This is a genomic window from Streptomyces sp. NPDC057424 (assembly GCF_042803315.1).
In the GTDB taxonomy this organism is placed as follows: Bacteria; Actinomycetota; Actinomycetes; order Streptomycetales; family Streptomycetaceae; genus Streptomyces.
This window is the reverse complement of sequence record NZ_JBHVCP010000009.1, coordinates 64,907-179,341: the sequence shown is the minus strand read 5'-3', so window position 1 is coordinate 179,341 and position 114,435 is coordinate 64,907. Positions and strand designations below refer to the sequence as shown.

107 protein-coding genes, 10 tRNA genes, 1 other RNA gene and 1 riboswitch (2 of these 119 only partly in view) are annotated in these 114,435 nt (G+C 70.9%); of the genes, 67 read left to right on the top strand and 51 right to left on the bottom strand.

What is annotated here, in order from left to right; translation table 11 throughout:
* On the bottom strand, positions 1–651 hold the 5' end (the start) of the coding sequence (locus tag ACFU3E_RS11335) for an asparagine synthase-related protein (RefSeq protein ID WP_384154973.1). The gene continues 1,467 nt to the left of window position 1, outside the view; 651 of the gene's 2,118 nt are visible here — the first part of the coding sequence; its start codon is at positions 649–651; the stop codon falls past the left edge of the window.
* A gap of 792 nt (positions 652–1,443) precedes the next feature.
* Here ACFU3E_RS11335 and ACFU3E_RS11330 point away from each other — a divergent pair.
* From ACFU3E_RS11330 to ACFU3E_RS11315, 4 genes are all read left to right on the top strand, one after another.
* Positions 1,444–2,868, top strand: coding sequence for an MFS transporter (locus ACFU3E_RS11330; protein WP_384154971.1), 1,425 nt, complete (start codon positions 1,444–1,446; stop codon positions 2,866–2,868).
* Positions 2,869–2,943: 75 nt separating this feature from the next.
* Positions 2,944–4,146 (top strand): L-2-hydroxyglutarate oxidase, encoded by a 1,203-nt coding sequence (gene lhgO, locus ACFU3E_RS11325; protein ID WP_384155001.1) that lies wholly within the window; start codon positions 2,944–2,946, stop codon positions 4,144–4,146.
* 284 nt (positions 4,147–4,430) lie between these two features.
* Positions 4,431–5,264 (top strand): tRNA (guanosine(46)-N7)-methyltransferase TrmB, encoded by an 834-nt coding sequence (gene trmB / locus ACFU3E_RS11320; protein ID WP_384154969.1) that lies wholly within the window; start codon positions 4,431–4,433, stop codon positions 5,262–5,264.
* Between the two features lie 59 nt (positions 5,265–5,323).
* The gene (locus tag ACFU3E_RS11315) at positions 5,324–6,670 is read left to right on the top strand and encodes a PrsW family intramembrane metalloprotease (protein WP_384154967.1); all 1,347 of its coding nucleotides are present in this window, start codon (positions 5,324–5,326) and stop codon (positions 6,668–6,670) included.
* A gap of 159 nt (positions 6,671–6,829) precedes the next feature.
* On the opposite strand, the gene ACFU3E_RS11310 is transcribed toward ACFU3E_RS11315, so the two are convergent.
* From ACFU3E_RS11310 to ACFU3E_RS11290, 5 genes are all read right to left on the bottom strand, one after another.
* Positions 6,830–7,774, bottom strand: coding sequence for an aldo/keto reductase (locus tag ACFU3E_RS11310; protein WP_384154965.1), 945 nt, complete (start codon positions 7,772–7,774; stop codon positions 6,830–6,832).
* A gap of 141 nt (positions 7,775–7,915) precedes the next feature.
* Positions 7,916–8,950 (bottom strand): M23 family metallopeptidase, encoded by a 1,035-nt coding sequence (locus ACFU3E_RS11305; protein WP_384154963.1) that lies wholly within the window; start codon positions 8,948–8,950, stop codon positions 7,916–7,918.
* A gap of 11 nt (positions 8,951–8,961) precedes the next feature.
* Positions 8,962–9,118: riboswitch (cyclic di-AMP (ydaO/yuaA leader) on the bottom strand.
* Positions 9,119–9,406: 288 nt separating this feature from the next.
* Positions 9,407–9,480, bottom strand: a tRNA-Met gene (locus ACFU3E_RS11300).
* 54 nt (positions 9,481–9,534) lie between these two features.
* A complete protein-coding gene (locus tag ACFU3E_RS11295) occupies positions 9,535–10,725 on the bottom strand; it encodes an alginate lyase family protein (protein ID WP_384154961.1) in 1,191 nt (396 codons plus the stop codon).
* A gap of 137 nt (positions 10,726–10,862) precedes the next feature.
* A complete protein-coding gene (locus tag ACFU3E_RS11290; RefSeq protein ID WP_384154959.1) occupies positions 10,863–11,993 on the bottom strand; it encodes a dihydrofolate reductase family protein in 1,131 nt (376 codons plus the stop codon).
* Positions 11,994–12,070: 77 nt separating this feature from the next.
* On the opposite strand from ACFU3E_RS11290, the gene ACFU3E_RS11285 reads away from it, so the two are divergent.
* From ACFU3E_RS11285 to ACFU3E_RS11275, 3 genes are all read left to right on the top strand, one after another.
* A complete protein-coding gene (locus ACFU3E_RS11285; RefSeq protein WP_384154957.1) occupies positions 12,071–12,586 on the top strand; it encodes a MarR family winged helix-turn-helix transcriptional regulator in 516 nt (171 codons plus the stop codon).
* 133 nt (positions 12,587–12,719) lie between these two features.
* Entirely contained in the window at positions 12,720–13,361 is a 642-nt protein-coding gene (gene ribA, locus ACFU3E_RS11280; protein ID WP_384154955.1) for a GTP cyclohydrolase II, read from the top strand.
* Between the two features lie 118 nt (positions 13,362–13,479).
* Complete coding sequence (locus tag ACFU3E_RS11275; RefSeq protein ID WP_384154953.1) at positions 13,480–13,983, top strand: MarR family winged helix-turn-helix transcriptional regulator; 504 nt, start codon at positions 13,480–13,482, stop codon at positions 13,981–13,983.
* 65 nt (positions 13,984–14,048) lie between these two features.
* Here ACFU3E_RS11275 and ACFU3E_RS11270 read toward each other — a convergent pair whose 3' ends face one another.
* From ACFU3E_RS11270 to ACFU3E_RS11250, 5 genes are all read right to left on the bottom strand, one after another.
* Positions 14,049–15,119: a SpoIIE family protein phosphatase gene (locus ACFU3E_RS11270; RefSeq protein ID WP_384154951.1), complete on the bottom strand. Its 1,071-nt coding sequence runs from the start codon at positions 15,117–15,119 to the stop codon at positions 14,049–14,051.
* Entirely contained in the window at positions 15,119–15,562 is a 444-nt protein-coding gene (locus ACFU3E_RS11265) for an anti-sigma regulatory factor (protein WP_384154999.1), read from the bottom strand. Before ACFU3E_RS11265 ends, ACFU3E_RS11270 begins: the two co-directional genes overlap by 1 nt.
* Positions 15,562–15,975 carry an STAS domain-containing protein gene (locus ACFU3E_RS11260; RefSeq protein ID WP_384154949.1) on the bottom strand — a complete coding sequence of 138 codons (414 nt, stop codon included), beginning with the start codon at positions 15,973–15,975 and terminating at the stop codon, positions 15,562–15,564. The genes ACFU3E_RS11265 and ACFU3E_RS11260 overlap by 1 nt, the downstream gene beginning before the upstream one ends.
* A complete protein-coding gene (locus tag ACFU3E_RS11255; RefSeq protein ID WP_384154947.1) occupies positions 15,972–16,892 on the bottom strand; it encodes an STAS domain-containing protein in 921 nt (306 codons plus the stop codon). The genes ACFU3E_RS11260 and ACFU3E_RS11255 overlap by 4 nt, the downstream gene beginning before the upstream one ends.
* Positions 16,893–17,031: 139 nt before the next feature.
* Positions 17,032–18,204 carry a PP2C family protein-serine/threonine phosphatase gene (locus ACFU3E_RS11250; protein WP_384154945.1) on the bottom strand — a complete coding sequence of 391 codons (1,173 nt, stop codon included), beginning with the start codon at positions 18,202–18,204 and terminating at the stop codon, positions 17,032–17,034.
* Between the two features lie 136 nt (positions 18,205–18,340).
* On the opposite strand from ACFU3E_RS11250, the gene ACFU3E_RS11245 reads away from it, so the two are divergent.
* Positions 18,341–18,835 carry a MarR family transcriptional regulator gene (locus ACFU3E_RS11245; protein ID WP_384154943.1) on the top strand — a complete coding sequence of 165 codons (495 nt, stop codon included), beginning with the start codon at positions 18,341–18,343 and terminating at the stop codon, positions 18,833–18,835.
* A gap of 331 nt (positions 18,836–19,166) precedes the next feature.
* Positions 19,167–20,027 (top strand): RNA polymerase sigma factor SigF, encoded by an 861-nt coding sequence (locus ACFU3E_RS11240; protein ID WP_384154941.1) that lies wholly within the window; start codon positions 19,167–19,169, stop codon positions 20,025–20,027.
* Between the two features lie 153 nt (positions 20,028–20,180).
* Here ACFU3E_RS11240 and ACFU3E_RS11235 read toward each other — a convergent pair whose 3' ends face one another.
* The 5 genes from ACFU3E_RS11235 to ACFU3E_RS11215 all read right to left on the bottom strand — a co-directional run bounded on the left by ACFU3E_RS11235 (position 20,181) and on the right by ACFU3E_RS11215 (position 25,121).
* Positions 20,181–21,167 (bottom strand): DUF1648 domain-containing protein, encoded by a 987-nt coding sequence (locus tag ACFU3E_RS11235; protein ID WP_384154939.1) that lies wholly within the window; start codon positions 21,165–21,167, stop codon positions 20,181–20,183.
* On the bottom strand, positions 21,164–21,511 hold the full coding sequence (locus ACFU3E_RS11230; RefSeq protein WP_384154937.1) for a GntR family transcriptional regulator: 348 nt from the start codon (positions 21,509–21,511) through the stop codon (positions 21,164–21,166). Before ACFU3E_RS11230 ends, ACFU3E_RS11235 begins: the two co-directional genes overlap by 4 nt.
* Before the next feature lie 441 nt (positions 21,512–21,952).
* Positions 21,953–22,393, bottom strand: a complete 441-nt coding sequence (locus ACFU3E_RS11225) for a DUF6086 family protein (RefSeq protein ID WP_384154935.1) — start codon at positions 22,391–22,393, stop codon at positions 21,953–21,955.
* A 297-nt stretch (positions 22,394–22,690) separates the two neighbouring features.
* Entirely contained in the window at positions 22,691–24,124 is a 1,434-nt protein-coding gene (locus ACFU3E_RS11220; RefSeq protein ID WP_384154997.1) for an MFS transporter, read from the bottom strand.
* A 43-nt stretch (positions 24,125–24,167) separates the two neighbouring features.
* Positions 24,168–25,121, bottom strand: a complete 954-nt coding sequence (locus ACFU3E_RS11215) for an aldo/keto reductase (protein ID WP_384154995.1) — start codon at positions 25,119–25,121, stop codon at positions 24,168–24,170.
* A 78-nt stretch (positions 25,122–25,199) separates the two neighbouring features.
* Here ACFU3E_RS11215 and ACFU3E_RS11210 point away from each other — a divergent pair, with 78 nt between their 5' ends.
* From ACFU3E_RS11210 to ACFU3E_RS11190, 5 genes are all read left to right on the top strand, one after another.
* Positions 25,200–26,645: a PLP-dependent aminotransferase family protein gene (locus ACFU3E_RS11210; RefSeq protein WP_384154933.1), complete on the top strand. Its 1,446-nt coding sequence runs from the start codon at positions 25,200–25,202 to the stop codon at positions 26,643–26,645.
* A gap of 832 nt (positions 26,646–27,477) precedes the next feature.
* Positions 27,478–27,666 carry a hypothetical protein gene (locus tag ACFU3E_RS11205; RefSeq protein ID WP_384154931.1) on the top strand — a complete coding sequence of 63 codons (189 nt, stop codon included), beginning with the start codon at positions 27,478–27,480 and terminating at the stop codon, positions 27,664–27,666.
* Between the two features lie 247 nt (positions 27,667–27,913).
* Positions 27,914–29,326 (top strand): methyltransferase, encoded by a 1,413-nt coding sequence (locus tag ACFU3E_RS11200; protein ID WP_384154929.1) that lies wholly within the window; start codon positions 27,914–27,916, stop codon positions 29,324–29,326.
* A 53-nt stretch (positions 29,327–29,379) separates the two neighbouring features.
* Positions 29,380–30,603, top strand: coding sequence for a methionine adenosyltransferase (gene metK / locus ACFU3E_RS11195; RefSeq protein WP_384154927.1), 1,224 nt, complete (start codon positions 29,380–29,382; stop codon positions 30,601–30,603).
* Positions 30,604–30,744: 141 nt separating this feature from the next.
* Positions 30,745–33,534: an AAA family ATPase gene (locus tag ACFU3E_RS11190; RefSeq protein WP_384154925.1), complete on the top strand. Its 2,790-nt coding sequence runs from the start codon at positions 30,745–30,747 to the stop codon at positions 33,532–33,534.
* On the opposite strand, the gene ACFU3E_RS11185 is transcribed toward ACFU3E_RS11190, so the two are convergent.
* The 11 genes from ACFU3E_RS11185 to ACFU3E_RS11135 form a co-directional block, all read right to left on the bottom strand.
* Entirely contained in the window at positions 33,446–34,750 is a 1,305-nt protein-coding gene (locus tag ACFU3E_RS11185) for an MFS transporter (RefSeq protein WP_384154923.1), read from the bottom strand. The two genes, ACFU3E_RS11190 and ACFU3E_RS11185, sit on opposite strands and share 89 nt — an antisense overlap.
* Positions 34,747–35,652, bottom strand: a complete 906-nt coding sequence (locus tag ACFU3E_RS11180; protein WP_384154921.1) for an alpha/beta hydrolase — start codon at positions 35,650–35,652, stop codon at positions 34,747–34,749. The genes ACFU3E_RS11185 and ACFU3E_RS11180 overlap by 4 nt, the downstream gene beginning before the upstream one ends.
* 33 nt (positions 35,653–35,685) lie before the next feature.
* Positions 35,686–36,471: a BTAD domain-containing putative transcriptional regulator gene (locus ACFU3E_RS11175; RefSeq protein ID WP_384154919.1), complete on the bottom strand. Its 786-nt coding sequence runs from the start codon at positions 36,469–36,471 to the stop codon at positions 35,686–35,688.
* Positions 36,472–36,919: 448 nt separating this feature from the next.
* Positions 36,920–37,864, bottom strand: coding sequence for an aromatase/cyclase (locus tag ACFU3E_RS11170; protein ID WP_384154917.1), 945 nt, complete (start codon positions 37,862–37,864; stop codon positions 36,920–36,922).
* A gap of 20 nt (positions 37,865–37,884) precedes the next feature.
* A complete protein-coding gene (locus ACFU3E_RS11165) occupies positions 37,885–38,670 on the bottom strand; it encodes an SDR family NAD(P)-dependent oxidoreductase (protein ID WP_384154915.1) in 786 nt (261 codons plus the stop codon).
* A gap of 18 nt (positions 38,671–38,688) precedes the next feature.
* Positions 38,689–38,958, bottom strand: coding sequence for an acyl carrier protein (locus ACFU3E_RS11160; RefSeq protein WP_384154913.1), 270 nt, complete (start codon positions 38,956–38,958; stop codon positions 38,689–38,691).
* A gap of 41 nt (positions 38,959–38,999) precedes the next feature.
* Positions 39,000–39,785, bottom strand: coding sequence for an SDR family oxidoreductase (locus ACFU3E_RS11155; RefSeq protein ID WP_384154911.1), 786 nt, complete (start codon positions 39,783–39,785; stop codon positions 39,000–39,002).
* A gap of 55 nt (positions 39,786–39,840) precedes the next feature.
* Positions 39,841–40,812, bottom strand: a complete 972-nt coding sequence (locus ACFU3E_RS11150) for a zinc-binding alcohol dehydrogenase family protein (RefSeq protein ID WP_384154909.1) — start codon at positions 40,810–40,812, stop codon at positions 39,841–39,843.
* Between the two features lie 51 nt (positions 40,813–40,863).
* On the bottom strand, positions 40,864–41,868 hold the full coding sequence (locus ACFU3E_RS11145) for an LLM class flavin-dependent oxidoreductase (RefSeq protein ID WP_384154907.1): 1,005 nt from the start codon (positions 41,866–41,868) through the stop codon (positions 40,864–40,866).
* Positions 41,869–41,903: 35 nt separating this feature from the next.
* Entirely contained in the window at positions 41,904–42,821 is a 918-nt protein-coding gene (locus tag ACFU3E_RS11140) for an MBL fold metallo-hydrolase (RefSeq protein ID WP_384154905.1), read from the bottom strand.
* Positions 42,818–43,132 (bottom strand): antibiotic biosynthesis monooxygenase family protein, encoded by a 315-nt coding sequence (locus ACFU3E_RS11135; RefSeq protein ID WP_384154903.1) that lies wholly within the window; start codon positions 43,130–43,132, stop codon positions 42,818–42,820. The genes ACFU3E_RS11140 and ACFU3E_RS11135 overlap by 4 nt, the downstream gene beginning before the upstream one ends.
* A gap of 223 nt (positions 43,133–43,355) precedes the next feature.
* On the opposite strand from ACFU3E_RS11135, the gene ACFU3E_RS11130 reads away from it, so the two are divergent.
* The 11 genes from ACFU3E_RS11130 to ACFU3E_RS11080 all read left to right on the top strand — a co-directional run bounded on the left by ACFU3E_RS11130 (position 43,356) and on the right by ACFU3E_RS11080 (position 53,469).
* Positions 43,356–43,673: an antibiotic biosynthesis monooxygenase family protein gene (locus ACFU3E_RS11130; RefSeq protein ID WP_384154901.1), complete on the top strand. Its 318-nt coding sequence runs from the start codon at positions 43,356–43,358 to the stop codon at positions 43,671–43,673.
* The gene (locus ACFU3E_RS11125; protein ID WP_384154900.1) at positions 43,663–44,910 is read left to right on the top strand and encodes a nuclear transport factor 2 family protein; all 1,248 of its coding nucleotides are present in this window, start codon (positions 43,663–43,665) and stop codon (positions 44,908–44,910) included. Before ACFU3E_RS11130 ends, ACFU3E_RS11125 begins: the two co-directional genes overlap by 11 nt.
* Positions 44,911–44,945: 35 nt before the next feature.
* The gene (locus tag ACFU3E_RS11120) at positions 44,946–45,242 is read left to right on the top strand and encodes an antibiotic biosynthesis monooxygenase family protein (protein WP_384154993.1); all 297 of its coding nucleotides are present in this window, start codon (positions 44,946–44,948) and stop codon (positions 45,240–45,242) included.
* 22 nt (positions 45,243–45,264) lie between these two features.
* Entirely contained in the window at positions 45,265–46,341 is a 1,077-nt protein-coding gene (locus tag ACFU3E_RS11115) for an LLM class flavin-dependent oxidoreductase (RefSeq protein ID WP_384154898.1), read from the top strand.
* A complete protein-coding gene (locus ACFU3E_RS11110; RefSeq protein ID WP_384154896.1) occupies positions 46,338–47,183 on the top strand; it encodes an NAD(P)H-binding protein in 846 nt (281 codons plus the stop codon). Before ACFU3E_RS11115 ends, ACFU3E_RS11110 begins: the two co-directional genes overlap by 4 nt.
* Before the next feature lie 97 nt (positions 47,184–47,280).
* Complete coding sequence (locus tag ACFU3E_RS11105; protein WP_384154894.1) at positions 47,281–48,546, top strand: beta-ketoacyl-[acyl-carrier-protein] synthase family protein; 1,266 nt, start codon at positions 47,281–47,283, stop codon at positions 48,544–48,546.
* Positions 48,543–49,814, top strand: a complete 1,272-nt coding sequence (locus tag ACFU3E_RS11100) for a ketosynthase chain-length factor (protein WP_384154892.1) — start codon at positions 48,543–48,545, stop codon at positions 49,812–49,814. The genes ACFU3E_RS11105 and ACFU3E_RS11100 overlap by 4 nt, the downstream gene beginning before the upstream one ends.
* Positions 49,815–49,892: 78 nt before the next feature.
* The gene (locus tag ACFU3E_RS11095) at positions 49,893–50,969 is read left to right on the top strand and encodes a phosphotransferase family protein (RefSeq protein ID WP_384154890.1); all 1,077 of its coding nucleotides are present in this window, start codon (positions 49,893–49,895) and stop codon (positions 50,967–50,969) included.
* 28 nt (positions 50,970–50,997) lie between these two features.
* On the top strand, positions 50,998–51,516 hold the full coding sequence (locus ACFU3E_RS11090) for a flavin reductase family protein (RefSeq protein WP_384154888.1): 519 nt from the start codon (positions 50,998–51,000) through the stop codon (positions 51,514–51,516).
* A complete protein-coding gene (locus ACFU3E_RS11085) occupies positions 51,513–52,568 on the top strand; it encodes an LLM class flavin-dependent oxidoreductase (protein ID WP_384154886.1) in 1,056 nt (351 codons plus the stop codon). The genes ACFU3E_RS11090 and ACFU3E_RS11085 overlap by 4 nt, the downstream gene beginning before the upstream one ends.
* A gap of 25 nt (positions 52,569–52,593) precedes the next feature.
* Entirely contained in the window at positions 52,594–53,469 is an 876-nt protein-coding gene (locus ACFU3E_RS11080; RefSeq protein WP_384154884.1) for an SDR family NAD(P)-dependent oxidoreductase, read from the top strand.
* Between the two features lie 146 nt (positions 53,470–53,615).
* Here the strand turns inward: ACFU3E_RS11080 and ACFU3E_RS11075 are convergent, their stop codons facing one another.
* Together ACFU3E_RS11075 and ACFU3E_RS11070 are read right to left on the bottom strand one after the other, a co-directional pair.
* Complete coding sequence (locus ACFU3E_RS11075) at positions 53,616–53,837, bottom strand: hypothetical protein (RefSeq protein WP_384154882.1); 222 nt, start codon at positions 53,835–53,837, stop codon at positions 53,616–53,618.
* A gap of 1,396 nt (positions 53,838–55,233) precedes the next feature.
* Complete coding sequence (locus tag ACFU3E_RS11070; RefSeq protein WP_384154880.1) at positions 55,234–55,344, bottom strand: hypothetical protein; 111 nt, start codon at positions 55,342–55,344, stop codon at positions 55,234–55,236.
* Between the two features lie 149 nt (positions 55,345–55,493).
* Between ACFU3E_RS11070 and ACFU3E_RS11065 the strand changes: the two genes are divergently transcribed.
* From ACFU3E_RS11065 to ACFU3E_RS11020, 10 genes are all read left to right on the top strand, one after another.
* Entirely contained in the window at positions 55,494–55,874 is a 381-nt protein-coding gene (locus tag ACFU3E_RS11065; RefSeq protein ID WP_384154878.1) for a DUF6907 domain-containing protein, read from the top strand.
* The gene (locus ACFU3E_RS11060; protein ID WP_384154876.1) at positions 55,864–56,655 is read left to right on the top strand and encodes a hypothetical protein; all 792 of its coding nucleotides are present in this window, start codon (positions 55,864–55,866) and stop codon (positions 56,653–56,655) included. The genes ACFU3E_RS11065 and ACFU3E_RS11060 overlap by 11 nt, the downstream gene beginning before the upstream one ends.
* On the top strand, positions 56,652–56,798 hold the full coding sequence (locus tag ACFU3E_RS11055) for a hypothetical protein (RefSeq protein WP_384154874.1): 147 nt from the start codon (positions 56,652–56,654) through the stop codon (positions 56,796–56,798). The genes ACFU3E_RS11060 and ACFU3E_RS11055 overlap by 4 nt, the downstream gene beginning before the upstream one ends.
* Before the next feature lie 11 nt (positions 56,799–56,809).
* Positions 56,810–57,316, top strand: coding sequence for a hypothetical protein (locus ACFU3E_RS11050; RefSeq protein WP_384154871.1), 507 nt, complete (start codon positions 56,810–56,812; stop codon positions 57,314–57,316).
* Positions 57,316–57,696, top strand: a complete 381-nt coding sequence (locus ACFU3E_RS11045) for a hypothetical protein (RefSeq protein ID WP_384154869.1) — start codon at positions 57,316–57,318, stop codon at positions 57,694–57,696. The genes ACFU3E_RS11050 and ACFU3E_RS11045 overlap by 1 nt, the downstream gene beginning before the upstream one ends.
* A gap of 248 nt (positions 57,697–57,944) precedes the next feature.
* Positions 57,945–58,223, top strand: a complete 279-nt coding sequence (locus ACFU3E_RS11040; RefSeq protein ID WP_384154867.1) for a hypothetical protein — start codon at positions 57,945–57,947, stop codon at positions 58,221–58,223.
* The gene (locus tag ACFU3E_RS11035; RefSeq protein ID WP_384154865.1) at positions 58,216–58,410 is read left to right on the top strand and encodes a hypothetical protein; all 195 of its coding nucleotides are present in this window, start codon (positions 58,216–58,218) and stop codon (positions 58,408–58,410) included. The genes ACFU3E_RS11040 and ACFU3E_RS11035 overlap by 8 nt, the downstream gene beginning before the upstream one ends.
* A 177-nt stretch (positions 58,411–58,587) precedes the next feature.
* Entirely contained in the window at positions 58,588–58,995 is a 408-nt protein-coding gene (locus ACFU3E_RS11030) for a hypothetical protein (protein WP_384154863.1), read from the top strand.
* Between the two features lie 63 nt (positions 58,996–59,058).
* Positions 59,059–59,352, top strand: a complete 294-nt coding sequence (locus tag ACFU3E_RS11025; protein WP_384154861.1) for an HNH endonuclease — start codon at positions 59,059–59,061, stop codon at positions 59,350–59,352.
* A 442-nt stretch (positions 59,353–59,794) separates the two neighbouring features.
* The gene (locus ACFU3E_RS11020; RefSeq protein WP_384154991.1) at positions 59,795–60,244 is read left to right on the top strand and encodes a glycine-rich domain-containing protein; all 450 of its coding nucleotides are present in this window, start codon (positions 59,795–59,797) and stop codon (positions 60,242–60,244) included.
* A gap of 352 nt (positions 60,245–60,596) precedes the next feature.
* On the opposite strand, the gene ACFU3E_RS11015 is transcribed toward ACFU3E_RS11020, so the two are convergent.
* The 4 genes from ACFU3E_RS11015 to ACFU3E_RS11000 form a co-directional block, all read right to left on the bottom strand.
* A tRNA-Lys gene (locus ACFU3E_RS11015) sits at positions 60,597–60,669 on the bottom strand.
* Between the two features lie 215 nt (positions 60,670–60,884).
* Positions 60,885–62,870: a DEAD/DEAH box helicase gene (locus ACFU3E_RS11010; RefSeq protein WP_384154859.1), complete on the bottom strand. Its 1,986-nt coding sequence runs from the start codon at positions 62,868–62,870 to the stop codon at positions 60,885–60,887.
* 323 nt (positions 62,871–63,193) lie between these two features.
* Positions 63,194–63,745: a hypothetical protein gene (locus ACFU3E_RS11005; protein WP_384154857.1), complete on the bottom strand. Its 552-nt coding sequence runs from the start codon at positions 63,743–63,745 to the stop codon at positions 63,194–63,196.
* A gap of 87 nt (positions 63,746–63,832) precedes the next feature.
* On the bottom strand, positions 63,833–64,183 hold the full coding sequence (locus ACFU3E_RS11000) for a metallopeptidase family protein (RefSeq protein WP_184593542.1): 351 nt from the start codon (positions 64,181–64,183) through the stop codon (positions 63,833–63,835).
* A gap of 83 nt (positions 64,184–64,266) precedes the next feature.
* On the opposite strand from ACFU3E_RS11000, the gene ACFU3E_RS10995 reads away from it, so the two are divergent.
* From ACFU3E_RS10995 to ACFU3E_RS10965, 7 genes are all read left to right on the top strand, one after another.
* Entirely contained in the window at positions 64,267–65,877 is a 1,611-nt protein-coding gene (locus ACFU3E_RS10995; RefSeq protein WP_384154855.1) for a metallophosphoesterase, read from the top strand.
* A gap of 80 nt (positions 65,878–65,957) precedes the next feature.
* A tRNA-Glu gene (locus ACFU3E_RS10990) sits at positions 65,958–66,030 on the top strand.
* A 35-nt stretch (positions 66,031–66,065) separates the two neighbouring features.
* Positions 66,066–66,140, top strand: a tRNA-Asp gene (locus tag ACFU3E_RS10985).
* A gap of 24 nt (positions 66,141–66,164) precedes the next feature.
* A tRNA-Phe gene (locus tag ACFU3E_RS10980) sits at positions 66,165–66,238 on the top strand.
* Positions 66,239–66,569: 331 nt separating this feature from the next.
* Positions 66,570–70,538, top strand: a complete 3,969-nt coding sequence (hrpA, locus tag ACFU3E_RS10975) for an ATP-dependent RNA helicase HrpA (RefSeq protein ID WP_384154853.1) — start codon at positions 66,570–66,572, stop codon at positions 70,536–70,538.
* Positions 70,539–70,631: 93 nt separating this feature from the next.
* A tRNA-Asp gene (locus ACFU3E_RS10970) sits at positions 70,632–70,706 on the top strand.
* Between the two features lie 168 nt (positions 70,707–70,874).
* On the top strand, positions 70,875–71,066 hold the full coding sequence (locus ACFU3E_RS10965) for a DUF6274 family protein (protein WP_384154851.1): 192 nt from the start codon (positions 70,875–70,877) through the stop codon (positions 71,064–71,066).
* 463 nt (positions 71,067–71,529) lie between these two features.
* On the opposite strand, the gene bldC is transcribed toward ACFU3E_RS10965, so the two are convergent.
* Entirely contained in the window at positions 71,530–71,736 is a 207-nt protein-coding gene (gene bldC, locus ACFU3E_RS10960) for a developmental transcriptional regulator BldC (protein ID WP_003949541.1), read from the bottom strand.
* 599 nt (positions 71,737–72,335) lie between these two features.
* Complete coding sequence (locus ACFU3E_RS10955) at positions 72,336–73,181, bottom strand: hypothetical protein (protein WP_384154849.1); 846 nt, start codon at positions 73,179–73,181, stop codon at positions 72,336–72,338.
* 252 nt (positions 73,182–73,433) lie between these two features.
* On the opposite strand from ACFU3E_RS10955, the gene ACFU3E_RS10950 reads away from it, so the two are divergent.
* Positions 73,434–74,540, top strand: coding sequence for a Leu/Phe/Val dehydrogenase (locus ACFU3E_RS10950; protein WP_384154848.1), 1,107 nt, complete (start codon positions 73,434–73,436; stop codon positions 74,538–74,540).
* A 307-nt stretch (positions 74,541–74,847) separates the two neighbouring features.
* On the top strand, positions 74,848–75,093 hold the full coding sequence (locus ACFU3E_RS10945) for a DUF3073 domain-containing protein (protein WP_053669978.1): 246 nt from the start codon (positions 74,848–74,850) through the stop codon (positions 75,091–75,093).
* Between the two features lie 84 nt (positions 75,094–75,177).
* On the opposite strand, the gene purM is transcribed toward ACFU3E_RS10945, so the two are convergent.
* The 9 genes from purM to purS form a co-directional block, all read right to left on the bottom strand.
* Entirely contained in the window at positions 75,178–76,257 is a 1,080-nt protein-coding gene (purM, locus tag ACFU3E_RS10940) for a phosphoribosylformylglycinamidine cyclo-ligase (protein WP_384154845.1), read from the bottom strand.
* Positions 76,258–76,301: 44 nt separating this feature from the next.
* Entirely contained in the window at positions 76,302–77,831 is a 1,530-nt protein-coding gene (purF, locus tag ACFU3E_RS10935; RefSeq protein ID WP_384154844.1) for an amidophosphoribosyltransferase, read from the bottom strand.
* Between the two features lie 63 nt (positions 77,832–77,894).
* Complete coding sequence (locus tag ACFU3E_RS10930; protein ID WP_384154842.1) at positions 77,895–78,668, bottom strand: META domain-containing protein; 774 nt, start codon at positions 78,666–78,668, stop codon at positions 77,895–77,897.
* Positions 78,669–78,705: 37 nt separating this feature from the next.
* Positions 78,706–79,503 carry a sterol carrier family protein gene (locus ACFU3E_RS10925; protein WP_384154840.1) on the bottom strand — a complete coding sequence of 266 codons (798 nt, stop codon included), beginning with the start codon at positions 79,501–79,503 and terminating at the stop codon, positions 78,706–78,708.
* Between the two features lie 10 nt (positions 79,504–79,513).
* Positions 79,514–80,347: a M23 family metallopeptidase gene (locus ACFU3E_RS10920; RefSeq protein WP_384154838.1), complete on the bottom strand. Its 834-nt coding sequence runs from the start codon at positions 80,345–80,347 to the stop codon at positions 79,514–79,516.
* A 22-nt stretch (positions 80,348–80,369) separates the two neighbouring features.
* Positions 80,370–80,870 (bottom strand): ArsR/SmtB family transcription factor, encoded by a 501-nt coding sequence (locus ACFU3E_RS10915; RefSeq protein WP_384154836.1) that lies wholly within the window; start codon positions 80,868–80,870, stop codon positions 80,370–80,372.
* 113 nt (positions 80,871–80,983) lie between these two features.
* Positions 80,984–83,242: a phosphoribosylformylglycinamidine synthase subunit PurL gene (gene purL / locus ACFU3E_RS10910; RefSeq protein WP_384154834.1), complete on the bottom strand. Its 2,259-nt coding sequence runs from the start codon at positions 83,240–83,242 to the stop codon at positions 80,984–80,986.
* Positions 83,239–83,919, bottom strand: a complete 681-nt coding sequence (gene purQ / locus ACFU3E_RS10905) for a phosphoribosylformylglycinamidine synthase subunit PurQ (protein ID WP_384154832.1) — start codon at positions 83,917–83,919, stop codon at positions 83,239–83,241. Before purQ ends, purL begins: the two co-directional genes overlap by 4 nt.
* The gene (purS, locus tag ACFU3E_RS10900; protein ID WP_031137820.1) at positions 83,916–84,179 is read right to left on the bottom strand and encodes a phosphoribosylformylglycinamidine synthase subunit PurS; all 264 of its coding nucleotides are present in this window, start codon (positions 84,177–84,179) and stop codon (positions 83,916–83,918) included. The genes purQ and purS overlap by 4 nt, the downstream gene beginning before the upstream one ends.
* A 267-nt stretch (positions 84,180–84,446) precedes the next feature.
* Here purS and ACFU3E_RS10895 point away from each other — a divergent pair, with 267 nt between their 5' ends.
* The 8 genes from ACFU3E_RS10895 to ACFU3E_RS10860 all read left to right on the top strand — a co-directional run bounded on the left by ACFU3E_RS10895 (position 84,447) and on the right by ACFU3E_RS10860 (position 89,046).
* Positions 84,447–84,764 carry an Lsr2 family protein gene (locus tag ACFU3E_RS10895; RefSeq protein WP_031109676.1) on the top strand — a complete coding sequence of 106 codons (318 nt, stop codon included), beginning with the start codon at positions 84,447–84,449 and terminating at the stop codon, positions 84,762–84,764.
* Positions 84,765–84,898: 134 nt separating this feature from the next.
* Positions 84,899–84,970, top strand: a tRNA-Gly gene (locus ACFU3E_RS10890).
* Positions 84,971–85,051: 81 nt separating this feature from the next.
* Positions 85,052–85,124: transfer RNA gene (locus tag ACFU3E_RS10885), tRNA-Gly, on the top strand.
* Between the two features lie 132 nt (positions 85,125–85,256).
* Positions 85,257–86,228, top strand: a complete 972-nt coding sequence (locus ACFU3E_RS10880; RefSeq protein WP_384154830.1) for an ABC transporter ATP-binding protein — start codon at positions 85,257–85,259, stop codon at positions 86,226–86,228.
* Positions 86,225–87,025, top strand: a complete 801-nt coding sequence (locus ACFU3E_RS10875; RefSeq protein ID WP_384154828.1) for an ABC transporter permease — start codon at positions 86,225–86,227, stop codon at positions 87,023–87,025. The genes ACFU3E_RS10880 and ACFU3E_RS10875 overlap by 4 nt, the downstream gene beginning before the upstream one ends.
* A gap of 22 nt (positions 87,026–87,047) precedes the next feature.
* Positions 87,048–88,331 (top strand): sensor histidine kinase, encoded by a 1,284-nt coding sequence (locus ACFU3E_RS10870; RefSeq protein ID WP_384154826.1) that lies wholly within the window; start codon positions 87,048–87,050, stop codon positions 88,329–88,331.
* Positions 88,328–88,948 (top strand): response regulator, encoded by a 621-nt coding sequence (locus ACFU3E_RS10865; protein ID WP_384154824.1) that lies wholly within the window; start codon positions 88,328–88,330, stop codon positions 88,946–88,948. The genes ACFU3E_RS10870 and ACFU3E_RS10865 overlap by 4 nt, the downstream gene beginning before the upstream one ends.
* Before the next feature lie 22 nt (positions 88,949–88,970).
* Positions 88,971–89,046: transfer RNA gene (locus ACFU3E_RS10860), tRNA-Gly, on the top strand.
* Positions 89,047–89,088: 42 nt separating this feature from the next.
* Here the strand turns inward: ACFU3E_RS10860 and ACFU3E_RS10855 are convergent.
* The 6 genes from ACFU3E_RS10855 to ffs all read right to left on the bottom strand — a co-directional run bounded on the left by ACFU3E_RS10855 (position 89,089) and on the right by ffs (position 98,184).
* Positions 89,089–89,988 (bottom strand): phosphoribosylaminoimidazolesuccinocarboxamide synthase, encoded by a 900-nt coding sequence (locus ACFU3E_RS10855; RefSeq protein WP_384154822.1) that lies wholly within the window; start codon positions 89,986–89,988, stop codon positions 89,089–89,091.
* A gap of 122 nt (positions 89,989–90,110) precedes the next feature.
* On the bottom strand, positions 90,111–91,586 hold the full coding sequence (locus tag ACFU3E_RS10850) for a N,N-dimethylformamidase beta subunit family domain-containing protein (protein ID WP_384154820.1): 1,476 nt from the start codon (positions 91,584–91,586) through the stop codon (positions 90,111–90,113).
* A 215-nt stretch (positions 91,587–91,801) separates the two neighbouring features.
* Complete coding sequence (locus tag ACFU3E_RS10845; protein WP_384154818.1) at positions 91,802–93,634, bottom strand: hypothetical protein; 1,833 nt, start codon at positions 93,632–93,634, stop codon at positions 91,802–91,804.
* 324 nt (positions 93,635–93,958) lie between these two features.
* Complete coding sequence (purD, locus tag ACFU3E_RS10840) at positions 93,959–95,209, bottom strand: phosphoribosylamine--glycine ligase (protein WP_384154816.1); 1,251 nt, start codon at positions 95,207–95,209, stop codon at positions 93,959–93,961.
* Positions 95,210–95,558: 349 nt separating this feature from the next.
* A complete protein-coding gene (locus ACFU3E_RS10835; RefSeq protein WP_384154814.1) occupies positions 95,559–98,000 on the bottom strand; it encodes a DNA polymerase III subunit gamma and tau in 2,442 nt (813 codons plus the stop codon).
* An 87-nt stretch (positions 98,001–98,087) separates the two neighbouring features.
* Positions 98,088–98,184: signal recognition particle sRNA small type (gene ffs, locus ACFU3E_RS10830), an RNA gene on the bottom strand.
* Between the two features lie 72 nt (positions 98,185–98,256).
* On the opposite strand from ffs, the gene ACFU3E_RS10825 reads away from it, so the two are divergent.
* The 15 genes from ACFU3E_RS10825 (at position 98,257) to ACFU3E_RS10755 (ending at position 112,339) form a co-directional block, all read left to right on the top strand.
* A tRNA-Ser gene (locus tag ACFU3E_RS10825) sits at positions 98,257–98,344 on the top strand.
* A 274-nt stretch (positions 98,345–98,618) separates the two neighbouring features.
* On the top strand, positions 98,619–98,900 hold the full coding sequence (locus tag ACFU3E_RS10820) for a CopG family transcriptional regulator (RefSeq protein WP_384154812.1): 282 nt from the start codon (positions 98,619–98,621) through the stop codon (positions 98,898–98,900).
* Complete coding sequence (locus ACFU3E_RS10815) at positions 98,897–99,322, top strand: PIN domain-containing protein (protein ID WP_384154810.1); 426 nt, start codon at positions 98,897–98,899, stop codon at positions 99,320–99,322. Before ACFU3E_RS10820 ends, ACFU3E_RS10815 begins: the two co-directional genes overlap by 4 nt.
* Complete coding sequence (locus tag ACFU3E_RS10810) at positions 99,319–99,708, top strand: hypothetical protein (protein WP_384154808.1); 390 nt, start codon at positions 99,319–99,321, stop codon at positions 99,706–99,708. The genes ACFU3E_RS10815 and ACFU3E_RS10810 overlap by 4 nt, the downstream gene beginning before the upstream one ends.
* Positions 99,709–100,261: 553 nt before the next feature.
* Complete coding sequence (hemA, locus tag ACFU3E_RS10805) at positions 100,262–101,479, top strand: 5-aminolevulinate synthase (protein WP_384154806.1); 1,218 nt, start codon at positions 100,262–100,264, stop codon at positions 101,477–101,479.
* Between the two features lie 37 nt (positions 101,480–101,516).
* Entirely contained in the window at positions 101,517–102,398 is an 882-nt protein-coding gene (locus ACFU3E_RS10800) for a TauD/TfdA dioxygenase family protein (protein WP_384154804.1), read from the top strand.
* A complete protein-coding gene (locus tag ACFU3E_RS10795) occupies positions 102,386–103,345 on the top strand; it encodes a 3-oxoacyl-ACP synthase III family protein (protein WP_384154802.1) in 960 nt (319 codons plus the stop codon). The genes ACFU3E_RS10800 and ACFU3E_RS10795 overlap by 13 nt, the downstream gene beginning before the upstream one ends.
* The gene (locus tag ACFU3E_RS10790; RefSeq protein WP_384154800.1) at positions 103,342–104,550 is read left to right on the top strand and encodes an ATP-grasp domain-containing protein; all 1,209 of its coding nucleotides are present in this window, start codon (positions 103,342–103,344) and stop codon (positions 104,548–104,550) included. The genes ACFU3E_RS10795 and ACFU3E_RS10790 overlap by 4 nt, the downstream gene beginning before the upstream one ends.
* Positions 104,547–106,469 (top strand): phenylacetate--CoA ligase family protein, encoded by a 1,923-nt coding sequence (locus ACFU3E_RS10785; protein WP_384154798.1) that lies wholly within the window; start codon positions 104,547–104,549, stop codon positions 106,467–106,469. Before ACFU3E_RS10790 ends, ACFU3E_RS10785 begins: the two co-directional genes overlap by 4 nt.
* Positions 106,470–106,556: 87 nt before the next feature.
* Entirely contained in the window at positions 106,557–107,555 is a 999-nt protein-coding gene (locus tag ACFU3E_RS10780) for an NADP-dependent oxidoreductase (RefSeq protein ID WP_384154796.1), read from the top strand.
* The gene (locus ACFU3E_RS10775) at positions 107,552–108,811 is read left to right on the top strand and encodes an MFS transporter (protein ID WP_384154794.1); all 1,260 of its coding nucleotides are present in this window, start codon (positions 107,552–107,554) and stop codon (positions 108,809–108,811) included. Before ACFU3E_RS10780 ends, ACFU3E_RS10775 begins: the two co-directional genes overlap by 4 nt.
* Positions 108,812–108,869: 58 nt before the next feature.
* The gene (locus ACFU3E_RS10770; protein WP_384154792.1) at positions 108,870–110,144 is read left to right on the top strand and encodes a PLP-dependent aminotransferase family protein; all 1,275 of its coding nucleotides are present in this window, start codon (positions 108,870–108,872) and stop codon (positions 110,142–110,144) included.
* On the top strand, positions 110,141–111,388 hold the full coding sequence (locus tag ACFU3E_RS10765; RefSeq protein WP_384154790.1) for a M20 family metallopeptidase: 1,248 nt from the start codon (positions 110,141–110,143) through the stop codon (positions 111,386–111,388). Before ACFU3E_RS10770 ends, ACFU3E_RS10765 begins: the two co-directional genes overlap by 4 nt.
* A 7-nt stretch (positions 111,389–111,395) precedes the next feature.
* Positions 111,396–112,049: a hypothetical protein gene (locus ACFU3E_RS10760; RefSeq protein WP_384154788.1), complete on the top strand. Its 654-nt coding sequence runs from the start codon at positions 111,396–111,398 to the stop codon at positions 112,047–112,049.
* Between the two features lie 98 nt (positions 112,050–112,147).
* Positions 112,148–112,339, top strand: a complete 192-nt coding sequence (locus ACFU3E_RS10755) for a hypothetical protein (RefSeq protein ID WP_384154786.1) — start codon at positions 112,148–112,150, stop codon at positions 112,337–112,339.
* Between the two features lie 44 nt (positions 112,340–112,383).
* Here ACFU3E_RS10755 and ACFU3E_RS10750 read toward each other — a convergent pair whose 3' ends face one another.
* A protein-coding gene (locus tag ACFU3E_RS10750) for a BTAD domain-containing putative transcriptional regulator (RefSeq protein WP_384154784.1) crosses the window boundary here: on the bottom strand, positions 112,384–114,435 show its 3' portion. 1,005 nt of this gene lie beyond the right edge of the window; only the last 2,052 of its 3,057 coding nucleotides appear in the window; the start codon falls outside the window, past its right edge; its stop codon occupies positions 112,384–112,386.

Genomic DNA, 114,435 nt, shown 5'->3' with positions numbered 1-114,435 from the left:
GACCGCGCTGTGGGGGTCGGCCGGGGGCGCCGCCACGGCCAGCGAGGCGACCGGCTCGTACCCGGCGATCTCGCGCGCCCCGGCGCGCAGGATGAGGGCATGCCCGGGCGGAATGCGCTTCACGCCGTCGTACGGCGTGGAGTCGTGCAGCGCTGCGGGCACGTCCGGCGCGGCCAGCAGCGCGGCGAGATGCCCGAAGTCGAGGTTGGCCTCGATGAGGTCGGCCAGCGGCAGCGCGGCGGTCGCGTACGCCGTGCCGCCGGCCCAGGGGGTGTGGAACACCGGCCGCGCGCCCGCGAGATCGCCGCAGACGGTGATCCGCCGGCCGACCTGGACGATCGCGGTGTAGCTGCCCGGCCAGGCGGTCAGATGCCGGAGTGCGCCGCCGCGTGCGGCGAACAGCGCGACGCGGAGCTGCTCGTCGGTGGCGCCGCAGATGCCGAGGACGGCGATCCGGGTCCGGTCGTCGGCCTTCACGACCCGCACCTCGTCGGGCCGCCAGTCGCCGACCGCCCACAGCGGGTCGAGGTCGCCCCACAGGAGTTGGGACCCCACCGGATGCAGCGTCTCACCCTCGCCGCCGGTGGCCCCCGCCGAACCGGCAGCGACGGCTCCCGCGGCGGTGCTGCTCCATCCCACCAACCACCGCATCGCCGCCTCCACAGGCTGTGGACAACCAGTGCACCGTACGAACCGGTTCACCATGCTGCCATGAAGGAAGCGTTCCAGAGGGTGCCGACGCCGCTTGCGCTCCGTCGAATGCGCCCCGGCGGAGCCACCCGCACCGTTCCGGGCACCCCGAACACCCGTACGTCTCATGAGGAGTCGGGCGGAAACGACGGGCGGAGGAGACTGCTGCGGGGATGCAGAGGAACGAGTGGACGGCCAAGAATCAAGGCACGCCAGCGACATGTCTCCGGTACGACTGCGACGCGAATGCGCCCCCGAAACGCGCCCCCATCACGCCCGACGCGCCCTCAAGTGCCGTGGTCGGAGCCCTGATACCCCGCGACCGGCAGGGTTGATTTTCAGCCAAATCGGCGTCACCCAGGCAGCCTCGAACACTCTCCGTACAGGCTCCGCACCCTGCCACCCGGTCGCGCAGCCCGGGAGACGGAGCACGTCTCCCGGACCGTTCCGCCGCCCGCGGGGATGGAGGCGACGGTGTCCCCCAGCCCACTGGATCCAGTACAGCGGGCCGACCCACGCAACGACCATGGAACCGCTCCCGCGGTGGCCGGAGAAGAGCGCACGGACAGGCGCACGGCCACACAGTGGGAGCACGTCGCAACAGCCCGTATCTGAACCGCACTTCAGTACGGACCACAATCCCGCCAACCGGAACAATGCCCCTTAACGCTTGGGATGCGGCGAACTACGCTGGGTTTACGAATGCCGCACGGTTATGCCAGCGCGGCAGCCGTCTGTGTCGAGGGGTGGCGCATGTCCAGGGAGCAACGCGGGCCGAACGAAAAACTCGGCACCGTTCTCGCCCTCGCGGGAATCTCCAACGCAGGCCTCGCGCGACGCGTCAACGACCTTGGCGCTCAGCGAGGACTGACACTTCGCTATGACAAGACGTCGGTGGCGCGCTGGGTGTCGAAGGGCATGGTGCCGCAGGGTGCGGCTCCGCACCTCATCGCCGCCGCCATCGGCCAGAAGCTGGGCCGCCCGGTGCCGCTCCACGAGATCGGCCTGGCGGATGCGGACCCCGCACCCGAAGTCGGCCTCGCCTTCCCGCGGGACGTCGGCCAGGCAGTGCGGTCCGCGACCGACCTGTACCGCCTCGACCTCGCCGGCCGCCGCGCCGGGTCCGGCGGCATCTGGCAGTCGCTGGCCGGATCATTCGCAGTGAGCGCATACGCAACGCCCGCCTCACGATGGCTGATAACCCCGGCCGACAGTTCGGTCGCGCGTGACGTGGGCCCCGGCGAGGGCTCCGGCGCACCGCTCAAAGTCGGCCACAGCGATGTGCAGAAGCTGCGGGAGGCCGCCGAGGACGCGCGGCGCTGGGACTCCAAGTACGGCGGCGGCGACTGGCGTTCGTCCATGGTCCCCGAATGCTTAAGGGTGGAGGCCGCCCCTCTGCTGCTCGGTTCGTACTCCGACGAGGTCGGCCGGGCCCTCTTCGGCGCCTCCGCCGAACTCACCCGCCTCGCGGGCTGGATGGCCTTCGACACGGGCCAGCAGGAAGCGGCCCAGCGCTACTACATCCAGGCCCTGCGCCTGGCCCGGGCGGCGGCGGACGTCCCCCTCGGGGGCTACGTACTGGCCTCCATGTCCCTCCAGGCCACCTACCGCGGCTTCGGCGACGAGGGCGTGGACCTCGCCCAGGCCGCCCTGGAACGCAACCGCGGCCTGGCGACGGCCCGCACCATGAGCTTCTTCCGCCTCGTCGAGGCACGCGCCCACGCACGCGCGAACGACGCCCCTGCGGCCGGCGGCGCCCTGAAAGCGGCCGAGAGCTGGCTGGAGCGCGCCCGCCCCGGCGACAACGACCCGAGCTGGCTCGGCTTCTACTCCTACGACCGTTTCGCCGCCGACGCCGCCGAGTGCTACCGCGACCTCAAGGCGCCCCGCCAGGTCCGCCGCTTCACCGAGCAGGCCCTGTCGAAGCCGACGGAGGAGTTCGTCCGCTCGCACGGCCTGCGCCTGGTCGTCTCGGCCGTCGCCGAACTGGAGTCGGGGAACCTGGACGCGGCCTGCGAGCAGGGGGTGCGGGCGGTGGAGGTCGCCGGGCGGATCTCCTCGGCCCGGACCACCGAGTACGTGAAGGATCTCCTGCACCGGCTGGAGCCGTACGGCGACGAGCCGCGGGTGGTGGAGCTCCGTGAGCGCGCACGTCCGCTGCTGATGACTCCGGCGTAGCCTGAGCAGGCATGCCGCCCGTCCCGCGTTTGAAGGCATTGTCAGTGGCGCAGTGCACTATCGAAGCGGGAGGTGGTGCGAGTGCGGATCACATACGACTGTGACGTGCTGGTGATCGGCGGCGGCATCGTCGGCCTGTCGACGGCGTACGCGATCACACGCGCCGCACCGGGCACACGTGTCACCGTCCTGGAGAAGGAACCGGGCCCGGCCCGCCACCAGACCGGCCGCAACAGCGGCGTCATCCACAGCGGCATCTACTACCGCCCCGGCTCCCTCAAGGCGCGCTACGCGGTGCGGGGCGCGGCGGAGATGGTCAAGTTCTGCGCCGAGTACGGCATCCCGCACGCGGTCACCGGCAAGCTGATCGTCGCCACCGACCGCGCGGAGCTGCCCCGCCTGCACGCCCTCGTCCAGCGCGGCCGGGAGAACGGGATCCCGGTGCGGGAGCTGGGCGGGCCCCAGATCGCGGAGTACGAACCGGAGGTGCGCGGCCTCGCCGCGATACACGTCGGCACGACCGGCATCTGCGACTTCGTCGCGGTCGCCCGCCAGCTGGCCCACGGCTCGGGCGCGGAGATCCGCTACGGCACGCGGGTCGTGCGCGTCGACCGGCGCCCCGAGCGGGGAGTCGCCGTGCTCACGGCAGCGGGGGACGTCGTACGCGGGCGGGTCCTGGTGAACTGCGCGGGTCTGCAGTGCGACGAGATCGCCCGGCTGACCGGGGGCGACCCGGACGTCCGGATCGTGCCGTTCCGGGGCGAGTACTACGAGCTGGCCCGGCCCGAGCTGGTGCGCGGCCTGGTCTACCCGGTGCCCGATCCGGCGTTCCCGTTCCTCGGGGTGCATCTCACGCGGGGCATCGACGGGGGTGTCCATGTCGGGCCCAACGCGGTCCCTGCACTGGCCCGCGAGGGGTACGGGTGGGGCACGGTCCGCCCGCGCGAGCTGGGCTCGACCCTGGCCTGGCCCGGCTCCTGGCAGATCGCCCGCCGGCACTGGCGCTACGGGGCGGGTGAGCTGCGGCGGTCCCTGTCCAAGAGGGCGTTCACGGATGCGGTGGGCAGGCTGCTGCCCGGGGTGTCCGAGGACGACCTGGTGCCGACGGCTGCGGGGGTGCGGGCGCAGGCGGTACTGCGGGACGGAACCCTGGTCGACGACTTCCTGATCCGCGAGGGCCCTCGCACGGTGCACGTCCTGAACGCTCCGTCTCCTGCGGCCACAGCGTCCCTGCCGATCGGCCGGGAGGTGGCACGGAGGGCGTTGAACGCGCTGTGAGGCCTGCTGCTGATGCCGGACGGGTCCGCGACCCGGCAGGGCGGGACGCCGCTGCGGGCACAAGCCACGAGGCACCCGCACCCGCACCCGCACCCGCACCCGCACCCGCTGGGCGACGCGAGGGGACGTGCCGGGGGTCGACCCCGCAGCGATTGGCGCGTCCACGAACAGTCAGTGGGCACGCAACCCCATCGCGCCGTTCCGGGGACGGACACCCCCGGCACGGCCCCGACCCACCCACCCGCCCGTACGCGCCACACCACAGCCGTAAAATCAGGGGCACTGTGTCTGACTCCGCGAACACCCCCGAAACCCCGCACCCGCACACCCCCGGTCCCTCCGTCCGGCGCACCCGGGCCAAGGGAGAGCCGCGTTTTCCCGACGGGCCGAAGGCCGACCCCGCCGGGTCGCACTTCGAGCGGCGCATCCGGAGTTTCCAGCCTCGGCGCAGCCGCGTCACCGCCGGTCAGGCGGACGCCCTGCAGCGACTGTGGCCCAAGTGGGGCCTCGACATCGACGGCAGCCGGCGCCTCGACCTGCCCGAGCTGTTCGGCAACGACAACCCCGTCGTCCTGGAGATCGGCTTCGGCATGGGCGAGGCCACCGCCCAGATGGCCGCGGCCGACCCCGCCACGAACATCCTCGCCGTCGACGTCCACACCCCCGGCCAGGGCAACCTGCTCAATCTCGCCGACCGGAACGGCCTGTCCAACATCCGGGTCGGCAACGGCGACGCGATCATCCTCCTGCGCGAGATGCTCACCCCGGACTGCCTCGGTGGCCTGCGCGTCTACTTCCCCGACCCGTGGCCCAAGAAGCGGCACCACAAGCGCAGGATCATCCAGCCCGACTTCCTCAGCCTCGCCGCCACCCGCCTCGGGCCCGGCGCGGTCCTCCACTGCGCCACCGACTGGGAGCCGTACGCCGAGCAGATGCTCGACGTCCTCACGGCACACCCCGATTTCGAGAACACGCAGGCGGACGGCGGTTTCGCGCCGCGTCCCGACTTCCGTCCGCTGACCCGTTTCGAGGGCCAGGGACTGGACAAGGGACATGTCGTGAACGACCTCCTCTTCCGCCGCGTACAGCACGTGGACCAGCCCCCCGCCGGCGCCTGACCACCCCTGGCACCTCTTCCGCCTGCGGACAGCGCCCATCCGTCGTTAGGGTCAATGCCGTGGCCACCAGCCTCCCGCACCCGTCGTACCCCAGCGGGCCCACCGACGGCGCACCCCTCGCCGGCCCAGGCACAGCCGGCTCCTCTCGGCACGCCCACTGGTGGCAGCGCCCCTGGGTGCGCTACGGCGCGCTGAGCACGCTCCTCGCCATATCCGGCCTCGTCATCCTCGCCCTGGTCCGCGAGGAGACCGGCACGGAGGGGTTCCTGGTCGGGCTGGGGCTGGCCGTCCTCCCGGTGCCCCTGCTGACAGCCGCGTTCCGCTGGCTCGACCGGGTCGAACCCGGCCCCTGGCGGAACCTGCTGTTCTGCTTCGCCTGGGGGGCCTGCGCGGCGGCGCTGATAGCGATCGTCGCCAACAGTTTCGCGACGAGATGGATAGCGACGGCGACGGCGGACCCGTCCAGCGCGGACACCCTCGGCGCGACCGTGATAGCGCCGGTGGTCGAGGAGTCGGCCAAGGCGGCGGCCGTCCTCCTGGTCTTCCTCTTCCGGCGGCGCGACTTCACCGGCATCGTCGACGGGGTCGTCGTAGCCGGCGTGACCGCCACCGGCTTCGCGTTCACGGAGAACATCCTCTACCTGGGCACCGCCTTCGGCACCGACCAGCTGACCGGCGGCACGGGCATCGCCTCCGTCACCGCGGCGACCTTCTTCGTGCGCATCGTCATGTCGCCGTTCGCGCATCCGCTGTTCACGGTCCTCACCGGCATCGGCTTCGGCATCGCCGCGCTCTCGGCGGACCGCCGGCCCCTGCGCCGCGTCGCGTTCCCGCTCTTCGGGCTACTGCTCGCGATGGGCATGCACGCGATGTGGAACGGCTCCTCGGCCTTCGGCGAGTACGGGTTCTTCGCCGTGTACGCGGCGTTCATGGTGCCCAGCTTCGGGCTGCTGACATGGCTGGTGATCTGGACGCGGCAGCGGGAACTGAAGACCATACGGGCGGAGCTGCCCGCCTACGCCGTGGCCGGCTGGCTGGCCCCGGCGGAGCCGTACGCGCTGGGCTCGATGCGGGCCCGGCGGATCGCCCGCCAGTACGCCCGGCGCCACGCGGGCAGGGCGGCGCCCCGGGAGGTGGCGCGGTACGAGGCGTACGCGACGTCCCTGGCGTTCCTGCGGCACCGGGCCCGGCGGGGCCGCGCCGGGGCGGACTTCGCGGTGCGGGAGCGGGAACTGCTCGGCGAGCTGTGGCGGCGCCGGGAGGCGGCCCGTCCCGCGCTGGACCACGCGGCGCGGATCACCGCCCCTCCGGTCCCGGTGGTGGCCCCGCCCTGGCCGGTGTACGGCGTGTACGGGTACGGCCCGCAGCCGGCGCCGTACCCGGCGTACAACCCGTACCGCTCCTAGTGCCCGGACAGGTGACGCTCGCCCCGTCGCGACGCCCGGCACGCTTCCCCAAGCTCTTCGAGCAGGGGCCCCGCTCGCCGCACCGGACGCCGCAGGGCCCGCCCTGCGGGCGGGACGACGCGGCTGGGCCAGCACCGTTCCAGGGGCCTGTCGTCGGGATCAGGCCGAGGCCTGCGTCAGCCGTGTGACCTCGGCCTGAGAGAGCGTGAGTTCGCCGACGCCGACCAGCGCGGGCAGCTGCTCCACCGTCCGCGCGGAAGCGATCGGCGCCGTCACGGTCGGCTGGGCGGCGAGCCAGGCCAGCGCCACCGTGGCCATGGGCACCTCGTGCGCCCGGGCGATCTCGTCGAGGGCGGCGAGCACCCGCCGCCCCCGCTCGGTCTCCAGGTGCGCGGCCGCACTCCCCGCCCGTGCGCTCTCGACGGTCGTGCCGGGCCGGTACTTGCCCGTGAGGAAGCCGGACGCGAGCGCGAAGTACGGCACGGCGGCCAGGCCGGTCCGCTCGGCGAGGTCCTGGAGCTCACCCTCGTAGGTGCCGCGGGAGACCAGGTTGTAGTGGGGCTGGAGGGCCACGTACCGGGCGAGCCCCTCGCGGTCGGAGAACTCCAGGGAGGCCCGCAGCCGCTCGGCGGAGATGTTGGAGGCGGCGATGTGCCGCACTTTCCCGGCCTTCACGAGGGTGTCGAGCGCGCCGATGATCTCCTCGACGGGCACGTCGGGCTGGTCGAAGTGCGTGTAGTACAGGTCGATGTAGTCGGTGCCGAGGCGCCGCAGGGAGGCGTCGGCGGCAGCCTTGATGGTGGCGGCGGACAGGCCGCGGAACTCGGGGTGCTGGCTGACCTTCGTGGCGACGACGACGTCCGCGCGGTTGCCGCGGGACTTCAGCCACTTGCCGAGCACGGTCTCGGACTCGCCGCCCTGGTTGCCCTCGACCCAGGCCGAGTAGGAGTCGGCGGTGTCGACGAAGTTGCCGCCGGCGGCGGTGTAGGCGTCGAGGACGGCGAACGACTGGTCCTCGTCGGCGGTCCAGCCGAAGACGTTGCCGCCGAGGGCGAGGGGGAAGACCTTGAGGCCGGAAGAGCCGAGCTTGCGAAGGGACGTCATGTTCCGTGTCAACGCCCCTGCAGGAAGGCTTCATTCCGCAACGGACGCGAAGTCCCCGTGAACACCACACCGGAAAACCGGGAGCCCTGACGTCGGGGGGTCGCCGTCAGGGCCGCCGGTGCTTCAACGGGCGTGTACCGCTTACGGGTTCAGTCCCTTGCCCCGCAGCCACGCCATCGGGTCGATGCCGCCGGAGGATCCACCGGTGTGGACCTCGAGGTGCAGGTGCGCCCCGGTGACGTTGCCGGTGGCGCCCACACGGCCGATGACGTCGCCGGTGCTGACCTTCTGGCCGACGCTGACGCCGATGGAGGACTGGTGCGCGTACCAGATCTCGGTGCCGTCATCGAGGGTGAGGACGGTCTTGTAGCCGTACGAGCCGTTCCAGCCCGCCTCGGTGATGGTGCCGCTGTGCACGGCCTTGATCGGCGTGCCCGTGGGGGCGGCGAAGTCGAGGCCGGTGTGGTAGCCGGAGGACCAGTAGGCGCCGGCCTGGCCGAAGCTGGAGGTGATGGTGTACGAGGAGGTCGGCAGCGTGAACTGCTTGGCGAGGGCGGCCAGCCGCTCGGCCTCGGCCTTCTTCCTGGCCTCCTCCTCCGCCTTCCTCTTGGCTTCGGCGGCCTTGGCCTTGGCTTCCTTCTCCGCCTTGGCGACGGCTTCGGCTGCCGCCTTCTCGGCGGCGGCCGCGGCGTCCTCGGCGGCCTTGGTCTCGATCTGGTCCTGCTGGTGCTCGACCTGGGCCATGATCCGGGCGCGCAGTGCCTCGCCGGCACCGGCGCCGGAGGTGCTCTGCTCGGGGTCCGCCGTGGCGGTGCCGAGGCTGCTGAGCGGGGTGGCCGAACCTTCGGGGGTGTCGTCGTCCGAGATGAGGGAACCCACCGAGGGCAGGTCCGGAACGGAGATGGACACCGGGGGCTTGCCCGTCTGGGCGCTGGCCATGCCGCCGGCACCCACGGCGGCTATGACGCCGACGCCCAGGACGGTGGAGCTGCGGGCGAGACCTCCGCCGCGCTGCTTGGTGACGCGATGCCGGCCACGGACGGGACGGATGGACTCCTCGGTGGGGTTCCACTCCTGGAACGGGCCCTCGTCGGTGCGCTGACCGCCGTAGCCGAAGGTGTCGATGTCGCGCTTCGGCGCGTACGGGGCCGCGGGGGCAGGCCGGTTGGACGCCACGTGGGCGTACTCCTTTCCTTCCTTCTCGCCTACCGGGTTAGCTGACGGGTTCGGAGCAGGAAGGTCTCCTACGCGCGTATACCTGCCGTGCTTCCACGGTGGTATCCGCCCGATTCACCCCAAGTGGTGGTTCCCCGGTTCCCTTTCGGGATTCGGCGCGTGCGCACGGAGCCGCCTTCTGTGACGGCTGGGACGACCGCGCTGCGTTATCGAACGTTAATAGACGCGCGAGGGGTATTCCAGCGATTCCACTTGATCATTAACCTTTTTCGCGCGGACTTACCTGCCATGACCGGCTCAAACCGGACGAGTTGACCGCTGCGCATGTGACGGACGAGTTTTGACGGTGTGTCAGTTGTTATGCGGAACGGGGTGGTTCACTCACCGACCGTAATGGGGTGCCGGGAAATGCACCGAGGGCCGGAATCCTTTTGGATTCCGGCCCTCGGCCTTCAGTAGCGGGGACAGGATTTGAACCTGCGACCTCTGGGTTATGAGCCCAGCGAGCTACCGAGCTGCTCCACCCCGCGTCGTTGTGACTCCAGTGTACGCCATCCGCGGGACAGCTCGTGCACACCCTCCGCTCAGCCGGCCGGGGCGCCCGCGTGGGTCAGGGTTTCCCAGGCGGTGAACAGGCCGTCGGTGCCGGCGGGCCGGGCCCGCACGGCCAGCTTGTGTGCGGCGGGGACGGGCCGGCCGCGCCGCCCCTCCAGGTGGTGGAGGGCAACCTCCAGACCGGGTCCGAGCTTCCCTTCGACCCGGCCACCGCACAGCCACCCGGGCACGCGTCCGCCCAGCTCGTGGCGGGCGTGCAGGGTGAGCGCGGCCGTCAGCCGGTCCTCGGTCTCGCCGTAGAGGTCGACGCCCTGGTGCCAGGCCGTCTCGGCGATGTGGGCGGTGGCGGCGAGCGAGGCGCCGACGTGCCGGACGCTGCGGCAGGTCTCCTGGGAGACGCCGTCGCGGTACGTGGTCTGCCCGAACCAGTACGACGCCATCCGCTGCGGGCCGTCCACGCCGGAGCCGGGCACGGTGAGCGGCACGGGCCCGTCCTCCTCCAGGTAGAAGTAGGCGGGCACACGCTCCCGGAAACGCTCCAGAGCGTGGCCGAAGGCCCGGTGGTCGTCGAGGAAGACGGCCACGGAGATGACCGCGTCCGTCGCCACGAGGTCCCACGTGCCGGTGAAGTCCGGATCCGACGCGGCGACTCGGGGAAGGTGGGCGGTGCGCAGCATGTCCTCGAAGGCCCGTGCCCGCTCGGCCGGCCAGCCCGCGCCGCGGGTGTGCCGCACGATCTCCGCGGCCCGGGCCCAGACCGACCCGGTCCAGCCGGCCTGCAACGCGGCCTTCTCCCCGGTGTGCCGGCGCAGCGTGGCCGACCAGGCGTCCATGATCTCCCTGGCCTTCACGGCGTGCCGCCGCTCCCGGGTGACGGTGAAGAGCAGGGCCTGGGTGTAGGCGGCCAGGGCGTCCGCGCGCTCCTCGGCGCAGCCCCGGCCCTTCAGGTCACCGGCCGGGCAGACGACGGTCTCGTACGGCTTCGCCCGGTAGCGGTACGAGCCGTATGCGCTGTCCCGCATGGCGAGGTACGCCTTCAGCCACGGCTGCCGCCCGGCGGTGACGTGCTCGCGTACGGCGTCCAGCTGCTCCCGGTCGACGAGGACGCCGGGGTGGGTGAACGCCGCGCCGGAGGGCAGGGCCGGGCCCATGGTGCGGGCGTCCGGGTCGCCGGCCTGGCAGGCGGAGGCGAGGAGGGCGAGCGCGGTGAGCAGGGGCACGAGGAGCAGTGCCGGAGTCCGTCGTCGCCCCGCTGACCTCATGGCTGCCGCCTCCGCCGCTCTCGTCCTGGCCCTGGAGGCAGCGTGACCCGGGCAGCGGTCCGGACGCAGGATCTGCTGGGCCGTTCGGCCCGCACTCAGCCCGGCAGGTGGCGGTTCGGGGCCTTGGCCCGCTCCTCGTGCTCGGGGAGGACGACGACCTCCACTCCCTGGGCCGCCAGCAGGCCGCTGCCGTCCGCGTCCGTCACGAAGGTGTCCGGCTCGCGCCAGGCCGTGACGACCCGTCGTACGCCCGCGTCGAGAATCAGCCGGGCGCAGGGGGCGGGGCGGGAGGCGCGGCGGGCGCACGGCTCGAGGCTGCTGTACACCGTCGCGCCGGGCAGGCGCGGGTCGGCCGGGTCGAGCTTCGCGAGGGCCGCCTCCTCGGCGTGCCCGACCGGGTCGCCGGCCTCGCGGGAGTGGCCGCGGGCCAGTTCGGTGCCGTCGGCGGCGACCACGACCGCGCCCACGCTGAACGCCGTGTCCGACGGGGGGCAGCGCTCGGCCAGTTCGCAGGCGAGGGCCAGCCAGTGGTGGTCGGCGGCGGTGGGCAGGGGGCCGGCGCCCGGGGCGGTCGGTTCGTAGCGCATCAGGACCACGTCCTCGATCCGCCGCGACTCCAGCAGCCGGAGCCGGCCGTCCTGGAAGGCGCCGGGGCCGAAGAGGCGGGGGGCCCCGGGGTCACCCACGAAGAGCGGGGCGAGGACCAGCTGGAGTTCGTCGGCGAGGCCCTGGGTGAGGAGCTGGGTGTGGATCAGGCCGCCGCCCTCGACCATGAGCCGCCGTACGCCCCGGACGTCGTGCAGGTGCGTGAGGAGCCGCCGCCAGTCGAGGTCGGCGCCGAGCGGGACGACGTCGGCGGCGAGGCCGAGGGCACGGGCGCGTTCGGCGCCCCGGCCGGTCGTGTAGAGGACCTTCTCGCCGCCGGTGTGCCAGAACCGGGCGTCCGGGTCGAGGTCGCCGGAGCCGCTGACGGTGACCTTGAGGGGGTATTCCGGTTTCCCGGCGGCCGTGCGGGCGGCCCGCCGCTCTCGCGAGTTCACCAGCAGCCGCGGGTTGTCGGCACGGATGGTGCCGGCACCGATCAGGATCGCGTCGACGGAGGCCCGGACCTCGTCGACCCGGTCGAAGTCGGCCGGGCTGGACAGGAGCAGGCGGTCGGGCCCGGTGTCGTCCAGGTAGCCGTCGAGGGAGACGGCGGCGGACAGCAGGACGTAGGGGTGAGGCATCGACGCTCCGCGGCTGGTCGGGACGGCCGGACTGGACAGGGCTTGGTTCAATTTTGTAACAAACCTACACTGGCGGCATGACGACTCGCTGGCTCAGCCCCGATGAGCAGCGCGCCTGGCGCGCCTACATCGCCGCCTCGCTGCTCCTGGAGGACGCGATCGACCGGCAGCTCCAGCAGGACGCCGGCATGCCGCACCTGTACTACTCCATCCTGTCCGTCCTGTCGGAGTCACCGGAACGGCGGCTGCGCATGACCGACCTCGCCGAGCGGCTGAAGATCACGCGCAGTCGGCTGACGTACGCGGTCACCCGGCTGGAGAAGGACGGCATGCTGCGGCGCGAGGCCTGCCGGTACGACAAGCGGGGCAGCATCGCCGCGCTGACCGACGAGGGGCTGGCCGTACTGGAACGGGCGGCGCCCGGGCACGTCGAGACCGTGCGGCGTTTCCTGTTCGACCGGCTCAGCGAGGAGCAGGTGGGACACCTGGAGGAGATCTCCGCGGCGATCGCGCAGGGGCTCCAGGAGGACGGGACGCGGCCGGCGGCGGACGACGTGCCGTGGCGGCGGAGGTCGTCACCGGCCTGTTCGTGACGTGTGCCACACAGCGCGGCCCTCTTATTGCTTCAAATTTAAAGCACAAGTAGGGTTCCCCTCGTGGATCTGCTTCAAATCTGAAGCACTACGGCTGTGCAGCCGAACAGGAAACGGAACCCGGAGGCCCCGCATGCCCGACACCCCCGCCGTCATCGCCACCCCGCGCTCCCGCGTCCGGGTCCCGCTGCGCTTCCACGACGGCTACGAGGCCGACGCCGAGCTCGTCACCTTCCACGGGCTGGCCGACGGCCGGGAGCATGTCGCCGTGGTCCTCGGCAAGCCCGGCCCGGTGCCGCTGGTGCGGCTGCACTCCGAGTGCCTGACCGGGGACGTGTTCGGCTCCGCCCGCTGCGACTGCGGCCCTCAGCTGCGCGAGGCGGTCGAGCGCATCGCCGAGCACGGCGGCGTACTCCTCTACCTCCGCCAGGAGGGCCGGGGCATCGGCCTCTACAACAAGCTCGACGCGTACGCCCTCCAGGACGAGGGGCTCGACACGTACGAGGCGAACGCGGCGCTGGGGCTGCCGGAGGACGCCCGCGACTACACGGCCGCGGCCCAGATGCTCCGGGCTCTGGGCATCGGCGAACTGGACCTGCTCTCCAACAACCCCGACAAGGCGGGCCAGTTGCGATCCCTGGGCGTCGACGTCCGCGACCGGATTCCCACGGGCGTCTTCACCACCGCCCACAACGTCCGCTACCTGCGGGCGAAGGTCCTCCAGACCCAGCACACGCTGCCGCTCGCCGCGCTGACGGAGCTCAGCGCCGGCTGAGCCGCCGCCGGTCCGGCCGGGCGCTGAACCGGGCTGCTTGCCTCTCGGTTCATCGGGTACAGCCTTTGAAAGAGGGCGACCTCATCAGTACCCGGAGCTTTATGGAAGTGACCGTTTCGTGACCGATCTCGGCGGCCCCGGCGACCACCGGGCGAGGGGACCGGGCGATGGCCCGGAGGTCGTCGCATCGCAGATCGCCGATGCCGTGGAGAAACTCACGGCACTGTGGTCGGTCGCCGCCCAGGAGGCGTCCCTGCGCCTGTCCCTGCACCAGTTGCGGGCCCTGCGCACCATCCAGGCGACGCCCGGCCTGAACCTGACGGCCCTGGCGGACGGCCTCGACATCGGTCTCCCCACGGCCAGCCGCCTCTGCGACCGGCTGGCGGCGGCCGGCCTGCTGGAACGCGCCCCGCACCCCGACACCCGCCGCGAGGTCCAACTGTGGCTCACGACACACGGACAGCACGTCCTGGGCGACGTCGCCGACCGCCGCGCCCAGGCCCTGGCCACAGCACTGGCGGCGATGGAACCGGCAGAACGGGCAGCGCTGAGGCGGGGATTGCGGGGGTTCCTGACAGCCCGGGACACGGCGCCGGGCACCGACGGGACGGAGGGGCGGTGAGTCCCGGCGGCGAGCGGCCGCACGGACCGTGAAACCGCACCGGCCGCCCCGGCCCTCAACCCCTTTCAGGCCCCCGAGCCGTGGCGGCTCACGCCGTCGGCGGTGAGGACCGCCACGCACGTGTCGTCCGCTACCGGCCGGGCCGCGCTGCCCGCGTCCCGGAGTACCACCGCGGCCGCCACCGCCGGGTCGCAGCCGGGCAGTACGCCGTCGTCGGGCGGCGTCCAGCGGCTGGGCAGGCCGTCGCTGTGCAGCACCAGCAGACTGCCCTCCTGCCAGGGCACCCGCTGCACCGGCACGGACGCCGGGGCCTGCGCGCCCACGATGCCGGGGTGGGACAGCAGCGCCTTCCACCTGCCCTCGGTCCGCAGCCGGGCACCCACGTTGCCGATCCCGGCGAAGTTCAGCTGCCCTTGCCGTAGGTCGAGTTGAGCCACGGCGACGGCCGCGCCCCGGGTGGGGCGCAGGGCCCGGCCCAGACTCCGCAGGATCTCGGCGGGCGGCAGCTCCCCCATGCCGCGCAGCTCCGTCACCGCCGCGGTGGAGGCCTCGGCCGCCTTCGCCCCGTGACCGAGCCCGTCGGCGAGCAGCAGGGTCAGCCGGTCCCCGCCGCGCACCCGGCCCCAGGCGTCCCCGGAGTGCTCGGCCCGGCCGAGGGGGACGTTGACGCCCCCGGCGCGTGGACCCGGCGGGGGCGGCCCCTGGTTGCGGACGGCGGGCTCACGGCCGATCCGGGCCATCACGACGGTGCCCCGGCCGGGCGCGCTGTGCAGGTCGAAGTCGTTCGCTATGCGCCGGCACGTGCCGAGCCCGGCGCCGAGCGAGGCGGCGACGGTCGTGGTGTAGCCGTCGCGCATCGCCGCCGCGACATCCGGGATACCGGGGCCGTGGTCGATCGAGACGAGCTGCACGGCCGCCCGCCCGCCGTCGTCGTGCGCCCGCTCCACGAGGTTGATCAGCACCCGGCCCCCCTCCGCGTGCCGCAGCAGGTTGGTCGCCAGCTCCGTCGCCACGAGCGCGGCGGTCGCGGTGCGGTTCGGGGGCAGGCCGGCGCACTCACTGGCCTCTTCGGCCGCCACCCGTACGTCCCGCACCCGGGTCGAGTCGTCCACCGGCACGTCCCAGACCCTGCTCATCACGGCACCGTCCGGGAGGACGGCACGACGGTGGCCCAGGCCGTGACGGTGACGGTGGTCCCCTCACCGGGCCGGCTGTCCACCTCGAACTCCTGCACCAGCCGCTTGGCCCCGCTCAGCCCGAGCCCGAGCCCGCCGCCGCTGGTGTAACCGTCGGTCAGCGCCTGGTCCAGGTCACGGATGCCGGGCCCGGTGTCGACGAAGGCCAGCCGCAGCCCGTGCGACTGCCCGGCGTCCAGCGGGGTCAGCTGCACATGGCCGCCCCCGCCGTGGACGAGGGTGTTGCGGGCCAGCTCGCTCGCCGCGGTGACGAGCTTGGTCTGCTGCACGAGCCCGAAGCCGAGCTCGGCGGCTGCCTGCCGGACCTGTTGCCGCACCCAGGCCAGATCGGCGTCCGAGCCGATCGGCAGGCTGGCCGGACCGGCCTGGCGGGAAGCCTGCATCATGGACCCCCCTCGCCCCGGCGCGTGGTCACGCCGAGCATCTCCATCGCACGTTCGACATCCAGGGCCGTCCGCAGGCCGGGCAGCGTGAGTCCCAGCTCGACCAGGGTGATCGCCACCGCCGGGCGCATCCCGGCCAGCACCGTACGGGCCGCCAGCAGCTTGGCTCCGGCGGCGATCTCGGCGAGGACCCGGCCCAGGAACGAGTCGACGATCTCCACGCCGGAGATGTCGATCACGACCCCGCTCACCCGGCTGTGCGAGATCCGGGCCGTGATGTCCTGCTGGAGCTGCTCGGCCATCCCGTCGTGCAGCTCCCCCTGGAGGGTGACCAGCAGGACATCGCCCAGCTGCAGGACCGGCACGGTGAAGCCGTGTCCGCCCGCGGGCCCGTGTCCCGCGAAACCGGTCACCGCGTGCCCGCGTCCGCCGCCGCCGCGCCGGCCGCCCTCAGCGGTGCGATCTCGACCCCCTGCCGGCTGAGCGCGTAGGCGAGCGCGTCCTCCAGGCTCGAGCGGGTGAGCACCGTGCCGAGATCGATCCCCAGGTGGACGATGGTCTGCGCGATCGCGGGCCGGATACCGGAGACGATGCACTCGGCGCCCATCAGCCGGGCCGCCGCCACGGTCTTCATCAGGTGCTGGGCGACCAGCGAGTCGACCGTGGGCACGCCGGTGATGTCGAGGATGGCGTACCGGGCGCGCTCGGCGACGATCGCGTCCAGCAGGCTCTCCATGACCACCTGGCTGCGCGCACTGTCCAGGGTGCCGATCAGCGGCACGGCGACGGTGCTCTCCCACAGCTTGATCACCGGAGTGGCCACCTCGTGCAGCTGCTCGCGCTGCCGGGCGATCAGCTCCTCGCCCGCGCTGACCGTCGTCTCCATCACGACCAGGCGCAGCGTGCCCATGAGCACGGTCAGCGCCACCACGGCCTCCTGGGCCTCGGGGGCGTACGGCTCCGGGAACTCGGCGCGCAGCAGCTCGGTCACCGGCTCGCGCAGCGCGGCCACCTCGCCGGCGACCCCGTCCGGGTCGGATCCCGTGCGGGCCCGGGAGGCCGCCATCCGGCCCAACTGGTCACGCACGGCCTCGAATCCGGATGCCCGGACGTCGTCCAGCCGCCCGGATGCCGCCACCGCCGCCAGGGCCGCGGTCACCGCTCTGCCCGCCTCCACCGCCTCGTCCCGTGACACGGTGAAGACCGTGCGGAACAGCGCGGCGTCCGCCCACCGTTGGGCGATCTGCTCCCGGCGCCGTTCCAGGAACGCGCTCACCTGGTAGGCGGCCGGCTCCTGTTCCGCGTTCTCTTCCGACACCGACACTTGCATCGCTCCCTTGCACGGGCCGGGCCGAGGTCGCGCGACGGCGCCTCAGCCGTTACTTGCCGTATGACAAACATTAGTGCCGAGCTACGGCACCACCAAACAACTGCCCACTCTTGCCCCCGACCTGCGCCTTCCCCGTCCCTCACCGCCCACGCCAGTCCAGACACACCACGAGGGCGTCGTCGTCCGGGGTGGACCGCCCGCGGTGGCCCGTCAGTTCGCGCAGGATGGCCCGGGGCACCTCGGCGGCCGGCAGCAGCCGGGTCGACTGGATCGCCCGGGCCAGGGCGGCCTCCCCGTAGGGCTCGCCGCCCGGGGAGGCGACGTCGTAGACCCCGTCGCTGACGAAGACCAGCCGATCGCCCGGCTCGACCCGGAACTCCTGGACCACGTAGTCGGTCTCCTCGAACATGCCGAGCGGCAGCTGGGCGTCGAAGGGCACCCGCTCCACCACGCCCCGGCGCAGCCGCAGCATCTGCGGCGACCCGGCGTCCACCACCCGGACCCGGCCGGTGGCCAGGTCGAACTCGAGCATGAGCACGGAGAGGTAGCAGCGGCCCCGGTAGTGGGCGTACACCGCCTGGTCGGCCAGGGCCGCCTGGTCGTCGATGGGCAGCCCGGCCCGGCGCGCGTTGCGCAGGGCGTTGATCGCCAGGTTCGTCAGCAGGGAGGCCTCTATGCCCTCGCCCATGCCGTTGGTGACGTAGAGGCTGAGCCGGTCGGCCGAGGCGGACCAGTCGAAGTTGTCGCCGAAGATCGCGTACGCCGGTTCCAGCTGCGCGCCCAGTTCGTACTCGGGGCGGGCGCAGGAACGGCCCGGCAGCAGCTGCCACTGCATCTCGGCGGCCAGCGTCAGCCGGTCCCGGCGGCGCGCCTGGAGGTACAGGTCGGTGTCGCGCTCGGCCACGACGACCTCGTGCCCGAGCACCTCGGCGATCTCGGCCAGCTCGCCCAGACAGCCCTCGGCGTGTTCGGCGCCGGGCAGGGTCACGGTCAGCACACCGAGTCGGTCGCCGCGCACGGTGACGGGCAGATGCACCCGTACGAGGTCACCCGAAGGGATTTCCAGGTACGGCTCCTGCGCACCGAAGGCGCGGCCCGCCGGGCTGCTGTGCACGGACACCGGCTGGAGGGTGTGCGGCAGCACGGACACCGGCTGAAGCACCGTCAGTCCGTAGTCGGCCAGGAAAAGCTCGACGGAGTCCGCCGCGTACTGATCGGTCAGTACACGACGGACCGCGTCCAGCAGTTGATGGGGCGCCGCCGTGCGCAGAGCGCGCTCGGCGGCCACGAATCTGTTCGTGATCGTGGTCACGGTGGTCTTTTCACCATCCTCGACGGGACGCCGACGCGTCCTCGAAACGGGTTCTTGACTACGGGCCGGGAAGCGGGTCCCGGGCGGTTCACCTCACGCCTAGTACGCTGGCGGCCATCCCGGTGCCTGCGAGAGTGTGACTGTGACTTCCCTCCGACCCCGCCCTGAGCCAGCAGAGGTCGCCCGTGTGACCTCCACGGCCGCGGAGTTGCTGGAAGTCCTCTGGGGCCGGGCCTCGACCGCGCCGGCCTCCGCGTCCCAGCTGCGGGTGCTGCTCACCCTCGAACACCACGAGGGCATCAACCTGCGCACGCTCGCCGACTCCCTCGCCTCCACACCGCCCTCGACCAGCCGGCTGTGCGACCGGCTGCAGGCGGCCGGGTTCGTCGAGCGCGAGGTGAGTCCGGCCGACCGGCGCGAGGTCCGCCTGCACCTCAGCGGCCGGGGCCACGCCTTCCTCTCCGACCTGCGCGTACGCCGGGAGCAGGCGCTGCGCGCGGTGCTCGACCAGATGCCCGCGGCGAAGCGGAGCGCACTGCTGCAGGGGCTGGAGGCGTTCTGCGACGCCGCGGCGGCCCAGATACACGACGACTCCGAAGACTCCCGTTCGTCCGGTACCCGGACTGCCTGACCTACCCGCCGTCGCACGGAGCCGGTCCTTCCGGTCCCTTCCCCGAGCACGTTCGGCACGCCTAGGCTGTTGCCCTCCACCTATAGTTGTCAAACGACAACTGTCCGCTCCACGAGCCCCTTGGCCTTCTCTCGCGCACCCCACCGCCCACCCTCCCTGCCCGTACCGTCACAGCACAGGTCCGGGTACCCCGCCACCGCCCCGACCTGCGCCGCCTGTGGCCAACGTCTCGCCGGGGCACACGCGGGGCATGACCGGAGCAAGGGCGGGTAACGGCGCTGGAGGTGGCCTGACGGGGGATCGGAGCGGGCCGGACTGAGAGGGAGGGCCCGTGACGGCGACCATGCGCATCGGCACGACGACGGATTCCGCCACCCACACCGGTGAGGAACTGCCGCAGATCGCCGAGCCCCAGAAGCTCGCCCCGCAGGACGCGCGCGAGCTGACCGGACAGTTCCTCAGCCGGCTCGCCGTGCTCGAGGAGGGCACGCCCGAATACCAGTACGCCCGCAACACGCTCATCGAGATGAACACGTCGCTGGTGCAGTTCGCGGCCCGCCGGTTCCGCACCAGCGGCCAGACGATGGAGGACATCGTCCAGGTCGGCGTCATCGGGCTGATCAAGGCCATCGACCGGTTCGAGGTCTCCCGCGAGGTGCAGTTCACCAGCTTCGCCGTGCCGTACATCATCGGCGAGATCAAGCGGTTCTTCCGTGACACGTCCTGGGCCGTGCATGTGCCGCGCCGGCTGCAGGAGGCCCGTACGGAACTCGCCAAGGCCACCGAGGAACTGGCCTCCCGCCTCGGCCGCGCGCCGAAGGTGGCCGAACTGGCGGCCCTGATGAACCTGTCGGAGGAGGAGGTCGTCGAGGCCCAGATCGCGGCCAACGGCTACCTGTCCTCCTCCCTCGACGCGACGGTCACCGGCGACCCGGACGAGAGCGACACCACGCTGTCGGAGTTCATCGGCGAGGAGGACCCGGCCCTCGAACTCGTCGAGGACTTCCACGCCCTGGCCCCCCTGGTCGCCGAACTCGACGAGCGCCAGCGCCTCATCCTCCATCTGCGCTTCGTGGAGGAACTGACCCAGGCGGAGATCGGCGCCCGGCTCGGCATCTCCCAGATGCACGTCTCCCGGCTGATCTCGCGCACGGTGGCACGCCTGCGGTCGGGCATGCTGACGACCGGCTGACACACCCCCCACAACGGCGAGAGCCCCGGCCCGGAGACGATCCGGGCCGGGGCTTCCCCGTAGGCCCTGCGGGAGTCGAACCACGCAGGTGTCAGCCCATCGCGTGGACAACTCCTGGCCGGCGCGGGGGAGCCACCGGCCAGGACCGGCTCATCAACTTCCCCGTCGACCGATCAGGGAGTTCAGGAGGGCGGCTCCACGCTCGGCGTCATCCACACTGACGGCAAAGTCTTTGCCCTTACCGGTGCGGATCACCAGACACTCCCCGCTGCGGAGCATCACGGTGGCGCCCAGCCCGCTCAGCCGGTATCCCCAGCCGCCCACCTGGGCCGGCGTCCGCATCTCGACACGGGCGGAGGCAATGCCCTCGGCCGCCCACCGCCGTACCGGCCAGCCCAGCGGGCCCAAGGCGACTTCGAGCCCTCTCTCGCTGACCCGGGCCCGCACCGACGCACAGCCGAGCACCAGCACGGAGGCGAGAGCGAAGGGCCCGGCCAGCAGCGCAGCCTCGGAACCCATCAAGCCACCCACCGCCGCCACGATCGCTGCCACTGCTGCGACACCGGTCACGGCGGCTGTGGCATGGAGCCAGGGGTTGGACGTGCGGGAGAGCCACACGAGCCGCTCCCCCTCCGGAACTTCCATCGTCGGGCCCCCCGCCTCCGGCCCCTCTGCCCGGGCCCGGCGACCGGCCGGCAAGGCAGCCCCACCCACGGCAACCGCCGCCACGAGGGTGATCACGACCCAGCCCGTCACCGAGTCCGCCTCGCGCCAGTCCGCGTGGTCCAGATTCGCCCGCACGACAGACGCCTGTCCCCCGAGGAGTGTCACACCCCCGAACCCCAGGGTCGCGCCGGCCCACCCGCGCGTCGCGCCGTTCGCACCGCCGCGTGCCCGCCACAGAGCCAACGCCACGATCGTCGCCATCACCCCCCAGATCAGCGCCGGGAAGAACGTCGCGGCCCAGAACGGCATGGAACCGTCGGGCTCGCCGGAGCCGGCGTCCCAGTGGGTCGCCAGCCGGTCCGGCAGCCGGCTGCCGGCAGCCAGGGGCAGGGCCACCAGCAGCACCAGGACTCCCGAGGACCAGCCGACGGCACCCCACACCGCAGCGCTCCTGCGCCCCGCTCGGTCGGTCACGACATCCCCCTGATCATGTCGATGAGTTCGTTCCTGCTGTAACCGAGGCGCGCCGCGTCGGCCACGACATCCCGTACGCGGTCCATCAGAGCCGAGCGCTGGTCCGCCCCGTGGGCCACGGTCACGCCTCGGCCCCGCCGGAACTCCAGTACGCCCTCGTCGCGCAGCGCTCGCAGACCGCGAAGCACCGTGTTGACGTTCACTCCCAGCGCCCGGGAGAGGTCCCGTGCCGGGGGGAGCCGGTCACCCGGCCCGCACTCCCCATCGGCGATGGCGCGCCGGATCGCGCCGGCCACCTGCTCGTGCAGAGGGCGGTTGTCCGTGGTGTTCAGCCTCAGCAACATGGTGCTAATGACGATAGCGCCAAGGTTTTTAAACGGCTGCCCGGATTCCCGCCGAACCGTCTTGGCCGTAGACGAGTTGAGGACGTCGGCTGCACGGCCGGCGCCGTCACGCTCCGCGTCCGCCGTCGGAACATTCTTCCTTGACCACCAGTCCGCGCTCCGCCCTACGCCCGCCGCTTTCGGTGAGTTCGGCCGGCACGATGAAGTCGGAGGCGGACATACGGGAGTCGGCCCCACGCAAGGACCCGAAACGAAGCGGCGCCCGAGCCGACAGAAGCCGCCCCGGACGCTTCCCAGCAGGTCAGAGGTTATACAGCCCGCCTGCGAGCGATAGGCCCTGTGGGACTCGAACCCACAACCAATGGATGAGGACGACGTTTCTCATGGTGAGCTGCTCGGGTCGAGGAGAAGCAATCGGTTCGTCGTGCGGGGTCGCTCCGGTCAGCGGGGCATGCGGCGACCCAGCTCGCGTGCCTTCTCGCGCAGTCCTGCCGCCCAAGATCCGACTTCCGCCGGGGCGGACATCCCAGTAACGGCCGAGACCTGCGCATCCTCGAGCGGGCCGTCCGGGGCGGCGCCGAGCTGTGCCCAGTCCACCTCGATTCCGGCGCGCTCTGCAAGAGCCAGCACAGTGGCGGTGAAGCCGTCGGAGAGGGCCAGCACGATGGCGTGGCTCGTTCTTCGATGGTGCGCCAGCAGGGCTTTGACGAAGGTCTCGAAGGTGACCAAGTCGATCTGGCACTCGTCGTTCTCCATGGGGCCAATACCCGACGAGAGTTCCAGTTCCGCCTCAAAGACCGCTACGTGCCGCCGGAACATGCGGGAGGCCCCGTTGGACGGGTTCCACAGAGTCTCGTCGCCTATGTCGAAGTACTGACTCATCGTGGCCCCTTCAGCCGATCACGGCAGGCCACCGTATCCGGTCGGGTCACCACCGTCGCCGGAGTTACGTCCTGGCCAGGGCTTGCGTTCGTGGCGGCGGTGCAGACTTCGGCAGCCTTGCGGGCGATGCGGTGGGCGATACCGCGCACCGTGCGGGACGTTCGTCACGGGGCGTTCAACCGGCCTCTGGCTGTCGGCCCGACGCCGTCTCTGGCCAGCCGGGATCGTGCCCGTGGCGATCCGCCACCTGCTGGACGGGTTCGCCGACCGGCGAGGCGGGCCGCGTCCGCCGGTACGTCACTTGGACGACGTACGCGGACCGGCCTCCCACGACGGATCCACCCCCGCCGGTCGTGGCCGCAGAGCGGCGGCCGTCAGCGTGACGAACAGTGCGAGGACCACCGGGATGGTCAGGGCCCACGCCAGGCCGGTCAGCTCTGCTACGGCGCCGATGAGCAGCGGCCCGGTCAGGAACCCGAGATAGCCGATACTGGCCACCCGGGCGATCGCGCGGCCGGCGTGCCTCGGGTCACGGCTGCCGGCGGCGGAGAACACCTGCGGCGCGATGCAGGACAGACCGGCACCGAGACAGCCGAAGCCGACGACGCCTGCCATCGGGTGGCCGACGAGCAGCGCGGCGCCGAGGCCGACCGCCGCGACGGCACCGCAGCCACGCACCAGGGCGACCGGGCCGAACCGCGCCGCCAGGCGGTCCCCGACGAGCCGGCCGGCCACCATCATGATCGAGAATGCGGCGTACGCAGTAGCCGCGAACCCGGCTCCGCTACCCAGCGTGTCGCGCAGATAGACGCTGCTCCAGTCGGCCGCCGCACCCTCTCCGACCAGGCAGCAGAAGACCAGGATCCCGAGGAACAGCACTCCGGCCGGAGCGGCCGCGTTCCGCTGTGGACGGTCGTCTCCGATCGTGGAGCGGCCCCGGGTCACCGGTGGGACCTCGTCGGCGGGCAACGCCCAGCGTGCCGTCCACAGGGCGGCCGCGACGACGGCGGCGCCGACGGTGAGAAACGTGGTGGCCGCGGCCGAACCGGCATGGGCGGACAGGCCACCGGCCGCCGCCCCGACGAAACCACCGATGCTGTAGATCGCGTGGAAAGACGACATGAGCGGCCTGCCGGCGGCGCGTTCCATGTCGACGGCATTGGCGTTCATGGCGATGTTGAGGGTGCCGTGAACGGTGCCGAACGCGTAGAGGGCGACGGCGAGGGTCACCACGTCGACCGCCAGGGCGGGCAGGATCAGGAACACTCCCTCGACGAAGACCATCGGGACCAGCACCGTACGGCTCCCGTATCGGTCGAGGAGACGACCGACCACCTGCATGCCGGTGATCGCCCCGGCGGCGAAGGCGAGCAGCCCGACGGCCAACTGGCCGTCGCCGAGGTCGAGCCGCTGCTTGATCGCGGGGATACGGGAGGTCCAGGCGCCCAACGCCGTCCCGAAGGCCAGGAAGGCCAGCGACGTCGCAACGCGGGCTCGGAGCAGGACGGTCCGATGGTCACGGGCACGGGTCACGAGTACCTCCACTTGCAGCGCCAGTAGCGGAGTCCGGGGCCGGGGGCGGTTCGGCACAGAGCCCGCGCCGGGGCAGGCGTCGGGGCCTGGTGGGAGGACGGCGGCCCCCGCGAGGGCTGCCACGGTGCCGATCACGCCGGTCGTGGCGAGGGCCGCGACGCCCGCCGCACGGGCGGTGCCGCAGCGGTCGGGGAGCAGGATGTCAGGGTTGCCGGCGCGGTGTCGTCGTCGCGCGAGTTGATCAGGCGTTGTCGAGGCGGTGCCGCAGCTCGTCGTCCAGTTCCAGGTCCAGCGCGCCGAGACACTCGTCGAGTTGGCTCACCGAGCTGACGCCCAGCACCGGCAGCACCGGCGGGTTGCCGCGAAGCAACCAGGCGAGGACCACCTGGTTCCGCGTCGCACCCAACTCATCGGCCACGTCGGCCAGCACCTCCAATCGTCGCCTGCTGTCCGCGTGGTCGTACTGCTCGGGCAGCGGCCGGTCGGAGCGGGTGTACGCGCCGGACAGCAGCACCGAGTAGCCGAGCACCGTCAGGTCGGGCTCCTCGCGTGCGTAGTCGAGCAACTCACCGCTGATGTGCGGGTTCGCGCCGAACTCGGCGCCCGGGCGCGGTCGCAGGTAGGTGTGGCGCTGCTGGACGCAGCTGAATCCTGGCAGGCCCGCGGCCCTGGCGATCTCACGGGCTTTGGCGACGCGCCACGCGGCGTGGTTGCTGCACCCCGTGACCCGCACCAGGCCCTCGGTCACCAGCGACGCGAAGGCGGCCACAGTGTCTTCCAACGGTGTGCGGCGGTCCTCGATGTGGGCGTAGTAGACGTCGAGATGGCCGGTTCCCAGGCGGCGCATGCCGGCCACGGCCTGGGCCCGGACCACCTTGCCGGTCAGCCCTTCGGCATGCTGCGGCCAGGTGGCCCCCGGAGGGTCGGGCAGCGCGCCCACCTTGGTGGCCAACACGACGTGGTCGCGGGCCCGCCGGGACGCCAACCACCGGCCCAACAGCTCCTCACTCTCCGCACCGGTTCCGCCGGGCACCCAGAACGCGTAGGTGTTGGCGGTGTCGATGAACGTACCGCCCGCGTCGGTGAACCGGTCGAGGATGGCGAACGCCCGCCGTTCGTCGACCGTCGTACCGAAGTGCATGGTTCCCAGGCACAGCGCGCTCACGCCGAGCCCCGAACCGCCGTTGGACAGCATCCACTGGTCCACGTCGACCTCCTGTCGTGATCGCGGTTCACGCTAACGACGCTTGGCGAGGACGTACGATCCAATCGTGTGACCGAATCCCAGACCAATCTCGCGTGGGACACGCTGCTCGACCTCCCCGCCACAGGCGCGAAGCACGAGCGGCTCACCCGCGCGCTGCGGGCGGCGGTCCGCTCCGGACGGCTGCCCACGGGCAGCGCCCTGCCGCCGAGCCGCGTCCTGGCCACCGACCTGGGCTGTTCCCGCTGGGTCGTCACACAGGCGTACGCACAACTGGTCGCCGAGGGATACCTGGACGCCCGGGTCGGATCGGCCACCAGAGTGCGTTGGTCTCCCGACGCCGCGCCCACGCAACCGGACGCCGACCGACCGCCGACGCCGCCGACGCGGTTCGACCTGACGCCGGGCCTTCCCGACCTTCGCGCATTTCCGCGGTCCCGGTGGAGTGAGGCGCTCCGCGACCAGACGCGCCGTGTGCCGTGGTCCGATCTGGGTTTTCCGGTGCCGGGCGGACATCTGGAGCTTCGCCGGGCCCTGGCCGACCACCTGCACCGCTGCCGGGGCGTCATGGCGGACACCGACGACGTCGTGATCTCCACGGGTGTCACGGAAGGCGCCGCCCGTCTGTTCCGCGCCCTGCGAGCGGAGGGGATCACCCGCGTCGCCGTCGAGGACCCGGGTTGGACCCGCCTGCACCACGTGGCGCGCGAGGCCGGGCTGAGCACCGTGCCGGTCCCGGTGGACGAACACGGCCTGCGGGTGGCCGAGTTGGACCGTGACCCGGAGGTCCGCGCGGTGCTCACCACACCGGCCCACCAGTTCCCGACCGGCGTCACGCTCACGGCGGAGCGCCGCGCCTCGCTCGTGGCGTGGGCGCGGCGGGTCGACGGGGTGGTGCTGGAGGACGACTACGACTCCGAGTTCCGCTACGACCACCGGCCACTGAGTGCAGTCCAGGGGATGTGCCCGCAGCGGGTCGTGCTGCTGGGTTCGGTCAGCAAGGCACTGTCGCCGGCCCTGGGCATCGGTTGGGTGGTCGCGCCGCCGCGGTGGTGCCAGGTGCTGAAGACCAGCGGCACCGCCCGGTCCGGCCCGCCGGTGCTGGACCAACTGGCGTTCGCCCACCTGATCCGGACCGGTGGCTATGAGCGGCACCTGCGATCGGTGCGACGGCGCTACCGGGCTCGGCGGACCGCCCTGCTCGACGCACTGCGCACCCTGCTGCCGGCGTGCCGGGTCACCGGTACGGCCGCCGGCCTGCACCTGGTGGCCCACCTCGGTGACGGCGTCGATACGGCCGGCGTCGTCACGGCCGCAGCCGCCCGCGGACTTCGGCTGGTCGACCTGCACACCTACCAGGCGGACCGCAGAGAACCGGCGAACTGCCTGGTCCTGGGCTACGGCAATCTCGCCGACGGTGCCATCGTCGACGCCGTGGCCGTGCTCGCCGCGGCGGTGGCCGATCAGAGCGTGCAGGCCCGTCCGGGAGTGGTCAGGGCTCGGTCGTCCACGTGAGAGCGCGCCTTCCGCGGACGTGTCCGGTTCGGCTGTCGCGGTGTGCGCCGCCGGCATCGGTCATGAGGCAGGGGCGAGCGACAGGCATGGTGCGGCTGCCGACGGCCGGCATCGGCGAGGGTGATGACCCGTCTCGTCTCACCGGCCAGCTCGATCAGGGCCGACACGGAGCCGCGTCCCGACGCGTCACAGCGGCGTCCGCCCGGTCGGGCGCAACCTGGCGTACGCGGTCGGCCGGACCATCTCCGTACTCGACCGGTGTTGCCCCGAGCACGCTCGTGGTCGGCTGGGGGTGGCCGTTCCGCTCACGCTCGGGCCCGAAAACGAGTCAGCGCCCGAGCCGGCCGAAGCCGACACGGACGCTGCGTAGCAGTTCAGAGGTCATCTCCCCCGCACTGCCACCCGTAGGCCCTGTGGGACTCGAACCCACCACCAATGGATTAAGAGTCCTGGCCAAAGTTTGCCGGGTGGTTCCGGACGGTTCTTCGGTGTCCGCAACCACCTGGTCAGAGCAGGTGCTGCTTCTCGCTCAGTCCACGCCGTGATGGCCTCTGCCGCATCATCCGCTCACGCATCGCTCACGCACGGCGGGCCGCTGAGCAGCAGCTTTTCGGTCTACACGAGAACGACGCAGCCTCGCCGCTCCAGTTCGGTCAGCAGCGACGGCGAGGGCTCGCAGGCGCGGTTCGCATAGGTCGGCCATGGATGACCGTGTTGCCGTGGTCAGTCGGTTGTGCTGCGCCCGGAGTTCGATGAGTAGCACGCACGATGGCCGAAGACAGCGCCGAAGTGAACCGCCCCGCGCGGACCGCGCCGCGGCGAACCCGGCGGCATGGTCTTCGCCGGCACCCCCTACTCGATCGCCGACCGCATCATCCACCTGCACGGGCTGCTCGGTCACACCCGCCATACCCGGCGGCAGGACCTCGGCGGCAAGTCGCAGCGCGACTTCCTGCGCGGCGTCGAACCGCTCGGCACGATGGTGCTGCCCCAGATCCGTGCTGAGCCGACGCGACCATGAACGCGAACCGTCCGGTGACGGCAGGTGCTGCCGGCTGACGGCGATGAACCGCTTTCCGGCGTCGTGCTCAATACCGCGCCTGACCGGACGACCTGCCCCGAGGCCCGTACGGACACTGGGAATCCGGCCGTTCCGAGTGCTGCCCGAGCCTGCTCTGAGCGCACCCACCACATGATCGACAGGTCGGTTTCAGCAGCTGTCTCCGGCTGACGGAGACAGGCACTCCATGACAGCACCGAGGAGAATCATGTCGATCACGAATGAATGGATCGTGGGCTCCGGGACGGCCGGGGTCAGGACCGGTGAGGCGCGGGGAGCGTCTTCGTTCTGGGGCCGGCATCTGCCGGACGAGGTGGTCTTCCGGCCCGCGGCGGGAACGGTCGTGGTCACCTCGGCGGAGGTCTCTGTGACCGTTGCCCTCGCCACCGGGGAACAGGCTGACCCGCCGGTTCTGACGCTGGAGGTCGCGGACGTGCGTGACGTCCACGACGAGGCGGAGGCGGCAGGCGTCCGTGTTCTGCCGCTGCCCCTGCTCACGTCGGGAGGTTTCCGCGCCGTCGGACCGTACGGAATCGTCGTGGAGTTCAGGGAGGCGAAGACCGAGACCCTGGTCTCCCGCATTCTCGCGAAGACCGACACGGTCACTCCCTGGGCGATCCGGGCGGCGGTGACGCTGCGGCTGCCCGACCTGCTGGCCCGACGGTCCCTGTCCGCGGCCGAGGCGGCGGAGATGACGAGGACCGAGCCGGACGCGCTGCACCGTCTGCTGCACCTGCTGGCCCGGCACGGGGTGTTCACGGAGACGGCCGACGGCGGGTTCCGGGGCACCGCGCTCTCCGAGGGGCTGCGGGAGGGTCACCCCTCGGGCCTGATCGCGTCGCTGGACCTGGACAGCGCCCAGGCGCGGATCGACGAGGTCTCGCGGGGCATCCTCCACTCGATCCGCACGGGGGAGCCGGTCTACGAGCGTCTCTTCGGGCTCCCGCTGTGGGAGGACTTCGCGGCGAAGCCGAGGCTGTCGGAGTCCTTCCAGGAATGGATGAGCAACAAGACGAAGCTGCTGGCCCGCTCCTTCATCGAGGGCTACGACTGGAGCGGCGTACGGCATGTGATGGACGTGGGTGGCGGACGGGGCACCCTGCTGGCCGCGCTGCTGGACAGCTCCCCTTCCCTGCGGGGCACCCTGCTCGAACTACCCAGGACGGCCGAGGAGGCGGTCCGTGAACTGGCGGACGGCAGTACGGTCGACCGGATCTCCGTGGTCGGCGGCAGCTTCTTCGACCCGCTTCCTGCGGGCGCCGACACCGCCGTCCTGCACAACGTCCTGGTCAACTGGGACGACGCGGCGTCGATCCGCATTCTGCGACGGTGCTCGGAGGCCGTCGGGCCGGAGGGGCGGGTGCTGATCCTGGAAGGGCTGCCGCTCACCGGCGACGGCGGCACCGGCAGTCACGACGGCGGTGTCCTCGACGACCAGCGACTCCTGGCCCAGATCAACGTGCTCATGCTGATGCTCTTTGGCGGCAAGGAGCGCTCGCTGCCGGAGTACGGCCGGTTGGCCGAGGGGGCGGGGCTGGCCATCACCTCCGTCTCACCCACGTCGTCCGGCGTGCACATCATGGAGTGCCGCTCGGTGGCCGGGCACGGCACCGCCGGCTGACCTGTGCCGGACGAAGTCACCGTCTGCCCGTCCGTCCCCGTGTGGAGGTCTGTGTGTCCCGTCGTCTCTTCACCTCGGAGTCCGTGACCGAGGGTCACCCCGACAAGATCGCTGATCAGATCAGCGACACCATTCTCGACGCGCTTCTGCGCGAGGACCCGGCGTCCCGGGTCGCGGTCGAGACCTTGATCACCACCGGCCTGGTGCATGTCGCCGGTGAGGTCACCACCCAGGCGTACGCGCCGATTCCGCAGCTGGTCCGGGAGAAGATCCTGGAGATCGGCTACGACTCCTCGAAGAAGGGCTTCGACGGCGCTTCCTGCGGTGTCTCCGTGTCGATCGGGGCGCAGTCCCCGGACATCGCGCAGGGTGTGGACACGGCGTACGAGTCCCGGGCCGAGGGTGCCTCCCGGAGGGACGAAGTCGACGAGCTGGACCAGCAGGGCGCGGGCGACCAGGGTCTGATGTTCGGGTACGCGTCGGACGAGACGCCGACGCTGATGCCGTTGCCGATCTTCCTGGCGCACCGTCTGGCGAAGCGGCTGTCGGACGTCCGTAGGAACGGCACGATCCCCTACCTCCGTCCGGACGGCAAGACACAGGTCACCATCGAGTACGACGGTGACAGGGCGATGCGTCTGGACACGGTCGTCGTCTCCTCGCAGCACGCGAGTGACATCGACCTGGAGTCCCTCCTCGCCCCGGACATCCGTGAGTTCGTGGTGGAGGCCGAGCTGACGGCGCTCCTGGACGAGGGCGTCAAGCTCGACACGGAGAACCACCGGCTGCTGGTGAACCCGACCGGGCGTTTCGAGATCGGTGGCCCGATGGGGGATGCGGGGCTCACCGGCCGCAAGATCATCATCGACACGTACGGCGGGTTCGCCCGGCACGGTGGCGGTGCGTTCTCGGGCAAGGACCCGTCGAAGGTGGACCGTTCGGCGGCGTACGCGATGCGGTGGGTGGCGAAGAACGTCGTGGCGGCCGGCCTGGCGTCGCGCTGCGAGGTGCAGGTCGCGTACGCGATCGGCAGGGCGCAACCGGTCGGGCTGTTCGTGGAGACCTTCGGGACGGCCAAGGTCGACACGGAGAAGATCGAGAAGGCCATCGAGGAGGTCTTCGACCTCCGCCCGGCCGCGATCATCCGCGACCTCGACCTGCTGCGCCCGATCTACGCGCAGACCGCCGCGTACGGTCACTTCGGCCGTGAACGGCCCGACTTCACCTGGGAGAAGACGGACCGGGTGGACGCGCTGCGCAACGCTGCGGGGCTGTAGAACCAAGTCTCGGCACAGACCCAGATCTTAAAGTTTCAATCACATAAGTGGCCGGGAAGGAACAGGCGTACGTCGAGCTTGGACCATAAAGGCCGGAACCCTTGCCGTGCCGGCCTGGCGGAAAGACCGGAGCGTGTGTCGGTGGCCAGTCAGGAGGAAGCGGAATCCGCGCTGTGGGAAGCCATGCGGATGCCGTTCGAGGACGGCGGCAGGGTGGTGACCGTCCGGGGGGCGCCCGGCGTGGGGAAGACGTACCTTCTCGAACGGTTCGTCCACAGGGCGCGTGCCGCCGGAGCAGTGGTGCGGGAAGCCACCGGAGTGCCGACGGAGCGCGAGGTGGCCCTGAGGCTGGTCAAGGGGCTCTTCGGTGACGACGACATCGTGCGGGACGCCGGACACCAGCTGGAGGCGGCGCACTGCTGTGACGTGGAGGTGGCACGGCTGTGCGGGCCCTGCCAGTCCTTGGCGTCCAGGATGTACTCCCTGATCGAGCGGTCGCTCCGGTCGGCCGGCTCGGTGTCCCGCGTGGTCCTCGTCGTGGACGACCTGCACTTCTCCGACACGCCGTCGCTGTGGGTGCTGCGCTCTCTGCTGTCCCGGGTGCAGCGGCTCCCGGTCCTCCTGGTGGTTTCCGGCTCCCACATCGCCCCGTCACGACAGTTCCGTGACTTTCGGTTCGACACCGAGAGGAACCCCACGCTGCTGTCGCTGGAGCTGTCGCTGTTCACGTCCCGCGAAGCCGCCAAGCTGATGCGGAAGGTGACGGGGAAACGGCCCACGGCGGCCTATATGACGGAAGCCATGGCGCTGACCGGGGGCAATGCACGTCTACTGGTGGCCGTCGGGCGCGGCACCCGGGAGCTTCCGCAGCCGATGGACTCGCCGAAGTACAAGTCACACGGTCCGTCGCCGTTCCAGGGAGCAGTACGGCTGCTGGTGTGCGACAACGCGGTGGCCGAACTGGAACGGGTCGCCCGGGCCATGGCCGTCCTGGGTGGTGGCAGACCGGCCGCTCTGATCAGTGCCCTGAGCGGTGTGGGACTTGTCGAGACAGCACAGGCGGTGGCCCTGATCGACACTATGGGGCTGATCTCGGACGGCTACTTCAGGCATCCGGCGATCCGTGCGGCGATTCTGGAGGACCCCGACTTCAAGGAGCGCGGCGAGTTCCACAGGTCGGCGGCGCAGCTGCTGTACGAACAGGGCGCAGGCCCGCGCGAGGTCGCTGACTGCCTGATCGTGTCCGGAGTCGCGACGCGGGCGTGGGAACGAGCGGTGCTGCGGGAAGCGGCACGGTACGCCCGGGCCGAGGGGGAGTGGCACGAGGCGGTGCGCTGCCTGGAGCTGGCGCGAACCACCCTTTCCGACCCGGCCGAACATGCGGAGGTCCTCATGGAGGTGGCCTGCGCCAAGTGGCGGGTGGACGTCCCAGCGGCCTTGAGCCATCTTCCGGAACTGGTCTCCCATGTGCAGAAAGGGCGGATGACGAAGCAGGACGTCCTGTCGGTCTCGGGGATGTTGGCCTGGGCCGGGTACGCGAGGCAGGCCGAGGAGATCCTGGGGCTGCTGAGCGACTCGGACGGTTCACGGCCGGACAGGGGCCGCGACCTGGTGGAGTGTTCGGCCGCGCTGGGAGCTTTCCCGGCCGGCCCGGACACCGCCATCGCGTCCGCCACTCTGTGGTGGGGTGACGAGACGGTGGCGGTCATCGACACCTGCGGGACCGGCGCGCCGACGACGCCCCTTCTGAGCAAGGAGATGATCCACTCCTATCTCCTGGACGCCGACCAGTCGAACTGGGTCATGGACATCGGGTACTTCACGACGAGGCTGCTCCACCATGCCTGCCGGGGGCTGGCGATGTTTCCCTGCGACGGACTGGCGGACGAGGACATCGCGCGCATGAGCCCGTTCAGGCGCATGATCCTGCACTGCCTGCGGGCGGTCACCGCGCTGGACGCCGGCCGGCCGGCCGAGGCGGAGAACGAGGCCCGCAGCGCTATCGTCGGGCCCGCCAACTGGGGCGTCTACGTGGGTCTCCCGCTGGGCGTGCTGATCCTCGCCCAGGTGCAGCAGGGCAGGTTCGAGGACGTGAAGTCAACGCTGCGCATCCCCGTGCCCGCGCAGTCCATCGAATCGGAGTTCGGGCGCCTGTACATGCACGCGCGCGGGATGTACCGGCTGGCCATCGGGATGTCCTATTCCGCGTTGGGGGACTTCCTCACCTGCGGTGAGATCGAGAAGCGCCTGGGGATACCCCCCGTGCGCTCCTGCCCCTGGCAGGCGTGGGCCGCGCGCGCCTACCTCCTCCTCGGCCGCAGAGAGGAAGCGGTACGCATCGCTGAAGCGGCGATCGCCGTGTCCGACGACGCCCCTACGAAGGCGGTCGGGCTAAAGGCGCTTGCCCTCACCCGTCCGGTCGAGGACCGGGCGGACCTTCTACGGGAAGCGATCGGTCTGCTGGAAAGCTCTGGCCATCGGGTCGACCTCGCCTTCGTTCTCGACGAGTTGGGGCGTACCTACCACTCCGTCGGCCATGTGAAGGCGGGCCGCGCGCTCATACGCCAGGCCTGGAACATGGCCCGGTTCGGCGGATTCGAACCGCTGATGCGGGCCGTCAGAGCTTCCGAGGCGCTTCAGGAGGGCATCCCCCTGCCCATGGATGATCCGGACGACGCGGACACCCCGCAGGACCAGGACGCGTCGGCCGATGCCCTGGCCCGGAGCGTCGACACGCTCAGCTCGGCCGAACGGCGGGTGGCGTGGCTGGCGGGTATCGGGCACAGCAACCGGGAGGTGGCGGAACGGCTCTGCATCACGGTGAGCACGGTCGAGCAGCACCTCACGAAGATCTACCGGAAGCTCGGTCTGAAGCAGCGGAAGGATCTGGTGACCGCGGTGCCCATTCCGCCGGACGGGGTGCCACGCTGATGTCCGGCGCTCGCCGGCGTTCGAGGGCGCTCGCGACCAGAGTCGCGAGCAAGGCGACGGCGCCGCCCAGGACCAGGCCCGCCCGTACGCCGTGATACGAGATGATCCACCCCATGATCAGCGCTCCCACAGGGGTCGAGCCCTGCATGATCAGCGTGTAGACGGCGAGCACGCGGCCCCGGTAGCCCGGCTCTGTCCCCAACTGGACGCGATGGTTGGCGGCTTGGCCGAAGGCGACGGACGCGCATCCGGTCGCCGCCAGCAGGGCGGCCGCGGCCGGGAAACCGGGAGAGAGGCCCGCAGCGATCTCGAACAGTCCGAAGACCGCCGCCGACACCACGACGACACGGCTCGACGGGCGCCCGGTCCGGGTGGCGGTGACAAGCGCCGCGCACAGGGAGCCGAACGAGAACGCCGCGGTGAGCAGCCCGAAAGACCTGGCGTCGGTGTGGAACACGTTCTTCGCCAGCAGGGGCAGCGTGAGCTGGAAGTTCAGCGCGAAGACGCTCACCAGGAGCACCAGCAGCAGCGGCGTCACCAGATCGGGTCGGTCGCGCACATGCCGCAGGCCGTCCCTGATGCCGCCGCGCTGCCGTGTCACGGGGGCCTGGAACTCGGCCGGTCGCATCAGCCGCAGACAGACCAGGACGGTGGTGTAGCTCGCCGCGTTGAAGGCCACGACGGGTCCGACCCCGAACGCGGAGATGACCAGTCCGGCCATGGCCGGTCCGGCGACGCGGGCGAGGTTGAAGTAGGCCGCGCTGAGGGCGGAGGCGTTCGGCAGCAGGCCGGGCCCGACCATCTCCCCGACGAACGACATCCTGGTCGGCACCTCGACCGAGTTGACGATGCCGAGGAAGAGCGCGAAGGCGAAGACGTGCCACAGCCGCACGGCACCGCCGAGCACCAGCACCGCGAGGCCCAGCGACCCGACGGCGGAGGCGGCGTTGCAGAGCCCGAGCAGCATGCGTTTGTCGTACCGGTCGGCGAGTTTCCCGCCGTAGAGGGTGAGCAGCAGCATCGGACCGAACTGGGTGGCGGTGACGAGCCCCAGGGCCAGGCCGGAGTCGTCGGTCAGGGCCAGGACGAGCCAGTCCTGGGCCACGACCATCATCCAGGTGCCGGTCACCGACAGCACCTGCCCGGCCACGAACAGCCGGAAGTTCCTGATGGTCAGGGAACGGAAGACACCCCGCCCGGGGTTGCCTCCGCTCACGGCCGCGAGCCCCTGCCGGCCGCGAGCACCGTCTCGTCGGGGACGAGGCAGCTCTCCAGGAAGGCGAGGGCGCGCAGGTGGTACGAGCGGGCGGCCCAGCCAAGGCTGATGTTGTGGCCGGCCTCCGGCTGTCGGTCGACGGCGATACGCGCGACGGTGCTGAACCGGCCAGTCAGGTCGGCCAACGCCGCCTCGTCGTGTCGCCAGAACGCCTCGTGCTCGGCGAAGGTGAGCCGCAGCGGCGCCTCGACACCGGGCGCGACGGTCCGCAGGAGTGCGGGCCACCGCGCCAGCTCCGCGCGTTCGGCGTGGGGCATGGGCTCGACGATCCCGCGCCCCACGCCGAACGTGCCGGGCGGGTAGAGCCGCAGCGGGCCCCAGCTCTTCGGGGACCAGCCGCGTTCCAGTGCCTTCGACAGTTGGCCGGGGTCGATCGCGTACGTGTACCCGCAGCCCGAGATGTCCAGGCCGATCAGCCGCCGGGAAGGGCGCCCGGAGGCGACGACGAGGGCGACCTTGCCGCCGTAGGAGTGGGCCAGGAGGAAGAATCCCGCCCCCGTCGGGTAGCGGGCGGCGAAGTCGTCCAGTGCCGCTACGAGGAGCCCGGCCTGCTCGGCCGTACCCAGGCCGTCCGGCAGCCGGGCGGCGGAGGCCCGGTAGCCGGGCCGGTCCACGGCGAGGACGGTGAACCCGAGACGGGCCCCCAGCGACAACAGCGACAGCCCGGGGTGAGCCGGACCGGCGAAGTAGTCGGCGTTCATGCCACCGCCGTGGAGCGCCACGACAACGGCACGGGGCGGCGCACCGGCAGGCTCGCTCACCAGGGCGGACAGGGCGATGCCGTCGGCATCGAGCGTGATCCGTCGCGTGTCGGCGGCCGGTTCACGGGCCGGTGGAGCCATGGGGTTCTCCTCGGGAGACATGCCGTCAGAGGGTCACGCGCTGCGCCGGACCAACTGAGAGAGGGTCCTGCGGGTCACTTCGGACGAGGACGGCTTGGACAGGTCGGGCAGGGAGCTGAGGATGGCTTCCTGGAGCTCCCGGAGCTGGAGGGAGGGCTCGATGCCGACCTGGTCCATCAGGGCGGAGTAGAAACTCCGGTAGGTCTGAAGGGAGTCGGCGATCTGCCCGGACCGGTACAGCGCCAGCATCCGCTGGTACTGGAGTTTCTCGTTGAGCGGGTGCAGCCCGGCCAGGGAATTCAGTTCGGGGAGGAGCTGCAGGTCGCAGCCCTGGCCCAGGCAGGCGTCGATCCGCAGGATCTGCGCGGACAGCCGTGCCTCCTCCAGCTTCACGGCGTAACTGTCCAGCAGGGAGCCGCGGTGGACGTCGACCAGGGCAGAGCCGCGCCACAGTTTGAGCGCGTCGGTGAGCAGCGCCACCGCTTCCGTGTAGTGGCCGGACTGCATCTTCTGATGGCCCTTGTCGACGGCCGCGCTGAAGTCCTCGAAGTCCTTGGTGGTCGACTCCGGGGTCTGGAGGACATAGCCCCCCGGGCGGGTGACGATCGAGCTGGACAGCTCATTCTTCCCGGAGCCCCCGGGCTCGGCTCGTTTAAGGATCTTCCGGATCTGAAGAATGTATGTCTGCAAAGTAGTGGAAAGGCTGCGGGGTGGTGTGCTGCCCCACATCTCGTCGGTGAAGTCGGAGACGGTCACCACGTCGTTGGACCGTATTGCCAGCAGGGCTAATATCTGCCGGAGCTTTGGTGCGGAGGGCACGATGGAGTTCCCTCCGATGGCGATTTCGAGTGACCCCAATATCTTCACTTCCACCATGGTCCACGCCCTTCAGACGGCGAATTTTTCTGTCGCCTTCTTTTTTATTGATCGAGGAAAAGGATGTGACGATGACACTAAAGGAGGCCAGATGGGCAGCCAACCCCTAAGTTGATCATGGTGAGCGGTTCGTTACGCGGCGTGTGATGTCGCGGTCGGGGTTCCATAGGGGTGGAGCAGGGGTGAAACCGGCTGGATATCGTGACAAAACGGTGGAAAGACATCCTTTGGTCGAGGCTTGCTTTATTGAAGCTGCCTCCCCTTCCCAGTCGGCCGTTCCAGCCGGGCGCTGGGATTTCAGAAAGGCAGGTGCAAGGGTTGGCTCATTCCGACCGGTGAATTCATTCGGTGGAGTGCCCCGTAACACGGGAGTGTTACGGGGCACCGCCGGTCAGGATTTGCTCTCGGCATATTCCTTGGCGTGTCCGAGTGTGGCCAGGCTGTTTGTACCCAAAGCGTTTCGGACGAATGTCCGGGCATCCGCCACGTCCGCTGTCTCGCCGAGCACCTGACGGATGGTGTCCGGGTTGAGCACCACGGTGTGCCGCGAAGTCACGGCCACCCCGCCGGGTTCCTCGACCAGGCTCCACCTTCCCGTGTGCACAGTCATCAGCGCCGGCACCCGGGTCTGTTTGTAGACGATCCGCGTGCGTGGGAAACAGACTCGGACCGACTCGGTGCTGTGCTGTGAGCCGTCCTTGGTCAGCGTGTCCATCGTGAGGATCTGCAGACCGGGTTCGGTCTCGCGCAGCTCCACCCGGCTGACGTGCGGCAACCGCTCCCGCCACCGGTCGGCCGCGTTGAGGAAGTCGTAGACGTCCTCGGCCGAACCGTCGATGTGCACGGTGTCGTCGAAGGTCAGGAACAGCTCACCGGCATGGCTCGCCCGCCGCGCGCTGTCGCGCAGGGCGGCCAGCTCGGAACGGCTGTTGCGGTCCACCGCCTCGTCGATCCAGGCCAGCCCCTGGGGGGAGTCGTCGAGCGCGCGGTAGTCGTGCAGCAGCCGGACCCGGCAGGAGTCCGCCGTCAACGGCTCGATCACCCACGCGCCTCCCATCGCCGCGACCGGCGGCGCGGAGACCTCCTGACGGAAGGTGATGCGCAGTGCTTCCGGGTCCAGTTCCCTGCGGGAGGTCCAGGTCTTCACCTCGCCACGCGCGGTGGCCCAGATCCGTATCCGCTCCTGTCGGCCCGTCGACTCCAGCTGTTCCACATGGATGGTGGGCGGGAAGACATGAGGCCAGTTCGTCACGGACTCGATCAGCCCGTACACCGTGGTCGCCGGAGCCTCGATCGTGATCTCGTGCTCGACCTCGCGCAATGCCGATGCGCTCATCCGGTCGTCTCCAATCCTGTTCAGAAGTTGCCCAGACCGCCGCAGACGTTGATGGCCTGGGCCGTGATCGAGGCGGCGGTGTCGGAGGTCAGATAGGTCACCAGGCCCGCCACTTCCTCGGGGGTCGAGTAGCGGCCCAGCGGGATCTTGGCCTGGAACTTCTCCAGGACCGTGTCCTCGGAGGCGTCCCACGCCTGCGCGTAGCCCTGCCGGACCCGCGCCGCCATGGGCGTCTCGACATAGCCGGGGCACACCGCGTTGACAGTGATGCCGGTCGGAGCCAGCTCGTTGCCGAGCGCCTTGGTGAAGCCCACGACGCCGTGCTTGGAGGCGGAGTAGGGAGCGCCGAGGACGACACCCTGCTTCCCCGCGGTGGAGGCGATGTTGATCACCCGGCCACGGGCCCGCTCCCGCATGCCACCGGTGGTCAGCACCTCGCGCGTCATCCGGAACACACTGGTCAGGTTGGTGTCCAGGACATCGGCCCACAGCTCGTCGGCGATCTCCGCAGTCACCCCGCCACCACTGCGCCCGGCGTTGTTCACCAGCGTGTCCACCGCGCCGAACCGTTCGACGGCGGCGGTCACCAACGCGCGTACGTCCGTACCGGACCGCACGTCGCACGGGCTCCCGTCGACCTCCAGGTCCTGTTCCCGCAGGCTCTTGACCGTCGTGGCCACGGACTCCTCGGTGCGGGCGCAGACGTAGACGCGGTAACCCTCGCGCGCCAGACTCGTGGTCACGGCGAGCCCGATACCGCTCGTCGCCCCGGTGACGACCGCCACCCGCCTGTTCTGGTCAGCCATGATGTGCTCCCCTTGCGCTCAGGCCAGATTGGCGACGGACAGATGGTTGTTGACGGCATCGACCAGGGCGCGCGGGGTGCGGGCCTCGCCCAGCACCTCCTCGTCGAGGGAGATGGCGAACTCGCGCTCGATCCGCGTGCAGGTCTCCAGGACCGCCAGCGAGTCGTAGCCCAGTTCCTGGAAGTCGAGGTCGACCGTGGCCGCCTCCACCCCCGGGCCCTCGGGAGCCCCGGCCCCGTCGAAGAGGATGCGCTTCAGGTCCTCGATGCTGAACACGTTCTTTCCCATGGTTGTTTCCTCCTGGTCCGTCTCTTCGTTTTGTCCGGCCGTCAGGCGCGCGCGGACGTCATGGCGCCGTCCACGACGAATTCCGCACCGGTGACATTGGGCACCAGGTCGGAGGCCAGCAGCAGCGCGAGCGCGGCGATCTCGGTCTGTTCCGTTACCCTGCCGGTGGGAATTCCGGCCAGCTTCGGCATTTCATCGATGACCGCAGCCAGCGGAATACCCAGATCCCTCGCGATCCGGTCTCCGGCGCCACCCGGCGAGGTCCAGACACCGGTGTTGACGACACCCGGCGCGATGGTGTTGACCCGCAGTCCGCGGTCGGCGAACTGCTTTGCCACGGCGGCGGTGAAGTTGAGTGCCGCGCTCTTGGCCGCGCTGTACGGCATGTGCGCCGGGTCGGGGGTGCGTGCGGCGACCGAGTTGATGTGGATGATGCTGCCCCGGCGCTCCAGCAGGCTGGGCAGGGCCGCCCGGGTCATCCGCATCGTGCTCAGGAAACTGACCTTGAGCGCGTCGTACCAGAAAACGTCGTCGACCTCCGGGAACGGCCCGCCCGGGATGCTGCCGACACCGCCGACGTTGTTGACCAGTACGTCGATGCCGCCGAACTGCTCCAGGGCGTAGTCGGTGAGCCGCTGAGGCCCCTCGGTGGTGGAGAGGTCCACCTCGAAGGTGCGGAGACCGCTGTCCTTCGCCTCGGCGGTGGCGGTACGGGCCCCGCAGATCACGCGCGCGCCCTCATCGGCCAGCGCTTGTGCGATGGCCAGGCCGATGCCCCTGCTTCCCCCGGTCACGACGGCGGTCTTTCCTGTCAGGTTCAGATCCATGGTGCGATGACTCCTCGAACGTGTGCCGGCTCCCCCGTCGTCCGGCGGGGCAGATTCATGGAATGAGCAGGACGCGCCCGAGGTGACCGCGCTCCTCGATCAGCTGGTGGGCCTTGGCGGCCTCGGTGAGCGGGAGCGTGGTACCCAGGGAGACACAGAGTTCGCCCGAGGCGAGCAGCCCGGCCAGTCGGTCGAGGCCGGTGCGGACCTCATCGGGGCGGTGCTGCCACCAAGCCCACAGGCTGGACCCGGTCACGAACTGCAGGCCGATCAGCTCCATCGGGGAGATCTGCGGCACCTCACCGCTGGCCGCGCCGTAGAACACCAGTCGGCCGAAGGGGGCCAGCAGCCCGATGCCCTGGCGCAGGACGTCGCCACCGACGCTGTCGATGATCACGTCGACGCCGCGCCCCTGGGTGGCCGCGCGCACCTGGTCGGGCCAGCCGGGGGCCGAGTAGTCGACCGCCACGTCGGCTCCGTGGGCGCGGGCGAAGTCGAGCTTGTGCGCCGAACCCGCCGTCCCGATGACCCTGCCCGCGCCCAGGATCTTGGCCAACTGCAGTGCCAGATGGCCGATCGAGCCGGACGCCGCGTGCACCAGCACGGTGTCGCCGGGCTTGATCTGCGCGGTCTTGAGGGTGCAGAGCGCGGTCTGCGCGGGCGAGGCCAGGACGCTCGCTTCGGCGAGGCCGAGGTCGGCCGGGATCGGCGCGAGGAAGGTGGCGTCGGTGACGGTGTAGTCGGCGTACGCCTCGCCCTCGACCGGGGCGGCCACCCGGTCACCGACCGCGACGCTCCGCACGTCGGCCCCGGCCGCCACCACCGTGCCGACGACGTCGCCGTGCGGGGCGTTGGGCAGCAGGGTGGGGAACGGCGCGGTGCCGCGCCGCCGCTGGGTCTCGACGAAGTTCACCCCGATCGCCTCGGCCTTGATGAGCACCTGGGCCGGTCCCGGTTCGGGGACCTCGGCCTCCTCGACCGTCAGGACGTCGGGGTCGCCGTAGGCGCGGTACCGGATCACACGCACGGAGGTTTCCTTTCTCTGGGGACCGGCGCCCTGACCCGGGCACCGGGGGGATCACCGGGGAGTCAGCTCGAACGCCTCGGCCAGCAGCCGGTACGAACGCAGGCGGTCACGCTGGTCGTGGATCATCGACACGACGCCCAGTTCGTCGACGCCCGTGGCGTCGGCCATCTTGGTGAGCTGATCGCGGACCCGGTCCGGCGAACCGACCACATAGCGCGGCCACTCGAAGGACTCGTCCGCCAGCGGGTCGGGGCCCGGCCGGCCCATCTCCGCGGCGGAGAAGTCGGCCGGCGGCAGCAGCCGTACGTCCCCCTGGGACATCCGGCGGTGGAACAGCCGGTGGGTGGCGTACACCCGCTGGGCCTCGGCGTCGGTCTCCGCACAGCACACCACCACCGACAGGACGGCGTGAGGCGAGGGAGTGTCCGGGCTCGGCACGAAGGCAGCCCGGTAGGTGTCCATCGCCTCCCGGGTGAACTGGGGAGCGATGAAGTGGGCGTAGGCGTAGGGCAGTCCGCGCCGGGCAGCGGCTTCGGCACTGGACACGCTCGCCCCCAGCAGCCACAGCGCCGGCCCGCCCGGCATCCGCGGGGAGACCGGGAACGGCACCTCTTCGCCCGGGTCCAGGTAGGTGCGCAGCCGCTCCAGCCGGCGCCAAAGGTCGTCCGAGGACGGCTCCTGAGCGGTGTCGTCGTTCCGCAGCGCCGCGAACACCGGCGGCTTGACCCGGTTGGCGCGGCCGATGCCGAGGTCGATTCGGTCCGGGTACAGGGCGTGCAGAGTGCGGAACACCTCGGCGACCTTCAACGGGCTGTACAGCGACAGCAACACCCCGCCCGAGCCGACCCGGATACCGGACGTCTCCGCCGCGATCCGCGCGATCAAGATCTCCGGAGCGGGTACGGCGTTGAAGATCTCGGCATGGTGCTCGGCGACCCAGAAACGCTCGTAGCCCAGACGGTCTGCGAGCCGGGCCAGTTCGATGCTGTGCCGCAGCGAGTCGGCCGGGGTGCGTCCTTCCACCACGGGGGCCTGCTCGACCACCGACAATTTCACGGCGTGTTCCTCTCGATTGTCCGGTACGTGATGGTTCAGGCAAGGCAGCGCAAAGGACGGCCGCCGTTGTAGACGGCCATCTCGCGGAACACCGGCCCCGAGGCGATGTACTCGCCGGGCCGGGCGCCGCGTTCCTCCGCGTAGGCCCGGTGCAGATTGGCGACCAGTCGTTCCGGGTCGACGAGGTCCGCGTACTCCCCGAGCGGGGTCTCCCGCGCCACGGTCAGCGGGTCGGCACCGGCCGCGACGCCCTCCCGTGCCAGCCCCCGTACCCAGAGCAGATAGCGTTCGGTGGCGTCGAAGACCTCCGGCCCGCACACCGGGCCGTGCCCGCAGACGATCGTCTCGGCGCCGAGGGCGCGCAGCCGGGCCACGGCCCGCAGACTGCCCGCCACCGACCCCATCAGGCAGAACGGGGTGCAGCCGGACAGCAGGACGTCGCCGGCGAACAGGCATCTGCGCTCCGGCAGCCACACCACCACGTCATTGGTCGAGTGGGCCGGCCCCACGTACAGCAGTTCGACCTTCTCGTCGTCCAGGTGCAGGGTGAGCCGGTCGGAGAACGTGAGGTCGGGAAGACGCAGTTCGAGGTGGCCCCAGTCGACCTCCGGCCACACCTGGCGCAGCGAGAGCTGCTTCTGCGCCATCTCGGTCCGCGCGAGGTCGTGGGAGACGACCGTGGTGTCGGGAGGGAACAGGGAGTTGCCGAAGGTGTGGTCCCCGTGGTGATGGGTGTTCACGAGGAAAGCCGGTGACAGGGGGCTCAGCCGGCCGACCGCGGTGTGCAGCGCGCGGGCCCGCGCCTCGGTGGCGGCCGTGTCGACGACACAGACCCGTTTGCCGCCCACGATGATGCCCGCGTTGCTCAGGCACCAGCCGCCGTCGGGCTGGACGAAGGCGAAGACGCGGTCGGCGACCTCCGTCACCCGCGGGGACGTGTCGGTCGTGCTCACGCGGGCAGGTCCGCCGCGCTGACCACCTCGTAGATCTTCGGGGCGCCGTGCGTGAGCTCACGGACGTGCGCCGCCCGGCTGCGCACGTCCGGCTGGGCGATGGCGGTCTCCAGCACCTGCACGTCGTCCCACTCGGCATAGATCAGGTAGCTCTCCGGGTTCTTCGCGGAGCGGACCAGCCGGAAGTTGCGGAACCCGGGCTGGCGCCGCATGAAAGCGCCGGCCTCGGTGATGGTCTCCTCCAGATCCTTGGCGGCCTCCTGGTTCTCCGGATCCTTGAGCGTGAGGGTGTTCGCGAAGATGGCGGTCATGTCATCCGTCCTCATATGGCGGTCAGAGATTCGGCGCGATGCGCTGGGAAAAGCATGGAATCCCGACCCTCGACTCCTGCTCGGCATTCACTCGGAAGCCGCTCGGAGGAATTTCCGTAAATTCCTTTGACTGTTTTCCGAGCGCCTCCCGAGCGCCCGCCGAGGTGGCGACTCCTAGGGTTCTGGGTATTCGAATTTCCGTTACTTTCCGGGAGGTTCAGAAATGGTCGTACTGCTCAGCGAGTTCCGTCTGGAATCGGAATCCGAGGGATTCCGGGACGTCTTCGCGGAGACCGCGGGATTCTTCCGTGCGCAGCCCGGCTACCTGAAGCACCAGCTGGTGCGCTCGCTCGACGACCCGCTGACCCAGGTCTCCGTCAGCTACTGGGAGAACAACGAGGCTGTCCGGCACATGGCGGCCCAGCCGGAGTTCCAGGACGTGATCGGCAGGCTGGGCGGAAAAGCCCGGCACGTCGGTGACACCAGCACCACCGTCCTGTCGGTCAAGCACTCCACACTGACGGCCCCCCATGCCGGCTGAGCCGGAGGCCGCGCCGGTCCACCATGCCGAGCACGAGGTGATCGTGCGGGCCCCCGCCGACACCGTCCTGCGGATCGTGAGCGACTTCGCCCAATGGGCCCGTTTCTTCCCCGAGACGGTCCACATCGAGCCCCTCGGCACGGACGGCGACGAACAGCGCCTGCAGATCTGGCGGGCGCCCGACGGCGCCGACGGCGAGCTGCGGACCTGGGTGTCACGGGTCGGACTGGACACCGAGCGCCGGGTCATGACGTTCCGACAGGAGAAGTCCCCGGCGCCGCTGGCCGCGATGAGCGGCGCCTGGCACATCGAACCGCTCGACGCAGATCGCTCCCGGATCGTCCTCAACCACGCCTACCAGGTCCTCGACGAGTCCTTCCAGCCGGCCGTGGAGGCGCTCATCGACCGCAACAGCGACCTCGAACTCGGCCACCTGCGCGACGCCGCCGAACAGGACCACGCCGCCGACGGACTCGTCGTCACGGCCGACAGCTCCGCCGAACTGCCGCTGACCCCCGAGGCCCTGTACGAGCTCCTCTCGCGGACCCCGCCGGACGGCACGACCGTGCGCGTCGGCGTCCCCGGACGGCGAATCGCAGAACGGCACTTCGCCATCGGCCCGGCGCTGACCGTCAGCACCTCGGTTCTGGACCTCACCCCTACCGCGACGGGCGTCCGGCTGACTGCCCGCCGACACGCGGTCCTCGCCCCCGGCACCGACGAGGGCACCTCGATCGACAGCCTCAAGGACACGATCCGCACGACGCTCACGACGGAGGTCACCATGACAGTCCAGCAGGTCACGGCAGAGGCCGGCGGGGCCACGGACTCGCAGCTCTACACCGAGGTGGTGCGGTTCTACGCCCGCCAGGCCCACCTGCTCGACTCCGGCGAGGCCGAACGCTGGGCCGACACCTTCACCGAGGACGGCCAGTTCGTGCAGAACGCCCGCCCCGAGCCCTGGATCGGCCGCGACCAGATCCGCGAGCGGATGCGCGCCGGACTGGACCGGATCTTCGGTGAGGGACTCCAGCGCCGGCACTGGCTGGGCATGGTGGACCTGGTGTCGTACGACGACGAGACCGTGACCACCCGCTACTACGCGGCGATCTACTCCACGGTCAAGGACGGCGCCCCTCAGCTCTATCTGAGCACCGCCGTCGACGACGTCCTGGTCCGCACCCCCCAGGGGCTGCGGGTGCGCCACCGCCTGGTCTCCCACGACAACGTCCGCTGACCCCCACCACCGACCGGAGGTTCCCCGTGATCGTCATGATCAACAGGTTCTCGCTGCGCCCCGGCACCACGGCCGAGCAGTTCGAAGCCCTCTTCGACAAGGTGTCCGACCTGGCCCTCGACCACGTCGGCTACATCGACCACACCTTCGTGCGCGACCAGGACGACCCCACCCGCTACCTCAACGTGGCCCGTTGGGAGAGCGTCGCGGACTACCAGGAGTTCATGAAGATGGACGCGCACACCGCCTTCTACCCCGAGATCTTCGCCCTCACCGAGGTGAGCCCGGCCCTGTACGAGCTCCAGCTGGAATTCGACGCATCGGCGGCCTGAATCGCCGGGAAGGCAGCACCCCATGAAGTTCGGCATCGTGTTCTTCCCGACCGTCGGCGGCACGGACGGCGAACCCACCCCCACCCAGTACTACGACGACGGCCTCCACCTGGCCGAACTCGCCGACGAACTGGGCTACTTCCAGGTCAAACTGGTCGAGCACTACTTCTTCGACTACGGCGGCTACAGCCCCGACCCGATCACGTTCCTCGCGGCGGTCGCCGCCCGCACCCGACGACTGCGGGTCGCCACCGGAGCCGTCATCCCCGCCTTCACCCACCCGGTCAAGCTCGCCGGCCAGCTCGCCATGCTGGACAACATCTCCGGCGGCCGGCTCGACGTGGGCTTCGGCCGGGCCTTCCTGCCCGACGAGTTCGCCGCGTTCGGCATCCCTCTGGACGAGAGTCGCGCCCGCTTCGAGGAGGGCGTCGAGGCGTGTGTGCGGCTGTGGACCGAGGACGACCTGACGTGGAACGGCACGTTCCACCAGTTCGGCCCGGTCACCATGCTGCCCAAGCCCGCCCAACTGCCTCACCCCCCGGTCTTCGTGGCCAGCACCGGCAACCTCGACTCCTGCCGCATCGCCGGTGAACAGGGCCGTCACCTCCAGCTCATCGCCTCGGTCGCCACCCGCGAGAAGGTCCAGGAAGCCCTGGGCGTCTACCGCCGCGCCTGGGCCGACGCGGGACACCCGGCCGGCACCGAGCGCATCGACCTCACCTTCCCCTGCTTCCTCGACGAGGACCGGGAGACCGCGTACCGCCAGGGCGAGTACGTGGAGCGGAAGATGAGCGAGAAGATGGCCTCCGCCGTCAGCGCCTGGGCCACAGTCAAGAGCGACCAGTACCCCGGCTACGACAGGATGGCCTCCGCCGCCATCGGCAACGGCGCCGGCATCGACGAGCGGGTCAAGGAGAACAAGATCCTCGCCGGCACCCCGGACGACGTCCGCGCCCAGCTCACCGAGATCGCCGACTGGTACGGCGACGGCATCACGGTCGGCCTGTCCGTCCACTCCGGCCAGCTGCCCCGGGCCACGGTCGAGCGCGCGCTCAGGCTCTTCGCCGAACACGTCGCACCCGCCTTCGCCGACCGGTGAGCGCGGTGCGGATCCTGGTCACCGGGGCTCGCGGCACCCTTGCCCGGCACGTCGCCCGCATCCTGACGGAGGGCGGCGCCCGGGTGCGGGCGGGCAGCCGAACCCCGGCGGCCGTCAAGGGCCTGCCGGACGACACCGAGGTGGTGCCGCTCGACCTCGCCGAGCCGGACACCTTCGACTCCGCCCTGGCGGACGTCGACAAGGTCTTCCTGTACTGCGAACCCCGTGGCATCGAGGCGTTCACCGCGGCCGCCGCGCACGCGGGCGTCGGCTCGCTGACCGTGCTGTCCTCGGCGTCCGTCGTCGACGGACAACCGCCCGCCAACCCCATCGCCGCGCTCCACGCCCACGTCGAGGAGACGGTCGCCGCCTCAGGCCTGCCCTGGACCTTCGTCCGGGCGGGCAGCCTGGCCACCAGCGCGCTGAACTGGGCACCGCAGCTGCGCACCGGCGTCGTCCGAGGCCCCTACGCCCGCTCCGAGTCCGCGCCCGTGCACGAGGCCGACGTGGCAGCGGTCGCGGCACTGACACTGACCGACCCCACGCACACCGGCCGGGCGTACGTGGTCACCGGCCCCGAGTCGCTCACCCAGCGCCGCCAGGCGGAGATCGTCGGGGCGGCCGTGGGGCGGCCCGTGCGGTACGAGGAAGTGCCGCCCGAGACAGCGCGCGAAGCGCTGCGCGCCACCATGCCGACGGAGTTCGCGGACACCGTCCTGACGTATCTCGCCGCCGGCGTGGACCGCCCCGCCCCCGTCGAAGACACGGTGCTCCGTGTCACCGGCAGACCGGCCCGGACCTTCGCCCAGTGGGCCGCCGACCACGCGGCCGACTTCCGCTGACCCCCCACCCCTCCCCGCCGAAGCAGTCGGAAAGGGCAACCAGCACACCGTAAGAAGGAAGCAGTGACATGTACATGAGGCACTTCAGGAGCGCCGGATGAGCCGCCGCGCGGTGATCACCGGTATCGGGGTCGTGGCCCCGCAGGGAATCGGCACCAAGTCCTTCTGGCAGCTCATTTCCGAAGGGCGCACCGCCACCCGGACCATCTCGCTGTTCGACGCGTCGGCCTTCCGCTCCCGCATCGCGGCCGAGTGCGACTTCGACCCGTCGGCCCACGGACTCACCCCCCAGGAGACCAGGCGCATGGACCGCGCCGCCCAGTTCGCCCTGGTCGCCGCCCGCGAGGCGGTAGCCGACAGCGGTCTGGAGAGCGGCCGGCTCGACCCGTACCGCACCGGAGCGACCGTCGGCACCGCCGTGGGCTGCACCATGAGCCTCGACACCGAGTACCGCGTGGTCAGCGACGGCGGCGAGCGGTGGGCCGTCGACCACACCTACGCCGTTCCCCACCTCTACGACTACATGGTCCCCAGCTCCATCTCCGCCGAGGTCGCCTGGGACGTCGGTGCACAGGGCCCGGTCACCGTCGTCTCCACCGGCTGCACCTCCGGCCTGGACTCCGTGGGACACGCCGTCTCCCTGATCCGCGAGGGCGCTGCCGACGTCATGATCGCGGGCTCCACCGAGGCACCCATCTCGCCCATCACCGTGGCCTGCTTCGACGCCATCAAGGCGACCTCGCCCCGCAACGACGACCCCGGTCACGCCTCCCGCCCCTTCGACCGCAGCCGCAACGGCTTCGTCCTGGGCGAGGGCTGCGCCTTCTTCGTCATCGAGTCCCTGGAACACGCGCGAGCCCGCGGCGCCCAGATCCGCGCCGAGATCACCGGCTTCGCCTCGCGCTGCAACGCCTACCACATGACCGGCCTGCGGCCCGACGGCAAGGAGATGGCCGAGGCGATCCGCCTGGCCCTCGACGAAGCACGTACGGACCCGACGGCCGTCGACTACATCAACGCCCACGGCTCCGGCACCAAGCAGAACGACCGGCACGAGACCGCCGCCTTCAAACGCGCCCTCGGCGCACACGCCCACGCCACCCCCGTCAGCTCCATCAAGTCGATGATCGGTCACTCCCTCGGCGCCATCGGCTCCCTGGAGATCGCGGCCTCCGTGCTGGCCATGGAGAACGGCCTGGTCCCGCCGACGGCGAACCTGCACGAACCCGACCCCGAGTGCGACCTCGACTACACACCGCTGACAGCCCGCGAACGCCGCATCGACACCGTCCTGACGGTGGGCAGCGGGTTCGGCGGCTTCCAGAGCGCCATGGTCCTGGCCCGGCCCGCGGAGACGGCATGACCACGACGACCATCCGCGCCACGCACCCGGCGACCGCTACCCGCCCCGAGGCGGCCAGGGCCGTCATCACCGGCCTCGGCATCACCGCACCCAACGGCCTCGGCCGGGACCGCTGGTGGCGGGCCAGCCTCGACGGCGTCCCCGGGATCGCCCCCGTCCGACGGTTCGACCCGGCCGGCTACCCCGCCCACCTCGCCGGAGAGGTACCGGACTTCGACGCCACCGCACACATCCCGAGCCGGCTGCTGCCGCAGACCGACCACATGACGCGGCTGGCCCTGGTCGCCGCCGAGGAGGCGCTCGCCGACAGCGGCGTCGACCCCGCGCAACTGCCCGAGTACGCGGCCGGAGTGATCACCGCCAGCTCCGCCGGCGGCTTCGAGTTCGGCCAGCGCGAACTCGCCGCTCTGTGGCGCGACGGCGGCTCCCACGTCAGCGCCTACCAGTCGTTCGCCTGGTTCTACGCGGTCAACACCGGCCAGATATCCATCCGGCACGGGCTGCGCGGCCCCAGCGGCGTCGTCGTCTCCGAACAGGCCGGCGGCATCGACGCCGTGGCCCAGGCACGCCGCCAACTGCGCTCCGGCGTCACCCTCCTGGTCACCGGCGGCGTCGACGGCTCCCTGTGCCCCTGGGGCTGGACCGGCCAGCTCGCCACCCGCCGGATCACCGGCCGCAGCGACCCGCGGAGGGCCTACCTGCCCTTCGACCGGGACGCCGACGGCTACGTCCCCGGCGAGGGCGGCGCCCTGCTGATCCTGGAGGACGCCGACGCCGCCCGCGCCCGGGGCGCCACGCCCTACGGCACGGTCAGCGGATACGCGGCCACCTTCGACCCCCGGCCCGGCACCGGAGGGGAACCGGGGCTGCGCCGCGCCGCCGAGAACGCCCTGGCCGACGCCGGCCTCGACGCCCGCGACGTCGACGTCGTCTTCGCCGACGCGGCCGGCGTACCCGAACTCGACCGGGCCGAGGCCGAGGTCCTGCGCACCCTCTTCGGACCGTACGGGGTGCCCGTCACCGCGCCGAAGACCATGACCGGACGCCTCTACGCCGGCGGCGGCGCCCTCGACCTCGCCTGGGCCTGCATGGCGCTGCGCGAGGGCGTGATCCCACCGACCGTACACACCGCCGACGTCCCGCCCTCCCACCAGCTCGACCTGGTCGTCTCCCGGCCCCGCAGGGCTCCGCTCAGGACCGCGCTGGTACTGGCACGCGGATACGGGGGCTTCAACGCGGCGATGGTGCTGCGCGCGCCGCAGGGCTGACCGGGCCGCGGGCAGCGCCCGCGAGCCTCGCCGTCACGTCCCTCTCCCTCCCCTTCCCCGAACCCGAAGGGAGCACCCGTGCCCGTTCCCCTCCACCGCGACGCACAGGCCACCGCGCGGCGGCTCGCGGTCTGGTTCGGCGCCCGAATGCCCGGCGCCACCGACATCACCGTGTCCGGCCTGGACTCGCCGACCGGCGCCGGCTTCACCAACGAGACCCTCACGATCCGGCTGACCTGGCAGGACACCCAGGGGGCCGCGCACACCCACTCGGTGATCCTGCGCGTGGCGCCCACCCGCCACCAGGTGCACCCCGACAGCCGGTTCACCGCCCAGGTACGCCTCCAGCGCATCCTGGCCGCCGACACGGACCTCCCCGTGCCGCCCGTCCTCTGGCACGAGGAGGACCCATCGGTCCTCGGCGCACCCTTCATGATCATGCGGAGGGTGGACGGGCGGGTCCCTGCCGACGTGCCGTCCTACCACCGGTCGGGCTGGGTCGTGGACCTCGCCCCACCGCAGCGCCGCACGCTCTGGCTCGCCGGATTCGACGTCCTGGCCCGGCTGCACGACCTGAACACCGCACGGCTCGGCCTGGACTTCCTCTCCGCGTCCGACCCTCGGCCGTACCTGACCAGACAACTCGACCACTTCGAGCGCCATTTCACCTTCTACGCCCCCCACGCACCGCCCGCCGCCCATCGCGCCCTGGCCTGGCTGCGCGTTCACCAGCCGACGCGGGAGGGACCCTCACGGCTGCTGTGGGGGGACGCCCGGCTGGGCAACCTCATCTTCACGGGTCTGTCCCCGGCCGCAGTGCTGGACTGGGACATGGCCGATACGGGTCCGCCCGAGAGCGACGTGGCCTGGTTCCTCCACCTCGACCGGCACCTCAGCGAAGGCATCGGCGTTCCCCGGCTCGCGGGGCTGCCGGAGCGCACGGAGACGGTCGAGCGCTATGAGCGGCGGACCGGCACCCGGCTGCGGCACATGGAGTACTACGAGGTCTTCGCCGCCTTCCGATTCTGCCTGATCACCGCACGCGTGACCGCCCTGCTCGGCGGGGACGTCCCGCTGCACCGCAACGCGACCCGGCTGCTGGAGAAGGTGCTGGCCGAACGGGCTCCGGCCCCGTCCGCCACGACGGCCCACTGACACCGAACCCCCACCGAAGGAGGGCGCCATGCCCACCCGCACCACGGTCCCGATCGACACGGCCGTCTTCCGTGACGCCTTCGCCTCCCTCCCCACCTCCGTCGCCGTGATCACCACCACCGACGCCCACGGCACCCCCAAGGGGCTGACCAGCAACGCCGTGTGCGCCGTGTCGATGGACCCGCCGCTGCTGCTGATCTGCGTCGACAAGTCCTCCCGTACCCTGCCGGCCCTACTCCGGTCGGACGGGTTCGTCGTCAACTTCCTCTCCGAGGACGCCGAGCAGGTCTCACGGCAGTTCGCGGCGAAGGGCGCCGACAAGTTCGCGGGAGTCCAGTACCGCGCGTCGGCGCGGGCGGCGGGCTCGCCGGTCCTGTTCGCCGACTCCGTGGCCTTCCTGGAGTGCGCCACCGAGTCCCGTATCGAGGCGGGGGACCACTGGATCCTGCTCGGTCGTGTCCTCGACGGCGAGGTCCACGACCGAGGCGCCCTGCTCTACCACCGCCGTTCGTACCTGAAGCTCCTTACCGAGAGGAACCCGTCGTGAAATTCGGCATCAATCTCTTCCCCACCGTCGGCCCCGGGGACAAGAGCGGGGTCCGCTTCTTCGAGGAGGCCCTGGCCCTCGCGGAACGCGCCGAACAACTCGGCTACCACCATGTGAAGACCGTCGAGCACTACTTCTCGGCGTACGGCGGCTACAGTCCCGATCCGGTCACCTTCCTCGCGGCTGCCGCTGCCCGCACCGAACGGGTACGGCTGATCACCGGCGCGGTCCTGCCCGCCTTCAGCCACCCGGTCAAGCTGGCCGGCAAGCTCGCCATGCTGGACCACCTCTCGCACGGCCGGCTCGACGTGGGCTTCGGCCGGGGCTTCCTGCCGGAGGAGTTCTGGGCCTACCAGGTCCCGATGGACGAGAGCCGGGCGCGTTTCAACGAGGGCGTCGAAGCCTGCCTACGGCTGTGGACCGAGGAGGAGGTGACCTACGAGGGGAACTTCCACACCTTCGGCCCGGTGACCCTGCTGCCCCGCCCGTTCCAGTCCCCGCACCCCCGGGTCCTGGTGGCGACAGCGATCACCCCCGAGTCGGGCGAGGCGGCGGGCGCCGCCGGATACGGCGTGATGATGGTCCCGTCCATCAACAAGCAGGAGAAACTCCAGGAGATGCTCGCCCGATACCGGGACACCCGGACCACGGCCGGCCTCACGACCACCGACGAGGACGTCCACTTCAGCTACAACTGCTACCTCGCCGAGGACCGCGACAAGGCGCACCGCCTCGGCCAGGTCTACTCGGAGCGCACCAACAGCCTGCTCGCCTCGGCGGTGTCCTCCTGGCAGCACAACCGCAGCAGCGACTACGCCGGCTACGAGCGGATCGTGGCCCGGGTCAACAGCAGCGACTTCAACAAGCAGCTCAGGGACAACAAGGTGCTCGTGGGCGATCCGCAGGAGGTCGCGGACCGGGTGGAACTCATCCGCTCCCTGTACGGGGAGACCACCATCAGCCTCCAGATCGTCTCCGGGAACATGCCGTTCGAGGAGTCCGTCCGCACCCTCGAACTCTTCGCGGAACACATCCTGCCCCGGTTCTCATGAGCACGACGTCCCCCCAGGAGGCCACATGAGAACGCTCGGGCTTGGCGATCTCGCCCAGTGGGGCCTGGTGCAGGGCCTCCTCCAGCGCGGCCTGCACAACGAGACCGCGCCGGAGTACGGAATCGGATTCGGATACGACGAAGGGGAGGGCGACGTGCCCACCACGAGGCTGGCCGGCCGGAGGGCCGTGGTGACCGGCGGGACGAAAGGGCTCGGCCGGGCCATCGTGCAGGCGTTCATCCGGGAAGGGTGCGACGTGGTCGCGGCGGCCCGGGGTGCCGACCACGCGGAGTGGGCGATGTCCCTCGGGCCGGGCAGCTACCTCTTCCATCCGGTCGACGTCCAGGACCGCTCCTCCGTCGACGCCCTCATGGAGTACGCCAACGCCCAACTGGGCGGCATCGACATCGTCGTGGCCAACGCCGGCGTGAGCCGTCCGGGCCCCGCCGCCACCCTGTCGCAGGACGCGTGGGACGAGGTGATCGGCACCAACCTCACCGGTGTCTTCCGCTGCGTCCAGGCCGCCGTGCCCTACCTGGAGCGCAGCGAGCACGCCCGGCTCATCACCATGTCCTCCGCCCTGGCCGGGCAGGTGACGCCGGGGGCGTCGGTCTACAGCTCCTCCAAAGCCGCCGTCGAGGCGTTCACCCGTGTCTGCGCCGCCGAACTCGCGCCGCGCGACATCACCGTCAACTGCCTCTCCCCGGGGCTCATCGACGCCGGCATGGGCAGCCTGCTGCCCCGCAACGAGAAGATCTGGCCCCACTACGAGGCCAAGCTCGCGATGGGACGGATGGGGAAGCCGGAGGAAGTGGCGGACGCGGCGGTGTTCCTGGCCAGCTCGGACAGCCGTTACGTCAACGGACATGTGCTGGAGGTCAGCGGGGGCCTGCGGTGGTGAGCTGAGGCGACGAGGGCGGCCGGTTCAAGGGCGACATCGTCTGCGGTGGAGAGGTCGTGCTGTGCGCTGCAGCCGTCGTGATCGTCGCAGACAGGTCGCTGAAGAGCAGGCACGAGCTGGAAGCGGAACTGGAGGAGACACGGGAGTCACTGCGCCGGCTGAAAGCCCATGAGCATCCTCCGCTGCCCGAGCGGCGCCTGCTCCAGGGCCAGGTCGATGCTGCGGCCACCGTGATCGCGGTCCTCCTCGCTGAGAACACCGCCTTGCGGGAGCAGGCGGCCGCTCGATCCGCTGCCGTCGTCCCCATGCCTAGGAAGGCAGCGGATCACCTCCACCGCGTTGAGCCGCCTGCCGCGCGCGGTGGACAACCCCGAACTCTTGAACAGGCCCTGCCGCTGATCACAGAGGGAAGACCTGCCTGGGGATGGTCACCGGACGGGTTACGGGGCTGGGAGGATCGGAGGCTGCATCGGGCCGAGTCCGGGACGCCGCGCTGGCGGCAGCCCGCCGCATCGAGGTCCGCAGCCAGTGAGCGGGCTGTCCGCCTTCTCGGAGGCACTGGCCGAAGCATCTCGCCAGATCCGGGTCACCGACGGCCGCGCCTTCATCAGCGCCAGCACACCGATTCCGGTGCTGCCGGAGGACGACCGGTTCGTCACGGCGCTGGACGCGCTGGGCGAGCCTTCTCGCGCGGTGGCCGCAGCACTGAGCATCCTGTGGCCGCTCGGCCGACGGGCCCTGGAGCTGACCGCGACGTGGGCCGGCCTGTCCGCCAACGCTGTCAGCGATGGTGTCCGCGGCCTGGTCCAAGCGGGGATCGTCGACGAGCTGCGTGGCCCGGACGGCGCCACAGCAGCGGGCTGGATCTTCCGTCTTCCGCTGACAGAGCACACCGTCCGGGAGCGGCTGAGACCGAGGCAGCGCAGCCGGCTGTCCGCCACAGCCGTCGAGGTGCTCTGGGCCGACGCGGACTCGGAGCACGCCGGACAGGTGACCCCCTCGGCGGCGGTCCTGCTCGACACGCCACAGGCACACGCTTACCGGGCGGACCGGATCGCGGACGCAGGCAGCCTGGTCGACCGGGAGCGCGCGGTGGCCGAACTGACGGCTGCCGCCCAGCAGACGCTGTTCGGCACCGACGACCAGGCGGTGCTCCGATGGCTCAGGGCCGCCGCCTACCTGACCGAGCAGCCCAGCGCCCGGATTCAGGCGGTGCAACGGTATGCCACGGCCGCCTATAGGGCGTCCGACTTCTCAACCGGTCGCAGGGTCAAGGAGGCGCTGCTGCGCAACCCTGGGACGCTCACCGCGCCGGAGCTGCAGGAGACCGCCTTTCGGCTGGTGGCATTGACGGCCGATCAGCAGGACTGGCAGGCGCTGTTCCGCCTGGCGACGAAACGCTGGTGGGACGAACTGCCGGTGCCCGACGTGGTCAAGGCGAGCGGCCAGGCCGTGGCTCTGTGTTTCCTTGCCAGGTGGCAGGAGGCACTGGACCTGCTGTCCCGCACGGAACCCGCATGGAACACCGGTCCCAGCTCCCGTGTGGCACCCAGATATGTCAAAGCCCTTGCGGAGCTGGCGCTGGGCCGGCCCGAAGCCTTCCGGCATGAACTGGCCATGCCAGAAGCGCCCGGGTACATGCGCCAGCAGCGACTCGAACCGCCGCCGCCCCGCAGCCCATACCCGACGAGGTCCGCCCCTACCTGCACGACATCGGCTCATGACCGCGGCCCCGCTCTCCTCCGGGAGAGCGGGGCCGTTTCGTCATGCCTGGGGCGGGGAGTCGACCACGAAGGAGCCCTTGCCGCGCACGGTATGGACCAGGCCCCGCTCAACGAGCAGCTGCACGGCCGCGCGGGCGGTGGGCCGGGACACGGCGAGCCTCGGTGCGGACGCACGGGGTGCAGGCGCCCGTTCTCCTTAGCCTTCCGCCTAAAGAGTGCCGCCCGCTCCTTGATCACCGCCCCGCGCACCTGCCCCGACCACCTCAGCCACGCCGAGAACCGCGCAAGGGGTGAGCGCCAGTGACTCAGCACCTCCCCCGCACCGTGACCGTGCCGGTCCTCGTCGTGAAGTCCCTGGAGATCGCCGAACCCGACTGGTGCACCGGCCGCCACGGCGACCACGCCGAGTACAAGGTCGACCTCACCCACTACGGCCCCGAGCACACCATCGGCGCGAACGGCATCGACCTGCTCCGCGCCATGCTCGCCCAGGCCCCCTTCTCCCGGAAGTCGTGCACCGCCCCGGTCCTCTACATCGAAACCGGCAACATCACCGGCTCCTACAGCCCGGACCAGGTCGAGCAGCTCGCCGACGCCCTCGCCGAGTCCGCCGTCCAGCTGCGCGCCCTCGGCCGTGAGCTCGCCGCGATCCTCGCCGGGGAGGCCCCCGGTGAAGCGTGACCCGCTCCTGTGGGCCGCCCTCGCCGCCGTCCTGGTCGTCCTCGCCTCCGCCGAGTACGAACTCGCCGTCGCGTGCGGCTTCGGCACCTACGTCGCCGCCGGCGTCCCCGCAGCCCTCGATGTGTACGCCCTCGCCGCGCTCCGGGCCCGCCGAGACGTCCTCGCCGTCGTCGTCACCCTGATCGCGGTGAACGCCGCCTCCCACCTCGTCGCGGTCGGCCTCCTGCCCGTGTCGGTGACCCTCGTCGTCGCCGTGTCGGCGGTCGCTCCGCTCGTGCTGTGGCGTGTCCACCGACTCTCCGAGCAGCAGCCGGAACCCGCGGCGGAACCAGTTCCGGCCGTGGCGGAACCGGCCCCGGAACCGGCGGAACCAATCACCGTGGAACGCGCCCCGGAGCCGGTCGACGCGGCACCCGTCGGCCCCGTCCTCGGCCCCTGGCAGCCCGTGGCGGAACTCGCGGGCGGAACAGGCGGAACTCGGGGCGGAACCGCACCTGACCAGGCTTTTCCGGCGATCACCGAAGCAGTGTCTGGTAAGCATGAACGGCCTGCGGAACCGGCACCGGAACCAGTTCCGCCCCTGGTTCCGCCGACCGGAACCGGCGCCGACGACATCGCCTCCGAGGACAGCAGCAACACGACCTTCGAGGCCCGCGTCGCGACCGTCCGGCACTGGCTGGAGACGGAACCGGAACTCACCGGAACCGAGATCGGAACCAGGCTCGACGTCAGCGACGGCTACGGCCGGCGCCTGCTCCGCGCAGCCCGCGAGGGCACGTGACGCTCGCCGTCCTCTTCGCCGGATCTGCTCTGGTCGCCCTGCTCGGGCTGTGCGCCGTCGCGCTCCACGACGTTCCGAAGATCTCCGGGACCGTCGCCCTGATCCTCACCCTCGCCGCGCTCGGCGTGGCCATGTACCGCTGAAGGACCCCAGCATGACGTTCGTGACCTACGGCGGTGTCACCGTCGGACTCCTCATCCTCGCCTACCACCTCACCAACTGGTGGCCCGGCCTCAAGGCCCTCCAGTCCAACCTGGCCCACCACGCCGCCGCCCTACTCCCGTTCCTCTTCGCCTGGTCCTACGGCGTCCTCGCCATCCTCACCCTTGGCGGACTCGTCGGCTGGGCAGCCGACACCACCCTGTGGATCTCCAACTGGCTCGGTGACGTCGCCCTCGTCTGGGGCGTCGGTGGCCAATCGGGCGTCCGCGCATCGGGCGTCACCTACCTGCCGCTCACACAGGCCGGCGGCGCCGTCGTGCTCATCCTCACCGCCGTCATGGTCGTCCTGGCGAAGAAGCCGCGGTACGGCAGCGACATCAAGGCCGGCGCGTGGTGCGGGATCTGCCTCGGCACCAGCGCGGGCGTGGCCGGGTTCGCCGCAGCACCTCTCGCGGTCGCCGTGAACTGGCTCGGTGACCACGTGTACGGGGCGCTGTGATGGCCGCCCGGAAGAAGCGGCGCGCCCCCGTCGAGGAGCCCGAGGAGCGCAGCACGGCGGCCGGTGGCTGCGTGCTTCTGGTGCTCGGCGGCGTGCCTCTGGCGGCCGTGTGGGCGGTGTCGGCTGAGGTCGGAGTCCTGGCCGTGTGGGTGGTCGGCGCGGCTGCGGTGTGGTGGTCCGCCCGCCGCCGCATGTCCGATTCGTCCGCCACTCCCCCACCACAGGAGGAGCGCCCCACCTGCCGCGAATGCGCAGGTCATCAGCTTCTCAGTGTGACCCCTCTCGAAAACCAGAAGGGGATGTTGATCTACAAGACCGCGCCCCCCAACCGGCCCAACCACACCCACATCCACATCATCGAGGAGGTGAACGCGCGATGATCCGACGCCTCCTCGCCGCCCTCCGATACGAGCAGCCACCGCTCAACTACTGCCCGAACTGCGCCGGGCACTACCCGCCGAGCCACTTCCCCTGCGTGTAACCACCTCCCCCACCAGGCGACCTCGGGCGGGCACACGACGAGGCCGCCTCACGCAACGATCAAGACAACTGACTCGACGTCGGAATATCGGGCCGTCGGCCTTGGAAGCACCATAGGAACCAGCGCCACAAGGGGAGGGACCGCAGCATGACCGACGTTGGGGATCTGAACGAGCCCGCGGGGACGGCCGAGCTCCGGCGTCTGCAGGACAAGTACCGCAAGCAGAACATCGCGAACGACCGCGCGCGGGAACTCGTCGAAGAGGACATCAACAGCGGCCGTTGCAGCGACGAGCAAGCCGACGAGATCAGCCGCTCCTTCGAGCAGTCATGCCGCGAGGTCCTCGACCGCATCCATGACGAGATCGAAGCACACCGCAGGTGCTACAACCTGCCCAGCACTGCATCACAATGGACCGATGAGTGAGGCACCGCCCGGCTACTACGGCACCCGCGACGTCGCCCGCGCCCTCGATATCGGCCCCGCCGGCGTCCGTAAGCTCGTCCAACGCGGCCAACTGCGCCGCGCTGGCGGCACCGAACGACACCCCTGGTACGCCGCCCGAGACGTCGCCGCACTCACCGTGAAACGTGCCGCGGTCAAGGCCGCTTGACCGCAGGTCAGCCGCGTGTCACGATCCGGGTGTACAACTGTGCCCTCAACCGGCACCACAGACACACGACGAAGCCCCGACTGCCGCTCACAGTCGGGGCTTCGTCGTGCCACAGCACAACCATCGCCATCCCCCACACGTCACACCCGTGACGCACCAGTACTACCAGGGGGGATCATGCGCATCCGCACGACCATCGCCGTAGCCACGGCCGCGCTCGCCATCACGCTCGTCGGCTGCAGCAGCGACAACAACGACAGCGAGCCCAAGACCACCGAGAGCAGCAGTCAGCCCAGCACCGACAACAGCGCCGCTGAGAAGGCCGCCGGCATCCCCGCCGAGCCCACCGGCGCCAAGCGTGACGCCCTCCTCGCCGCCATCCACGACGTCAACGCCAAGCTCACCGCCGACGAGGACAAGGCCATCGACGCCGCACGCAACCAGTGCTCGGGACTCAACGGCGGCGCCAAGAACCCGGACCGCCTCGCCGCTGAGCGGTTCTCCTACAACGGGATCACGCTCACCGACGACGACGGTGCGCACCTCAACATCGGGCTGCGCAAGACGCTCTGCCCCAAGACCTGACCACGCCAACTCCGGCCCGGCCCGCACCACGCAGGCCGGGCCGCGGCATGCCAGGGGGTGACCGTGGCCACCGACCGCGACGAACTCACCAGCTACGAGTACCGGCAACTGCGCGCCCGCATCCTCGCCGCATCCGACGTGTGCATCGTCTGCGGCCACGGGGCCAGCGACACCGCCGACCACGTCCACCCAGTCAGCAAGGGCGGCGCCCGGCTCGACCCCGACAACCTCGCACCCATCCACGGCGTCAAGGGCTGCCCCGTCTGCCTCCGCAAGTGCAACAGCGAGAAGGGCAACCGGCCCCTCGCCGACGTCGTCCAGCTGCACACCAGCGTCGACTGGTTCGCCGGCCCGTAGAGCAGACGACCAGGTCAGAGGCCTGATCGCATGCGCATCGCCGCAGGTCAGAGGCCTGCTCGGCCGCGCACGCCGTCCGGTCTTCAGGAATCGGACATATCGCAACCCCACACAGTTCCCCCTCGATGTGCGCTTGGGCGGTGAGGTCGTGCGGGTCACCGCCTGCGCGCCCGCCACCTGGGACAGCTTGCACGCCCCGATGTGCGAGCAGTGCACGGACGACGCGAGCCGCTGCGAAGTCGGGCTGATCCTGTACCGGCTCGTCCGCCAGGGGCCCCGCCCGTAACCCCAAGACTCCCCGCCCGGCCGGTGAATCCCGCGAAGAACCCCGGCCCGGGCGGGGCCATCCCATCCGCTACCAGCGAAGGAGATCACTGTGAGCGTACCTCCGAACCCCGGCCCCGGCCCGACGCCTCCCGACGCGCTGCCCGGGCTCGCCCGCATGCTCATCACCGACGAGCGGTTCGCCAGCGTCCGCGGCACGGTCATGGATGCCAACCCGGACATGGACGAGACGTTGGCCGGCCGCATCGTCGACGAGGCCCTCAAGTTCGTGGCGGCCTGCGCGAAGAACCCCGGCGTCGGGCTGGCCCCGTCGCGCATCGTGGACGAGGGGTGGCATGCGCTGATCCTGCACACGGCGATGTACGCCGAGCTGTGCGAGTCCCTCGGCAGCTTCGTGCACCACTTCCCGGGCTACGACCCCACCAACTACGATCCGCCGATCCTGGACCGGACTCGCGAGAAGATCGCGGAACTCGGGTGGGAGGCGGATGCGGAGCTGTGGGGCCCGCCCTCGGACGAGACGCTCGTGTCGGTGGCGGCGAACTGCCAGCACGCCCCCGAGTGCACGATCGTCGTTACGCCGAAGCCGAAGCCGACGGTGGCGTAGCCTGCCGGTGAAGGGAGGCGCCGTGTCTGAGACCGAGTCCGAATGGATCGACCCGCGCTATGCGGAGATGGTGGCGGCGTGGAAGCGCACGCAGCAGCCCGCGTCACGTGCCCCGAAAGAGCAGAGGCCTGTCCGGGGGTTCGTGGCCCCTCCCAAGCCCTGATCCACCCAGCCGGGCACAGCGCCCAGGCTGACCCCGCGGCCCCGGCCGGCGTCTCCCCGACGCCGCCGGGGCCGCTTCATGTCTTGATCGTCTGCACTTCGGGCGAGCATCGGGCGAGCTAACGACCACCAAAGCCCGAAAAACGCCAACGACCCCAGATCAGATGCTCTCTGACCTGGGGTCGAGCTGTAGGCCCTGTGGGACTCGAACCCACAACCAATGGATTAAAAGTCCACTGCTCTGCCAATTGAGCTAAGGGCCCAGGCGATGTTGCCCCCACGAGCATAGCCCGACGACGCCGAGTCTCCGATCGGGTATCGGGGTCCCGGCCCCGCCGGACCGACGAACAGGGCCGATAGGCGCCCCGAATCGACCGGTTCGGGCGTGTCCGCGCGCATCCCGCGCAACCCGCCGGAACGACAGAGCGCCGCGGCCCGCCCGTCGGGACGGAGCCACGGCGCTCCTCAAGCACTGATGTCAGCCGTTGCGCTTCCAGCGCGGCTTGTCCTCACGGCGCTGGAACGAGCCGCCGGTGCGGTGGTCGTCACGGCGGCCGGAGGGGCGGTCGTGACCGGAGGACCGGAAGCCGGGACGGTCGCCCTGACGGTCACGGTTGAAGGGGCGGTCGCTGCCACGGTGCCCACCGCGCTCGTCCCGGCGCTCGAAGGAGCGGCCCGGACGGTCGTCCCGGCGGAAACCGCCACCCCGGTTGTCGTCACGGCGCTCGAAGCCACGGCCACCACGGTCGTCACGACGCTCGAAGGAACGTCCACCACCACGGTTGTCATCACGACGGTCGTCGCGGCGGAAACCGCCACCCCGGTTGTCGTCACGACGCTCGAAGCCACGGCCACCACGGTCGTCACGACGCTCGAAGGAACGTCCACCACCACGGTTGTCATCACGACGCTCGAAGCCACGACCACCACGGTCGTCACGACGCTCGTACGAACGTCCACCACGGTCGTCCCGGTCCGCCCGGTCGACATCCTGCGCCGCCGGCTGCTCGGGCACGGACACCTCGGCCGCCGCGGCCACCACCGCTGCCTGAGCCTCGGCCACCGCGGCCTCCGGGTCCTCACCCTGCTCGCGGGCGACCCGGGCCACCAGCCGGTCGGACTCCTCACGCAGCTCAGTCGCACGCCGCTGCGCCCGCTCCAGCTCCTTGGCGAGCTGGGCGACCTCACGCTCGGCCTGCTGCGCGGCGTTGCCCACCGACTCGGCCTGGACCTCGGTCATCGACCGCGCGCCCGTGATCTCGGCGACCTCGGGGTCGAACGTGCCGGCGCCCTGGATGATGTGGCGCGAGGCGTCGACGCCCGCGTCCTCCATCAGCCGGAAGATCTGACGCCGCTGGTGCGGCAGGGACAGGGACACCACCGTGCCCGTACGGCCGGCCCGCGCGGTGCGGCCCGCACGGTGCAGGTAGTCCTTGTGGTCGCCGGCGGGGTCCACGTTCAGCACGAGGTCGATGCCGTCGACGTGGATGCCGCGGGCGGCGACGTCGGTCGCGACGAGCGCGTTGACGTAGCCCTTCTTGAAGTCCTCGAGCACCCGGGTACGCGCGCCCTGCGTCATGCCGCCGTGCAGCGCGTCGGCCTTCACACCGGAGTCGCACAGCTGCTCGGCGATACGGTCGGCGCCCAGCTGGGTGCGGACGAAGATGATCGTGCGGCCCTTGCGGGAGGCGATCGCGGCGGTGACCGGCGCCTTGTCCTTGGGCTTCACGATGAGGATGTGGTGCGACATGGTCGTGACGTTGCCCTGGGCGCTGTCGACCTCGTGCGTGACCGGGTCGGTCAGGTAGCGCTTGACCAGCGTGGAGATCTCGTTCTCCATCGTGGCCGAGAAGAGCATGCGCTGGCCGCCGGCCGGGACCTGGTCGAGCAGCTCGGTGACCTCGGGCAGGAAGCCCAGGTCGGACATCTGGTCGGCCTCGTCGAGAACGGCGATCTGCACGTTCTCCAGCGAGCAGGCACCCCGGTTGATGATGTCGCGCAGCCGGCCCGGCGTGGCGACCAGGATGTCGACGCCCCGCTCCAGGGCGTAGATCTGGTTGCCCATCGACGTACCGCCGCAGACGACCTTCATCTTCAGGCCGAGGACGTCGCCGTAGGGCTGCAGCGCGTCGGCGACCTGCATGGCGAGCTCACGTGTCGGCGTCAGGATGACGGCGCGCGGCTTGTGCTTCTCGGTACGGCCGCCGGCCAGCGTGGCCAGGGTCGGCAGACCGAACGACAGGGTCTTGCCGGAGCCGGTGCGGCCACGGCCGAGGATGTCCTTGCCGGCCAGGGCGTCCGGGATGGTCGCGGCCTGGATCGGGAAGGGGGTGGTCACGCCGTTCTGCGCGAGCTTGCGCACGACGCCTTCGGGAAGGCCGAGGTCCGCGAACGTGACCTCGGGGGCGTCCTCGGCTGCCTCGTTCTCGGGCACGACGACGTGATCAGTACTGGCGATGGACATGCGAATGCGAAACCTTCCGGAGTCTCAAGTCGGCACGCGCCCGTCAACTCCGTGATTCGCGATTCGCAATACGACCGCCTCAATGCGGTCCACCACGGCAAGGGAGAGTACGCGCCACACGGCGCGCTCTGCAGTGGCGCCGGGCAAGATGGGATCAAACGATCTGCCACCATACGCACTCCAGGTCCCGTAAGGCAAACCGGACTGTGCAGGCGACAGCGGGAGACCGTCCGGCGACCGGACAGCGCTCCCAGGAACTCCAACCACCCTCCCGCCGGGATTGTTCCCGCCCCGGGAGGACAACTTCCCCCGCATCCCCGGCCCTACGCCGGTGACCCCGCCTCCGGTGCCGGCTCCCGCTGCGCGAGCTGTGTCCCCGAGGGCTCGTGCGCCGACGACGACGGCTCCGGCGTCGGCTCCGGAGACGTCGTCGGCTCCTGCGGCGTCGGCGTGGGCTCCGGCTCGGCCGTCCGGGTGGGCGCCGGCGGGACCGACGGCTTCGGCGTGGGCCGGGCCGGCTTCCCCGGCTTGTCATGCCCCGGCACGCCAGGGCTCGCGTCAGCGCTCGGCGACGCCTCGGGGGACGCCGACTCCCCCACCTCGCCACCCTCGCCCTTCTTGCCCTTCTTATCCTTCTTGTCCTTCTTACCCTTGCCACGCCCCCGCTCACCGTCGGCCCCGGCCGCACCGGGCCCGGCGCCACCGCCCGACACCGCCGGCCCGCCGTCGGACGCCTCACCACCCCGCTGCCCGGCGGAATGCGACGGCTTGACGCTCCCGCCCACGTCGTCGTCGCCGACGCTCATGCAGCCGGCGGCAGCGGCGACCGCCACGACCGTGGCGGCCAGTCGGACGGGTACGTACAAGGGGCGCACGGGGCCACCTCCGGAAAGGGTGAGGAAGTCAACACCTCCAACTCCCGCCGCCCACAAGAGGACACGCGCCCCGTATTCACAACCCGGTCAGCCGTAGCCCAGCGCGTGAAGACGCTCGTCGTCGATACCGAAGTGGTGCGCGATCTCATGCACCACGGTGACCTCCGTCTCCGCGACCACGTCCTCCCGCGACTCACACATCCGCAGCGTCGGGTTCCGGTAGATCGTGATCCGGTCCGGCAGCACACCGGCGTACCACTCACCCCGATCGGTCAGCGGAGTCCCCTCGTACAACCCGAGCAACTCGGGATCGTCCGCCGGCGGCTCGTCCTCGACAAACACCGCGACGTTGTCCATCAGTCGCGTCAACTCCGGCGGGATCCGGTCGAGCGCCTCGGCGACCAGCTCCTCGAACTCCTCACGCGTCATCTCCAGCACAGGCCCATTGTCAGCCACGAACCCGCCGCACAAGAGCCTCCCGCCGCCGCATATCCAGCCCCGCACTTGGGCATACGGGACCAATGTCCCGCGCCCCCGCCTCAGTCCGGAGTGTCCTGAACCCGATCCGCCAGGCCCCACGAGCCCTGGCCCGCCACTACCGCTCCCGCCAGGCACCCGCCACGATCGAACTCGTGGCGCAGCCCCACCCGTGGACCCGTGCGGCGGGACTCGTGGCCGTCGTCCTCCTCGGCGCCTGGCTGGGGCTACTGGTCGTGGGCAACGTCCGGGCCCCGGTCGGCCCCATGAACACCACCATGACCCTGCGCCCCTCCTTCACCGGCGGCACCAAGATCAACATCTCGCCCCTCGGCGCCCTGGAACTGAACAGCCACATCGCCCCCGTCCGCCTCGACGTGAACGTCGACCAACTGGACCCCGACCGCTCCCAGGCCCTGGTCGACCGCCCCGAACGCCTCTCCGGCCTCCAGGACGAGGTCACCGAGGACGTCGGCCGCGGCACCCTCGACCTGGCCATGCGCTCCGGTGTCGCCGTAGTCGCCGGCGCCACCGCCCTCGGCCTCGTGGTCTACCGCCGCCCCCGCCGCGCCCTGGCCGCCGGCGGCCTCGCCCTCACCCTGCTCGCCGCCTCGGGCGGCACGGCGTACGCCACCTGGCGTCCCGACTCGGTCCTGGAACCCAAGTTCTCCGGCCTGCTCATCTCCGCCCCCTCCCTGGTCGGCAACGCCCGCAGCATCGTCACGGAATTCGACGTCTACCAGAAGGAATTGGCCCGCCTGGTCACCAACGTGACCAAGCTCTACAACGCCACCTCGACGCTCCCCGCCTACGCACCCGACCCCTCCACGATCCGGGTCCTGCACGTCTCCGACATCCACCTCAACCCCGCGAGCTGGAAGATCATCGCCTCGCTCGTGGAGCAGTACAAGGTCGATGTGATCGTCGACTCCGGCGACACCATGGACCACGGCACGGCCGCCGAGAACGGCTTCCTGGACCCCATCGAGGACCTCGGGGCCCCCTACGTCTGGGTCCGCGGCAACCACGACTCGATGATCACCCAGCGCTACCTGGAGGACCTGAAGAACGTCCACGTCCTGGACGACGGCCGGGCACAGACGATCAAGGGCCTGCGCTTCGCGGGCATCGGCGACCCCCAGTTCACCCCCGACCGCTCACGGCGGACCGGCGCCGAGCAGTCCCAGGAACTGGCCGGAGCCCGCCTGGCCACGGCCCTGCGCGACCAGCGCACGGCCGGCACCCCGGTGGACATCGCCGTCGCCCACGAGCCCTCCGCCGCCCGCGAGGTCGACGGCGAAGTCCCCCTCGTCCTGGCCGGCCACCTCCACCACGACGAGATGGAGAACCTGCCGTACGGCACCCGGCTCCGCATCGAGGGCTCCACCGGCGGCAGCGGCCTGCGCGCCATCGAGGGCAAGCACCCCGACCCCATCGAGGCGTCGATCCTCTACTTCGACCGGGACACCCGCCTGCTCCAGGCCTGGGACGAGATCGAACTGGGCGGCCTCGGCCTCACGACGGCGGAGGTCAGCCGCCACCTCCCGAAGGAGAACCAGCCCGGAGCAAGCCCTTCTCCCGGCACCTCTCCCAGCACCTCCCCCGGCACCTCCCTCGGCACCCCGCCGGAAGGCACTCCGTCGGCCTCCCCATAAACCGTTTTGGCGATACCTCCCGCCATCCCATATGCTTCTCACGTCCCCGACGCGCTGAGAAGCGCGCAGGCGGGCCGATAGCCCTCATCGTCTAGCGGCCTAGGACGCCGCCCTTTCAAGGCGGTAGCACGGGTTCGAATCCCGTTGGGGGCACGCATCACCCTGTGCGACACTGTCGTACGAAGCTTGGTCCTGTGGAGCAGTTTGGAGTGCTCGCCACCCTGTCAAGGTGGAGGCCGCGGGTTCAAATCCCGTCAGGACCGCTGAGGTTTCACGTGAAACCTCGTGGCTGGGTAGCTCAGTTGGTACGAGCGTCCGCCTGAAAAGCGGAAGGTCGCCGGTTCGACCCCGGCCCCAGCCACAGCCAAGGCCCCGATCCTCGGATCGGGGCCTTCTTGTATGCCTCGTGGACCACGCCTGTGGTACGAGCTGTGGGAGACGTGGCTGGCTGCCGCGTTGCAGGCGTGGAGGTTGCCTGTAGTGCCGATGCCTGTTCGGGGGTCGGCAGGAGTCTGACGCGGATCACGAGCTTCACGTCGGGGAATCCAGAGCGGGGCCGGTGCTCCGGTCAGGTGATCGATCTACGGCCACTCGATCGAATTACCGCCCGGTCAAGCGCTCGAAGATGATCTGGGTGCTTGGTCGAAATCCGTTCGCCTCTGTTTTGCAGGGGATGAGATCCTGGATCCCGTATGTCTACGCACCCCGCCCCCGCCCTCGGCGCCCTCGCCCCCCGCCTGACCGAGCTGTCCCTGCGCGATGCGCACCGGCTCGGGCGCAGGCTCGAAGGTGCGCGCAAGATCCGTAAGCCGGAGGCACGGGCCGCCGTGCTCGCCGAGATCGAGGCGGAGGTCGGCAGGGCCGAGGAACGGATGGCCGGGCGGCGTGCCCTCGTGCCCGAGGTCACGTACCCCGAGCAGTTGCCGGTCAGCCAGAGGAAGGACGCGATCGCCGACGCCATCCGCGACCACCAGGTCGTGATCGTCGCCGGCGAGACGGGCTCGGGCAAGACGACGCAGATCCCCAAGATCTGCCTGGAGCTCGGGCGCGGCGTGCGCGGCATGATCGGGCATACGCAGCCGCGCAGGATCGCAGCCCGGACGGTCGCCGAGCGCGTCGCCGAGGAGCTGGAGACCCCGCTCGGTGAGGCCGTCGGTTGGAAGGTCCGCTTCACCGACCAGGTCGACCCGGACGCCACGTTCGTGAAGCTCATGACGGACGGCATTCTGCTCGCCGAGATCCAGACGGACCGTGAGCTGCGGGCGTACGACACGATCATCATCGACGAGGCCCACGAGCGGTCCCTCAACATCGACTTCTTGCTGGGCTATCTCGCCCAGCTGCTGCCGAAGCGGCCCGACCTCAAGGTCGTCATCACCTCGGCCACGATCGATCCCGAGCGCTTCTCGCGGCATTTCGGTGATGCCCCGATCGTCGAGGTCAGCGGCCGTACGTACCCCGTGGAGGTCCGTTACCGGCCCCTGCTGGAGGAGGACGGCGACGACGCCGACCGTGATCAGATCACGGCGATCACCGATGCCGTGGAGGAGCTGCAGAAGGAGGGGAAGGGTGACATCCTCGTCTTCCTCTCGGGTGAGCGGGAGATCAGGGACACGGCGGACGCGCTGACGAAGAAGAACTACCGGTTCACGGAGGTCCTGCCGCTCTACGCCCGGCTCTCCCATGCGGAGCAGCACCGCGTCTTCCAGCCGCACACCGGTCGCAGGATCGTTCTGGCCACGAACGTCGCCGAGACCTCGCTGACCGTCCCGGGCATCAAGTACGTCATCGACCCCGGCTTCGCCCGGATCTCGCGCTACAGCCATCGCACGAAAGTTCAGCGTCTGCCCATCGAGCCGGTCTCGCAGGCGAGTGCCAACCAGCGAAAGGGTCGCTGCGGCCGTACGTCGGACGGTGTCTGTATCCGGCTGTACAGCGAGGACGATTTCAACGCCCGGCCGGAGTTCACGGACCCGGAGATCCTCCGGACGAACCTCGCCTCCGTCATCCTGCAGATGACGGCGGCCGGCCTCGGCGACATCGAGAAGTTCCCCTTCATCGACCCGCCGGACCACCGCAACATCCGCGACGGCGTCCAGCTGCTCCAGGAGCTCAACGCCCTCGACCCGGCGCAGAAGGACCCCCGCAAGCGGCTCACGGACACCGGCCGCAAGCTGGCTCAGCTGCCCGTGGACCCCCGGCTGGCCAGGATGGTGCTGGAGGCGGACAAGAACGGTTGTGTGCGGGAGGTCATGGTCATAGCCGCCGCGCTGTCCATCCAGGATCCGCGTGAGCGTCCCGCCGACAAGCAGACGCAGGCCGATCAGCAGCACGCCCGCTTCAAGGACGAGACCAGCGACTTCCTGGCCTACCTGAACCTCTGGCGCTATCTCCGCGAGCAGCAGAGGGAGCGGGGGTCGTCGTCCTTCCGCCGGATGTGCAAGCAGGAGTACCTCAACTTCCTTCGCATCCGTGAATGGCAGGACATCTACACGCAGTTGCGCACGGTCGCGAAGCAGATGGGCATTCACCTCGACGAGGACGACGCCCCGGACGACCGCATCCATCTCTCCCTCCTGGCCGGCCTGTTGTCGCACATCGGCATGAAGGACGTGAAGGACGCGGGAGGGGAGGGCGGGAGAAGCGCCGGGAAGAACGAGTACCTGGGGGCGCGGAACGCCAAGTTCGCCATCTTCCCCGGCTCGGCCCTCTTCAAGAAGCCGCCGCGCTTCGTGATGTCCGCCGAGCTCGTCGAGACGTCCCGCCTCTGGGCCCGTGTCAACGCCAGGGTCGAGCCCGAGTGGGTCGAGCCCCTCGCCGCGCACCTCGTCAAGCGCACGTACAGCGAGCCGCACTGGGAGAAGGACCAGGCCGCGGTGATGGCGTACGAGAAGGTCACGCTGTACGGCGTGCCGATCGTGGCGCAGCGGAAGGTCAACTACGGGCGGATCGACGCGGAGATCAGCCGCGAGCTCTTCATCCGGAACGCGCTGGTCGAGGGCGACTGGCGGACGCACCACAAGTTCTTCTCGGACAATCGCCGTCTTCTCACCGAGGTCGAGGAGCTGGAGCACCGTGCCCGGCGCCGGGACATCCTGGTCGACGACGAGACGCTGTTCGACTTCTACGACCAGCGGATCCCCGAACACGTCGTCTCCGGTGCCCACTTCGACTCCTGGTGGAAGCACAAGCGGCACGAGCAGCCGGATTTCCTCGATTTCGAGCGCGAGATGCTCATCAACGAGAAGGCGGGCGAGGTCAGCAAGGCCGACTACCCGGACTCGTGGCGGCAGGGGAATCTGAAGTTCCGGGTGACGTACCAGTTTGAGCCGGGCGCGGACGCCGACGGCGTGACCGTCCACATCCCGCTGCAGGTCCTCAACCAGGTCACGGACGAGGGCTTCGACTGGCAGATCCCGGGCCTGCGCGAGGAGCTGGTGACGGAGCTGATCCGGTCCCTGCCCAAGCCGATCCGCCGGAACTACGTCCCGGCGCCGAACTTCGCCAGGGCGTTCCTGGACCGGGCCGTTCCTCTCCAGGAGCCCCTCACCGCGACCATGACGCGTGAGCTGCGGCTCATGGTCGGTGTGCCTTTCGAGGCGGACGACTTCGACCTGTCCAAGGTCCCCGACCATCTGAAGGTCACGTTCCGGATCGTCGACGAGCGCCGCCGCAAGCTGGCCGAGGACAAGGACCTGGAGGCGCTGAAGCTGAAGCTGCGTCCGAAGGCCCGCAAGGCTCTCTCCCAGGCTGCCGCGGCGACGGCCGAACGCGCCGGTGGTGAGTCCCTGGAGCGCTCGGGCCTGACGGACTGGACGATCGGCGGGCTCACGCGCGTCTTCGAGACCCGCCGGGCCGGTCAGCCGGTGAAGGCGTATCCGGCGCTGGTCGACGACGGCGACACGGTCTCCGTGCGCCTCTTCGACTCGGAGGCGGAGCAGGCGCAGGCCATGTGGAAGGGCACACGGCGGCTGATCCTGCGCAACATCCCGGTGAACCCGGCGAAATTCGCGAGCGATCGCCTGACGAACGCGCAGAAGCTGGCGCTGTCCGCGAATCCGCACGGCTCCGTCCAGGGCCTGTTCGACGACTGCGCCATGGCCGCCGCGGACAAGCTGATCGGGGACTTCGGCGGGCCGACGTGGGACGAGGAGTCGTACCGGAAGCTGTACGACAAGGTGCGCGCCGAGATCGTCGACACGACCGTCCGTACGGTGGGGCAGGTGCAGCAGGTCCTGGCCGCCTGGCAGGCCTGTGAGCGCCGTCTGAAGGCCGTACGCAGCCCCGCTCTGCTGGCCAACCTCCAGGACGTGCGCAAGCAGCTGGACGCTCTCGTGAAGCCGGGCTTCGTGACGCAGGCGGGGGTGCGCCGGATGCCGGATCTGATGCGCTACCTGGTGGCGGCCGACCGGCGTCTGCAGCAGATGCCGACGAACGTCCAGCGGGACACCACGCGGATGCAGAAGGTCCACGAGATGCAGGACGAGTACGCCTGGCTCCTGGAGCAGATGCCGCGGGGCCGGCCGGTGCCGTCGTCGGTGCTGGACATCCGCTGGATGATCGAGGAGCTCCGGGTGAGCTACTTCGCCCACGCGCTGGGCACGGCGTACCCCGTCTCCGACAAGCGGATCGTGAAGGCGATCGATGCGGCGGTGCCGTAACGGCTCCTGCACGCAGGGTGAGTTCGACCCGGGGCTCACGCTCCTGTACAGTCTCTTTTCGCAGCGCAACGCAGGAATGGCGCCGCGAAACCTGGTCCTGTGGAGCAGTTTGGAGTGCTCGCCACCCTGTCAAGGTGGAGGCCGCGGGTTCAAATCCCGTCAGGACCGCAGTGGAGGAGCCCGGATCTTCGGATCCGGGCTTCTTTTCGTGTGCCTGGCCGCTACCTGACCTCTGTTTGAGCTCTCCGGGCCCCCTCACGCCGTCTTGACGCCCCCTCATTCCGCCGGTACCCCAGAATCAGGGCCGTTCCCCGTGCGGCCTTCCGGAGGTGGCGTATGGCGGCAACGGCCAGGCACGAGACGCGGGCTCTGCTGCGCGCGCACCTGTCGGCCGCGTCGTCGTACCGGCACCTCACGCGGCACTGCCCGATATGCCATCGCCTGCTGCGGCTGGCGATGGAGTCCGCGCCGCGTGGTACCCAGGCCGCGAGTCCGGGCGGGGAGGACGAGAGTCCGGCGCCGGCATGATCCACGAGCGGCTCCAACACCCGTGCGGCCATGGGCTGCTGGAGAAGGCCGCTTCTTTACCGCAGCTTCGGCAGAGCTAACAAGCCGCTTGGTATGTGACGGGTGTCACCGCATGTTTTTTGGAAAGTGCGGTACTTACACCCCGCCTACAAAGGGTCAATTTTATATGTGCAATTGCACTCTCTCGGAGGTGCCGCACACAGGGGATCCGACACCCCTCCCCAGGCTCCCACAAGGCCGCTCACGGCAGGATCGGCGGACCCACCGCGGGTACACAAAAAAGATCGCGCTGGACCCGGCGGAGTCCAGCGCGATCGACGACGCACCCTGCTGTATGCCTGGAGAGCTCTGACTGGCTTGGGCGTGGGGCCTGTTGGGGCAGGATCCCGCGTCGCTTGGTGCTGTGGTTCCGGACGCCGCGGCCGGTGGGGGAACCAGCCGGTTTGCCCGGTTATTCAGTTGTTCAGGCCTCGCTGCGCTGCTGCGGGATGCCCGCGAGCAGAGCGCGGACCTCGGCCTCGCGGTAGCGCCGATGCCCGCCGAGCGTGCGGATCGACGTGAGCTTGCCGGCCTTCGCCCACCGCGTGACCGTCTTCGGGTCCACACGGAACATGGTGGCGACCTCAGCCGGGGTCAGCAGCGGCTCGGCATCAGGGGTGCGAGCGGTCATGAGCGGCCTCCTCGGGAGAACCGAACCTTCTCGGTTCTTTCCTCTAAATTCTGCACCTTGACCCGCGTTGCCCGAAATGGCGGACGCGAGTCGAGTCGGTTATAGGACGAACGGCTTGTCCTCGGCACTACAACTACACCATCTGTCCAGCCGCGTCGGCCAAACCGATGGAATTGCCCCTCCAGGTGTCCATCAGCGACGGAAGCCGATGGACCATGCCATAGCGGACAGTCACACCGCTGTGACGATCAGTCACAGGGCGATCAGGAAGTCACCAGGCCCCCCAAAGCGTGCAATGCTGAGATTCCGCCCATAGTGCAGCACCATGGGACGGAAGGAGCCCTCCCCGGACTCCTTGTCCTATTTTGGCATGAGGAGGGGCAAGCGACGCAAGAGCCTCGTACGTGTAGTCCGTCACGCTTGGCCTGCTTGAGAGGTCTGCCCGGATCGGCTCCTACGTCCCTTGTTGACGAAGCCTCAGGAGACGCACGGCCCGTTTCAGGAAGTCGGTGCGAGGACGAAACCCCAAATCGGGCGGTTCGTCAAACGTCAGTTCGTGACCGACTGCGAGCGTTCTGTACGGACATCAAGGTCAGCGGTCAGTTGGCCGACCGCAGATCACGTACGGAACGCCACCGCTCCACGAGCCGGGCGTACGCCTCCCCCGCGGCGGTCCCGTCGCCCCGGCGCAGGGCGGCGATGCCCTCGGCCACATCCGCGGCGGAGTGGTCGTCCTCCAGCGTCCCGGCCGGCACCGCGTGCACCAGGCCGCCGTAGTCCAGCTCCACCAGCGAGCGCGGGTGGAACTCCTCCAGCCAGCGCCCGACGTCCACCAGGCCGTCGATCAGGGGCCCCTCGTCCATGGCCTCCTTCAGGGCGCGCAGGCCCCGGGCCACCCGCCGCCTGGCCTGGACCATGGGGGTGCGGTAGCGCAGCACGGGCGGGCTGTCGGCCGAGGCGCCCTTGCCGTACTCGCGCTCCTCGTCGGAGAACAGGACGAACCAGTTGATCGGCACCTGCCAGGTGGCCGTACGGATCCACGGCCGGGCGTCCGGGTTGATCGCCAGCCAGCGCTCGTAGTCCTGGGCCGCCTGGCGCCGCAGGACGGGCGGCAGGACCGCGTCCATGACCGGCGGGGGGAGCTCCTCGGAGAGCTCGTCCAGGGCCAGCCAGCCGCGCAGCCGGGTGCGCCAGGGGCAGACGCAGACGACGCCGTCGACGTCGAGCACGAAGGCGTCCTCGCTCTCGTGCACCGGCACCGGGACCGGCGGGGTGGGGGCCAAGTCGGCCAGGGCGCGGCGGAGTTCGTCCTGGTAGGAGGGGCGGTCCGCACGGCTGGCGTAGTGGGCCCAGTGGCTGCGCTCCGGCTCGGGGAAGGCGGCCAGCGGTTCGTACACGCGCAGGTAGGTCGCGTAGGGGACGATCACCGAGGTCACCTTGGGCACGCCTGCTCCCTCCCCCGCGCACCGCCGCGAAAACCTGCGGAACCCACTCACGATCGCGCGGGAAATCTATGCAAATCGTCGCACGGGTGTACTCCGGTCGGAGGTGATCCTGTGCACGGTGCGGCCGGCGGGCCCGCCAGGCTCTAATCTCATGCTCAACAGCCCCGCCATCCTCCCCCACAGCCAAAAGCGCGGGGGGACCCCCACGGGAGCTGGTCTCCACCCGCCGCAACTTACTCAGGAGTCACCACAGTGACCGACGTAACCGGCGCACCTGCTGATGTCCTGCACACCCTGTTCCACTCGGACCAGGGAGGACATGAGCAAGTCGTGCTCTGCCAGGACCGCGCCAGCGGCCTGAAGGCCGTCATCGCCCTCCACTCCACCGCCCTGGGCCCCGGGCTCGGCGGTACGCGCTTCTACCCGTACGCGAACGAGGCCGAGGCCGTCGCCGACGCGCTGAACCTCGCCCGCGGGATGTCGTACAAGAACGCCATGGCCGGCCTCGACCACGGCGGCGGCAAGGCCGTGATCATCGGCGACCCGGAGCGGATCAAGAGCGAGGAGCTGCTTCTCGCCTACGGCCGCTTCGTCGCCTCCCTCGGCGGCCGCTACGTCACCGCCTGCGACGTCGGTACGTACGTCGCCGACATGGACATCGTGGCCCGCGAGTGCCGCTGGACGACCGGCCGCTCGCCGGAGAACGGCGGCGCCGGGGACTCCTCCGTCCTCACCGCCTACGGCGTCTACCAGGGCATGCGGGCCTCCGCGCAGCACCTGTGGGGCGACCCCTCGCTGCGCGGGAAGCGGGTCGGCATCGCCGGCGTCGGCAAGGTCGGGCACCACCTGGTGGAGCACCTGCGTGCGGAGGGCGCCGAGGTCGTCATCACCGACGTGCGCGAGGACGCCGTGGGGCGGATCCTCGCGGCGCACCCGACGGGTGTGACGGCCGTCGCCGACACCGCGACCCTGATCCGCGCCGAGGGCCTCGACATCTACGCCCCGTGCGCGCTCGGCGGGGCCCTGAACGACGACACCGTGCCCGCGCTCACCGCCAAGGTGGTCTGCGGCGCCGCCAACAACCAGCTCGCCCACCCGGGCGTGGAGAAGGACCTCGCCGACCGCGGGGTCCTCTACGCGCCGGACTACGTGGTGAACGCCGGCGGTGTCATCCAGGTCGCCGACGAGCTGCACGGTTTCGACTTCGACCGGTGCAAGGCGAAGGCGTCGAAGATCTTCGACACCACGCTGGCCATATTCGCACGTGCGAAGGAGGACGGCATTCCGCCGGCCGCCGCGGCCGACCGGATCGCCGAGCAGCGGATGCACGACGCGGCCGTGGCCCGCCGGGCGCGCTGACCCCCGGCCATCCCGGGCGCCTCGTACGTTTGGCCGGTACCCGCCGGTGGGCAGTTAGAGAGAACTCTCACTTCTACCGGCGGGTCGACCGTCGATAAGTGGTTAAAATCGCGGTTGACCAGCGAGGACGGGGCGCCTCGAAGGTCCTGGGCGCGGGCACGTCATGCGGGCGACGTACCGTATGGGCGCGGGCTCAGGTACCGTGGAAGCCCTACGGACCGGTCTCTCCGCGGAGAGTCCGTGCCGGACCATGAACGCGTGTCAAGACTCTGGGGCCGTCGAGCCCCGTCGTTGAGGGGGTCGAGCCATGGGGCGCGGCCGGGCCAAGGCCAAGCAGACGAAGGTCGCCCGCCAGCTGAAGTACAACAGCGGTGGGACTGATCTCTCACGCCTGGCCGAGGAGCTGGGTGCATCGCCTTCGAATCCGCAGCCGCCTAACGGCGAGCCGTTCGAAGACGATGAGGACGACGACCTGTACGCACGGTACGCCGACCTCTACGAGGACGACGACGACGAGGACGGCCAGTCCTCGCAGCATCGTCGCGGCGCTTGACCCTGCACTGAAGCACTCACCCGGTCGGTGACTCCGGTCACCGACCGGGTTCTGTGCTGCGCGCAGGGTCTCGACCCCCGTGTCTCAGCTCGCGTAGTCACCGATCAGGGCGGCACCGGTGGTGTGCTCGCCCCGGTCCGTGATCTCGCCTGCCACCCAGGCGTCCACGCCACGGTCGGCGAGGGTCGCCAGGGCCACCTCCACGGACTCCTGCGGCACGATCGCGATCATGCCGACGCCCATGTTCAGGGTCTTCTCGAGCTCCAGACGCTCGACGCTGCCCGTGCGGCCGACGAGGTCGAAGATCGGGGCCGGCGTCCAGGTGGAGCGGTCGACGATCGCGTGCAGGTCGTCCGGGACGACCCGGGCGAGGTTGGCCGCGAGTCCGCCGCCGGTGACGTGGCTGAAGGCGTGCACCTCGGTGGTGCTCATCAAGGCCAGGCAGTCCAGCGAGTAGATCTTCGTCGGCTCCAGCAGCTCCTCGCCGAGGGTGCGGCCGAGTTCCTCGATGTGCGCGTCCAGCGCCAGGCCGGCCTGGTTCAGCAGGACGTGGCGGACGAGGGAGTACCCGTTCGAGTGAAGCCCGGAGGACGCCATGGCGATCACCGCGTCACCCGTCCGGATGCGATCCGCGCCGAGCAGCCGGTCGGCCTCCACGACGCCGGTACCGGCGCCGGCGACGTCGAAGTCGTCCTCGCCCAGCAGGCCCGGGTGCTCGGCGGTCTCGCCGCCGACCAGGGCGCAGCCGGCCAGCACACAGCCCTCGGCGATGCCCTTGACGATGGCGGCGACCCGCTCGGGGTGGACCTTGCCGACGCAGATGTAGTCGGTCATGAACAGCGGCTCGGCGCCGCACACCACGATGTCGTCCATGACCATCGCGACCAGGTCGTGGCCGATGCTGTCGTAGACACCCAGCTGGCGGGCGATGTCGACCTTGGTGCCGACGCCGTCCGTGGCGGAGGCGAGCAGGGGCCGCTCGTAGTTCTTCAGGGCGGAGGCGTCGAAGAGACCGGCGAAGCCGCCGAGGCCACCGAGGACCTCGGGGCGCTGGGCCTTCTTCACCCACTCCTTCATCAGTTCGACGGCGCGGTCGCCGGCTTCGATGTCGACGCCTGCGGCTGCGTAGCTGGCGCCGCCCTCGGCAATGGCTTTCTCGGACATGGCTAAGAGAACCTTCGTGTCGTACGGCAGGTGTGACGGGCCGTCTACGGGCGGCGGATCGCGTCGGCGGCGGCCGTGGCGGCCGGGCCGGCGGCCAGCTCCGTCTCCAGCAGCTGCTTGCCGAGCAGCTCGGGGTCCGGGAGGTCCATCGGGTACTCGCCGTCGAAGCAGGCACGGCACAGGTTCGGCTTGGCGATGGTGGTCGCCTCGATCATGCCGTCGATGGAGATGTAGGCCAGGGAGTCGGCGCCCAGGGAGGTGCCGATCTCGTCGATCGTCATGCCGTTGGCGATGAGCTCGGCGCGGGTGGCGAAGTCGATGCCGAAGAAGCAGGGCCACTTCACGGGCGGCGAGGAGATCCGGATGTGGACCTCGGCGGCGCCCGCCTCGCGGAGCATGCGGACCAGGGCCCGCTGGGTGTTGCCCCGCACGATCGAGTCGTCGACGACGACCAGGCGCTTGCCCTTGATGACTTCCTTCAGCGGATTCAGCTTCAGGCGGATGCCCAGCTGGCGGATGGTCTGCGAGGGCTGGATGAACGTACGTCCGACGTAGGCGTTCTTGACCAGGCCCGCACCGAAGGGGATGCCGGAGGCCTCCGCGTAGCCGATGGCGGCGGGGGTGCCGGACTCCGGAGTCGCTATGACCAGGTCGGCGTCGACCGGGGCTTCCTTCGCGAGCTTGCGGCCCATCTCCACGCGGGAGAGGTACACGTTGCGGCCGGCGATGTCGGTGTCCGGGCGGGCCAGGTACACGTACTCGAAGACGCACCCCTTGGGCTTCGCTTCCGCGAATCGGGAGGTGCGCAGGCCGTTCTCGTCGATGGCGACGAACTCGCCCGGTTCGATCTCGCGGACGTAGGCGGCGCCGCAGATGTCGAGGGCGGCGGACTCGGAGGCGACGACCCAGCCGCGCTCCAGCCGGCCGAGGACCAGCGGGCGGATGCCCTGCGGGTCACGGGCCGCGTAGAGGGTGTTCTCGTCCATGAAGACGAGGGAGAAGGCGCCCTTGACCTGCGGGAGGACGCTGTGGGCGGCCTCCTCGATGGTCAGCGGCTTGCCGTCCTCGTCCGTCTGGGCCGCGAGGAGCGCGGTGAGCAGGTCGGTGTCGTTGGTCGCCGCGACGCGCGGGGTGCGGCCGCCTTCCTGCTTGGGCAGGTCGGCGACCAGCTCGGCGAGCTGGGCGGTGTTGACGAGGTTGCCGTTGTGGCCGAGCGCGATGGATCCGTGTCCGGTCGCGCGGAAGGTCGGCTGGGCGTTCTCCCAGACGGAGGCACCGGTGGTCGAGTAGCGGGCGTGTCCGACCGCGATGTGACCCTGGAGCGAACCGAGGGAGGTCTCGTCGAAGACCTGGGAGACCAGGCCCATGTCCTTGAAGACGAGGATCTGAGAGCCGTTGCTGACCGCGATTCCCGCGGATTCCTGGCCTCGATGCTGGAGGGCGTAGAGCCCGAAGTACGTGAGCTTGGCGACCTCTTCGCCCGGAGCCCAGACACCGAAGACGCCACAAGCGTCCTGGGGGCCCTTCTCACCGGGGAGCAGGTCGTGGTTGAGTCGTCCGTCACCACGTGGCACGCCACCGAGTGTAGGCGAGGTCGACCACTGGTCCGAATTGGGGATACCGGACCTTCCGGTGGATCACCGCTCGGCGACCGCTCGCACAGTCGTCCCGTTTTCGCTGGTCAGCGTGAGGGTTTGGTGATCGACTCGGTACTTCGGCTTTCCGTCGAAAAGACGCAGCAGGGTCTTCTCTGCGGTCATGAGTGAGTCTTCGCACATCATTCGGGTCGTGGCAGGCGGGCCGAGGGTGATATGGCCGTCGCGGACCGTGGCCTCGGCGTTCACCTTGTTGCAGCCGAGGCTGCCGGAGACGGTGCCCTTCTTCTCGTCGAAGGTGAGGTGGGCACGGCCGTCGGCCTCCGGGGTCGTGACGGTCCACCTGGTGCCGGCCAGCGGGGCGTCCCCGGCCTTGGTCAGGTGGACGGTGTCGCCCTGGTCGGTGGTGAGGGTGAGGCGGTCGCTCTTCACCCGCGCCTCGAGTTCCTGGTCGGAGAGGGCGCGGGCGAGGGTCTTCTCGAACGCCATGGGCTTGTTCTCGCAGGCCATTTCGGTGGCCATGGTCTTGCCGAGCCGGACGCGGTCGCCGTCGACGGTGGCCTCGGCGCTGAAGTTGTTGCAGCCGAAGCTGCCCTCGGCCCGGCCCTTGTCGATGGTCACGTGGGCACCGGCCGGGGCCTGGTGGGTCTTGCCGTCCGCGGTGACGCTGTCCACGCTCCACCGCACACCGGTGACCGGCCTCTCGGCACCGACCGAGCCGCTGCCGCTGTCCGCCTTCTCGCTGCCGCAGGCCGCCATCAGCGGGACGAGCATGGCGGCGGCCGTCAGGGTCATGCGCTGCTTCTGCCTGTCCATGCCACTTCGACGGGGGACCCGGGGGGATCGGTTCCCCTTATTTCATCAGGGGCAGGTAGACCGACAGGTCCGCCCGTTCTCCGCTGGCGTTGACCTTGGCGTCCCGGAGTGCCTGCGCCCAGGCCAGCCGCCCGGTCGCCAGCCGGATCCAGGTCAGCGGGTCCGTCTCGACGACGTTGGGCGGGGTGCCCCGGGTGTGCCTCGGCCCCTCCACGCACTGCACCACCGCGTACGGCGGCACCCGCACCTCCGTCGAGCCGCCGGGCGCCTTCGCGGCGAGCACGTCGGCCAGCAGCCGGGTGCAGGCGGCCAGGGCCTGGCGGTCGTAGGGGATGTCCAGGCCGGGGATCGCTGCGTTGAGGTCGTCCGTATGGACGACGAGTTCGACGGTGCGGGTGACGAGGTAGTCGGCCAGCGGCAGGGCGCCGGCGCTGGTGGCGAGCAGCCTGGTGCCGGGGTGGTCGGCGAGGTCGGCGGTGAAGCGTTCCTCGGTGGCGGCGAGGTGGGCGGCCGGGTCCGGGTGGCGCTCGGCCAGGTCACGGGCGTACGCGGCGATGTCCGCTGCGTCGGCCGCGATCGCGGAGGGCCAGTCGAGCAGGGTGCCGTCCTGCCGGGCCGGCTCCGGCAGGCCGGTCAGCCGGGAGACCGCCCCGAGGCTCATTCCGAGGTGTGCCACCAGGTCCCGGACCGTCCAGTCGCCCAGCCGGGTGGGCAGGGCGAGCTGGTCGGGGGTCAGCCCGGCGGCAGCGGCCCGTACGTTTCCGAACTGGGCGAGCACGGCCGCGCGGATCCTGGCGGGGTCGTAGCTGCGGGTGCGCTTCCTGGCCGGGGGCATGGGGGTCAGCCTAGGCCTGGCGGACGGCTACCGGGGGTGCCTCGAAGATCTCCCCGTTGCGGGGCACACCGATTCCGGCCCAGGTGAAGGGGACGCCCCGGGCCGCGTCCGGGTCCGGGTCGTCCATCAGCTGGAAGTGCAGGTGCGGCTCGGAGGAGTTGCCGGAGTTGCCGCAGCGGGCGATCGGCTGCCCGGCGCGCACACGGTCGCCCTCGCGGACGGCGAGGGAGCCGCGCTGGAGGTGGGCGTAGGCGGCGTAGGTGCCGTTGCCGAGGTCGAGGACGAGGTGGTTGCCGAGGATGCGGTCGACGCTGAACAGCTCGCGCACCGAGCCCTCGATCAGCATCAGGTACAGCAGCCCCGGCAGGGAGGTGCGGCTGAGGTGGTCGCGCTGCCCGTCGGCGGTCCGTACGACCGTAGCGTCGGCGACCGCGAGGATCGGGGCGCCGAAGGCCGGGAAGTTCTGGGGGCGGCGGGCGAGCGGCCACAGCGGGCTGAAGGCGGGGCGGGAGCCCGGCTCGGGCTCGGCGAGGATGTCGATGGCGTACGTCTGCCCGTGCGCGTGGATGCCGTGGCTCGGGGTGCGGTCGGCCGGGCTGTTCAGCGCGGCCCAGCGGCCGGTGACCGGCGGGGCGACCGCGACGGGCTCCCGGGCGACGCGAGGACTGTCGGGGGCGCCGCCCCACCGGTTGGTGACGGTGACGACGACGTACGCGAGGACCAGCGGCAGGAAGTCCCACCACACCGGGTAGTCCCAGCGGAAGCAGACGTGGGCGGCCACCAGGCCCAGGAAGACCAGCTGCAGTCCCCGGAAGGCGGCCATCCCCAGCTTGCGAGCGGACATCTGTCCCCCAGTTCGGTCGTGTCTACGGACGTGAGGTCGCCAGCGCCACCAGCAGCGGGACGATCCGCCCCGGCGGCACCTCGTGGCGGCCCCGGCCGGTCGTGTGCAGCCAGCCCGTACCGGTGAGCTGGCGCAGGTGGTGGTAGATCTGGCCGGTCGTGCCGACCTCGTCCAGCTCGGCGAGCTCGGCGGCGGTGCGCCGGCCGCCGAGGATCTCGCGGAGCAGCCGGAGCCGGACGGGGTGGCCGAGCGCCGCGAAGGACTCGGCGGCCGACGTCCAGTCGCCCTCCAGCAGGTCCTCCGTGAGGGCGGCCATCTGCCAGGCGTACCCCTCGCCCGTCGGCAGGCGTACGGAGCCGGTGTAGAGGACACCGCCGTCGGCGGCTCCCGCCTCGGACAACTGTTCCTTCAGTCCGTTCAGGGCCCAGAAGTCGCTCCCGTCGATGCGGGGGCCGGTGCGCTGGGCGCCTTCCAGGGCCGCCAGGCGCTGTTCGAGGGCGGCGACGCGTTGTTCCAGTTCCACGCTCCGATATTACGGAACTACGTAATATCGTGCAAGCGCCGGTGGGCGCGTACCTGCCGGGACACGGCGAAGCCCCCGCCCGGCGGACCGGACGGGGGCTTCGGAGCGGTCGCCTACTTCAGCAGCGCCGGGATCGTGCCCTCGTGCGCCTCGCGCAGCTCGGACAGGGTGAGCGCGAACTCTCCCTGGACGTCCACGACAGCACCGTCGACGACACCGATACGGGTGACGGGCAGGCCCCGTGCCCCGCACATGTCGTTGAAGCGGACCTCCTCCGAGCGCGGCACGGCCACGACCGCGCGGCCCGCCGACTCGGAGAAGAGGAAGGTGAAGGCGTCCAGACCGTCCGGGACGATCAGGCGGGCGCCCTTGCCGCCGAGCAGCGCCGACTCGACGACCGCCTGGATCAGACCGCCGTCGGACAGGTCGTGCGCGGAGTCGATCATGCCGTCGCGGGACGCGGAGATCAGGATCTCCGCGAGCAGCCGCTCGCGCTCCAGGTCGACCTTGGGCGGCAGACCGCCGAGGTGGTCGTGCACGACCTGGGACCAGGCCGAACCGCCGAACTCCTCACGGGTGTCGCCGAGGAGGTAGAGCAGCTGGCCCTCCTCCTGGAAGGCGACCGGGGTGCGGCGGGCGACGTCGTCGATGACGCCCAGGACCGCGACGACCGGGGTCGGGTGGATGGCGGCCTCGCCCGTCTGGTTGTAGAGCGAGACGTTGCCGCCGGTCACCGGGGTGCCCAGCTGCCGGCAGGCGTCCGCCAGACCGCGCACGGCCTCCGCGAACTGCCACATCACCGCCGGGTCCTCGGGCGAGCCGAAGTTCAGGCAGTCGGAGACGGCGAGCGGCTTGGCGCCGGTGGTGGCGACGTTGCGGTACGCCTCCGCCAGCGCCAGCTGGGCGCCGTGGTACGGGTCGAGCTTGGCGTACCGGCCGTTGCCGTCCGTGGCGATGGCCACGCCGAGGCCGGTCTCCTCGTCGATCCGGATCATGCCGGAGTCCTCGGGCTGGGCGAGGACGGTGTTGCCCTGCACGAAGTGGTCGTACTGGCTGGTGATCCAGGACTTGGAGGCCTGGTTCGGGGAGCCGACCAGCTTCAGGACCTGGTCCTTCAGCTCCTCGGAGGTCGCCGGCCGCGGCAGCTTGTTCGCGTCGTCGGCCTGGAGCTCGTCCTGCCAGGAGGGGCGGGCGTACGGGCGCTCGTAGACCGGGCCCTCGTGCGCGACCGTGCGCGGGTCGACGTCGACGATCTTGCCGCCGTGCCAGTAGATCTCCAGGCGGTCGCCGTCGGTCACCTCACCGATGACGGTGGCGATGACGTCCCACTTGTCGCAGATCTCCAGGAAGCGGTCGACCTTCTCCGGCTCGACGACCGCGCACATGCGCTCCTGCGACTCGCTCATGAGGATTTCCTCGGGCGAGAGCGTCGAGTCGCGCAGGGGGACGTCGTCCAGGGTGACGCGCATCCCGCCGGAGCCGTTGGAGGCGAGCTCGGAGGTGGCGCAGGACAGGCCGGCCGCGCCGAGGTCCTGGATGCCGACGACCAGCTTCTCCCGGAACGCCTCCAGGGTGCACTCGATGAGGAGCTTCTCCTGGAAGGGGTCGCCGACCTGGACGGCCGGGCGCTTCGAGGGCTTGGCGTCGTCGAAGGTCTCGGAGGCCAGGATCGAGGCGCCGCCGATGCCGTCACCGCCGGTCCGGGCCCCGTACAGGATGACCTTGTTGCCCGCGCCGGACGCCTTCGCGAGGTGGATGTCCTCGTGCCGCATGACGCCGATGGCACCGGCGTTGACCAGCGGGTTGCCCTGGTAGCAGGCGTCGAAGACGACCTCGCCGCCGATGTTGGGCAGACCCAGGCAGTTGCCGTAGCCGCCGATGCCCGCGACGACGCCGGGCAGGACGCGCTTGGTGTCGGGGTGGTCGGCCGCGCCGAACCGCAGCGGGTCGACGACCGCGACCGGCCGGGCACCCATGGCGATGATGTCGCGCACGATGCCACCGACACCGGTGGCCGCGCCCTGGTAGGGCTCGACGTACGACGGGTGGTTGTGCGACTCGACCTTGAAGGTGACCGCGTAACCCTGGCCGACGTCCACGACACCGGCGTTCTCACCGATGCCGACGAGCATCGCGTCGGACTCGGGGGCCTTCTCGCCGAACTGGCGCAGGTGCACCTTGCTGCTCTTGTACGAGCAGTGCTCGGACCACATCACCGAGTACATGGCGAGCTCGGCCCCGGTGGGGCGGCGGCCGAGGATCTCGACCACGCGCTCGTACTCGTCCTTCTTCAGGCCCAGTTCGGCCCAGGGCAGCTCGACGTCGGGGGTCGCGGCCGCGTGCTCGACCGTGTCCAGAGGCGTCCGGCTCATGCGTTGACCAGCTTCTTGAGGATCGAGGTGAAGAACGGGAGGCCGTCGGTACGACCGGTGCCGATCAGTGGCTCGACGGCGTGCTCGGGGTGCGGCATCAGGCCCACCACGTTGCCGGCCTCGTTGGTGACGCCGGCGATGTCCCGCTGCGAGCCGTTCGGGTTGAAGTCGAGGTACCGGAAGGCGACGCGGCCCTCTGCCTCCAGCTGGTCGAGCGTGTACGCGTCGGCGACGTACTGCCCGTCGTTGTTCTTCAGCGGGATGTGGATCTCCTGGCCGGCCGTGTAGTCGGTGGTCCAGGCGGTCTGGGCGTTCTCCACCCGCAGCTTCTGGTCACGGCAGATGAAGTGCAGGTGGTCGTTGCGGAGCATCGTGCCGGGCAGCAGATGGGCCTCGGTGAGGATCTGGAAGCCGTTGCAGATGCCGAGCACCGGCAGACCGGCCTTCGCCTGCTCCAGCAGGGGCTCCATCACCGGTGAGAAACGGGCGATGGCCCCGGCGCGCAGATAGTCACCGTAGGAGAAACCACCGCACAGCACCACGGCGTCGACCTGCTTGAGGTCCTTGTCCTTGTGCCACAGGGCGACCGGCTCGGCGCCCGCGACGCGGATCGCGCGCTGTGTGTCACGGTCGTCCAGACTGCCGGGAAAAGTGACGACGCCAATACGAGCGGTCACTTCGCGGCCTCCGCGACTTCCTCGACCCGGATCGTGAAGTCCTCGATCACGGTGTTCGCGAGGAAGGACTCCGCAAGATCATGAATGCGGGCGAGGGCGGCCTCGTCGACCGGCCCGTCAACTTCCAGTTCGAAACGCTTTCCCTGGCGGACGTCCGAGATCCCGTCGAAACCCAGCCGCGGCAGTGCGCGCTGCACCGCCTGGCCCTGGGGGTCGAGGATCTCCGGCTTGAGCATGACGTCGACTACGACGCGTGCCACTGGCACTCCCGGTGTGTGGTGCTGAGCAGGTCCCTTCAGACTACCCGCACAAAATTTCTACGCGCGTCGACTTGTAGGAAACTACGTGATCGTCATCACGATCCGGCATCGACGGGCCCATGCACGAAATTTTCAGGAAAGATTCCGGATCGACACCCGGCGCCTATTGTGTTCGGACACGCAGAAGGATTTAGTCGGGCTTCACAATGCATTGCCAGGCACTGTACAAATGAATTGGCAAAGTGCCGCATGAAGGGACCGATATTCGTGGCGCAGAAGGTCGTGGTCACTCTCTTTGACGACATCGACGGCTCGGAAGCGACGGAAACGATCGCCTTCGGACTGGACGGCAAGTCGTACGAGATCGACCTGAGCGAAGTCAACGCCGGAGAACTGCGGAAGGCGCTCGCGCCCTACGTGGAAGCCGGCCGCAAGAGGTCCCGCTCGGGCAAGGCGTACCGGCAGACGGAGGTCGCCCCCGACCCCTCGGCCGTGCGCGCCTGGGCTCAGGCCAACAAGATGGAGGTCCCCGCACGCGGGCGCATCCCCAAGAAGGTCTACGAGGCGTTCACCGCCGCACAGTGACGGTCCGTCGAGCCCGGGCCGATGCCCGGCCACCCGCCCCCCGCGGCAACCGACTTGCGCAGCACCCCGGCTGATCAGCTAGAGTCTGGAGCACGCCGAGGGGCGAGGCCGAAAGGCCCGGCTCACGGAAACATGCGGGTGTAGTTCAGTAGTAGAACATCCCCCTTCCAGGGGGAAGGCGCAGTGTGCGATTCCTGTCACCCGCTCTGCATCGCCGTACCGGCCACTCCGGTGGATCAGGTAGGCTGGTGCCCGCACCGGTCAGTGAAAGCTGATCGGGGGCAAACGCGGACGTAGCTCAGTTGGTAGAGCGCAACCTTGCCAAGGTTGAGGTCGCGAGTTCGAACCTCGTCGTCCGCTCAGATCATGAAGGCCCCGGTCCCTCAGGACCGGGGCCTTCTTCGTGCCCCCGAGCGTGCGCCTGACATTTGTCATGCCGAGCGATGACAGCGCGCACTGCGCGCGGGCCCGCCTGGCCGGGACGCTTGAGTCATGGAAACCAACGGACACGAACACGTGATTGAGGTCACTGACCTGCGACGTGTGTACGGGGGCGGGTTCGAGGCGGTCCGCGGAATCGGCTTTTCCGTCCGCCGCGGGGAGATCTTCGCACTGCTCGGCACCAACGGCGCGGGCAAGACCTCGACCGTCGAACTCCTGGAGGGACTCGCCAAGCCCGCCGGCGGGCGGGTGCGGGTCCTCGGGCACGACCCGTACACCGACCGGGCCGCCGTACGGCCCCGCACCGGCGTGATGCTCCAGGAAGGCGGCTTCCCCTCCGAGCTCACCGTCGCCGAGACCGCGCGGATGTGGGCGGGCTGCGTGAGCGGGGCACGGCCGCCCGCGGAGGTGCTGGCGCTGGTCGGCCTCGAATCGAAGGCCGGCACCCGGGTCAAGCAGCTGTCCGGCGGCCAGCGGCGCCGCCTCGACCTGGCACTCGCCCTGCTCGGCGACCCCGAGGTGCTCTTCCTCGACGAGCCGTCCACCGGGCTGGACGCCGAAGGCCGCCGGGCCACCTGGGAGTTGGTGAGCGCGCTGCGCGACGGCGGGACGACCGTGCTGCTGACCACGCACTACCTGGAAGAGGCCGAGAACCTCGCCGACCGGCTCGCGATCATGCACGACGGCCGTATCGCCACCACCGGGACCCCGGCCGAGGTGACCGCCGCGGAGCCGTCACGGATCTCCTTCGAGCTGCCGGACGGCTACTTCGCCGGCGACCTTCCACCGCTCGGCGAGCTGGGCGTGAGCGGGCACGAGACCGACGGCCGGACCGTCCGGCTGCGCACCCATGAACTGCAGCGCACCGCCACCGGGCTGCTGATGTGGGCCGCACAGGCCCGGGTCGAGCTGCGCCGCCTGGACGTGCGCTCGGCCTCCCTGGAGGAGGCGTTCCTCGGGATCGCCAAGAGCGTCTCCGCGGAGCGGACCGAGGGCATCACGACGAAGGAGTACGCGGCATGACCGCCACACACACGACGCCCCGGCCGGCACCGGCGACGACCCCGCTGAGCCGGATGGCGGCTCTCGCCCGCGCCGAACTGACCCTGCTCGGGCGGACCCGGGGCGCGCTCTTCGCCGCGCTGATCGTGCCCCTGATGCTGCCGGTCAGCACAGCCCAGGCGTCCAAGGAGATGGACCTCGCCGAGGCGGGGCTGAGCACCGGCACCCTGGTGCTGCCCGCCGCGGTCGGCTTCTCCCTGCTGTTCGCCGTCTACTCCGTGCTCGTCGGCGCGCTCGTCGTCCGGCGCGAGGAACTCGTCCTCAAGCGGCTGCGCACCGGTGAGCTGCGGGACGTCGAGATCCTGGCCGGCTCCGCGCTGCCGGCCGTCCTCACCGGGCTCGTGCAGTGCCTGCTGCTGGCGGCGGGCTGCGTCGTGCTCATGGACCTGTCCGCGCCGTCGGCGCCCCATCTGGTCGTCCTCGGGCTGCTGTTGGGGCTCGTGATGTGCGCCGCCCTCGCCGCGGCCACCGCGAGTTTCACCCGGACCGGCGAGAGCGCCCAGGTCACGCCCATGCCGCTGCTGATGGTCTCGATGATCGGCTCCGGCATGTTCATGCCGCTGGAACTGTTCCCGGACCGGGTGGCCTCCCTCTGCGAGCTGCTCCCGCTGACACCCGTCGTCACGCTGGTGCGCGGCGGCTGGACCGGGTCCCTCTCCGCCTACGAGGCGCTGGGCGCTCTCGCGACCGCCATGGCCTGGATCCTCATCGGGGTGTTTGCTGTACGGCGGTGGTTCCGCTGGGAACCACGGCGCTGACCGAAGGGGGAGTGACAGGCCGATGCGCACGCCGGGCAGGTGGTGGCGGCACAAGAGCACGCCGGAGAAGGTCGAGTCGTACACGCGGTGGTCGTTCCACTTCTTCGCGGTGATGGAGTTCTGCTCCGTCGGGCTCACCTCCGTGGCCCCGCTCGGGGCACGGCTGGGCATCGCCGCCATGCTGGTGGTGGCCGTGCACGCCGCTCTCTGCTTCATGACCGTCTCCCGGGCGATCGACTGGACGCGGGGCCGCAGGCCCCAGCCCACCGGACTGCTGTGGACCCTGGCCGCCGTCACGGCCGTGATCGCCGCCGCCGCGATCGGCCTCGCCGAGCTCGGACCGGACCGCGAGAGCGTCGACACCGCCGCCGGTGGCGTCTTCGGAGTGATCCTGGTCTTCGGCCCCGGCATCATCGCGCTCGGCGTCCGCGACCGGCGGCGCGCCTTCGCCATCGCGGGCGGCTTCGCGGCAGGCACCTGGACCGTGGCGTTCGCGCTCGGCGCCGCCGCGCTCACGGCGCTCTTCACGGCACTGATCGTGCTGGTCGGCGGCGTGTTCATCGCCTTCACGGCCGTGTTCTCGGTGTGGCTGATGAACGCCGTCTACGAACTCGACGAGGCCCGCGAGACCCGGACCCGGCTCGCCGTCGCCGAGGAGCGGCTGAGGTTCGGGCGGGATCTGCACGACGTCATGGGGCGCAACCTCGCCGTGATCGCCCTCAAGAGCGAGCTGGCCGTGCAGCTGGCCCAGCGGGGGCGGCCGGAGGCCGTGACGCAGATGGTCGAGGTGCAGCGGCTCGCGCAGGAGTCGCAGCGGGAGGTGCGGGAGGTCGTGCGCGGCTACCGGGAGGCCGGCCTCGCCTCGGAACTCGCCGGTGCGCAAGGAGTGCTGGCCGCGGCCGGCATCGACTGCACGGTCGGCGGGACGTCGGCGGCCGGGCTGCCCGCGGCGGTGCAGTCCGCCCTGGGGTGGGTGGTGCGGGAGGCCGCGACGAACGTCCTGCGGCACGGGGACGCGCGGCGGTGTGCGGTGCGGTTGCGGATGCTGGAGGGGCGGGTGGTGTTGTCCGTGGAGAACGACGGAGTGAGCGAGACGGGGCCGGGCTCCGGGGCCGGGCCGTCCGGCTCGGGGCTCGCCGGGCTGCGGGAACGCCTGGCGGAGATCGACGGGACGCTGGAGGCCGGCCCGGCGGGGCAGGGGCTGTTCCGGCTGACGGCGCAGATTCCGCTGCCGTCGCAGTCCGCCCTTTCCGACGCCGTCCCGGCCGCCGTCGCCGTGCGTTCTGTGAGCGAGGTCACGCCATGACGGCCGTGGAGCCGGTCCGGCTGCTGCTCGCGGACGACGAGCACCTCATCCGCGGGGCGCTCGCCGCGCTGCTGTCGCTGGAGGACGACCTCGTCGTCGTAGCCGAGGCGGCCACCGGACCCGAGGCGATGGCGATGGCCCGGGCGCACAAGCCCGATGTCGCCGTACTGGACCTCCAGATGCCCGGCGCCGACGGTGTGAAGGTCGCCACATCCCTGCGGACCGAACTGCCCGGCTGCAAGGTGCTCATCGTCACCAGCCACGGACGGCCCGGCCATCTGAAGCGGGCGCTGGAGGCCGGGGTGCGGGGGTTCGTGCCGAAGACCGTGAGCGCACAGCGGCTCGCGGAGCTCATCCGGACGGTGCACGCCGGGAACCGTTACGTCGATCCGGAGTTGGCCGCCGACGCCATCGCCGCCGGGGACTCGCCGCTGACCGCCCGGGAGGCCGAGGTCCTGGAACTCGCCGCCGACGGGGCACCCGTCGTGGAGATCGCCGAGCGGGCCGCGCTGTCGCAGGGGACCGTGCGGAACTATCTGTCGTCGGCCGTGTCGAAGCTCGGCGCCGAGAACCGGCATGCGGCGGTACGGCTCGCGCGGGAGCGAGGTTGGGTATAGTGGTTCTCGCGCCACGGCGCATGCGAACGTAGCTCAGTTGGTAGAGCGCAACCTTGCCAAGGTTGAGGTCGCGAGTTCGAACCTCGTCGTTCGCTCCATCGAGAAGCCCCCCGGTTCCGGCCGGGGGGCTTCTCCGTGTCCTACGACCAGCTCGTGCCGGTCAGGCGCTCGTACGCCTCCACGTACTTGGCACGCGTGGCGTCGACGACCTGCTGGGGCAGGACGGGCGGGGGCTGCTCGCTCTTGCGGTCCCAGCCGGACTCCGGCGAGGTCAGCCAGTCGCGCACGAACTGCTTGTCGTACGACGGCTGCGCCTGGCCCGGCTGCCACTGGTCGGCCGGCCAGAAGCGGGAGGAGTCCGCGGTGAGGACCTCGTCCGCGAGGACCAGGTCGTCGCCCTCGAAGCCGAACTCGAACTTCGTGTCCGCGAGGATGATGCCCCGCTCCCGGGCGATGTCCCGGCCCCGGGAGTAGACGGCGAGGGTCGCCTGGCGCAGCCGGGCCGCGGTGTCCGCGCCGACCTGGCGGGCGACCTCCTCGTAGGAGACGTTCTCGTCGTGCTCGCCGACGGCGGCCTTGGTGGCCGGGGTGAAGATCGGGGCGGGCAGTTCGCTCCCGTCGGTCAGGCCTTCCGGCAGCGCCAGACCGCAGACCGTGCGGGTCTCGTTGTACTCGGCGAGGCCCGAACCGGTGAGGTAGCCGCGGGCCACGCACTCCACGGGGACCATCTGCAGGGACTTGCAGATCAGCGTGCGGCCCGCCCAGTCGGCGGGGGCGCCCTCGGGCAGTTCCGTGCTCAGGACGTGGTTCGGGACCAGGTCGGCGAGCCGGTCGAACCACCACAGGGAGAGCTGCGTGAGGATCCGGCCCTTGTCGGGGATCTCGGTCGGCAGCACCCAGTCGTAGGCGGACATGCGGTCGCTGGCGACCATCACGAGGTCGCCCGCCTCGTTCCGGTACAGCTCGCGCACCTTGCCGGTGTGCAGATGCACCAGACCCGGAACCTGGATCGGCTCGGGCTTTTCGACGAATCCGGACACGGTTCCTCCCCGTGGTTGAAAACAAAGGGGCGCCCGAAGGGCCCAAGCAGGGTGGTGGTGGGCGACGGGCGGGCCCGAGTGGCTCGATTCTCCCGTATGCGCGCTTGATCACCGACAGGGGGTCAGTCGCGTTTGCAGATGCGGTCCAGGAGGTTGGCGGTGGCGCGCTGGATACGGCTGTCGACGTGGCCGGGGCGGTCCAGGGCCGGGGACCAGGCGAACGTTCCGGATGCGAAGACCCAGGCGCCGGAGGGAGCACGGTACAGCGACGTCTCCTGATGGCGCCGGGCGCCTTCCTTGTCGGTGTACGGGGAGTGGGCCAGCAGCATGCGCTCCTCGTGTGCCGGCAGCGGGGTGCGCGGGAAGTAGCGGTCGGCCTCGCCCGCCACCAGGTTCTCGATCTCGTCGCCCTCGTGCGCCCCGGTCGCCTCCCACAGCCAGTGCCCGGCGTTGCGCACGATCAGCGGGTGCGGCTCGGGGACCGGTCCGGCGTACTGGATGCCCATGAGCTGCTGCTCCGCCCGGTCGATCTCCCGCCACAGCACCGGCTTGCCCGGACCCCGGCGCTTGCGGCAGGTCAGCAGCCGGTCGGGGACGCCGGACGGGGAGGGCCCCAGCTCCACCTGCCAGTACATGGAGTTGGCGGAGAGGAAGACCAGCGAGGTACCGGCGTCGCGGGCGAGCTGCACGGTGCCGCGCATGGCGGCCGACCAGTACTCGTCGTGTCCCGGGAAGACCAGGCCGCGGTAGCGGCTGGGGTCGACGCGGCCCGCGTGCAGGTCGCTGGCGTCGGCGTAGGCGACGTCGTAGCCGTAGCGCTCGGCCCAGCGGATGAAGTCGTAGGCGTGGCCGACGTGCAGGGGGAGTCCTGCGCCCGCGTAGGGGCGGTCGAAGGAGACCGTCGTGGCGGCCTCGGACTCGCCGAGCAGCCGGCCCTTCTCGTCCCAGGCGTGGTAGAGGCTCGCGCCGGTCCGGCCGTCCTCCGGGTAGAGGTTGTACGCCTGCCAGGTGACGTCGGGCAGCACGAGCAGCAGGTCGGCGGGCTGGTCGTGGCGGACGGTGAAGGGGACGTGGGAGCGGTACCCGTCGGCGGTGGTGAGGACGGCGACGTACGCGCCGATGTTCCAGTACGACGGGACCTGGAGCCGCCAGGACAGCCACCAGTGATGGCAGGAGACCGTACGGTCCGCGGTGAGCGGCGCGGGCTGGACGATGCCGGACAGGCGTGGGCTGGTGGTGATCTTCGCTGCGCCGTCACCGCCGTAGTGGCCGATGCGGTAGATGTCGACGGCGAACTGCTGCGGCGGATCGACGGTGATGTGGAAGTCGATGGCATCGCCGGGCGCGACCGCGCCGGTGGAGGTGAAGCCCTTGATCTGGCGGCGGACGTCGTCGGCCGCGCGGGGGCCGCCCGAGCGGCTGCCCTTCTTCGACGGGTGGGGCGCGTCCTGGTCCGCGTACCAGGGGACGACCTGGCCCGAGTCGTCGAAGTACGTCACGTTGCCGCGCAGCCATGGAACGGGGCCCTGCCCGAAGGGATCCGTCACGGCGTGTGCCAGCGCTCCCGACTCCCAACGGCGGATCTGCTCCGAACCCATGGCTGCTTCCCCTCCCCATCGCCCCCGTGGTGGTGCCTGCCGGTGTGATGTGTGCGGTGTTCTGCGGTATGTGCGACGCCTTTGCGCCTATGTGCTTGTCGTATGTCGCAAGCCCTTGCCATGCACGCGAACGGTCCAAGCACATCACATAAAGCGCGCACTTCGTCACTGTTCGTTTTGAATTGGCCAGAACCGGAAGCAGGTGCTCCGGCCGTTCAGCCGAGGCGGACCGGCTTCTCCGGGCGTATGCCGAGCTGGGAGAGCCAGACCCGCAGGGGCGTGGCATCGCCGTCCTCGATGAGGGTGAGGACCTTGGGCGCCAGATCGGCCGTGCGCTCGCCGTCGATCAGGAGGGTCGGGCCGTCCAGCCAGTCCAGGCCCGGGGTCGCGCCGGCGGTGTCCATCGCGGCGCAGCAGACCATCGCCGTGAGGTGGTCGGCGAGGAGCTCTCTGGCGGTGCGCGGGGGCTGGAGGGGGAAGAGGGGGAGAGCCCGGTCGTCCCAGAGCGCCGCCGGGTCGGAGGAGGGGGACGGCGAGGCGGGCGGCGGGGTCGCCGGGGAGGGGGCGGCCTCCTCACGGGCCAGTTCGGCGCTGAGCCGGGCGGCGAGGGTGGCGCTGGGAGCCGTCGTGCCGGAGAGGTCCTCGTCGTCGAGGGGGTCCGGTGAGCCGGGGGGTGCGCCGGCGGCTTCGGGTGGTGCGGTGTCCGGGCCGGATCCGGCCGGGCCCCCAGCGGGGCCGGTCGCTCCCGCGATCCCGGCCGTCCCCGTGGGGCCGGTGTCGGTGAGGTGGTCGAGGACGCGGGACAGGGTGGGGGCGCCGGTCGCCGGGGCCGTGGGGCCGGTGGCGGGCCGGACGCCCATCGCGTCCAGGACGCGGTGGAGCCGGGCCGCGTCGAGGCGCCACTTGCGATCCACGACCTCGTCCGGATACTCGCTCCAGGCCACCGGCGACCAGTCGGGCCCGGGCCCGGCGGGGCCGCCGTGGAAGAGGCGGGCGGCGAGGAGGGAGGCGGCCTCGTCGACCGAGCCCGGCTCCTCCAGCAGGTCGCAGGCGGGCCGTTCGCCGAGCCGGGACGCGAAGCCCTCGGCCAGGCGGTCGCGCCGGGACAGCTCCGTGAGCGCGGCGACCACACCGGCGTCCAGCCGGGACGGCCAGCGGCCCATCCGCCAGGCCGGCAGCGCGACCCGGGTCAGCAGCCGGTCCCAGCCCGCGTACGCCAGGCCCACCTGCTCCTGGGCGACGATCCGCAGCCCGTAATCCACAGCCTGTGCACGCTCCGCGGCCGCGGCCGCCACACCCCGCTCCATCTCGGCGGCATGGCCCCGGCACCCGCGCAGCAGAAGCCGGGCGACCCAGCCGACCCCGGCGAGCACCACCCGCGACACCGGCTCCCGGCGGGGCGCCGAGGCCACGGCCACCGCGGCGTCCAGACCCCGGACGAAGCGCCGGGCGGCGGCTATGTCGGGGTGGGCCGAGGGGCCCGTACCGGCGATGACCGGGGCGAGGACCGCGCGCAGCTCGCCGACCCGCATCCACCACAGGAACGGGGAGCCGATGACGAGGACCGGCGCGACGGGGTGCCGGCTGTGCGCCTGCTTCCCCGCTCCCGCTATGTCGTGGTGCTCCTCGGCCGGGGGCGGGCCGTGGGCCGGATGGGTGCGGTCCTCCAGCCAGCTGTCGCAGTCCGGGGTGAGCGCTATCGCGGAGGGTGCGGGGACGTCGAGGCGGTCGGCGAGGTCGCGCACCATCCGGTACAGGTCGGGGGCCGCCTCCTCGGTGACCGGGACGGTCGGGCTCATGGCGGGCCGGGCCCGGGCGACGACCAGGGCGATCCCGCCGGCGGCGAGCAGCACGAGGACCGCGACCGGCATCAGGACCCAGCGGGCCGCGTCCCAGACGGGGCCCTCGAGGCGGTCACCGGCGGCGCCCGCGAGCAGGATCACGGCGAGGGCGGCCGGCAGCAGGGCGACGGCCACGGCACGGCTGCGGATGCGCAGCACGGCCAGGGCCCGAGCCCGCGCCACCTGCGCGCCTGCTTCCACTCCCATTCCGGTCACAACCGACCTCACCCCCTCCCCGTTGACCCGACGCTGCCCTTGCTCACTCCCCCACTGTGGCACCCGCCACTGACATCGCAATGCCGGTGGGCCAAGTGCCGGAACGCTTGCGCCGCACCCTAGTTGGGGCTCCGCCTCCCGTCAGCCGGAAAGGGCATCGGTCACTCGATGGAATGGCTCTGGGGAGAGGTGGATGACGACCGGTGCGCATCGGGCCCCGCCTCTCGCATGGTTCAGGCCCCGGATCCTGAGACGGATCCGGGGCCTGTGGGGTTCATCGGCGGCGGGGTGATTTCCCTGCCCGCGTGGGGCGCCTCAGGCGCCTGCCGCCTTCGCGGCGATGTCCGTGCGGTGCTGGGACCCGTCGAGGCGGATGCGGCCGACGGCCGTGTACGCGCGGTCGCGGGCCTCGGTGAGGTCCTTGCCGGTGGCCGTCACGGACAGGACGCGGCCGCCCGCGCTGACGACGGCGTCACCTTCCTGCCGGGTGCCGGCGTGCAGCACGTACGCGTGCGGGGCGTCCTGGGCGGCGACCTCGTCGAGACCGGTGATGGGGTCGCCGGTGCGCGGGGTGCCGGGGTAGTTGTGCGAGGCGACGACCACGGTCACGGCCGCGTCGTCGCTCCAGCGCAGCGGCTCCAGGTGGGCGAGGTTGCCGGTGGCGGCGGCCATCAGGAGACCGGCCAGCGGCGTTTTGAGCCGGGCCAGGACGACCTGGGTCTCGGGGTCGCCGAACCGGGCGTTGAACTCGATCACGCGGACACCCCGGGAGGTGATCGCGAGACCGGCGTAGAGCAGACCGGAGAACGGCGTGCCGCGCCGCTGCATCTCGTCCACGGTCGGCTGCAGCACGGTCTGCAGCACCTCGTCGACCAGCTTCGGGTCGGCCCACGGCAGCGGGGAGTACGCGCCCATGCCGCCGGTGTTGGGGCCCTCGTCGCCGTCCAGCGCACGCTTGAAGTCCTGGGCGGGCTGGAGGGGGACGACCGTCTCGCCGTCGGTGACGGCGAACAGGGAGACCTCGGGGCCGTCGAGGTACTCCTCGATGACCACGCGCTCGCAGGCGGCGGCGTGCGCCCGGGCCGCTTCGATGTCGTCGGTGACGACGACACCCTTGCCGGCGGCGAGCCCGTCGTCCTTGACCACGTACGGCGGGCCGAAGGCGTCGAGTGCCGTCTCGGCCTCCTCCGGACTCGTGCAGACGTACGACCGGGCCGTGGGCACCTCGGCCACCGCCATGACGTCCTTCGCGAAGGCCTTGGAGCCTTCGAGCTGCGCGGCCCGGCCGGACGGGCCGAAGACGGGGATGCCCGCGTCGCGCACGGCGTCGGCGACACCGGCGACCAGCGGGGCCTCCGGGCCGACGACCACGAGCTCCGCCCCGAGGCGGGTGGCCAGCGCGGTGACGGCGGCACCGTCCAGGGCGTCGACCTGGTGCAGCTCGGCGACCTCGGCGATGCCGGCGTTGCCGGGGGCGCAGTGCAGCGCGGTGACGTCGGGGTCGTGGGACAGGGAGTGGCACAGGGCGTGTTCGCGGGCGCCGCTGCCGATGACGAGGACCTTCACGGGGGTCAGCCTAACGGGAGACACCGGCTTCCCCTTGTGCGGGCTTCCGAACGGAGGGGGAATCTTGAGCTGGAGGTTCCTCCAAGACGGGTACGTCTTCCCCGGAGTCGCGCGTTCGAGCTGGGCCAGGGCCTGTCGTTTCGATCAGGTCGCAGGGAAGCGACGGTGCTTCTCGACGCCGGTGAGCGGGGTCTGGTGCGTGTCTCTGCAAGGCGGAGGAGGGCGTCGACGCGATGGGGGTCCCCCTGCTCGAGCGAAGTCGAGAGCTTGGGGGAGTCGGCAACCGACGCCAACGCGGCAGAGGCGCGTGCCAGACCCCGCGTCCGCGGTCTGATCCAAACGACAGGCCCTAGTCGTTCGTGAACTCCTCGACCACCGTCGCTCCCAGCTCCCTCACGATCAGCTCCTGGCCGGAGAGGGCCGACTCGTCGAGGTCGGGGTCGTCGTCCTCGGGGGTGTCCTCCTCGACGGAGACGTGGCGCGACGGCGGGGCGGAAGGCTGAGGGGCGGAGGCGGCCGGCGCGGGGGCCGGGGTGGAGGCGGTGGCCGCAGCGGGGCCGCCCGACGCCTGGGTGGGGGTGGCCGGGGGAGCCGACGGGGACGGGGCGGTGCGCTGGGCCGTCGCCGTACCGCCGCCTGCGTCGTATCCGCCGCCACCGCCGGTGTGGTGGCCGCCACCGCTGCCGCCGAACCCGGAGGGCCCGCCCGGTGCCGGGGGTGCGGAGCCGCCCGAGGGGTCGACGATCGCCTCGATCTTCCACTGGACGTTGAACTGCTCGCCCAGCGCCTGCCGCAGCACGTCCTCGCTGCCGCTGCTCAGGAAGTTGTCCCGCGCGCCCGCGTTGACGAAGCCGAGCTGGAGGGTCGTGCCGTCGAAGCCGGTCACCTGGGCGTTCTGGCTGAGCAGGATCCAGGTGAAGCGCCTGCGGTTCTTGACCGCCTCCAGGATGTTCGGCCAGAGCATCCGGGGGTCGAGATGGCCGCCGCCCGTGGGGGCGGGGGCGGGAGCCGGGGTCGTCGGGGCCGAGGGGGCCGGGGGCCGGGCCGCCGGTGGGGTACTGGGGGCGGAGGTGCCGGCCGGTGCGGTGTTCGCCGGTGGGGTGCTCGACGCGGGCGCGCCCGGGGCGGCCGTGGGCCAGCCGCCGGGGCGACGGCCGCCGCTCCCCGCGGAGGCGGCGGTGGGCCAGGCGCCGGGGGAGGGCTGGGCCGGGGAGGGCTGGGCCGGTCCCCCTGCGGGGGCCGGGGCGGAGGCGGCCTGCGTTTCGGCGGGGGCGCCGGGTCCGCCCTGGGGACCGGGGGCAGGGGCATGCCCCGGGGACGCGGCCGGTGCCGCCGGCGGCGCGCTCTGGTCCGGGGACGACTGCGGCGCACCCTGGCCCGCCGCCGGAGGGAGGGAGCCGGCCGCGGCCGCCGGATGGCCGCCACTGCCACCGCTACCGCCGCCGGTCGCAGCGCCGCCGTTGCCCGGTGCTCCGGACGCCCGGACGGCCGCACGGGCCGCGGCCGGGCCACCACCCGCCGGCACCGGACCGCCGCCACCCGCCTGGACCGGCGCGGCAGCCGCTCCCCCGTGGCTCTCCGGCCCGGGTGCGTATCCCATGGCGGGCATGTCCGCGGGGCCCGCGGAGTAGTTCACGCCGCGCTCGATCCGGTCGAGGCGGGCCATCACGGAGCGCTCGTCGCCGTAGGCGGCGGGAAGCAGGACGCGGGCGCAGATCAGTTCGAGCTGGAGACGGGGCGAGTTGGCGCCGCGCATCTCGGTCAGCCCCTCGTTGACGAGGTCGGCGGCCCGGCTCAGCTCGGCGGGGCCGAAGGTGCCGGCCTGGGCCTGCATGCGCTCGATCACGTCGGCGGGGGCGTCGATCAGCCCCTTCTCCGCCGCGTCCGGGACGGCGGCGAGGATCACCAGGTCGCGCAGCCGCTCCAGGAGGTCGGCGACGAAGCGACGGGGGTCGTTCCCGCCTTCGATCACGCGGTCGACGACCTCGAAGGCCGCGGCTCCGTCACCGGTGGCGAAGGCCTCGACGACGGAGTCGAGGAGTGAGCTCTCGGTGTATCCGAGCAGGGCGGTGGCCATGACGTATGTCACACCGTCCGCCGCGGCGCCCGCGAGGAGCTGGTCCATCACGGACATGGAGTCACGCACGGACCCGCCGCCCGCCCGCACGACGAGCGGGAGCACGCCGTCCTCGACCGGGATGGTCTCCTTCTGGCAGACCTGCCCGAGGTACTCCCGGAGGGTGCCGGGGGGCACGAGCCGGAAGGGGTAGTGGTGGGTCCGCGACCGGATCGTCCCGATGACCTTCTCGGGCTCGGTGGTCGCGAAGATGAACTTGAGATGCTCCGGCGGCTCCTCGACGACCTTCAGCAGCGCGTTGAAGCCGGCCGACGTGACCATGTGGGCCTCGTCGATGATGTAGATCTTGTACCGGCTGCGGGCGGGCCCGAAGAAGGCCTTCTCGCGCAGGTCACGGGCATCGTCCACACCACCGTGGGAAGCGGCGTCGATCTCGATGACGTCGATGGAACCGGGGCCGTTGCGCGCGAGGTCCTGGCAGGACTGGCACTCACCGCAGGGTGTCGGCGTCGGCCCCTGCTCGCAGTTCAGGCAGCGGGCCAGGATGCGGGCACTGGTCGTCTTGCCACAGCCGCGCGGCCCGCTGAACAGGTACGCGTGGTTGACCCGGTTGTTCCGCAGCGCCTGCTGCAGCGGGTCGGTGACATGCTCCTGCCCGATGACCTCGGCGAAGGTCTCCGGGCGGTAGCGGCGGTACAGAGCGAGAGACGACACGCATACGAGGTTATAGGCGCCCAGTGACATCGGGCCCCGGCCCGGGGATCCGGCCCTGGGATCCGGCCCTGGGATCCGGCCCGGGAACGCAGACGCCCCCCACGCACCCGCCAGAGCCGACCTACCCTTGCTGCCTTCCGGCCCTGGGGGAGTTCAGTCAGATAGCGCCGCGTGAGGGGCTGCGCCAAGGCTACCTGATGTCGGGGGCGGGGAACGAGTTCGCGAGCACTCCTCTCGGTCATGTAATGTTTCCGGCGGAGGATTCGCCTAGAGGCCTAGGGCGCACGCTTGGAAAGCGTGTTGGGGGCAACCCCTCACGAGTTCGAATCTCGTATCCTCCGCCAGTGCCTCACCGGGCACGAAGTCGAAGGGCCCCACCGCTTGCGGTGGGGCCCTTCGACGTTGGCCCTCTCGGTTTCCGTCTCAGTTGCTTTCCGGGATCTCCCACGTCGCTTGGCCGACTGCTGCGCGGGCGGGCAGCCCCGGCACCGCCCGAAGCCAACACACGGCTGCTGCACCTCACAGCGGCGTGAAGGACGAACCGTCCGTCCAGGCCAGGCCACTGCTTGTGGAGCAGCAGCCGGTATGGGGGACAACACCAGGAGTATGGTCCCTTGTATGGCGACGACCAAGAAGGTGACGGTGACGATTCCCGCGGACCTCCTGGACGAGATCCGCGGGGAGGCGGCGGAACGGGGCCTGTCGGCGTACATCGCCGAGGCCCTGCGCTTCAAGCGCGACCGCGACCGGCTACAGGAACTGTCCGACTGGCTTCAGGAGGAACACGGCCCGCTCAGCGAGGAGGAGCGCACGGCAGCGTCCGAGGAGCTGGAGGATCTCGACGCCGAGCACGAGCGCCGCCGCGCCACTGGAAAGCACGACGCCGGAGAGACCGCGTGAAGAAGCGGGCCGGTGAGCACAGGCAGCGGCCACTGCGCGTCTTCGTACTCGACGGCGAAGCCCTGTCCCTGGCCGTACGCGGCGACCGGACGATGATCGCCTGGCTCGAGCTTGCGGCCCGAGGTGAGGCAGAGGTGGTGACGTCTCCGATGACCCTGGTCGAGGCATACGACGGCAGAACCACCGAGCAGCGCTGGGACTGGGTCCTCTCCCGGCTCGAAGTCGCCGATATCGGGAGGGACGAGGCCCGACAGGCCCGCCGACTCCTGGCCCACGCCAAGCTGCACGTCCACAAGTACGCGATCGACGCGGTGCTCGCCGTCATCGCACGACAGCGGAAGGGGCAAGTCACCGTCTTCACCTCGGACGTGGACGACCTGGAACAGCTGCTTCCGGCCTCGATCGTCGTCAAGAAGGTGTGACCCGGCGCTCCGGTCTCGGTCCCGGTCTCAGTCACCCCCGTCCGGCGCCGTACGAAGCCACCCTGGCCGACCGGCTGCTCAAGGCCCCGCCCATCGCGCCGGAAGCCGACCCGTTCGGCAGCGGGGTGCCTTTCGCGACGGACTCCGAGGAGATCGTCGCCGGGTACGCGAAGCACCTGTCGTACTGCGATGTCCGCCAGGTCGCCCATGCCATCGACACCGGTGCGGCCATCACGGTCGAGTACATCGCCACCTCGGGCAACCGGACCGTACGCACCCTCAGCGACCTGGGACTCGACCCGCCCTACCTCGACGCCAGGTGCCATCTGCGCGAAGCGGAACGCGTCTTCACTCTCTCCGGCATCCATGGCGTGCTGCCCGCGTAGGACTCGGGGGCCGGGCCGGTGCCCGGATGCCCGGTGTGCCACCTCGCGGGGCACCTCGCGAGACGGAACGGCAACGTGGTCGTAGTGGCCCGGGCCGCAGGTGCGTTCAAGGGGCTGGATGACCTTGCGCGGGTTGTCGTAGGGGCCTGAGAAGGGGAACGGCTTGCCCTCCCTGCCGGATCCGGACCGCGGGCGGAGGCGACCGCGTCGTACACGAGCGCCTGCGCCTGCGCCTGCTCCATGCCGGTCGGCGAGGGCCGGGGGCCGAAGGCCGAGTAGTAAGAGCGCGCGGGCGGCGCGGCCGATGGAGCGGGCCGTGCGCAGGGTCCTGGCCGGCCTGAGCAGCCGGAGAGCGCCGGCTCCCGGACGCCGGCCCGGGCTCCGAGTCCGGGGCCGGCCGATGCCCGGCGGCTTCTCCCGGCGCAGGTCCTGGGGCCCTTCCCTCCTGTCCGGGGAGCCGCGGTCCGGGGCCGGGACGGAGCAGGGACCGGATCGGGAACGGCGAAGCCCATGGTGGTTCCCGACCGAGTAACCGACCCGAGAGGGCAGCACCGTGATCTCCACCCTTGCTCCGCCTCCCGCGGACGCGTACGCCGGCCTCCGGACCAGTCTCGACCGGCTCAAGGCGGAAGGCATCTACCGCGACTTCGTCGCCTGCTCCTACCTCGCGGAGGACCGGGGGCACGCTCTGCACCAGGGGCGCCGGATCCAGGTGTGGTGCACCAACGACTACCTGGGCATGAGCCAGCACCCTGACGTGATGCAGGCCCAGATCACCTCCGTCCTGCGGCACGGCACGGGCAACGGCGGTTCCCGCAACATCGCGGGGACCAGCGAGGCGCATGTGGAGCTGGAGGCGCTGCTCGCCGTCTGGCACGCGAAGGAGCGGGCGCTGATCTTCACGAGTGGCTACGTGGCCAACGTGGAGACGCTGACCACGCTGCTGCGTGCCGAGCCGGAGACCATGGTCTTCTCGGACGCGCTCAACCATCGTTCGCTGATCGAGGGCGTGCGGATCTCGGGCAACGACAAGTACGTCTTCGCCCACAACGACCTGGTGGACCTGGAACTGGCCCTCGCGGCACAGCCCTTGGAGCGCCCGAAGCTGATCGTCTTCGAGTCGGTGTACTCGATGGACGGCGACATCGCGCCCATCCGCGAGATATGCGACCTGGCCGAGCGCTACAACGCGCAGACCTACCTGGACGAGACCCACGCGATCGGGGTCTCCGGACCCACCGGAGCAGGCATCTGCGAGGCGATCGGCGAGAGCCGGGCCACCTTCGTACAGGGCGTATTCGGCAAGGCCGTGGGCACCACCGGCGGGTACGTGGCCGGTCCCGACGTCCCGCTGGACTACGTACGGTCCCACGCACCGGGATTCATCTTCACCACGACCATCCCGCGGGCCTCGCTGGACGCCACCCTGGCGAGCATCTCCGTGATCCGGAGCGCCGAGGGTGCCCGGATGCGGGAGGAACTGCACGCCAACGCCGACCTGATGCGCAGTCGGCTCACCGAGGCGGGCATCACCCACGTCCCCGCGCCCAGCCACCTCATCCCGGTACTGGTGCCGGGCGGGGACCGCGTCAAGCGCATCTCCCGCCGGCTGCTCGACGAGTTCTCCGTCTACGTGCAGCCCATCAACTTCCCGTCGGTGGCCAAGGGCAGCGAGCGCTTCCGGGTGACCGTCGCCCCCTTCCGCACGGGACAGCAGATCGACCGGTTCGTCGAGGCGCTAGCGCAGTGCCTGGCGGACGACCCCAGCTGACCGACTTCCCCAGCCAGCACGAGGAGACGCAACCAACATGACCGTGACCATGACGGACACCGACATCCGGATCAACGACCTCACGCCCTTCATCGGCGCCGAGATGACCGGTGTGACGTACGAGGACCTTCAGGACCCCGTGCTCTGGGACAAGGTGACCACGCTGCTGCACGAGCGGGAGCTGGTCGTCGTCCGCTCCCTGGACATCACCCCGGAGCAGCAGATCGAGCTGGCGAGCCGTATCGGCCGGCCCATCCCCTTCCTGATGGCGAAGTACCGCCACCCGGACCACGAGGAGATCATGATCTCCTCCAACGCCAAGAAGAACAACATGGCGATCGGCGTCGCGCGGGTCGGCAACTTCTGGCACCAGGACTCCTCCTACCAGCAGGCGGCGCCGCCCTACACGATGCTGCACGGCATCGATGTCCCGGGCACCAGCGGCCACACCCTCTACGCCAACGCGGCCGATGTCTACGACCGCCTGCCCGAGGAGTGGAAGGAGAAGGTCGAGGGCCGCATGGCGGTGCACACCGTCTCCAAGCGCCAGCGGATCTCCGCCGAGCACGCCGGGCTGTCCATCGCGGAGTTCAAGGCGCTGGTGGAGGAGCAGCACCCGCCCGTCCAGCACCCGCTGATCAAGACGGACCCCACCACCGGCCGTCGCTACGTGTACGGCGCGCCGGAGTACATGGAGCGCGTGATCGGCTTCGACGCGAACGAGAACGAGGAGTTCTTCGCGCTGCTCGACCGGCTGATCCGGGATCCCGCACGGGTCTACGAGCACCGGTGGACCCCGCGTGACCTGGTGATCTGGAAGTGCGAACTCACCTACCACGCGGCCACCCCGGTGGAGCCCGGTGTCGACCGCACGGTGCACCGCGTGAGCATCGAGGCGAGGGAACCGTGGGCGGCATAGTCGACTTCGACGTCTGCTTCCCGTCCGCGACGGCGGACATCCGGGACATGCATCAGGTCTCGGGCGTGCCCGTCGCGGACCTCGCGGCCATCACCCACACCGACTCGTTCCCGGTCCTCGCGGACGGCGAGACGGCGTCGGGGCTGGCTTCGAGGGCGGCCTCCCGGCTGCTGGAGCGGCTCGGGACCGACCGCTCGGCCATCCGCGAGGTGATCTACGCGGGATCCGGCGAGTGGGACACCCCGTTCTGGTCGCCGGCCGCCAAGGTGGCCGACGAACTGGGCATCAGGAACGCGCACTGCTACGAGCTCACGAACTTCTGCAACGCCGGCCTGACCGCGATCCGCCTGGCGGCCGAGTCCGCCGCGACCGGGCCGGGCGCGTACACGCTGGTTCTCCTCGGCGACCGCCTGAGCAGGATGGTGGACTACGGTGACCCGGATTCCAAGGCCCTCTTCAATTTCGGTGATGCGGGCGCGGCGGTACTGCTGGCGAGTGACGGTTGCGCTTTCCGGGTCCTCCACTCGGTCATGCGCACCGACCCCAGCTGGTCCGACTACTACCGGGGCGAATGGCGTGGCGGCCGGGTCGTCATCCGGCGGGGCGCGCACCGGCGAGGCCTCGCCGCCGCCTACGTGGAGAACTTCACCCGTCTTGTCCGCGAGACGCTGACGGCCACCGGACGGGACATCGGCGACGTCGCCTGGTTCCTGATCAACCAAGGTGACATGGGGATGCACGAGCGCCTGCTGAAGACCCTCGGCATCCCCGCCGAACGCAGCGTTTTCAACTACGGAAGGCTCGGCCACATGGGCGGAGCCGACACCCTGATCGCCCTGGACGACCTCTTGGAGGAGAAGAAGCTCCGCGAGGGGGACCTGGTCCTGCTGGCCACCAGCGCCATGGGATTCAGCTGGGGCGTCACAGCCTTGGAGTACTCCGGATGAAGATTCTCGTGATCCACCAGGTGCCCTACCGCAAGATCTCCTACCACCTCGGAATCGACCACGACCTGCACGACGTCACCTACATCGGCCGGCCCATGTCGCTGCGGCAGATCCCCGGCGACCTGCGCTGTTCACGGATTCCGCTCGACGAGGACGACGACCTTGCCTCCGGTGTGACGGCCCGGGTCCAGCCGTCCGACGGCTACGACAAGGTGCTGTCCCTGTCGGAGTTCGGGATCCTGGAGGCGGTGGACATCCGCCGTCACCTGGGGCTGCCCGGCCCGTCGGCGGCCCGGATCGAACTGGTCCGGGACAAGGTCCGGATGAAGGAGGCCCTGGCGGGCTCGGGGATCCGCCACCCCCGCTTCGTGAGCGCGCCTCCCGCCTGCGGGCCTCTGCCGTGGAGCGGGAAGACCGTGCTCAAGCCCCGCTCGGGGGCCTCCAGCGAGGGCGTCATGGTGCTGGACACCGCCCGCGAGGCCCTCTGCGCCTACCGCAAGCTGCCCGACCCGGGAAGCTACCAGCTCGAGGAGCACATCGAGGGCGACATCCTGCACATCGACGGGCTGATGCAGGACGGCAGATTCCTGGAGCTGGCCACGAGCCGGTACATCAACAAGCCGGTGGAGTTCGCCGGCGGCCTGCCCCTCGGCTCGCACCAGATACCCCTGACCGAGGCTCACCGTGACCTCGCGCGGGAGGTGTCGATCGCCCTCGGTATCGAGGACGGCTGCGTCCACCTGGAGGCGTTCCACACGGCCGACGACGAGCTGGTGTTCCTGGAGGTCGCCAACCGGGTCGGCGGGGCCGGTGTGGTCACCGCCCATGAGCGGCGTTACGGCGTCCACCTGCCGTCCCATGAGATCGCCGTACGGCTGGGCCTGGAGCGTCCGCCGACGGCCGAGCCCAGCGGCCGCTACCACGGCTGGCTGGCCTTCCCGGGCCACCATCTCCCCGCCGGAACCGCCGAGGTCGTCCTTCCCGCCGGCCTGGCCGACCACCCCTGCGTCGACCAGATGTACGTCCTGCCCGCCGACCGTCCGCTGCCCAGCCACATCACCTACCAGGAATGGGAGTGCCCGGTGTTCATCGAGGCCTCACACACCGACGCCGAGGAGCTGGGACGGTTCCTGCGTGCCTGTGCGGACGGCATCACCGTCGGCTCCGGGACCCGCGTGCCCGCCGTGCTGGGGAGCGCGGCATGACCCGCCACTACCCGACCGACCTCCTGCTGGCCGTGAGCCACGTCCAGCAGGACCTGGCCGTCGACGCCGCGTCCCCGGTGGCCCGGCTCCTGAAGGAGGCCGACCTCCTCGAACTCGGCTGCCTGCTGGACGGCGACGCGATGGCCCAAGCCCTCGACGAGGCGCTCGGCGGTCTGAGCCAGTTCCCCTGGCGTCCGCTCGTCGACACCGGTGACGTCTGGGAACAGGCGCCGGTGGGCCGCGTCGTCCTCGACGACGACAGGGCCGGCAACACGCTCCGGGGGCTGCTGCTGTCCTGGGCGACGGGCAACTCGGTCACCGTCCGTACCTCCCGCCCCGCTCTGTGGCGCGCTCTGTTCGAGGTGCTGCGCGAGCCCGGTTTCCCGCTGCCCCCGGCCGAGGTGGCGGCGCCCGGCGCCGACGTGAAGGGCGTCGTGGTCGCGGTTCCCGACCTGGTGGTGCTCTCCGGCGACTCGGTGATTCCTTCGGGGGAGCTGTTCGCACGGTCCGGGCGTCCAGGAGTGCCCTCGGTCCGCATCCGGCTCACACCCGGGCAGGACGGCCCGCAGGCGCCCATCGCGGACGTCGACTGCCGCGCGGCCTGGTTCCGGGAGCTGTTCACCTGCGTCTACCTGGCCGGCACCTCGCTGGACGCCGCACGCCGCGCCGACCCCGACGGGGCGTCACGCATGGACGCCCGCATCCGCTACCTCGTCGGGATGGCCCGCCGGACGCCCCACTACCGCGACCTGCCGCAGATCGACAGGGTCGCCGACCTGGGCCGGCTGCCCGTACTGGAGAAGGCGACGCTGGAGGAGAAGTCGCTGCCCCGCAGCCGGGACATGTCCAGCGGCGCGCTTCCCAGCGGGGAGGTGCTGCGCAGCGGGGCCACCAGCGGGGAGCCGCGGTACATCGTGTACTCGCGGACCGACTGGGAGAACATGGTCCGCGAGGCGATCCCGCTGTTGCGGGCGCTGGGCATCCACAACGGGGACCGGGTCCTCAACGCGCTGGTCGGAGGAAGCCTGTACGGCGGCCTCATGACGACGGCCAGCGAGCTGACCCGGATGCCGGTGGAGGCGTTCTCCGCCGGCCAGCAGGTCACCGCCGACATGATGCTGATGCTGGTCCGCAACTTCTCGGTGAACGTCCTGCTGGGCCAGCCCGCCGTGGTCCTGCCCCTGCTCCGGGAGGCCCGGCGGCGGGATCCCGGTCTGCGGCTGGAGAAGGTCGTCTACGGCGGCACCCCGATGACCGAGTCCGACAAGCGGTGGCTGCGCGAGGAACTCGGCACGCGGTCCATCACGAGCATCCTGGCGGCCAACGACGGGGCGCAGATCGGGTACCAGTGCGAGCGGCTCGGCGGCACGCTGCACCACGTCAACGACGACTACAACCTCGTCGAGGTGGTCGACGAGGACGGCACGCCCCTGCCGGACGGCGAGACCGGGCACCTGCTGATCACGGCGATGCAGAAGTTCGAGGGTCCCCTGATCCGCTACCGCATCGGCGACATGGGCAGGGTGACCGTGCGTGACTGCCCCTGCGGGGTGTCCGGCCGGGTGCTGGAGTATCTCGGACGCAGCGACGGACTCCTCAAGTTCAAGTCGGCGACGGTGCACTACGGCGACATCCTCGCCGCGCTGGAGGAGTTCCGGGTGTCCCAGCTCCAGGCGGAGCTGATGACCCGGGAGGGCACCGAGACGCTGGTGCTGCGCACCGAGTCGCGCGAGGAGCTGGATCCGGCCGTCCTGCGGGCCGCCCTCGCCGACACCTTCCCGGCGCTGAGCGACGCTCACCTGTACGACGACGAACTACGGATGTTCGAACTCGTGGTCGAGTGCCGTCCCGAGGGGGCGCTGGAGCGGAATCCGGTCAGCGGCAAGATCCGGACCGTGATCGACCGCCGGCTGAGCTGACGGCTCCGCCGCCACGGCACCCGTCGTCCTCCCCTCCTCTTCCTCTCCTCCTCCCTCCCTCCTTCCGCATCTTCCTGGAGCCCCGTGATGTCACAGACGGCACGATTCGTCCAGCAGGTGAGTCGCCCCTGCGGTCGGCCCACCGGCGCCGAGTTCCTCTTCACCGAGGAGCCGGTGCCGGTCCCGGAGCCCGGCACCGCACTGGTGGAGAACGTCCTGCTCTCCGTCGACCCGTACATGCGGGAGAACATGGACGGCGGCTGGGAGCTGTCCACCCCGTTGGAGGGCCGGTCCATCGGCCGGGTGACCGACTCCAGGACCGACGGCCTGGCCGAAGGCGACCTCGTCTTCCACCGCCAGGGCTGGCGCACCCACGCCGTCGTACGGCCGGAGGACGTGCGCGTCCTGCCGCGGACTGCCGGTGTACCGCCCGAGGCCTACCTGGGCATTCTCGGCGGCACCGGCCTCACCGCCTACGTCGCTCTCACCCGCATCGCCAAGCTCGTCCCCGGCGAGACGGTGTACATCTCCGCGGCCGCGGGGGGCGTGGGCAGCGCGGCCGGGCAACTGGCGCGGCTGATGGGGGCGGGCCGAGTGATCGGCAGCGCCGGCTCCCCGGCCAAGGTCCGCTTCCTCACCGAAGAACTGGGCTTCGACGCCGCGTTCGACCACCGCGACGGCCGGCTCGCCGAGCAGCTGGCGAAGGCGGCGCCCGACGGCATCGACGTGTACGTCGACAACGTGGGCGGCGAGCACCTGGAGGCCGCGATCGGGGCGATGCGCGATTTCGGGCGGATCGCCTGGTGCGGTGCGATCGCCCAGTACGACGCGACCGAGCCGCCGGCCGCACCGCGCAACCTGTTCGACGTCGTCGAGAAGAGCATCCGGCTCGAGGGCTTCCTCGTCCGCGACCACCGGGACGCGCAGGACCAGTTGGAGCGACTGCTGGTACCGGCCCTCGCCTCCGGCGCGGTCACGGACCGGCATACGGTCACCGAGGGGTTCGACCGGATCGTCGACGCCTTCCTGGGGATGCTCGACGGCGGGAACACCGGCAAGGCGACGGTCCGGGTGGTGACACCGTGATTCTGCGGGACACCACAGCGCGCACCATGCTCGGCTCGATGCTCGTGTCGAGCATCGGCATGGGCCTGTACACACTGGCGCTGGGGCAGACGCTGTTCCAGCGAACCGGGGACGCCCAGGCGTTCGCCATGATCTTCGCCCTCCAGGGCCTGGGGGCGGTGGCGGTACTCCCCTTCTCCGGGCCGCTGGTCGACGCCTTCGACTCCAGGACCGTCTACGTGCTCTGCAGTCTCATGCGGGCCGTGACCGTGGGCGTCATCGTCGTCGCCCTCTCCGTGGGCGATGGTGGGGTGGTGGCCGTCGTGGGCACGGCCGCCGTGTTCCTGGCGGTCTTCGACAACGTGCAGCGCACCGCCTTCTTCAAGTTCACCGCGCACCACATCGCCGGAGACCGCGCCGTGGCCTTCAACAGCCTGATCGGCATCGCGATCCAGGCCGGCAGCCTGATCGGCATGGCGGCGCTCGGCCTGGTCCTGATGGTCGGCACGGCCACCCAGGCCCTGCTGGTCGATGTGCTGGTCTCCCTGGTGGCCGCCCTGGTGGTCTCGCGGTTGCGGGCGCCGCGCCAGGAGTCGGTGGGGCGGCTGCGGAACGCCACCCTGCGGTCGGCTCTGCCGGACATGCTGCGGGACTGGGCGGGTCTGTTCCGCCGGCACCGCCATGAGGTGGTGGTGTTCGGGATGGTCCTGATGTGCGCAGGTGACTTCGTGTACTCCTACAGCCTGTCCACCCTGGTGGTCCCGCTCGTCGACGCCTGGCACGGCGGGCAGCCGTGGGCGGTGTCGGCCCTGGAGGGAACCCTGGGCGCCGGGATGATCGTGGCGACCTTCTTCACCCGCTGGACGGTCCGCCTGGCGCTGCTGCCGGTCTGGGTGTCGCTGCAGGCGGTGATCGCCGCGGGGCTCGCCTTCACCACCACACCGGCCCTGCACTACGCCGGCTTCTTCCTGGCCGGCTTCGCCAACCTGAACGGCATCACCCTCCTCCTGACCCTCCTGCAGCAGCAGGCCGGTCCGCTGGACAAGGCGAAGATGGCATCGCTGCGCCTGCTGGCGATCGGGCTGGGCACCGCCGCCCTGATGCCGGTGCTGGGGCTGGCCGCCCGGCAGTCCCTCCACGCCGCCTTCCTCGCCGTCGCCGCCCTGCTGGTGCCGTTCGCGGCATGCGGTCTCTGGGCCGCGCTCCGCTTCCGCCCCCGGACCGCCGACGGGGCGAAGGCCGAGGACGAGGCCGAGCCGCAGCTGACCCCAGCCTGACCGCCCGCCCGTTCCGCCGCGCCCTCGCCCTCCTCTGCCCAAGCCTTCAGGAGACGCCATGCTCTCGTTCCAGCCGACCTCGCACCTGGAGACGGTCACCTCCCCACCGCTGCTCTTCGCCGACCGGACGCACCAGATGGTGCCCTCCGAGACCAGGGCGCTCTTCTCGATGGCCGCCCGGAAGGACGTCGTCTCCCTCGCCGGAGGGATGCCCAGCCCCGACGCCCTGCCCGCGGAGGCCCTGCGCGTGGTGCTCCAGGAGGTGCTCGCCGCCGAAGGGCCGAGTGTCCTGCAGTACGGCTCCGCGCAGGGGGACCCGGTGCTGCGCGAGCAGATGTGTGAGGTCATGGCGGCCGAGGGCATCGAGGCGCTGCCGGACGAGGTCCTGGTCACGGTGGGTTCGCAGCAGGCGCTCGACCTGGTGACCCGCGTCTTCGTGAATCCGGGCGACAGCGTGGTGACCGAGGGCCCCACCTACGTCACCGCGCTCAGCACCTTCGCCGCCCACCAGGCCCGGATCGTCGAGGTCGCCATGGACCGGAACGGCGTGGTCCCCCAGGCGCTGGCCGACACCTTCGCCCTGCTCGCCGCCGAGGGGCGGCCGGCCAAGTTCTACTACACGGTGCCGACCTTTCAGAATCCCACCGGCCGGGTGCTCGGCGCGGACCGTCGGAAGGAGGTGCTCGACATCTGCCGGCGTGCCGGCGTCCTGGTCGTCGAGGACAACCCGTACGGGCTGCTGCACTTCGGCGCACAGCCACACCGGGCACTGTGCGCCGACGCCCCCGAGGGGGTGGTCTACCTGGGCTCGTTCTCCAAGACCCTGGCGCCCGGCCTGCGCGTGGGCTGGGTCCGTGCTCCGCGCACCGTCACCGGCAAGCTGGTCCTCGCAGCGGAGAGCGCGATGCTCTCCCACTCGAGACTCACCCAGCGGGCGGTGAGCCGGTTTCTGAGCACCACGTCCTGGCAGGGGCACCTCGCCGGCGCCAGGAGCCTGTACCGCGATCGCCGCGACGCCATGCTCGCCGAGCTGGCCGCCACCATGCCGGACGGCGTGTCGTGGACGGTGCCCGCCGGGGGGTTCTTCGTCTGGCTGACCCTGCCGGGCGGACTGGACGCGCGGGCGATGATGCCCCGCGCGGTCGAGGGCGGGGTGGCCTACGTGCCGGGCACCGGGTTCCACACCCGGGGCGGTGAGCGCAACCTGCGGCTCTCCTACTCCTACCCCTCCGTGAGCCAGGTCAGGGAAGGCGTCCGGCGGCTGTCGGACGTGATCCGTGCCGAGTCGGCCGGCGGCGGCGCGGCCCGCCTGCGGGAAGCGGTGGCGCGATGACCGGCCGCCCCACCGACGGTCTGCTGGACGACGCGCGAGGCATCCAGGACGACCTGGTCCGGCTGAGGCGCACCCTGCACGCCCGGCCCGAGGTGGGACTGGACCTGCCGCACACCCAGGAGGCGGTGCTCCGGGGCCTGGACGGGCTGGGGCTGGAGATCACCACCGGGCGGCGGCTCAGCTCCGTGACCGCGGTGGTGCGCGGTGCCCGGCCCGGACCGACCGTGCTGCTGCGCGGCGACATGGACGCCCTGCCGGTGGCCGAGCGCACCGGACTGGACTTCGCCTCGGACAACGGGGCCATGCACGCCTGTGGACACGACCTGCACACCGCGATGCTGGTCGGTGCCGCCCGGCTGCTCGCCTTCCACCGGAACCGCCTGGCCGGCGACGTCGTCCTGATGTTCCAGCCCGGCGAGGAGGGGTACGACGGGGCGCGCCACATGCTGGAGGAGGGCGTCCTGGACGTGTCGGGGGCCCGGCCGGTGGCCGCCTACGCCTTGCACGTCACCGCTTCCGGGCGGCCGTCCGGCCGGTTCAGCGCCAGGGGCGGCCCGACCATGGCCGCTGTCGACAACCTGTCCGTCACGGTGCGCGGGGCCGGCGGGCACGGGGCGATGCCCCACACGGCGAAGGACCCGGTACCGGTGGCCTGCGAGATGATCGTCGCGATGCAGACGCGGGTCACCCGCGCCTTCGACGTCTTCGACCCCGTCGTGGTGACGACCGGTTCCTTCCACGCCGGCACCCAGAACAACATCATCCCGGACACCGCGGTCTTCGAGACCACGGTCCGCACGTTCTCCCCCGAGGCCCGGGCCCGCGCCGAGCGGAGCCTGGCCGAGGTGTGCCGCGGCGTGGCGGCCGCGCACGGGGTCGAGGCGGAGGTGCGGTGGCGTCCCCTGTATCCGGTGACCGTCAACGACCCGGGCGAGGTGGACACCGTCGCCCGTGCCGTCGCCGAGCTGTTCGGCGAGGACGGCTACGAGACCCTGCCCCGGCCGATGACCGGCTCCGAGGACTTCTCCCGGGTCGTCGACGAGGTACCCGGAGCGATGGTCTTCCTCGGCGCCACGCCTCCGGGAGCCGACCCCGGGACGGCACCCGACAACCACTCCCCGCTCGCCGACTTCGACGAGTCCGTGCTCGGCGCGGGCGCCGCCGTCTACGCGGCGCTCGCCGTCGGCCGCCTGCACGCCACCCCGACGCCCCCGATCCGTCCGGCGAGGCCGGACGACGAATGAGACGGTCATGATGCGCAAGCCCTGCAGAGTCCTGTTGCTGACCCCCGACGCCGGGCTGGTCCGTGCCGTCTCGGACACCGGGCTGGAGGCCTGGACGCTCCGCGGCGCCGGAACGGCCACCGCCTCCGGCGGCCAGGGCGACGTCCCGCCGGAGCGGACGCTGACCGACGAGGACCCGGCGCGGACGCTGCGGGACATGGCCGCGGACGTCCGCCCCGGCCACGGCATCGACTTCGTCCTGTGCGGTGGCGACGCCGAACCGGCCCTGCTCGACGTCCTGCGGGAACTCGGCCCGTCGCCGGCGCGGACGGGAGCGTGGCCGCCGGACAAGGCCGAGCTGCGGCGGCTCCTCGGCGAGGGCCCCGCGCCGCGCCCCGCTGCCGCCGACGACGACCCCGCGCCGGTCTGCCACGTCGACACCGTGTCGATCGGTGGCATGCACCTCCTGCTGGACATCGACTGGCCGGACTCCCGCGCGCGGTTCCGGGAGGCGGAGTGGGGGGACGTGCGGGAGACCGTCCGCGGCGCACTCGACCTGATCGGGCACGAATCGGGAGGAATGCGCACGAGCGTGGCACTCACTCCCACGGGTCCGCGCCCGGTGGAGATGGTGGGAACGCCGTTCCTGGTCGCTTCCCTGGGAGCGGGAACGACGCGGTAACGCCTCAGGAACGGCTCCGGGCACCTTGGGATTCATCGAGGGCGGGCCGGAACCCCGGACCGCCCACCCTGTCCCACAGACCTCCACAGGAGCGGAAAATGAGCGAGAACCCGAGCAGCCGCCCGGTCCGGACCGCACGCGACGTCGCCGGCGTGATCGTGGCCCTCATGATGACCGGGCTGGCGCTCACGGTGGTCACCGGGCACGACGTGCCGGAGCGCGGCGCCGCGGACGCCACGGTGGTGCTGGCCAACAACGCCGGTCCCGCCGCGCCTCCCGTCAGCCCCTGACCCGCCGGCCGGTGCCGGCCGGCGTCCGCCGCGGGCCTCCCGGCTCAGGCGGAGACGGTCCTCGGACTCCGGACACCCATGAACCTGTGGAGACGGGCCGCCTCGGCGCGGTGCCGCTCCGCGGTCTCCCTGTCGCCGAGGGCGTCCAGGGCACGCGCGAGACCGGTCAGCGCGGCCGCCTCCTCCGAGCGGAAGCCCATGTCCACGGCGGCCCGGTGAGCGTGGCGGTGCAGGTCAAGGGCCGACTCGTAGGCGCCCAGGGCGGACCGCAGATGGCCGATGATGTTCTCCACCTCCACGAGCCTGACGGGCGTCGCCCCTGTGCGAGCCAGCTCCAGCGCACGCACCGCGAAGCCCTCGGCCTGGGCGGTCCTCCCCCGCGCGTACGCCACCCGGGCGGACAGCGCCAGCACCAGGCCGACGTCTCCCGGAGCCGTTCGCGTCTCGCTCAGCCGCCGCGCCTCCGCCAGGTTCTCGTCGGCCTCCTCCAGTTCCCCGGAACCCACCTGGGCGAAGGCCAGGTCAGTCAGCGACATGACCAGGTTCCCGTGGTAACCGATGGCGCGGCTGATCTCCAGGGACCTGCGGGCCGTCTCGGCGGCCTCGGCGTACCGGCCCCACTTCTCGTACAGCGTGCTCAGCGTGGACAGTCCCTCCGCCTCGGCGCGGCTGGCGCCCAGCTTGGCCGACCGGGCGACGGCTTCGCCCAGCAGGGTCAGCGCCTCCTCGTACCGGCCGAGCATCGAGGCGAGGAGGCCGATGGTCGCCTCGCTGTGGGCCTGTATGTGCCGGTCCCCCAGGGACACGGCGACTTCCCTGGCCTCCTGCGCGGCCTCCAGGCCGCTTTCGAACCGGCCCATCTTCCAGCAGGCCACCCCGAGGTTGGACAGGGTGACGCAGAGCAGCTGGGGATCGTCCAGTTCGCGGACGGCGGCCAGCGCCGTCCGGCCGACGTTCCACAGGTCTTCGTACTGTCCGCGCGCGTTCAGGTGGAAACTGAGGTTGCGGGTGAGGCAGACGGTGTGGCGGCGCAGACCGTGCAGTTCCGCCAGGGAGACGGCTGCCAGCAGCCCGCTGTGCTCACGGTCGAACCAGGCCCGGGCCGCCTCGGCGTCCGGCCAGGGAGGCAGGCTGCCCTCGTAGGCCGGTATGCCGGTGCGGCGCTGCTCGCGGCCGGGGAAGAGGATCCGGCAGGCGACGTCCGTCGCCGTGAGGTAGTAGCCGAGCAGCCGCTCCACGGCTGCCGCGTCGTGCTCCGCCGTCGTGGGCCCGAACAGGCTCCGGGCGAAGGTGCGCACCAGGTCGTGCAGGGTGTAGATGCCGACCCTCGGCTGCTGCACCAGCCGCATGTCCAGCAGGATCTCCAGGGTCGACTCGGCGTCGTGGACGTCGGTACCGAGCAGGGCGGCCGTCGAGTGGACGTCGATGCCGGTGCTCGGGTGGAGCCCGAGGGTGCGGAAGGCGGCGCGCTGCCGCACGTTCAGCGCCATGTAGGACAGGTGCAGCGTCGCGGCGACGCTGCGCTGCGGCGAGCGCAGTTCGTCGAGCCTGCGGGTCTCGTCGCGGAGCCGTTCGGCGAGGTAGCGCAGGGTCCACGAGGAACGGTTGCGCAGCCTGGCGGTGGCGATGCGCAGGGCAAGGGGCAGGTGTCCGCAGAGCTCGGCCAGCTCGGCCGCCGACTCGGGCTCGGCCTCGACCCGGTCCGCGCCGAGGGTCGCCGCGACCAGGGCGGCGCTGTCCTGAGGCGTCATGAGCCCGACGGATACCCAGCTGACGCCGTCGAGGTCCAGCAGCCGGGAGCGGCTCGTGATCAGGACCAGGCAGCCCGGGGATGCGGTGAGCACGGGGGTCACCTGGTCGGCGTGGGCCGCGTTGTCCAGGAGCAGCAGCAGGCGGCGGCCGGCGACGGTGGCCCGCCACAGGTTGGCCCTGGCCTCCGTGTCGCTGGGGATACGGTCGTCGCTGACGCCGAACGAGCGCAGCAGGTGGTCGAGCGCCGTGCCGGGCGGCACCGGCGGCTGCTCCCCCGGGGTGAACCCGCGGAGGTCCACGTAGAGTTGACCGTCGGGGAACCGGTCGGCGAGACGGTGGGCCGC

Bases quoted from the DNA above. Each gene is read 5' to 3' on its own strand.
- ACFU3E_RS10780 (WP_384154796.1), top strand. From the start codon at position 106,557: ATGTCACAGACGGCACGATTCGTCCAGCAGGTGAGTCGCCCCTGCGGT.
- ACFU3E_RS11290 (WP_384154959.1), bottom strand. From the start codon at position 11,993: ATGCCTCACCCCTACGTCCTGCTGTCCGCCGCCGTCTCCCTCGACGGC.
- ACFU3E_RS10870 (WP_384154826.1), top strand. From the start codon at position 87,048: ATGCGCACGCCGGGCAGGTGGTGGCGGCACAAGAGCACGCCGGAGAAG.
- ACFU3E_RS10965 (WP_384154851.1), top strand. From the start codon at position 70,875: ATGGCGGCAACGGCCAGGCACGAGACGCGGGCTCTGCTGCGCGCGCAC.
- ACFU3E_RS11270 (WP_384154951.1), bottom strand. From the start codon at position 15,119: ATGAGCAGGGTCTGGGACGTGCCGGTGGACGACTCGACCCGGGTGCGG.
- ACFU3E_RS11265 (WP_384154999.1), bottom strand. From the start codon at position 15,562: ATGCAGGCTTCCCGCCAGGCCGGTCCGGCCAGCCTGCCGATCGGCTCG.
- ACFU3E_RS10945 (WP_053669978.1), top strand. From the start codon at position 74,848: ATGGGGCGCGGCCGGGCCAAGGCCAAGCAGACGAAGGTCGCCCGCCAG.
- ACFU3E_RS11255 (WP_384154947.1), bottom strand. From the start codon at position 16,892: ATGCAAGTGTCGGTGTCGGAAGAGAACGCGGAACAGGAGCCGGCCGCC.
- ACFU3E_RS11230 (WP_384154937.1), bottom strand. From the start codon at position 21,511: ATGTTGCTGAGGCTGAACACCACGGACAACCGCCCTCTGCACGAGCAG.
- ACFU3E_RS11045 (WP_384154869.1), top strand. From the start codon at position 57,316: ATGGCCGCCCGGAAGAAGCGGCGCGCCCCCGTCGAGGAGCCCGAGGAG.
- ACFU3E_RS10790 (WP_384154800.1), top strand. From the start codon at position 103,342: ATGAAGATTCTCGTGATCCACCAGGTGCCCTACCGCAAGATCTCCTAC.
- ACFU3E_RS11285 (WP_384154957.1), top strand. From the start codon at position 12,071: ATGACGACTCGCTGGCTCAGCCCCGATGAGCAGCGCGCCTGGCGCGCC.
- ACFU3E_RS11135 (WP_384154903.1), bottom strand. From the start codon at position 43,132: ATGACCGCCATCTTCGCGAACACCCTCACGCTCAAGGATCCGGAGAAC.
- ACFU3E_RS11225 (WP_384154935.1), bottom strand. From the start codon at position 22,393: ATGAGTCAGTACTTCGACATAGGCGACGAGACTCTGTGGAACCCGTCC.
- ACFU3E_RS11130 (WP_384154901.1), top strand. From the start codon at position 43,356: ATGGTCGTACTGCTCAGCGAGTTCCGTCTGGAATCGGAATCCGAGGGA.
- ribA (WP_384154955.1), top strand. From the start codon at position 12,720: ATGCCCGACACCCCCGCCGTCATCGCCACCCCGCGCTCCCGCGTCCGG.
- ACFU3E_RS11155 (WP_384154911.1), bottom strand. From the start codon at position 39,785: ATGGATCTGAACCTGACAGGAAAGACCGCCGTCGTGACCGGGGGAAGC.
- ACFU3E_RS10995 (WP_384154855.1), top strand. From the start codon at position 64,267: ATGTCCCGCGCCCCCGCCTCAGTCCGGAGTGTCCTGAACCCGATCCGC.
- ACFU3E_RS10760 (WP_384154788.1), top strand. From the start codon at position 111,396: ATGATGCGCAAGCCCTGCAGAGTCCTGTTGCTGACCCCCGACGCCGGG.
- ACFU3E_RS10800 (WP_384154804.1), top strand. From the start codon at position 101,517: ATGACCGTGACCATGACGGACACCGACATCCGGATCAACGACCTCACG.
- ACFU3E_RS10765 (WP_384154790.1), top strand. From the start codon at position 110,141: ATGACCGGCCGCCCCACCGACGGTCTGCTGGACGACGCGCGAGGCATC.
- ACFU3E_RS10930 (WP_384154842.1), bottom strand. From the start codon at position 78,668: ATGGACAGGCAGAAGCAGCGCATGACCCTGACGGCCGCCGCCATGCTC.
- purL (WP_384154834.1), bottom strand. From the start codon at position 83,242: ATGAGCCGGACGCCTCTGGACACGGTCGAGCACGCGGCCGCGACCCCC.
- hrpA (WP_384154853.1), top strand. From the start codon at position 66,570: ATGTCTACGCACCCCGCCCCCGCCCTCGGCGCCCTCGCCCCCCGCCTG.
- ACFU3E_RS11030 (WP_384154863.1), top strand. From the start codon at position 58,588: ATGCGCATCCGCACGACCATCGCCGTAGCCACGGCCGCGCTCGCCATC.
- ACFU3E_RS11100 (WP_384154892.1), top strand. From the start codon at position 48,543: ATGACCACGACGACCATCCGCGCCACGCACCCGGCGACCGCTACCCGC.
- ACFU3E_RS11020 (WP_384154991.1), top strand. From the start codon at position 59,795: ATGCTCATCACCGACGAGCGGTTCGCCAGCGTCCGCGGCACGGTCATG.
- ACFU3E_RS11120 (WP_384154993.1), top strand. From the start codon at position 44,946: ATGATCAACAGGTTCTCGCTGCGCCCCGGCACCACGGCCGAGCAGTTC.
- ACFU3E_RS11050 (WP_384154871.1), top strand. From the start codon at position 56,810: ATGACGTTCGTGACCTACGGCGGTGTCACCGTCGGACTCCTCATCCTC.
- ACFU3E_RS10755 (WP_384154786.1), top strand. From the start codon at position 112,148: ATGAGCGAGAACCCGAGCAGCCGCCCGGTCCGGACCGCACGCGACGTC.
- ACFU3E_RS11040 (WP_384154867.1), top strand. From the start codon at position 57,945: ATGACCGACGTTGGGGATCTGAACGAGCCCGCGGGGACGGCCGAGCTC.
- ACFU3E_RS11035 (WP_384154865.1), top strand. From the start codon at position 58,216: ATGAGTGAGGCACCGCCCGGCTACTACGGCACCCGCGACGTCGCCCGC.
- ACFU3E_RS11090 (WP_384154888.1), top strand. From the start codon at position 50,998: ATGCCCACCCGCACCACGGTCCCGATCGACACGGCCGTCTTCCGTGAC.
- ACFU3E_RS10875 (WP_384154828.1), top strand. From the start codon at position 86,225: ATGACCGCCACACACACGACGCCCCGGCCGGCACCGGCGACGACCCCG.
- ACFU3E_RS10925 (WP_384154840.1), bottom strand. From the start codon at position 79,503: ATGCCCCCGGCCAGGAAGCGCACCCGCAGCTACGACCCCGCCAGGATC.
- ACFU3E_RS11180 (WP_384154921.1), bottom strand. From the start codon at position 35,652: ATGGCTCCACCGGCCCGTGAACCGGCCGCCGACACGCGACGGATCACG.
- ACFU3E_RS11165 (WP_384154915.1), bottom strand. From the start codon at position 38,670: ATGGCTGACCAGAACAGGCGGGTGGCGGTCGTCACCGGGGCGACGAGC.
- ACFU3E_RS11170 (WP_384154917.1), bottom strand. From the start codon at position 37,864: ATGAGCGCATCGGCATTGCGCGAGGTCGAGCACGAGATCACGATCGAG.
- ACFU3E_RS10850 (WP_384154820.1), bottom strand. From the start codon at position 91,586: ATGGGTTCGGAGCAGATCCGCCGTTGGGAGTCGGGAGCGCTGGCACAC.
- ACFU3E_RS11125 (WP_384154900.1), top strand. From the start codon at position 43,663: ATGCCGGCTGAGCCGGAGGCCGCGCCGGTCCACCATGCCGAGCACGAG.
- ACFU3E_RS11105 (WP_384154894.1), top strand. From the start codon at position 47,281: ATGAGCCGCCGCGCGGTGATCACCGGTATCGGGGTCGTGGCCCCGCAG.
- ACFU3E_RS10820 (WP_384154812.1), top strand. From the start codon at position 98,619: ATGGCGACGACCAAGAAGGTGACGGTGACGATTCCCGCGGACCTCCTG.
- ACFU3E_RS10880 (WP_384154830.1), top strand. From the start codon at position 85,257: ATGGAAACCAACGGACACGAACACGTGATTGAGGTCACTGACCTGCGA.
- bldC (WP_003949541.1), bottom strand. From the start codon at position 71,736: ATGACCGCTCGCACCCCTGATGCCGAGCCGCTGCTGACCCCGGCTGAG.
- ACFU3E_RS11310 (WP_384154965.1), bottom strand. From the start codon at position 7,774: ATGACGTCCCTTCGCAAGCTCGGCTCTTCCGGCCTCAAGGTCTTCCCC.
- ACFU3E_RS11330 (WP_384154971.1), top strand. From the start codon at position 1,444: ATGTCCAGGGAGCAACGCGGGCCGAACGAAAAACTCGGCACCGTTCTC.
- ACFU3E_RS10845 (WP_384154818.1), bottom strand. From the start codon at position 93,634: ATGGGAGTGGAAGCAGGCGCGCAGGTGGCGCGGGCTCGGGCCCTGGCC.
- purM (WP_384154845.1), bottom strand. From the start codon at position 76,257: ATGTCCGAGAAAGCCATTGCCGAGGGCGGCGCCAGCTACGCAGCCGCA.
- ACFU3E_RS10785 (WP_384154798.1), top strand. From the start codon at position 104,547: ATGACCCGCCACTACCCGACCGACCTCCTGCTGGCCGTGAGCCACGTC.
- ACFU3E_RS10920 (WP_384154838.1), bottom strand. From the start codon at position 80,347: ATGTCCGCTCGCAAGCTGGGGATGGCCGCCTTCCGGGGACTGCAGCTG.
- ACFU3E_RS11205 (WP_384154931.1), top strand. From the start codon at position 27,478: ATGGTCTTCGCCGGCACCCCCTACTCGATCGCCGACCGCATCATCCAC.
- ACFU3E_RS11080 (WP_384154884.1), top strand. From the start codon at position 52,594: ATGAGAACGCTCGGGCTTGGCGATCTCGCCCAGTGGGGCCTGGTGCAG.
- ACFU3E_RS10770 (WP_384154792.1), top strand. From the start codon at position 108,870: ATGCTCTCGTTCCAGCCGACCTCGCACCTGGAGACGGTCACCTCCCCA.
- ACFU3E_RS10865 (WP_384154824.1), top strand. From the start codon at position 88,328: ATGACGGCCGTGGAGCCGGTCCGGCTGCTGCTCGCGGACGACGAGCAC.
- ACFU3E_RS11215 (WP_384154995.1), bottom strand. From the start codon at position 25,121: ATGCTGTCCAACGGCGGTTCGGGGCTCGGCGTGAGCGCGCTGTGCCTG.
- ACFU3E_RS11160 (WP_384154913.1), bottom strand. From the start codon at position 38,958: ATGGGAAAGAACGTGTTCAGCATCGAGGACCTGAAGCGCATCCTCTTC.
- ACFU3E_RS11200 (WP_384154929.1), top strand. From the start codon at position 27,914: ATGTCGATCACGAATGAATGGATCGTGGGCTCCGGGACGGCCGGGGTC.
- ACFU3E_RS11115 (WP_384154898.1), top strand. From the start codon at position 45,265: ATGAAGTTCGGCATCGTGTTCTTCCCGACCGTCGGCGGCACGGACGGC.
- ACFU3E_RS11010 (WP_384154859.1), bottom strand. From the start codon at position 62,870: ATGTCCATCGCCAGTACTGATCACGTCGTCGTGCCCGAGAACGAGGCA.